At 63.7% G+C, this 111,198-nt stretch carries 111 protein-coding genes and 4 tRNA genes (2 of these 115 running past the window's edge); 47 read left to right on the forward strand and 68 right to left on the reverse strand.

Annotation, left to right across the window (positions count from 1 at the left end):
• The 3 genes from AC13C2_RS04630 to AC13C2_RS04640 all read left to right on the forward strand — a co-directional run.
• Positions 1-230 carry the 3' end of an ABC-F family ATP-binding cassette domain-containing protein gene (locus AC13C2_RS04630; RefSeq protein ID WP_482886075.1) on the forward strand. 1,621 nt of this gene lie to the left of the window's left edge, so only the last 230 of its 1,851 coding nucleotides appear in the window; its start codon lies beyond the left edge, outside the window; its stop codon occupies positions 228-230.
• Positions 231-303: 73 nt separating this feature from the next.
• On the forward strand, positions 304-912 hold the full coding sequence (locus AC13C2_RS04635; protein WP_339643459.1) for a MarC family protein: 609 nt from the start codon (positions 304-306) through the stop codon (positions 910-912).
• A gap of 28 nt (positions 913-940) precedes the next feature.
• Positions 941-1,528 carry a retropepsin-like aspartic protease family protein gene (locus AC13C2_RS04640; protein ID WP_482886076.1) on the forward strand — a complete coding sequence of 196 codons (588 nt, stop codon included), beginning with the start codon at positions 941-943 and terminating at the stop codon, positions 1,526-1,528.
• Positions 1,529-1,531: 3 nt separating this feature from the next.
• On the opposite strand, the gene AC13C2_RS04645 is transcribed toward AC13C2_RS04640, so the two are convergent.
• Both AC13C2_RS04645 and AC13C2_RS04650 read right to left on the reverse strand, forming a co-directional pair.
• Entirely contained in the window at positions 1,532-1,993 is a 462-nt protein-coding gene (locus tag AC13C2_RS04645; RefSeq protein ID WP_424338418.1) for a DNA polymerase III subunit chi, read from the reverse strand.
• Positions 1,986-3,482 carry a leucyl aminopeptidase gene (locus tag AC13C2_RS04650; protein WP_482886077.1) on the reverse strand — a complete coding sequence of 499 codons (1,497 nt, stop codon included), beginning with the start codon at positions 3,480-3,482 and terminating at the stop codon, positions 1,986-1,988. The genes AC13C2_RS04645 and AC13C2_RS04650 overlap by 8 nt, the downstream gene beginning before the upstream one ends.
• A gap of 150 nt (positions 3,483-3,632) precedes the next feature.
• Between AC13C2_RS04650 and lptF the strand changes: the two genes are divergently transcribed.
• From lptF to rsmA, 6 genes are read left to right on the forward strand one after another with little or no spacing between them, the layout of a single operon-like run.
• Positions 3,633-4,769 carry an LPS export ABC transporter permease LptF gene (gene lptF / locus AC13C2_RS04655; protein ID WP_482886078.1) on the forward strand — a complete coding sequence of 379 codons (1,137 nt, stop codon included), beginning with the start codon at positions 3,633-3,635 and terminating at the stop codon, positions 4,767-4,769.
• A complete protein-coding gene (gene lptG / locus AC13C2_RS04660; RefSeq protein WP_482886079.1) occupies positions 4,766-5,863 on the forward strand; it encodes an LPS export ABC transporter permease LptG in 1,098 nt (365 codons plus the stop codon). Before lptF ends, lptG begins: the two co-directional genes overlap by 4 nt.
• Positions 5,863-8,049, forward strand: coding sequence for an LPS-assembly protein LptD (locus AC13C2_RS04665; protein WP_482886080.1), 2,187 nt, complete (start codon positions 5,863-5,865; stop codon positions 8,047-8,049). The genes lptG and AC13C2_RS04665 overlap by 1 nt, the downstream gene beginning before the upstream one ends.
• Positions 8,050-8,060: 11 nt before the next feature.
• Positions 8,061-9,269 (forward strand): peptidylprolyl isomerase, encoded by a 1,209-nt coding sequence (locus tag AC13C2_RS04670; RefSeq protein WP_482886081.1) that lies wholly within the window; start codon positions 8,061-8,063, stop codon positions 9,267-9,269.
• Positions 9,250-10,233, forward strand: coding sequence for a 4-hydroxythreonine-4-phosphate dehydrogenase PdxA (gene pdxA, locus AC13C2_RS04675; RefSeq protein ID WP_482886082.1), 984 nt, complete (start codon positions 9,250-9,252; stop codon positions 10,231-10,233). The genes AC13C2_RS04670 and pdxA overlap by 20 nt, the downstream gene beginning before the upstream one ends.
• A 27-nt stretch (positions 10,234-10,260) precedes the next feature.
• The gene (rsmA, locus tag AC13C2_RS04680) at positions 10,261-11,097 is read left to right on the forward strand and encodes a 16S rRNA (adenine(1518)-N(6)/adenine(1519)-N(6))-dimethyltransferase RsmA (RefSeq protein WP_092762548.1); all 837 of its coding nucleotides are present in this window, start codon (positions 10,261-10,263) and stop codon (positions 11,095-11,097) included.
• Between the two features lie 46 nt (positions 11,098-11,143).
• Here the strand turns inward: rsmA and AC13C2_RS04685 are convergent, their stop codons facing one another.
• The 3 genes from AC13C2_RS04685 to prfA all read right to left on the reverse strand — a co-directional run bounded on the left by AC13C2_RS04685 (position 11,144) and on the right by prfA (position 13,933).
• Complete coding sequence (locus AC13C2_RS04685) at positions 11,144-11,887, reverse strand: DUF4167 domain-containing protein (protein WP_092762546.1); 744 nt, start codon at positions 11,885-11,887, stop codon at positions 11,144-11,146.
• Positions 11,888-12,047: 160 nt separating this feature from the next.
• The gene (prmC, locus tag AC13C2_RS04690) at positions 12,048-12,881 is read right to left on the reverse strand and encodes a peptide chain release factor N(5)-glutamine methyltransferase (protein WP_482886083.1); all 834 of its coding nucleotides are present in this window, start codon (positions 12,879-12,881) and stop codon (positions 12,048-12,050) included.
• Complete coding sequence (gene prfA / locus AC13C2_RS04695; RefSeq protein ID WP_339641418.1) at positions 12,878-13,933, reverse strand: peptide chain release factor 1; 1,056 nt, start codon at positions 13,931-13,933, stop codon at positions 12,878-12,880. The genes prmC and prfA overlap by 4 nt, the downstream gene beginning before the upstream one ends.
• A gap of 77 nt (positions 13,934-14,010) precedes the next feature.
• Between prfA and AC13C2_RS04700 the strand changes: the two genes are divergently transcribed.
• Positions 14,011-14,244 (forward strand): hypothetical protein, encoded by a 234-nt coding sequence (locus tag AC13C2_RS04700; RefSeq protein ID WP_092762541.1) that lies wholly within the window; start codon positions 14,011-14,013, stop codon positions 14,242-14,244.
• Here the strand turns inward: AC13C2_RS04700 and AC13C2_RS04705 are convergent.
• A complete protein-coding gene (locus AC13C2_RS04705; protein WP_092762539.1) occupies positions 14,234-14,656 on the reverse strand; it encodes a DUF6314 family protein in 423 nt (140 codons plus the stop codon). The two genes, AC13C2_RS04700 and AC13C2_RS04705, sit on opposite strands and share 11 nt — an antisense overlap.
• 73 nt (positions 14,657-14,729) lie before the next feature.
• Here AC13C2_RS04705 and purB point away from each other — a divergent pair, with 73 nt between their 5' ends.
• The gene (gene purB, locus AC13C2_RS04710; protein ID WP_424338422.1) at positions 14,730-16,031 is read left to right on the forward strand and encodes an adenylosuccinate lyase; all 1,302 of its coding nucleotides are present in this window, start codon (positions 14,730-14,732) and stop codon (positions 16,029-16,031) included.
• Positions 16,032-16,142: 111 nt separating this feature from the next.
• Here purB and guaD read toward each other — a convergent pair whose 3' ends face one another.
• Positions 16,143-17,441 carry a guanine deaminase gene (gene guaD / locus AC13C2_RS04715; RefSeq protein ID WP_482886084.1) on the reverse strand — a complete coding sequence of 433 codons (1,299 nt, stop codon included), beginning with the start codon at positions 17,439-17,441 and terminating at the stop codon, positions 16,143-16,145.
• Positions 17,442-17,529: 88 nt separating this feature from the next.
• On the opposite strand from guaD, the gene mgtE reads away from it, so the two are divergent.
• Entirely contained in the window at positions 17,530-18,918 is a 1,389-nt protein-coding gene (gene mgtE, locus AC13C2_RS04720) for a magnesium transporter (protein WP_482886085.1), read from the forward strand.
• Positions 18,919-18,922: 4 nt separating this feature from the next.
• On the opposite strand, the gene recN is transcribed toward mgtE, so the two are convergent.
• The 19 genes from recN to AC13C2_RS04815 all read right to left on the reverse strand — a co-directional run bounded on the left by recN (position 18,923) and on the right by AC13C2_RS04815 (position 37,972).
• Entirely contained in the window at positions 18,923-20,575 is a 1,653-nt protein-coding gene (gene recN, locus AC13C2_RS04725) for a DNA repair protein RecN (protein ID WP_482886086.1), read from the reverse strand.
• A gap of 61 nt (positions 20,576-20,636) precedes the next feature.
• Positions 20,637-21,479 (reverse strand): outer membrane protein assembly factor BamD, encoded by an 843-nt coding sequence (locus AC13C2_RS04730; RefSeq protein ID WP_339641432.1) that lies wholly within the window; start codon positions 21,477-21,479, stop codon positions 20,637-20,639.
• 94 nt (positions 21,480-21,573) lie between these two features.
• Complete coding sequence (lpxC, locus tag AC13C2_RS04735) at positions 21,574-22,488, reverse strand: UDP-3-O-acyl-N-acetylglucosamine deacetylase (RefSeq protein ID WP_092762527.1); 915 nt, start codon at positions 22,486-22,488, stop codon at positions 21,574-21,576.
• 33 nt (positions 22,489-22,521) lie between these two features.
• Positions 22,522-22,752: a hypothetical protein gene (locus tag AC13C2_RS04740; RefSeq protein WP_482886087.1), complete on the reverse strand. Its 231-nt coding sequence runs from the start codon at positions 22,750-22,752 to the stop codon at positions 22,522-22,524.
• Positions 22,753-22,809: 57 nt separating this feature from the next.
• Positions 22,810-24,393, reverse strand: coding sequence for a cell division protein FtsZ (ftsZ, locus tag AC13C2_RS04745; protein ID WP_482886088.1), 1,584 nt, complete (start codon positions 24,391-24,393; stop codon positions 22,810-22,812).
• Between the two features lie 216 nt (positions 24,394-24,609).
• Complete coding sequence (gene ftsA / locus AC13C2_RS04750) at positions 24,610-25,938, reverse strand: cell division protein FtsA (protein ID WP_092762523.1); 1,329 nt, start codon at positions 25,936-25,938, stop codon at positions 24,610-24,612.
• Positions 25,935-26,864 carry a cell division protein FtsQ/DivIB gene (locus AC13C2_RS04755; RefSeq protein ID WP_482886089.1) on the reverse strand — a complete coding sequence of 310 codons (930 nt, stop codon included), beginning with the start codon at positions 26,862-26,864 and terminating at the stop codon, positions 25,935-25,937. The genes ftsA and AC13C2_RS04755 overlap by 4 nt, the downstream gene beginning before the upstream one ends.
• Entirely contained in the window at positions 26,852-27,775 is a 924-nt protein-coding gene (locus AC13C2_RS04760; protein WP_482886090.1) for a D-alanine--D-alanine ligase, read from the reverse strand. The genes AC13C2_RS04755 and AC13C2_RS04760 overlap by 13 nt, the downstream gene beginning before the upstream one ends.
• 99 nt (positions 27,776-27,874) lie before the next feature.
• Complete coding sequence (gene murB / locus AC13C2_RS04765; RefSeq protein WP_482886091.1) at positions 27,875-28,795, reverse strand: UDP-N-acetylmuramate dehydrogenase; 921 nt, start codon at positions 28,793-28,795, stop codon at positions 27,875-27,877.
• Positions 28,792-29,031: a DUF2484 family protein gene (locus tag AC13C2_RS04770; RefSeq protein WP_092762516.1), complete on the reverse strand. Its 240-nt coding sequence runs from the start codon at positions 29,029-29,031 to the stop codon at positions 28,792-28,794. Before AC13C2_RS04770 ends, murB begins: the two co-directional genes overlap by 4 nt.
• 59 nt (positions 29,032-29,090) lie before the next feature.
• Positions 29,091-30,491, reverse strand: a complete 1,401-nt coding sequence (gene murC / locus AC13C2_RS04775) for a UDP-N-acetylmuramate--L-alanine ligase (protein WP_482886092.1) — start codon at positions 30,489-30,491, stop codon at positions 29,091-29,093.
• Positions 30,488-31,582, reverse strand: coding sequence for a UDP-N-acetylglucosamine--N-acetylmuramyl-(pentapeptide) pyrophosphoryl-undecaprenol N-acetylglucosamine transferase (locus AC13C2_RS04780; RefSeq protein WP_482886093.1), 1,095 nt, complete (start codon positions 31,580-31,582; stop codon positions 30,488-30,490). The genes murC and AC13C2_RS04780 overlap by 4 nt, the downstream gene beginning before the upstream one ends.
• Before the next feature lie 12 nt (positions 31,583-31,594).
• On the reverse strand, positions 31,595-32,764 hold the full coding sequence (locus AC13C2_RS04785; protein WP_092762510.1) for a peptidoglycan glycosyltransferase FtsW: 1,170 nt from the start codon (positions 32,762-32,764) through the stop codon (positions 31,595-31,597).
• Positions 32,765-32,889: 125 nt separating this feature from the next.
• Positions 32,890-33,267 carry a hypothetical protein gene (locus tag AC13C2_RS04790; protein WP_482886094.1) on the reverse strand — a complete coding sequence of 126 codons (378 nt, stop codon included), beginning with the start codon at positions 33,265-33,267 and terminating at the stop codon, positions 32,890-32,892.
• A gap of 36 nt (positions 33,268-33,303) precedes the next feature.
• Entirely contained in the window at positions 33,304-34,752 is a 1,449-nt protein-coding gene (locus tag AC13C2_RS04795; RefSeq protein WP_474520513.1) for a TRAP transporter large permease, read from the reverse strand.
• Entirely contained in the window at positions 34,752-35,561 is an 810-nt protein-coding gene (locus tag AC13C2_RS04800) for a TRAP transporter small permease subunit (RefSeq protein ID WP_474520514.1), read from the reverse strand. The genes AC13C2_RS04795 and AC13C2_RS04800 overlap by 1 nt, the downstream gene beginning before the upstream one ends.
• 104 nt (positions 35,562-35,665) lie before the next feature.
• Positions 35,666-36,718 (reverse strand): TRAP transporter substrate-binding protein, encoded by a 1,053-nt coding sequence (locus tag AC13C2_RS04805; protein WP_092762504.1) that lies wholly within the window; start codon positions 36,716-36,718, stop codon positions 35,666-35,668.
• 176 nt (positions 36,719-36,894) lie between these two features.
• Positions 36,895-37,683 (reverse strand): N-acyl homoserine lactonase family protein, encoded by a 789-nt coding sequence (locus AC13C2_RS04810; RefSeq protein WP_482886095.1) that lies wholly within the window; start codon positions 37,681-37,683, stop codon positions 36,895-36,897.
• 1 nt (position 37,684) lies between these two features.
• The gene (locus AC13C2_RS04815) at positions 37,685-37,972 is read right to left on the reverse strand and encodes a putative quinol monooxygenase (protein WP_092762500.1); all 288 of its coding nucleotides are present in this window, start codon (positions 37,970-37,972) and stop codon (positions 37,685-37,687) included.
• Positions 37,973-38,031: 59 nt separating this feature from the next.
• Here AC13C2_RS04815 and AC13C2_RS04820 point away from each other — a divergent pair, with 59 nt between their 5' ends.
• The 4 genes from AC13C2_RS04820 (at position 38,032) to AC13C2_RS04835 (ending at position 40,804) form a co-directional block, all read left to right on the forward strand.
• Entirely contained in the window at positions 38,032-39,093 is a 1,062-nt protein-coding gene (locus tag AC13C2_RS04820; protein WP_482886096.1) for an isocitrate/isopropylmalate dehydrogenase family protein, read from the forward strand.
• Entirely contained in the window at positions 39,093-40,094 is a 1,002-nt protein-coding gene (locus AC13C2_RS04825) for a Gfo/Idh/MocA family protein (RefSeq protein WP_482886097.1), read from the forward strand. The genes AC13C2_RS04820 and AC13C2_RS04825 overlap by 1 nt, the downstream gene beginning before the upstream one ends.
• Before the next feature lie 108 nt (positions 40,095-40,202).
• Positions 40,203-40,526, forward strand: a complete 324-nt coding sequence (locus AC13C2_RS04830) for a hypothetical protein (RefSeq protein ID WP_482886098.1) — start codon at positions 40,203-40,205, stop codon at positions 40,524-40,526.
• A gap of 95 nt (positions 40,527-40,621) precedes the next feature.
• A complete protein-coding gene (locus AC13C2_RS04835) occupies positions 40,622-40,804 on the forward strand; it encodes a hypothetical protein (RefSeq protein WP_092762492.1) in 183 nt (60 codons plus the stop codon).
• A 37-nt stretch (positions 40,805-40,841) separates the two neighbouring features.
• Here the strand turns inward: AC13C2_RS04835 and rpe are convergent, their stop codons facing one another.
• A complete protein-coding gene (gene rpe / locus AC13C2_RS04840; protein WP_482886099.1) occupies positions 40,842-41,531 on the reverse strand; it encodes a ribulose-phosphate 3-epimerase in 690 nt (229 codons plus the stop codon).
• A 30-nt stretch (positions 41,532-41,561) separates the two neighbouring features.
• The gene (locus AC13C2_RS04845; protein WP_482886100.1) at positions 41,562-42,131 is read right to left on the reverse strand and encodes a 5-formyltetrahydrofolate cyclo-ligase; all 570 of its coding nucleotides are present in this window, start codon (positions 42,129-42,131) and stop codon (positions 41,562-41,564) included.
• On the opposite strand from AC13C2_RS04845, the gene AC13C2_RS04850 reads away from it, so the two are divergent.
• Together AC13C2_RS04850 and AC13C2_RS04855 are read left to right on the forward strand one after the other, a co-directional pair.
• Positions 42,130-42,729, forward strand: a complete 600-nt coding sequence (locus AC13C2_RS04850) for a VOC family protein (protein ID WP_482886101.1) — start codon at positions 42,130-42,132, stop codon at positions 42,727-42,729. The two genes, AC13C2_RS04845 and AC13C2_RS04850, sit on opposite strands and share 2 nt — an antisense overlap.
• Positions 42,726-43,112: a metallopeptidase family protein gene (locus tag AC13C2_RS04855; protein WP_092762484.1), complete on the forward strand. Its 387-nt coding sequence runs from the start codon at positions 42,726-42,728 to the stop codon at positions 43,110-43,112. Before AC13C2_RS04850 ends, AC13C2_RS04855 begins: the two co-directional genes overlap by 4 nt.
• Positions 43,113-43,172: 60 nt before the next feature.
• Here the strand turns inward: AC13C2_RS04855 and AC13C2_RS04860 are convergent, their stop codons facing one another.
• The 5 genes from AC13C2_RS04860 to AC13C2_RS04880 form a co-directional block, all read right to left on the reverse strand.
• Positions 43,173-43,691 (reverse strand): CarD family transcriptional regulator, encoded by a 519-nt coding sequence (locus AC13C2_RS04860; protein WP_092762482.1) that lies wholly within the window; start codon positions 43,689-43,691, stop codon positions 43,173-43,175.
• Positions 43,692-43,938: 247 nt separating this feature from the next.
• A complete protein-coding gene (gene fdxA, locus AC13C2_RS04865) occupies positions 43,939-44,274 on the reverse strand; it encodes a ferredoxin FdxA (RefSeq protein ID WP_092762480.1) in 336 nt (111 codons plus the stop codon).
• 155 nt (positions 44,275-44,429) lie between these two features.
• Positions 44,430-44,801, reverse strand: a complete 372-nt coding sequence (locus AC13C2_RS04870; RefSeq protein WP_092762478.1) for an RNA-binding S4 domain-containing protein — start codon at positions 44,799-44,801, stop codon at positions 44,430-44,432.
• Positions 44,798-47,686: a helicase-related protein gene (locus AC13C2_RS04875; protein WP_482886102.1), complete on the reverse strand. Its 2,889-nt coding sequence runs from the start codon at positions 47,684-47,686 to the stop codon at positions 44,798-44,800. Before AC13C2_RS04875 ends, AC13C2_RS04870 begins: the two co-directional genes overlap by 4 nt.
• The gene (locus AC13C2_RS04880; RefSeq protein WP_339641495.1) at positions 47,686-48,303 is read right to left on the reverse strand and encodes a tetratricopeptide repeat protein; all 618 of its coding nucleotides are present in this window, start codon (positions 48,301-48,303) and stop codon (positions 47,686-47,688) included. Before AC13C2_RS04880 ends, AC13C2_RS04875 begins: the two co-directional genes overlap by 1 nt.
• Before the next feature lie 51 nt (positions 48,304-48,354).
• Between AC13C2_RS04880 and AC13C2_RS04885 the strand changes: the two genes are divergently transcribed.
• Both AC13C2_RS04885 and AC13C2_RS04890 read left to right on the forward strand, forming a co-directional pair.
• Positions 48,355-48,639, forward strand: a complete 285-nt coding sequence (locus AC13C2_RS04885; protein WP_482886103.1) for an SCP2 sterol-binding domain-containing protein — start codon at positions 48,355-48,357, stop codon at positions 48,637-48,639.
• A 2-nt stretch (positions 48,640-48,641) separates the two neighbouring features.
• Positions 48,642-49,601, forward strand: coding sequence for an alpha/beta hydrolase (locus AC13C2_RS04890; protein ID WP_482886104.1), 960 nt, complete (start codon positions 48,642-48,644; stop codon positions 49,599-49,601).
• Positions 49,602-49,604: 3 nt separating this feature from the next.
• On the opposite strand, the gene AC13C2_RS04895 is transcribed toward AC13C2_RS04890, so the two are convergent.
• From AC13C2_RS04895 to AC13C2_RS04910, 4 genes are all read right to left on the reverse strand, one after another.
• Complete coding sequence (locus tag AC13C2_RS04895; RefSeq protein WP_482886105.1) at positions 49,605-50,279, reverse strand: ABC transporter ATP-binding protein; 675 nt, start codon at positions 50,277-50,279, stop codon at positions 49,605-49,607.
• A complete protein-coding gene (locus AC13C2_RS04900) occupies positions 50,272-51,552 on the reverse strand; it encodes a lipoprotein-releasing ABC transporter permease subunit (RefSeq protein WP_339641490.1) in 1,281 nt (426 codons plus the stop codon). The genes AC13C2_RS04895 and AC13C2_RS04900 overlap by 8 nt, the downstream gene beginning before the upstream one ends.
• Before the next feature lie 35 nt (positions 51,553-51,587).
• Positions 51,588-52,928 carry a proline--tRNA ligase gene (proS, locus tag AC13C2_RS04905; protein ID WP_482886107.1) on the reverse strand — a complete coding sequence of 447 codons (1,341 nt, stop codon included), beginning with the start codon at positions 52,926-52,928 and terminating at the stop codon, positions 51,588-51,590.
• 81 nt (positions 52,929-53,009) lie between these two features.
• Complete coding sequence (locus AC13C2_RS04910; RefSeq protein WP_482886509.1) at positions 53,010-54,554, reverse strand: Ppx/GppA family phosphatase; 1,545 nt, start codon at positions 54,552-54,554, stop codon at positions 53,010-53,012.
• Positions 54,555-54,981: 427 nt separating this feature from the next.
• Here AC13C2_RS04910 and AC13C2_RS04915 point away from each other — a divergent pair, with 427 nt between their 5' ends.
• The 3 genes from AC13C2_RS04915 to trpE all read left to right on the forward strand — a co-directional run bounded on the left by AC13C2_RS04915 (position 54,982) and on the right by trpE (position 59,620).
• Entirely contained in the window at positions 54,982-56,178 is a 1,197-nt protein-coding gene (locus AC13C2_RS04915) for an aminotransferase (RefSeq protein ID WP_482886108.1), read from the forward strand.
• 77 nt (positions 56,179-56,255) lie between these two features.
• Positions 56,256-58,118 (forward strand): SurA N-terminal domain-containing protein, encoded by a 1,863-nt coding sequence (locus AC13C2_RS04920; protein WP_482886109.1) that lies wholly within the window; start codon positions 56,256-56,258, stop codon positions 58,116-58,118.
• Positions 58,118-59,620: an anthranilate synthase component I gene (gene trpE / locus AC13C2_RS04925; RefSeq protein WP_482886110.1), complete on the forward strand. Its 1,503-nt coding sequence runs from the start codon at positions 58,118-58,120 to the stop codon at positions 59,618-59,620. The genes AC13C2_RS04920 and trpE overlap by 1 nt, the downstream gene beginning before the upstream one ends.
• A 63-nt stretch (positions 59,621-59,683) precedes the next feature.
• On the opposite strand, the gene AC13C2_RS04930 is transcribed toward trpE, so the two are convergent.
• Genes AC13C2_RS04930 through AC13C2_RS04940 form a run of 3 tightly spaced genes read right to left on the reverse strand, consistent with a single transcriptional unit; the run spans position 59,684 to position 61,808 of the window.
• Positions 59,684-60,142, reverse strand: coding sequence for a YaiI/YqxD family protein (locus tag AC13C2_RS04930; RefSeq protein ID WP_482886111.1), 459 nt, complete (start codon positions 60,140-60,142; stop codon positions 59,684-59,686).
• A complete protein-coding gene (locus AC13C2_RS04935) occupies positions 60,139-61,098 on the reverse strand; it encodes a hypothetical protein (RefSeq protein WP_482886112.1) in 960 nt (319 codons plus the stop codon). The genes AC13C2_RS04930 and AC13C2_RS04935 overlap by 4 nt, the downstream gene beginning before the upstream one ends.
• A complete protein-coding gene (locus AC13C2_RS04940; RefSeq protein WP_482886113.1) occupies positions 61,095-61,808 on the reverse strand; it encodes an HpcH/HpaI aldolase family protein in 714 nt (237 codons plus the stop codon). Before AC13C2_RS04940 ends, AC13C2_RS04935 begins: the two co-directional genes overlap by 4 nt.
• Before the next feature lie 327 nt (positions 61,809-62,135).
• On the opposite strand from AC13C2_RS04940, the gene AC13C2_RS04945 reads away from it, so the two are divergent.
• The gene (locus AC13C2_RS04945; RefSeq protein WP_482886114.1) at positions 62,136-63,905 is read left to right on the forward strand and encodes an acetolactate synthase 3 large subunit; all 1,770 of its coding nucleotides are present in this window, start codon (positions 62,136-62,138) and stop codon (positions 63,903-63,905) included.
• 79 nt (positions 63,906-63,984) lie between these two features.
• Here the strand turns inward: AC13C2_RS04945 and AC13C2_RS04950 are convergent, their stop codons facing one another.
• Positions 63,985-64,377, reverse strand: a complete 393-nt coding sequence (locus tag AC13C2_RS04950) for an EF-hand domain-containing protein (RefSeq protein WP_092762450.1) — start codon at positions 64,375-64,377, stop codon at positions 63,985-63,987.
• Positions 64,378-64,777: 400 nt separating this feature from the next.
• On the opposite strand from AC13C2_RS04950, the gene ilvN reads away from it, so the two are divergent.
• On the forward strand, positions 64,778-65,347 hold the full coding sequence (ilvN, locus tag AC13C2_RS04955; RefSeq protein ID WP_092762448.1) for an acetolactate synthase small subunit: 570 nt from the start codon (positions 64,778-64,780) through the stop codon (positions 65,345-65,347).
• Between the two features lie 34 nt (positions 65,348-65,381).
• Here the strand turns inward: ilvN and coaD are convergent, their stop codons facing one another.
• The gene (gene coaD, locus AC13C2_RS04960; protein WP_482886115.1) at positions 65,382-65,876 is read right to left on the reverse strand and encodes a pantetheine-phosphate adenylyltransferase; all 495 of its coding nucleotides are present in this window, start codon (positions 65,874-65,876) and stop codon (positions 65,382-65,384) included.
• Between the two features lie 144 nt (positions 65,877-66,020).
• The gene (locus AC13C2_RS04965) at positions 66,021-66,455 is read right to left on the reverse strand and encodes a CBS domain-containing protein (protein ID WP_092762444.1); all 435 of its coding nucleotides are present in this window, start codon (positions 66,453-66,455) and stop codon (positions 66,021-66,023) included.
• A gap of 116 nt (positions 66,456-66,571) precedes the next feature.
• Between AC13C2_RS04965 and AC13C2_RS04970 the strand changes: the two genes are divergently transcribed.
• Complete coding sequence (locus tag AC13C2_RS04970; protein WP_424338304.1) at positions 66,572-67,717, forward strand: amidohydrolase; 1,146 nt, start codon at positions 66,572-66,574, stop codon at positions 67,715-67,717.
• 41 nt (positions 67,718-67,758) lie between these two features.
• Here the strand turns inward: AC13C2_RS04970 and AC13C2_RS04975 are convergent, their stop codons facing one another.
• Positions 67,759-68,109, reverse strand: a complete 351-nt coding sequence (locus tag AC13C2_RS04975) for a hypothetical protein (RefSeq protein ID WP_482886116.1) — start codon at positions 68,107-68,109, stop codon at positions 67,759-67,761.
• Positions 68,110-68,132: 23 nt separating this feature from the next.
• Positions 68,133-69,050: a LysR family transcriptional regulator gene (locus AC13C2_RS04980; protein WP_482886117.1), complete on the reverse strand. Its 918-nt coding sequence runs from the start codon at positions 69,048-69,050 to the stop codon at positions 68,133-68,135.
• Positions 69,051-69,153: 103 nt separating this feature from the next.
• Between AC13C2_RS04980 and AC13C2_RS04985 the strand changes: the two genes are divergently transcribed.
• Positions 69,154-70,650: a CoA-acylating methylmalonate-semialdehyde dehydrogenase gene (locus AC13C2_RS04985; protein WP_482886118.1), complete on the forward strand. Its 1,497-nt coding sequence runs from the start codon at positions 69,154-69,156 to the stop codon at positions 70,648-70,650.
• A 76-nt stretch (positions 70,651-70,726) separates the two neighbouring features.
• Positions 70,727-71,059 (forward strand): plastocyanin/azurin family copper-binding protein, encoded by a 333-nt coding sequence (locus tag AC13C2_RS04990; protein ID WP_474520533.1) that lies wholly within the window; start codon positions 70,727-70,729, stop codon positions 71,057-71,059.
• A gap of 95 nt (positions 71,060-71,154) precedes the next feature.
• Here AC13C2_RS04990 and AC13C2_RS04995 read toward each other — a convergent pair whose 3' ends face one another.
• Positions 71,155-71,667, reverse strand: a complete 513-nt coding sequence (locus tag AC13C2_RS04995) for a VOC family protein (protein ID WP_482886119.1) — start codon at positions 71,665-71,667, stop codon at positions 71,155-71,157.
• 510 nt (positions 71,668-72,177) lie between these two features.
• Between AC13C2_RS04995 and AC13C2_RS05000 the strand changes: the two genes are divergently transcribed.
• The 5 genes from AC13C2_RS05000 (at position 72,178) to mmsB (ending at position 76,353) form a co-directional block, all read left to right on the forward strand.
• A complete protein-coding gene (locus AC13C2_RS05000) occupies positions 72,178-72,759 on the forward strand; it encodes a L,D-transpeptidase (protein ID WP_482886120.1) in 582 nt (193 codons plus the stop codon).
• Positions 72,760-72,930: 171 nt separating this feature from the next.
• Complete coding sequence (locus AC13C2_RS05005; RefSeq protein ID WP_482886121.1) at positions 72,931-74,070, forward strand: acyl-CoA dehydrogenase family protein; 1,140 nt, start codon at positions 72,931-72,933, stop codon at positions 74,068-74,070.
• Positions 74,067-74,447: a hypothetical protein gene (locus AC13C2_RS05010; RefSeq protein ID WP_482886122.1), complete on the forward strand. Its 381-nt coding sequence runs from the start codon at positions 74,067-74,069 to the stop codon at positions 74,445-74,447. Before AC13C2_RS05005 ends, AC13C2_RS05010 begins: the two co-directional genes overlap by 4 nt.
• Complete coding sequence (locus tag AC13C2_RS05015) at positions 74,444-75,484, forward strand: enoyl-CoA hydratase/isomerase family protein (protein WP_482886123.1); 1,041 nt, start codon at positions 74,444-74,446, stop codon at positions 75,482-75,484. Before AC13C2_RS05010 ends, AC13C2_RS05015 begins: the two co-directional genes overlap by 4 nt.
• On the forward strand, positions 75,481-76,353 hold the full coding sequence (mmsB, locus tag AC13C2_RS05020) for a 3-hydroxyisobutyrate dehydrogenase (RefSeq protein WP_092762422.1): 873 nt from the start codon (positions 75,481-75,483) through the stop codon (positions 76,351-76,353). The genes AC13C2_RS05015 and mmsB overlap by 4 nt, the downstream gene beginning before the upstream one ends.
• Positions 76,354-76,360: 7 nt before the next feature.
• Here mmsB and AC13C2_RS05025 read toward each other — a convergent pair.
• A tRNA-Asp gene (locus AC13C2_RS05025) sits at positions 76,361-76,437 on the reverse strand.
• Positions 76,438-76,538: 101 nt separating this feature from the next.
• On the opposite strand from AC13C2_RS05025, the gene AC13C2_RS05030 reads away from it, so the two are divergent.
• Complete coding sequence (locus tag AC13C2_RS05030; protein WP_482886124.1) at positions 76,539-77,945, forward strand: leucine-rich repeat domain-containing protein; 1,407 nt, start codon at positions 76,539-76,541, stop codon at positions 77,943-77,945.
• 121 nt (positions 77,946-78,066) lie between these two features.
• Here the strand turns inward: AC13C2_RS05030 and AC13C2_RS05035 are convergent.
• The 3 genes from AC13C2_RS05035 to AC13C2_RS05045 all read right to left on the reverse strand — a co-directional run bounded on the left by AC13C2_RS05035 (position 78,067) and on the right by AC13C2_RS05045 (position 79,513).
• Positions 78,067-78,143 (reverse strand) — tRNA-Asp (locus AC13C2_RS05035).
• Between the two features lie 53 nt (positions 78,144-78,196).
• Positions 78,197-78,385 carry a hypothetical protein gene (locus AC13C2_RS05040; protein WP_482886125.1) on the reverse strand — a complete coding sequence of 63 codons (189 nt, stop codon included), beginning with the start codon at positions 78,383-78,385 and terminating at the stop codon, positions 78,197-78,199.
• A 189-nt stretch (positions 78,386-78,574) separates the two neighbouring features.
• Entirely contained in the window at positions 78,575-79,513 is a 939-nt protein-coding gene (locus AC13C2_RS05045) for a pirin family protein (RefSeq protein WP_482886126.1), read from the reverse strand.
• Positions 79,514-79,673: 160 nt separating this feature from the next.
• Here AC13C2_RS05045 and AC13C2_RS05050 point away from each other — a divergent pair, with 160 nt between their 5' ends.
• Positions 79,674-80,423 (forward strand): SDR family NAD(P)-dependent oxidoreductase, encoded by a 750-nt coding sequence (locus AC13C2_RS05050; protein WP_424337790.1) that lies wholly within the window; start codon positions 79,674-79,676, stop codon positions 80,421-80,423.
• Between the two features lie 206 nt (positions 80,424-80,629).
• Here AC13C2_RS05050 and mntR read toward each other — a convergent pair whose 3' ends face one another.
• The gene (gene mntR / locus AC13C2_RS05055; protein WP_092762411.1) at positions 80,630-81,076 is read right to left on the reverse strand and encodes a manganese-binding transcriptional regulator MntR; all 447 of its coding nucleotides are present in this window, start codon (positions 81,074-81,076) and stop codon (positions 80,630-80,632) included.
• A gap of 155 nt (positions 81,077-81,231) precedes the next feature.
• Between mntR and AC13C2_RS05060 the strand changes: the two genes are divergently transcribed.
• Entirely contained in the window at positions 81,232-82,521 is a 1,290-nt protein-coding gene (locus AC13C2_RS05060) for an Nramp family divalent metal transporter (RefSeq protein ID WP_482886127.1), read from the forward strand.
• Positions 82,522-82,683: 162 nt separating this feature from the next.
• Here the strand turns inward: AC13C2_RS05060 and AC13C2_RS05065 are convergent.
• From AC13C2_RS05065 to AC13C2_RS05075, 3 genes are all read right to left on the reverse strand, one after another.
• Positions 82,684-82,759, reverse strand: a tRNA-Val gene (locus AC13C2_RS05065).
• A gap of 43 nt (positions 82,760-82,802) precedes the next feature.
• Entirely contained in the window at positions 82,803-83,333 is a 531-nt protein-coding gene (locus tag AC13C2_RS05070; RefSeq protein ID WP_482886128.1) for a histidine phosphatase family protein, read from the reverse strand.
• Between the two features lie 28 nt (positions 83,334-83,361).
• A tRNA-Val gene (locus AC13C2_RS05075) sits at positions 83,362-83,433 on the reverse strand.
• Positions 83,434-83,480: 47 nt separating this feature from the next.
• On the opposite strand from AC13C2_RS05075, the gene AC13C2_RS05080 reads away from it, so the two are divergent.
• Complete coding sequence (locus AC13C2_RS05080; RefSeq protein ID WP_482886130.1) at positions 83,481-83,858, forward strand: EF-hand domain-containing protein; 378 nt, start codon at positions 83,481-83,483, stop codon at positions 83,856-83,858.
• Between the two features lie 90 nt (positions 83,859-83,948).
• Here the strand turns inward: AC13C2_RS05080 and lon are convergent, their stop codons facing one another.
• Entirely contained in the window at positions 83,949-86,348 is a 2,400-nt protein-coding gene (gene lon, locus AC13C2_RS05085) for an endopeptidase La (protein ID WP_482886131.1), read from the reverse strand.
• A 211-nt stretch (positions 86,349-86,559) separates the two neighbouring features.
• A complete protein-coding gene (gene tgt / locus AC13C2_RS05090) occupies positions 86,560-87,690 on the reverse strand; it encodes a tRNA guanosine(34) transglycosylase Tgt (RefSeq protein WP_482886132.1) in 1,131 nt (376 codons plus the stop codon).
• Positions 87,691-87,942: 252 nt separating this feature from the next.
• Here tgt and AC13C2_RS05095 point away from each other — a divergent pair, with 252 nt between their 5' ends.
• The 6 genes from AC13C2_RS05095 to AC13C2_RS05120 all read left to right on the forward strand — a co-directional run bounded on the left by AC13C2_RS05095 (position 87,943) and on the right by AC13C2_RS05120 (position 92,562).
• Positions 87,943-88,530 (forward strand): porin family protein, encoded by a 588-nt coding sequence (locus AC13C2_RS05095; protein ID WP_482886133.1) that lies wholly within the window; start codon positions 87,943-87,945, stop codon positions 88,528-88,530.
• 122 nt (positions 88,531-88,652) lie between these two features.
• Positions 88,653-89,030 (forward strand): SUF system Fe-S cluster assembly protein, encoded by a 378-nt coding sequence (locus AC13C2_RS05100; RefSeq protein ID WP_092762399.1) that lies wholly within the window; start codon positions 88,653-88,655, stop codon positions 89,028-89,030.
• Positions 89,031-89,237: 207 nt separating this feature from the next.
• Entirely contained in the window at positions 89,238-90,437 is a 1,200-nt protein-coding gene (locus tag AC13C2_RS05105; protein ID WP_482886511.1) for a glycerophosphodiester phosphodiesterase family protein, read from the forward strand.
• A gap of 98 nt (positions 90,438-90,535) precedes the next feature.
• On the forward strand, positions 90,536-90,913 hold the full coding sequence (locus AC13C2_RS05110) for a HesB/IscA family protein (RefSeq protein WP_092762397.1): 378 nt from the start codon (positions 90,536-90,538) through the stop codon (positions 90,911-90,913).
• A 50-nt stretch (positions 90,914-90,963) separates the two neighbouring features.
• Complete coding sequence (gene tpiA, locus AC13C2_RS05115) at positions 90,964-91,674, forward strand: triose-phosphate isomerase (protein WP_092762395.1); 711 nt, start codon at positions 90,964-90,966, stop codon at positions 91,672-91,674.
• Positions 91,675-91,752: 78 nt separating this feature from the next.
• On the forward strand, positions 91,753-92,562 hold the full coding sequence (locus tag AC13C2_RS05120; protein ID WP_424337768.1) for an N-acetyltransferase: 810 nt from the start codon (positions 91,753-91,755) through the stop codon (positions 92,560-92,562).
• A 37-nt stretch (positions 92,563-92,599) separates the two neighbouring features.
• Here AC13C2_RS05120 and AC13C2_RS05125 read toward each other — a convergent pair whose 3' ends face one another.
• The 5 genes from AC13C2_RS05125 to AC13C2_RS05145 form a co-directional block, all read right to left on the reverse strand.
• Positions 92,600-94,039: a TRAP transporter large permease gene (locus AC13C2_RS05125; protein WP_339645271.1), complete on the reverse strand. Its 1,440-nt coding sequence runs from the start codon at positions 94,037-94,039 to the stop codon at positions 92,600-92,602.
• A 3-nt stretch (positions 94,040-94,042) separates the two neighbouring features.
• Positions 94,043-94,774, reverse strand: coding sequence for a TRAP transporter small permease (locus AC13C2_RS05130; RefSeq protein ID WP_092762388.1), 732 nt, complete (start codon positions 94,772-94,774; stop codon positions 94,043-94,045).
• 81 nt (positions 94,775-94,855) lie between these two features.
• A complete protein-coding gene (locus AC13C2_RS05135) occupies positions 94,856-95,863 on the reverse strand; it encodes a DctP family TRAP transporter solute-binding subunit (RefSeq protein ID WP_092762386.1) in 1,008 nt (335 codons plus the stop codon).
• A gap of 202 nt (positions 95,864-96,065) precedes the next feature.
• Positions 96,066-97,310 carry a sigma-54-dependent transcriptional regulator gene (locus tag AC13C2_RS05140; protein ID WP_092762384.1) on the reverse strand — a complete coding sequence of 415 codons (1,245 nt, stop codon included), beginning with the start codon at positions 97,308-97,310 and terminating at the stop codon, positions 96,066-96,068.
• The gene (locus tag AC13C2_RS05145; protein WP_474520547.1) at positions 97,307-98,977 is read right to left on the reverse strand and encodes a sensor histidine kinase; all 1,671 of its coding nucleotides are present in this window, start codon (positions 98,975-98,977) and stop codon (positions 97,307-97,309) included. Before AC13C2_RS05145 ends, AC13C2_RS05140 begins: the two co-directional genes overlap by 4 nt.
• A 74-nt stretch (positions 98,978-99,051) precedes the next feature.
• Here AC13C2_RS05145 and AC13C2_RS05150 point away from each other — a divergent pair, with 74 nt between their 5' ends.
• Positions 99,052-100,206, forward strand: coding sequence for a cytochrome P450 (locus tag AC13C2_RS05150; RefSeq protein WP_482886134.1), 1,155 nt, complete (start codon positions 99,052-99,054; stop codon positions 100,204-100,206).
• Between the two features lie 109 nt (positions 100,207-100,315).
• Entirely contained in the window at positions 100,316-100,723 is a 408-nt protein-coding gene (locus AC13C2_RS05155; protein ID WP_482886135.1) for a hypothetical protein, read from the forward strand.
• A 27-nt stretch (positions 100,724-100,750) separates the two neighbouring features.
• Here the strand turns inward: AC13C2_RS05155 and uvrA are convergent, their stop codons facing one another.
• Positions 100,751-103,609, reverse strand: coding sequence for an excinuclease ABC subunit UvrA (gene uvrA, locus AC13C2_RS05160; RefSeq protein WP_482886136.1), 2,859 nt, complete (start codon positions 103,607-103,609; stop codon positions 100,751-100,753).
• An 80-nt stretch (positions 103,610-103,689) separates the two neighbouring features.
• Complete coding sequence (locus AC13C2_RS05165; RefSeq protein ID WP_092762374.1) at positions 103,690-104,841, reverse strand: MFS transporter; 1,152 nt, start codon at positions 104,839-104,841, stop codon at positions 103,690-103,692.
• 179 nt (positions 104,842-105,020) lie between these two features.
• Between AC13C2_RS05165 and AC13C2_RS05170 the strand changes: the two genes are divergently transcribed.
• Complete coding sequence (locus tag AC13C2_RS05170; protein ID WP_092762372.1) at positions 105,021-105,611, forward strand: outer membrane protein; 591 nt, start codon at positions 105,021-105,023, stop codon at positions 105,609-105,611.
• 185 nt (positions 105,612-105,796) lie between these two features.
• Here the strand turns inward: AC13C2_RS05170 and lpdA are convergent, their stop codons facing one another.
• Both lpdA and AC13C2_RS05180 read right to left on the reverse strand, forming a co-directional pair.
• Entirely contained in the window at positions 105,797-107,194 is a 1,398-nt protein-coding gene (gene lpdA, locus AC13C2_RS05175) for a dihydrolipoyl dehydrogenase (protein WP_482886513.1), read from the reverse strand.
• 77 nt (positions 107,195-107,271) lie between these two features.
• Positions 107,272-107,862, reverse strand: coding sequence for an NAD(P)H-dependent oxidoreductase (locus AC13C2_RS05180; RefSeq protein WP_092762368.1), 591 nt, complete (start codon positions 107,860-107,862; stop codon positions 107,272-107,274).
• Between the two features lie 101 nt (positions 107,863-107,963).
• On the opposite strand from AC13C2_RS05180, the gene AC13C2_RS05185 reads away from it, so the two are divergent.
• Positions 107,964-108,554: a TetR/AcrR family transcriptional regulator gene (locus AC13C2_RS05185; RefSeq protein ID WP_482886137.1), complete on the forward strand. Its 591-nt coding sequence runs from the start codon at positions 107,964-107,966 to the stop codon at positions 108,552-108,554.
• Between the two features lie 7 nt (positions 108,555-108,561).
• Here AC13C2_RS05185 and AC13C2_RS05190 read toward each other — a convergent pair whose 3' ends face one another.
• From AC13C2_RS05190 to queA, 3 genes are all read right to left on the reverse strand, one after another.
• A complete protein-coding gene (locus tag AC13C2_RS05190; protein ID WP_482886138.1) occupies positions 108,562-109,155 on the reverse strand; it encodes a DUF924 family protein in 594 nt (197 codons plus the stop codon).
• Positions 109,152-110,426 carry an MFS transporter gene (locus AC13C2_RS05195; RefSeq protein WP_339641836.1) on the reverse strand — a complete coding sequence of 425 codons (1,275 nt, stop codon included), beginning with the start codon at positions 110,424-110,426 and terminating at the stop codon, positions 109,152-109,154. Before AC13C2_RS05195 ends, AC13C2_RS05190 begins: the two co-directional genes overlap by 4 nt.
• Positions 110,427-110,658: 232 nt before the next feature.
• Positions 110,659-111,198 carry the 3' portion of a tRNA preQ1(34) S-adenosylmethionine ribosyltransferase-isomerase QueA gene (gene queA, locus AC13C2_RS05200; RefSeq protein ID WP_092762362.1) on the reverse strand. It continues 519 nt past the right edge of the window, so only the last 540 of its 1,059 coding nucleotides appear in the window; its start codon lies off the right edge, out of view; the stop codon is at positions 110,659-110,661.

Raw genomic sequence — 111,198 nt, forward strand, 5'->3', positions numbered from 1 at the left:
TGATGGAACTGCGGTCCGAGACGCGGCGCGCGGAGGAGCGCGTGAAGAAGATCGAGGACATGCGCGACAAGCTGGCCAAGAAGCTGGCCGACCCGTCGCTCTACGAGGAAGGCCGCAAGGGTGAGCTGGAGACCTGGAACAAGAAATATGCCGAGGTGATGCAGGCATCCGACCGGGCCGAAGCGATGTGGCTGACGGCGATGGAAAGCCTCGAAAAAGCGCAGAAATAACCCTGTCACCCCCCGTGCACCCCCTGTACACCCCCCGTACAGACATGCGTGCACGGGACCCAAGGCACTTCCCATGACCCTGACCGAAGCCATCACCGCTTTCACAGCGCTGTTCGTCGTCATCGACCCGATCGGTCTGGCCCCGATCTTCGTCGCGATGACGGCGGGCATGACGCCGCAGTTGCGCCGGGCCATTGCCATCCGCGCCTGCGTGATCGCTGCCGGCCTTCTGATTGCCTTCGCGCTTTTGGGGGAGTCGATCCTGACCTTCCTCGGGATCTCGATGCCTGCGTTCCGCATCGCCGGCGGCCTGCTGCTGTTCCTCACGGCGCTGGAGATGCTGTTCGAAAAGCGTCAGCCCAAGCGCGAGGGTCGCGCCGATGAGCCGACGAGCGACCCGTCGGTCTTCCCCCTTGCCCTGCCATTGATTGCCGGACCGGGGGCCATCGCGACGATGATCCTGTTGACCGACAATGCCAGCGCCATCGGGTCTGTGCAGGCAATCGGGGTCATGCTGGTCGTGATCGCGGGGGTATTCGGGTTCTTTCTGCTGGCCACGCCCCTCGAACGGCTGCTGGGCCACACCGGAACGAATGTGGTGACACGCCTGTTGGGAATGTTGCTGGCGGCGCTGTCGGTTCAGTTCGTTCTGGACGGCCTGAGCGATCTTCCGGGCTGGTAAGTTGCGCCGACGTGCCTAGATTAGCGTCATGACCGGAGATGACACCGCCTATCTGATTTACCTTTCTCTGTTCGGGCTTGTCATCGGCGGGTCCTATTTCATTGCGAACCGTCACCGATTGGGTCAGGTCGCGCAGCAGGCGGCGATCTGGTTCTTCATCTTCCTGACTGCCGCACTTATCTTCGGCAACTGGGACCGCGTGCAGCAGACCCTGATGCCATCGCAAACCTACCTCTCGGGCGAAGCGGGCACGATCGTGGACGTGCCCCTGGGACGCGACGGGCATTACTACATGACGCTGGGTGTGAACGGTCAACCGATCGACTTCGTGGTCGACACCGGGGCCAGCGACATCGTGCTGTCCCGCGACGACGCGGTGGCGGTCGGGATCAACCTGGATGGGCTGCAATATTTCGGTCAGGCGATTACGGCGAACGGCACGATCCGCACCGCACAGGTCTTTCTGGACGAAGTGAAGCTGGGCGATACCGTCAACACCGATGTGCGTGCCATCGTCGGCGAAGGCGATCTGGGGGTCAGCCTTCTGGGGATGTCGTACCTGCAGACCTTCGGCAAGATCGAGATCGAGGGCAATCGGCTGCGATTGATCCGCTAGGGCTTAGCCGGGGACGTTCTTCGTCGCCTTTTCCACCCATTTCCCCGTTTCCTCGGACCAGTAGCGCGCGGCGCAGCCCGCTTCGGTCAGCGCCCTCCATTGGCTCCGGGCCCGGGACAGAGCCTCGCCGTCGGTGCCGTCGAACAGGATGCAGGTGCGCTGCATCTGCGTGACTTCATCGGCCGCGACCTCGGCCCCGTCGACCGCCATCAGACAGTCGGGGGCATTGTCCGCAGCGCCCAGCGTCAGCAGGACGGGTTGGCGCGCATCATGCGGCCCGCCGGCCCGACCATGCGGAAGAAAGCCGTCGCCCAGCCACAAACGTTCGTCCAGCCACTCCAGCCGCCCGGCATCGCCGCCGCGCACGGCCACGCGCCACGATTGCGCCAGCGAACGGGTCAGCAGATTGGCCAGCGTCGCATCCACGGCAGTGCGGGTCAGATGGTAGAAATAGGCCTCACCCATCGGTGGAGTCGGCCTCCGGCTTCGGCTCGAACCTGTCGCGGATCAACCGGTCGAGAGCGCGGACACCCCAGCCGGTCGCGCCCGCCGGGGCCAGCGCCGTGCCCCCCGAGACGGAGGCGACGCCCGCGATGTCGAGGTGGATCCACGGTGTTTCGTCACGCACAAACCGTTGCAGGAACTGTGCCGCCGTAATCGACCCCGCGGGGCGGCCGCCGATGTTCTTCATGTCGGCCACGCGCGATTTCAGCAGCTTGTCGTAGGCATCGCCCAGCGGCATCCGCCACGCGCCTTCGCCGGTGTCTTTCGCCGCCTTCAGGAACGCATCGCAGAGCGTGTCGTTGTTCGAGAACACGCCCGCGTTTTCGTGGCCCAGACCCACGACGATGGCCCCGGTCAGGGTGGCGAGATCGATCATGCCCGTAGGCTGAAACCGCTCCTGCGCATACCACATCACATCGCACAGCACGAGGCGGCCTTCGGCGTCGGTGTTGATGATCTCGACCGTATCGCCCTTCATCGAGGCGACGACATCGCCGGGGCGGATTGCGCGCCCGTCGGGCATGTTCTCGACCAGACCGACCAGCGCCACCACGTTCGCCTTGGCCTTGCGTTTGGCGATGGTGTGCATGACGCCCGCGACGGTGCCGGCCCCGCCCATGTCCATCGTCATGTCCTCCATGCCCGCAGAGGGTTTGATGCTGATGCCGCCGGTATCGAAGACCACGCCCTTGCCGATCAGGGCGAAGGGTTTCTCGTCAGCCCCGCCGTTCCATTCCATCACCACGACCTTGGAGGGCGACTCCGATCCCTGCCCCACCGCCAGAAGTGTGCGCATACCGAGCTTTTCGAGGTCGGCTTCCTCCAGCACCTCGACTTTGACGCCGAGGTCGGTGAGGGCCTCCAGCCGGGTGGCGAACTCCGCTGTGGTCAGGACATTCGCCGGTTCGTTCACCAGATCGCGGGTAAAGAACACGCCTTCCGCCACGGCGCGGGCATCGGCGAAGGCGGTTTCGGCCTCGTCGGGCCTGGAGGTCATCACGGTGACGGCAGCAGCGGGGCTTTTGTCGTTGCCGGTCTTGTGGTCGCTGAAATCGTAGCCGCGCAGGGCGGCGCCCAGAACGGCATCGGTCAGGCGGCGCAGCGTGCCGCCAAGGATCAGCAGATCGCGCGAGCCGCGCAGTTTGGCGACCGCGGCCCCGGCCCCCATCGCCTTCATCATATGCGGGCGACGGTCGAGTTTGGCGATGGCGACGGTCGTGGCCGCGACGCCGGTCGGGAAGCCGAGGTCCAGCACTTCGCCCGCGTCCAGTTTATCGAAAGCCGGGCTGTCGACCGCCCGTTTCACGGCCCCCTTGGTCAGCCGGTTCAGACGCCGCGCCTCGACCCCCAGCGTCCCGTCGGTGACGACGAAACAGGCGATTACACCGTCGAACGTGGCCAAGGCGTCCAGATCGGTTTCGACAAAGCGGACGGGGGCGGGTGCGGTCATGGGATGCTCCGGGAGAGTGTGATTTCGCGCGACCCTAAACGGGGGGTCGGTGACTTTCCAGACACGCGCCGCAATCTGGGGTTTGATGCCAGCGCCAAGCCCGCTAGGAAGGGTCAAATGAGCCCGGAGAACGTTCCGGGAGGGGGATGATTGGGCCTGTTCGACAGATACCTTTCGGGACAATTGCTGATGTATTTCAGCTTCTTCAGCCTGGTTCTGGTAGCGGTCTATTGGGTCAACCGGGCGATCGGGCTGTTCGACCAGCTGATCGCGGGCGGATCGAACATTCTGACCTTCCTGGAGTTTACAGCGCTGGCCCTGCCCAACGTGATCATGGCGGTGCTGCCGGTATCGGCACTGGTGGCCACGCTCTACGGGATCAACCGGCTGGCGGCGGAGTCCGAAATGGTGGTGGCGCAGACGACCGGCTTGTCGCCCTGGCGGCTGGCGCGCCCGGTGCTGATCTTCGGCTTCGTCGTCGCGCTGATGGTCAGCGTACTGGCGCATGTGCTGACCCCGGCGTCGCGCAGCGCACTGGCGGTGCGGGGTGCGCAACTGTCGCAGGATGTGACCGCGCGGTTCCTGAAGGAGGGCGAGTTCATCCATCCCGGCGCGGGCATCACCGTCTATGTCCGCGAGATCACGCAGCGGGGCGAACTTCTGGGCCTGTTCCTTCAGGATCGTCGCAGCCCCGAGGTGCGCACGTCCTACACCGCCGAACGCGCCATTCTGGTCCGTGCCGACCCGGACGTGGGCGGAGGCACGCGGTTGGTGATGTTCGACGGCATGGCCCAGACCCTGCAAACCGTGGACCGCAATCTGGTGACCACGACGTTCAACGATTTCGCCTATGATCTGGCGGGGCTGGCCGGATCCGCCGCCGCAAGGACGCGCGATCCGCGCGAATTGTCGACGCCCGAGCTGCTGCGGGCCGACGCCACGACGCAGGAATTGACGGGTGTGGATGTGGCGAAATTGCAGTACGAAGGTCATCTCAGGATATCCGAGGCCCTCTTCGCCTTCGCCCTGCCGTTGATGGCGCTTGGGTTCCTGATGCTGGGCGGCTATTCGCGGCTGGGGTTGTGGCGCCAGATTCTGGCGGCGGTCGTGGCGGCCATCATACTGAAAATGCTGGGCAACATCGCAGAAACCGCCGCCCGCGGCCAGGTCGGGGGGTGGTGGCTGACCTATGTGCCTTCGCTGATGACGCTGGCCCTGGGGGCGGGGCTGATCTGGCGCAGTACATTCGGGCCGCTGCGTCTGCGCCGGACCGGGGGGGGCGCATGATCCTGCAGATGTATCTGGCGCGCCGGTTCCTGTGGCTGGTGTTCATCGTCACGCTGGTATTCACCGGCCTGCTGCTGCCCATCGACCTGATGGAGCAGTTGCGCCGTCTGGACGGGCGCGGCGGAGATGTAGGGGACGGCTTGCGGCTGGCGGCGCTGAACCTGCCGGCGGCGCTCTATCAGATCCTGCCGTTGATCGTGATCCTGTCGACGCTGGCACTGTTCCTGTCGCTGGCGCGGTCGTCCGAAATGGTGGTGATCCGGGCCGCGGGCCGCTCGGCGATGCGGGCAGCCTTCGCGCCCGTCATGGCCGCGTTCGTTCTGGGCGTTGCCGCACTGGTGACCGTGAATCCCATCGTAGCCGCGACGCAGGGCGTCTATGAACGGGAGATCGCGCGGTGGCGCACCGGGTCCAGCAGCGTGATGTCGATCAGCGAGGAGGGCGTCTGGCTGCGGCAGGGCGACGGCACCGGCCAGACGGTGATCCGCGCGCAGCGGTCGTCGCTGGACGGGACCCTGCTCTATGATGTGACGTTCCTGTCGTTCGATGCGAATGGCACGCCGGTCGAACGGATCGAGGCGGCGCAGGCCGAACTGACCGACGGAGAATGGTTGCTGGCGGACGCGAAGATGTGGCCGCTCAGCCAGTCCGAAAACCCCGAGCGCGACTCGCGCGCCGTGGCCATAGCCACGATCCCGTCATCGCTGACCCGCGATCAGATCCGCGACAGTTTCGGCGTGCCGTCGTCGATCCCGATCTTTCAGTTGCCGGGATTCATACGTCAGCTTGACGCCGCCGGCTTTTCGGGGCGCACGCACCGCATCTGGTTGCAGATGGAATTGGCGAACCCGCTGATGCTGGCAGCCATGGTCCTGATCGGGGCGGCGTTTTCGATGCGTCAGGTCCGGGCCGGGCGGTCGGGAATAATGGTGCTGACGGCGCTTCTTCTGGGGTTCGGGGTTTTCTTTCTGCGCAACTTCGCTCAGGTGCTGAGCGAGAACGGGCAGCTTCCCGTGGTGCTGGCCGCGTGGTCGCCGCCGATTGCCGCGATCCTGCTGTCCGCAGGTATCATTCTGCGTCTGGAGGACGGGTGATGCGTCTGATCATCGCGCTGTTGGCCCGCCTGATGGGTGGCACCTGCCTGATTGTTTTCCCGGTCTCCGCCTTCGCGCAGACGACCGTCGCGGCGGCCGATGCCGCGCAGCAGGTGGCCCCGGCAACGCTGGTGGCGGATAGCGTCGAGTTCGACGCCGGGAAACTGGTCGCGGAAGGTAACGTCGAGATTTATTTTGACGGGCGCATCCTGCGCGCGACGCGCGTGACCTATCTTCGGGCCGAGGACCGGGTCATCGTCGATGGGCCGTTGACCTTGCTGGACGGGCCGGACGCGATTCTGGTCGCGGACTTCGCATCGCTGGCGTCGGATCTGCGCAATTCGGTCCTGCAGGGGGCACGTCTGGTTCTGGATCAACGCCTGCAGATCGCCGCGTCCGAAATCGCGACCGATGCCGAGGGGCGGTATACGCAGCTTTATCAGACCGTCGCGTCGTCTTGTCAGGTCTGCGTCGGCAGTCCTGTGCCGCTTTGGCAGATAAGGGCGCGGCGCATCGTCCACGACAAGGAAAAACAGCAGCTTTATTTCGAAGGTGCCCGGTTCGAGGTGGTCGGCGTGCCCATCGCCTGGTTCCCTCGTCTTCGCCTGCCCGATCCGACGCAGGAAAGGTCGACCGGTTTGTTGACCCCCCGGCTGACCTCGGACGATTTGCTGGGCACCGGTCTTTCACTGCCCTATTTCATCGAACTGGGGCCATCGCGCGATCTGACGCTGACGCCGTTCATCACGAACACCGAAACGCGCAGCCTGGGCTTCCGATATCGTCAGGCATTCGACAACGGTGACATCGAGGTGAACGGGGCGCTGTCCAGCGATATGATCCGACCGGGGGAAACGCGGGGGTATATCTTCGCAGAAGGAAACTTTTCGCTGCCCCGCGATTACCGGCTGACATTCAATATCGAGGCGGTCAGCGACAAGGATTATCTGGCAACCTATGGTATCGGCCAGCAGGATCTTCTGGAAAGCAGCATCGCCATCACGCGGGTCGACCGAGAGGACCGGTTTCTGGCAGAAGTGATCGCCTTCAATACGTTGCGCGACGGCGAAAACAACCGATTCCAGCCGACGCCGGTCTTTACCATCGAACGGCAGCGGCGCGTCCCCGAGAGTTTTCTGGGCGGTCAGACCGTCTGGACGCTGCAGGCGCATGCCCGCAACCGTGACGCGAGCACGGTTCCTGCGGGCATGCCTGCCAATTCTGCGCGCGACACGCTGCGCCTGTCGGCGGGCGTGGATTGGAAGCGCAGTCGCATCTTCGACTCGGGACTTGTTACGACGGCCCTGGGTGGGCTGAATCTGGATGCCTATAATGTGCAGCAGGACCCGTTTTTCCCGGATACGACCTTCCTGCGTGCCGTGCCCTATGCGGGTCTGGAGTTGCGTTTGCCGATGGCGCGAGCCGAGGCGGGCGGCGTGCGCCACGTGATCGAGCCGATCGCACAGGTGATCCTGGCACCGAACGATCGCCGCCTGACACCCAACGAGGACAGTCTCACCACCGAATTCGATGAGGGAAACCTGTTTTCGCCGTCACGGTTCGCGGGTCGTGACCAGAGGGAATTGGGCAACAGGTTGAATATCGGCGTCAGCTATACCCGCTACGACCCGTCCGGCTGGAAGGTCGGAGCGACGGCGGGACGGATATGGCGGCAGGACGACTTGGGTCAGTTTCGCCAGGGCACGGGACTTGCGGGAACGGCCTCGGACTGGCTGCTGGCGTTCAAGGCGGACTCTGGCGACGGATTTCAGCTGATGCAGCGGTCGCTGCTTTCGGACGGTCTGGAGTTTTCCCGCTCCGAAACCATTCTGCGCTGGAATGGCGAACGGCACGCGCTGGAGACGCGCTATACCTGGCTGGAGGCGGACGCCGGGGCGGGCCGACCGACAGCTACATCGGAATGGGCGGTGGATGCGTCGCGCGACCTGGGCCGTGACTGGACGGGGCGGGTAAACTGGCGATATGACTTCATCACGAACGACGCCAGCAGCGCCGGTCTGGGACTGACCTATCTGTCGGATTGCCTGACGGTCGATTTTGATGTGGAGCGACGCTTCACATCGACGACCACGCTGCAATCATCGACCAGTTTCGGACTGGGTATAGAACTGGCAGGCTTCGGAGCGGACGACCGGCGCGACCGAAAACGGCGCTGCGGAATATGAGAGGGCGGGCAATGACACGATTTCTGGCGACACTGACGGTGGCCATCACGCTGGGGCTGGCCGGATTGGCAACGCCGGGCGCGGCGCAACAACCGTTCGCGGCTGCGGCGACCGTCAACGGACAGGCAATCACCAACTTTCAGGTGCAGCAGCGCGCCCGTTTTTTCGGACTGTTGCGGGCACCGAATGCCGATCCCGAAGGGGCGACCGACGTGTTGATCGACGAGGCGTTGCAGGTGCAGGCCGCCAGAGCCGCGGGCGTGGAGCTGACCGCCGAGGACCTGGATGCCGGGCTGGTTGAATTCGCCGGCCGGGCGAACCTGAGCCCCGATGCGTTCATCGCGGCCCTGGAGCAGGAGGGCGTTGCCGCCGAAACATTCCGCGATTTCGTGCGAAACGGGCTGTATTGGCGCAATCTGGTGCAGGAAAGGTTCGGGCCGCAGTCGCGACCGAACGAAGCCGAAGTCCGGCGCACGCTGGCCCGTGGCGGGGCCGCCAATGTCCGGGTTCTGCTGTCGGAAATCGTACTTCCGCTGACACCTGAAAATCAGGCCGAACAGGCAGCGCTGGCACAACGGCTGTCCGATACGATATCCGGTCAGGCCGCGTTCGAGCAGGCGGCTCGCACCTATTCCAAGTCGAACTCGGCCCGCTCAGGCGGACGGATCGACTATGTCGACCTGAATGCACTGGCCCCGCCGATCGCCAGTCAGGTGCTGACGCTTGCACCCGGCGAGATTTCGGACCCGGTGAACCTCGGCTCATTTATCGGGCTGTTCATCCTGCGCGGTCTGGACGATTCTCCGGTCAACGCGCCGACGGCCCTGAGCGTCGATTATGCCGAATACCTGATCCCCGGGGGCCGCACGGCGGAAACACTTGGCATCGCCGCGCAGTTGCAGGACCGGATCGACGCCTGCGACGACCTTTACGGTGTTCTGCCGAACGCCGGACAGGGGCAATTGACGCGCCAGACCGTGCCGACCTCCAGCCTGGCAGGCGATCTGCGGCAGGAGTTGGCCAAGCTGGACGAGGGCGAAGTCTCGACCCTTCTGACGCGCGACGGGTTCCTGCGCTTCATCATGATGTGCGGTCGCGAAGTCGAAGCCGACGATGAGGCATTTACCCGGCTGGGCCAGCAATTGCTGAATCAGCGGTTGGGCAGCTATGCCGACGGTTTGCTGGCGGAACTGCGCGCCGATGCCATCATCACCCGCTGACACCCGGCCACTGGCGATCACTTGCGGGGAACCTTCGGGCATCGGTCCCGAAGTGATCGCCAAGGCGCGGACTGAAATTTCAGATGTGCCGTTCTTCGTGATCGGGAACCCCGACCATTTTGCGGGGTTCGGCGCCCTGATGCGTCTGATCGACGACCCGTCCGAAGCGGGAAACGATGCGCTTTGCATCCTGCCCCATGACGTTCCCGGCCCGGCGCGCCCCGGCTGGCCCGACAGGCAACAGGCGGCGGGGGTGATTTCCGCCATCGCGCGGGCCGTCGATCTGGCCCTGGGCGGCAGGGTATCTGGTGTCGTGACCGCGCCGATTCACAAGAAGGCGTTGAAGGATGGGGCGGATTTTCCGCATCCGGGGCATACCGAATACCTGGCCGCACTGGCCGGTAACGTCGATGTCGTGATGATGCTGGCCTGCCCCGCGTTGCGCGTCGTGCCCGCCACCATCCATATCGCGCTGGACCGGGTATCGACGGAGTTGACGCCCGCTGTTCTGGAGACGGTGCTGCGCGTCACCCATGCGGGCCTGCGCCGGGATTTCGGCATCGCCGCGCCCCGCATCGCGGTGGCCGGATTGAACCCGCACGCGGGCGAAGGCGGCACCATGGGACGGCAGGAGGTCGAGTGGATCGCCGATCTGGTCGCGCGGCTGGCCCCCGAACTGGGCTGTTTCGGCCCCCTGCCCGCCGACACGATGTTTCACGCGGGCGCACGAGCCGGATACGACGCGGCGGTGGCGATGTATCACGATCAGGCGCTGATCCCGATCAAGACCATCGATTTCGCGGGCGGCGTGAACGTCACGCTGGGTTTGCCGTTCATCCGCACCTCGCCCGATCATGGCACCGCCTTCGACATCGCCGGGCGCGGCGTAGCCGATCCGACGTCGATCATCGCGGCAATCCGGATGGCGTGGGACATGGGACAACTCCGGAACGCCTTGGCCTGAGGCCCCGCCCCCGCTAAGGCGAGTAGCATGAGCCAGATCGATACCCTGCCGCCGTTGCGCGACGTCATAAATGCGCATGATTTGCGCGCCAAGAAATCCCTGGGCCAGAATTTCCTGCTGGACCTGAACCTCACGGCGCGGATCGCACGTGTCGCCGGGTCGCTGGAAGGCGTCGATGTACTGGAGGTCGGACCCGGTCCCGGTGGTCTGACACGTGGATTGCTGGCCGAGGGAGCCCGGCATGTTCTGGCCGTGGAAAAGGACGCGCGGTGTCTGCCCGCCCTGGCCCAGATCGAAGCCGCCTGCCCCGGTCGCCTGACCGTTGTGAACGCGGACGCGCTGAAGCTGGACGCAAGCGATCATCTGAGTACGCCGTGGCGGATCATTTCGAACCTGCCGTATAATGTCGGGACGGAATTGCTGGTGCGCTGGCTGACGCCCGCCAGCTGGCCCCCACCATGGCAAAGCCTGACGCTGATGTTCCAGAAGGAAGTGGCCGAACGCATCGTCGCCGCGCCGGGGTCCAAGGCCTACGGGCGGCTGGCGATTCTGGCGCAATGGCGCTGCGACGTGCGCATCGCGATGACGCTGCCGCCCGAGGCGTTCACACCGCCCCCCAAGATCCATTCAGCGGTGGTGCATTTCACAGCCTTGCCTGCGCCGCGGTTTCCAGCGGATGCGGCGGTTCTGGAACGGGTTGTCGCCAAGGGCTTCAACCAGCGGCGCAAGATGCTGCGCGCCGCGTTGAAGGGGCTGGTGCCGGATGTGGAAGATCGTCTGGTCGCGGCAGGGATCAAGCCCACCGACCGGGCCGAGCAGATACCGCTGGAGGCCTGGTGCGCCCTGGCCCGCGAAATCGCCTGAGCTGACACAAGGGGCCGGAGACCCCTTGTGCATTTTCAGGCCGGTATCAGCTGTCCGCAGCCGGTTCGCTGGATGTGTCTTCCACCTTGGCCGGGGCCTTCTTGCGCACGCGGGTGCGTTTGGGCTTGTCGGCGGGCGGCGCATCGGCGCGGTTTTCAGGCGTCTCGACCGGCCCGTTATCGACCTCGGGCGCGTCGATTACGTCGACGGTCTGTGCACGTTTACTGCTCCGCGTCGGGGTGTCGGGCTGTGATGCTTCGACCGGTTGTCTGGCGTCACCACCCTGATCGTTGCCCTGATCGTTGCGGGTGTCGTTGCGATTATCGCGACGACGGTTACCGCCCTGATTGCCGCCCTGACCGGAATTGTCCTGACCGCCGCCCTGCTGGTTGGGGTTCTGGTTATTCTGGTTGTTGTTATTGTTCTGCTGACCATTCTGGTTGCCATTCTGCTGGCCCCCGGTCTGGTTGCTGTTCTGCTGGTTGTTGTTCGGCTGATTGCTGCTGTTCTGCTGGTTATTCTGCTGGCGGGCCTCCAGCTCCTTCTGGGCGGCGGCAAGCAACCGGGTGTAGTGCTCGGCATGCTGCTGGAAGTTCTCGACGGCGACGCGGTCGCCGGATAGCTGCGCATCCCGGGCCAACTGGTTGTATTTCTCGATGACCTGCGCGGGCGTTCCGCGCACCTTGCCCTCGGGGCCGGAGCTGTCGAACGTCCGATTGATGATATTGCCGCCGCCCTGAGGGTTGCGACTACGGTTCTTGTTCCGCGAACGGGACTTGCTGCTTCTCATGCGTGGTGTATTCCGCTGATCGTTGCCGTGGACCCTGCCCGTCTCATGCGGGTCGCGGGGTCCGGAGATGGTCGGGCGTCGCATCCGGGGCACGTCTTACCGTGTCAACCGCCGATGCTGTGTAGGTTATGGGTGTGTCGGGCCGCACATACAAGCTGATTTATTGCCCATTGGCCGGTTTTTCTGCCGAAACCACCCGATCCTTGCCGTTGAGGTCGCATTTTACCGCCACGTTGGTCAATCCGGCCTTGTGAAACAGGGCCGAAACATCATCTGCCTGCGTCGCGCCGATTTCTACCAGAAGGCGACCGCCGGAGGTAAGGTGCGCCGATGCGTCGCGGGCGATGATGCGATATGCGTCCAATCCATCGCCGCCGGGCGTCAGGGCGAGGTGCGGCTCGTGCAGGACTTCGGGCGACAGATCGGCCATTTCCGAAGCGGTGATATAGGGCGGGTTGGAGACGATGAGATCGAAGGCGCCTTCGACCGACGCCAGCCAGTCGGAGTTGAGTAAGGTCACGCGATCGGCGACGCCGACCATCGCCGCATTCTGTGCCGCAACTTTCAAAGCGTCATCCGAGATGTCGGTGCCCAGCCCGGCCGCTTCGGTCTGTTCGTAAAGAAGCGACAGCAGGATGCAGCCGGACCCGGTGCCAAGGTCGAGGACGTTCGTGAACTTCGTCTGCAATGCAGTCTCGATCAGCGTTTCAGTGTCGGGACGCGGGTCAAGTACGTCGGCATTGACGATGAAATCATGCATCCAGAAGGCGCGCCGTCCGGTGATATGCGATACCGGTTCGCGGCGAAGGCGACGCCGGATCGCCCGTTCATAGGCATCCGCGATATCGGGCGGCATGGTGTCGCCGCTGCCCACCGCATCCTCGGCCACGGCAAGAAACAGCGCGGAGGCGTCACGCGCCGGGTCGGGGATGCCGACCAGTTCCATCCGCTGACGGGCGGAGTGCATGGCGCGGGCAACGTCGGTTTCGTTCATGTTCCCATCTCGGCCATCAACTGCGCCTGAAGATCGGCGGTCAGGGCGTCGATGACATCGTCCAGATCGCCCTGCATCACGGCGTCGAGCTTATAGAGTGTCAGGTTGATCCGGTGGTCGGTCATGCGGCCCTGTGGAAAATTATAGGTGCGGATGCGTTCGCTGCGGTCGCCCGACCCGACCTGTGCCTTCCGGTCTGCGGACCGTTCGGCATCGACCGCCGCCCGCTGCGCCTCATAGAGCCGTGCGCGCAGCACATTCATCGCGATCTCGCGGTTGCGGTGCTGGGATTTCTCGCTACTGGTCACGACGATGCCGGTCGGCAGGTGCGTGATGCGCACGGCAGAATCGGTGGTGTTGACGTGCTGCCCGCCGGCCCCGGATGCGCGCATCGTGTCGATACGGATATCGGTGGCCGGGATGTCGATATCGACCTCCTCCGCCTCGGGCAGGACGGCGACGGTCGCGGCAGAGGTATGGATGCGCCCGCCGGATTCGGTCGAGGGTACGCGCTGAACCCGGTGGACCCCGGATTCGAACTTGAGGCGCGCGAAGACGTTCTCGCCCTCGATCCGGGCCGTCAGTTCCTTGATGCCACCCAGATCGGTTTCCTGCCGTTCTATCATCTCGACCCGCCAGCCGCGTCCTTCGGCATAGCGGCGATACATGGTTTCCAGATCCGCGGCGAAGAGCGACGCCTCGTCGCCGCCAGTGCCGGGCCGGATTTCCAGGATCGCGGGCCGCGCGTCGGCGGCATCTTTGGGCAGCAGCGCAAGCTGCAACTGCGCCTGCCCCGCCGCAAGCGCGGCCTCGAGTTCCGGCAGTTCGGCCTGCGCCAGTTCGGCCATTTCAGCGTCGGCCAGCATGGCGCGCGCCTCGTCGATCTGACGTTCCAGCAGGCGATGCGCGCGAACCTGTTCGGCAACCGGCTTCACATCGGAATATTCACGCGTCAGGTCGGCGATCTCCGATGCCTCGGGCCCTGCATTCAGGCGCGCTTCGAGATATTCGAAGCGCGACAGGATCTGATCGAGGCGGTCGGACGGGATCATGCGCGCGTGATGCGGGGCAGATCGGATTTGGTCAAGGGCACCCGGAATGTTAGCATATTCGGCAGGAGGTATTGCCGATGCGCCGTGTTGTCCTGTTTCTGTGTCTTTCCGCCCTTCCTGCGGCGGCCCAGGATCTTTATCCTCCGATGCCCGGTGTCGACTGTTATTGCACCGACACGACCGGCGGGCGGGTCGAAATGGGAGTCGAAGCCTGTCTTACCGTGGGGGGCCGAAGTTTCATGGCGCTTTGCGATATGTCGTTGAACGTGTCGATCTGGCGGGACACGGGGCGAGACTGCATCAGTAGTTGAGGCGGGAATACCGCGTCAGGGCGCGGTAGTCCTTGCGCGGCCCGATGACATGCCAGCGCACCGACCAGCGTGGCCAGAGCGTGAAATCATACGTCAGGCAATATGTATCGGGCGCGCAGTCGTGCGTCGCGGCAGGGCGCGGTCCGGGTCCGATGACATGGAATGGGCGCGCATCGGCGAAGGCCACCGCGATGGCATTGTCCTGCGCCTGCCAGAGTGTCGTTCGGTTGCCCGACACCGGGGCCATGGCGCCAATGGTCAGCGACCCGATCTCATCGCAGCGAAGACCAGTTGCGTCCGGGGACCAGTCCGCCGTGCCGCTGAACCGGGCCGTCGTGCCATCGGCGTGACGGATCACCCGCGCGACCTGCCACTTGCCCGACAATTGGGCCAGACGATCAGCCGGGGTCATGGCAGCTTCCTTGCGGTGAGAACCTCTGCACCCTAAGAGGCACGCGACCCGTCCACCAGTCGAGAGTGCCGCCATGATCCCCCGTTATTCCCGCCCCGAAATGGTCGCCATCTGGTCGCCTGAGACGAAATTCCGCATCTGGTACGAGATCGAGGCCCATGCCTGCGATGCGATGGCCGATCTGGGCGTCATCCCCCGCGAAAACGCCGAAGCCGTGTGGAAGGCCAGGGATACGGACTTCGACGTCACGCGCATCGACGAGATCGAGGCGGTGACCAAGCATGACGTCATCGCGTTCCTGACGCATCTGGCCGAGATCATCGGTGCGGACGCAGCACGCTTCGTGCACCAGGGCATGACATCTTCGGACGTTCTGGACACCACCTTTAATGTGCAACTGGTGCGCGCCGCCGATCTGTTGATCGCGGATGTCGAGGCATTGCTGGAGGCGCTGAAACGTCGGGCCATCGAACATAAAGACACGGTTCGGATCGGGCGATCGCATGGCATTCATGCGGAACCGACGACGATGGGCCTGACCTTTGCGCGGTTTTACGCGGAAATGGCGCGCAACCTGAAACGGCTGCAAACAGCGCGCGCGGAAATCGCGACGGGTGCCATCAGCGGTGCGGTCGGAACGTTTGCCAATATCGACCCGGCGGTCGAGGAGCACGTCTGCGCCAAGCTGGGGTTGGAGCCGGAGCCGATCAGCACGCAGGTCATCCCGCGTGACCGCCATGCCGCCTTCTTCTGCGCGCTTGCTGTCGTGTCGTCGTCGGTCGAGAATATCGCCATCGAGATCCGCCACATGCAGCGGACTGAAGTGCTGGAGGCGGAAGAATTTTTCAGCGCGGGCCAGAAGGGGTCAAGTGCCATGCCGCACAAGCGCAACCCCGTTCTGACCGAGAACCTGACGGGTTTGGCGCGGATCGTACGGATGGCCGTCATTCCTGCGTTGGAGAATGTCGCGCTGTGGCATGAGCGGGATATTTCCCACTCCTCCGTCGAGCGGATGATCGGGCCGGATGCGACCGTGACGCTGGATTTTGCGTTGTCGCGCCTGACGGGCGTGATCGACAAGCTGGTGATCTATCCCGACAACATGCTGGCGAACATGAACAAGTTCCGGGGCCTTGTGATGTCGCAACGGGTCTTGCTGGCGCTGACGCAGGCCGGGGTCAGCCGCGAGGACAGCTATAAACTGGTGCAGCGCAATGCGATGAAAGTTTGGGAGCAAGGCGCTGATTTTCAGACCGAATTGCTGGCCGATGCGGACGTTCGGGCGGCTTTGTCCGAGGATGAGATCAGGGAAAAGTTCGATCTTGGCTATCACACCAAGCATGTCGACACGATCTTCAAGCGGGTCTTCGGCTAGGTCAGGCTTATCGAAGCTCCGGTTCGGAGTTCACGAAGGCTGTGCGATGCCCAACGTGGCCGTCACCGTCGGGGACGCTGCCGACGCGGGCGACAAGCCGACCGTTCCCGGCTAGCCAGACCGTGACAGACCGGATTTCATCGGTCTGCCCGCGACATAGGTCTGCGCGACGGCACGGTCGTCGCCCATCATGATGGTCGGGAACACTGCTTCCCAGAGATCGTCGGCCTGCGCCTGCCGTTGTGCGATGGCGGGGGTCGAAGCCAGGTCGAGGACGACAAGATCTGCCATCGCGCCGGGCGCCAATCGCCCGATGTCATCGGCCATCAAGGCGCGCGCCGACCCTTCGGTCGCCAGATACAGAAGCTGCGCAGGGTGCAGGGCGGTGCCGCGCAGTTGCGCGACTTCGTAGGCGGCGGCCATGGTGCGCAGCATCGAAAAGCTGCTGCCGCCGCCGGTATCGGTGGCAAGTCCGACACGCATCCGCGCCGACATCCCCATGTCGAACAGGCCCGACCCGATGAATGTATTGGATGTCGGGCAGTGGATTATGGCGGCACCGACGTCGGCCAGTCGATCCTTTTCGCGATCCGTCAGGTGGATGGAGTGCCCGTAGAGACCGCGTTCGCCCAGCAAACCATGCGTCTCGTAGGTGTCGAGGTAATCGCGCGCGTCGGGAAACAGGTCGCCGACCCAGGCGATTTCATCGGTCTGTTCGCTCAGGTGCGTTTGCATCATGCAATCCGGGTTCTCGGACCAGAGCGCGCCCAATGCCGATAGCTGGTCGGGCGTGGACGTCGGCGCAAAGCGCGGCGTGATGACGTAACGTGCGCGCCCTGCCCCATGCCATTTCGACAGCAAGGCGGCGCTGTCGTCATAGGCCGATTGCGCCGTGTCGCGCAGGGTGTCCGGGGCATTGCGATCCATACAGGTCTTGCCCGCCCAGATAGCCATATCGCGCTTGGCCGCGGCCTCGAAAACTGCATCAACGCTGGCGGGGTGGATTGTGGCGAAGCTGCAGGCGGATGTCGTGCCGTGCGCGAGCGCAAGATCGAGGTAGCGATTGGCAATTTCACCGGCGTAAGCGGGGTCGTTGAACCGCGCCTCCTCGGGGAAGGTATAGGTATTCAGCCAGTCGATCAGCCGCTTGCCCCAGGAGGCGATGATCGCGGTTTGCGGATAATGGACATGGGCATCGACGAAACCCGGCAGGATCAGGTTCTGACCGTGATCCGTAACCTTTGCATCGGGATAGTCGGCGCGAAGCCGGTCCGCGGGGCCGGTTACCACGATGCGTCCATCCTCCATCGCAACAGCACCATGTCTGTGATGGACAACCGCCTCGGTTGGATCGGTCGCAAAGGGATCTGAGGTGAAAGCCAGTGTCTGGCCGAGGATCAGAGATGTCATGCCCCTGCCTACCTGCACGGCGAAATCCCCGCTACCCCTTACTCGGCAGGCGCGCTATCCCCACAGCAACAGCACGGGGAGACAGCGCATGGACGAGCCGGACCTGCAGATCGATGATGAAATCGACGATGACATCGAGCTGGATCAACCGCGCCTGAAACTGGTGCGCACCGCGCTGGACGAGCGCGATTCCATGGCGCTGGACGACCTTCTGGAACCTTTGCACGGCGCAGATATCGCCGACATTCTGGAACAGATCACCGAGCTGGAACGCGCCACCCTGATCGAATTGTGGTCCGGTAATATCGACGGGGAAATCCTGTCGGAACTGGACGAGTCGCTGCGCGAGGAGATCCTCGCCGCGCTGCCCGCCGAGGATGTCGCCGACGCGGTTCGCGAGCTGGACACCGACGACGTCGTTGACCTGATCGAGAACCTGGACGATCAGACGCAGGCCGGTGCGATCCTTGGCGCACTGACCGACATTGACCGGGTCGCGGTCGAACAGGCGTTGACCTATCCGGAGTATTCCGCCGGTCGCCTGATGCAGCGCGAGGTGGTCGTCGCGCCCTCGTTCTGGAACGTCGGACAGGCCATCGACCATCTGCGAACCGCCGAGGATCTGCCCGAGCAGTTCTATCATGTCATTCTGGTCGATCCGCGGATGCGGCCGGTGGGTCATGTGACATTGGGCAAACTTCTTGCGACGGCGCGCGATGTGCCGCTGTCGGACATCGAGGAGGAAAGTTTCCGCACCTTCGAAGTCACCGACCCCGAAAGCGAAGTCGCCTATGCCTTCAACCAGTACCACCTTATTTCCGCCGCTGTGACGGATGCTGACGACCGTCTTCTGGGGGTCATCACCATCGACGACGCGATCCGGATTCTGGATGAGGAAGCCGAGGAGGACATTCTGCGTCTGGCCGGTGTGGACGCCGAGGAATCGCTGTCCAACAAGACGCTGGGCGTCGTCCGGCGACGGTTTCCCTGGCTGGCGGTCAACCTGGTGACGGCTATCCTGGCATCAATGGTGATTTCTCAGTTCGAGGCGGTGCTGACCCAGATCGTCGCGCTGGCCGTTCTTATGCCGATCGTGGCGTCGATGGGCGGCAATGCAGGCACACAATCGCTGACCGTGGCGGTGCGCGCGCTTGCGACGCGCGACCTGACAGGGGCGAACGTCTGGCGGATTATCCGGCGCGAAGTGATGGCGGGCGCAATCAACGGGTTGGCTTTCGCGGCGATCATGTCCGTTGTGGGCATTATCTGGTTCGACTCGCTGATGCTGGGGGCGGTGATCGCGGTGGCGATGGTCATCAACATGATCGTTGCGGGGCTGGCGGGCGTGGGCATACCGGTCGTGCTGGAAAAGGTCGGGATCGATCCGGCACTCGCGTCCGGCGCTTTCGTGACCACTGTGACGGATATCGTCGGGTTTTTCGCGTTTCTGGGGCTGGCGGCGCTCTGGTTGCTCTAGGCGCTCAGGCAGCCGCGTCCAACAGGGCCTGCGCCGCACCACGGGCCGCGTCTGTAATCGTGTCACCGGCTAGCATGCGGGCAATTTCGTCGACGCGGTCGGTTTCAGCAACCGGGACGACGGTCGAGGTGGTAATGTCTTTGGCGATAGATTTCTCGACGCGCCAGTGATGCGCGCCGAAGGCGGCAACCTGCGGAGAATGCGTCACGACGAGGACCTGGCCGCCGTCGGCCAGCTTCTTCAGACGGCGACCGACCGCGTCCGCAGTGGCTCCTCCGACGCCGCGGTCGATCTCGTCGAAAATCAGCGTCAGGGTGCGGTCGCCGCCGGTCAGGCAGACCTTCAGGGCCAGCAAGAAGCGGCTGAGTTCGCCGCCCGATGCGATCTTGTTAAGCGGGCCGGAAGGCGCACCGGGATTGGTGGCAACCTCAAAGGCGACCCCGTCGGCCCCGTCGGGGCCGGGCGTGGCGGGGGTGACGATCGTCGTGAAGGTTGCACGGTCCATCTTGAGCGGGGCGAGCTCTTCTGCCATAGCGCGGTCCAGCGATTTGGCCGCCTTTGTGCGCGTAGCGGTGAGGGCGGCGGCGGCGGTGTCGTACGCCTTTTGCGCCGCGTCCGCCTCGGCCTGCAATTTCGGCAGCGCACCTTCGGATGCATCCAGCAGGGCCAGCCTTTCGCGCAACTCGGCGGCAAATGCGGGCAAATCGTCGGGTTGCCTGCCGTGCTTGCGGGCCAACGCGCGGATGGCGAACAGCCGCTCCTCCGTCTCCTCCAGCTCATACGGATTGAAGCTGAGCGCATCCAGGCAGGATTCGACCCCGGCCTGTACGTCGGACAACTCGACCATGGCGCGGTTCAGCGCGTCGATGGCAGGGTTGATCGTGTCACCTGCCCTGTCCGCCGCGCCCTCGAGCCAGCGGGTTGCATCAATCATCTGACCTTCGGCCCCCTGCGGCCCGATCGCCTGCAGGGCGCGGGCGACGTCGGCACGTATTTTCTCGGCGCCCTGCATCAGACGGCGGCGGGCGTCGAGGTCGGCTTCCTCTCCGGCTTGTGGGTCCAGGGCATCGAATTCCGCGACCGCATGGCGCAGGAAATCCTCCTCGGCGCGGGCCTCGTCGCGGCGGGCTTCGGCCAGTTTGAGCGTCCGGCGGGCAAGGCTGAGGCTGGACCACGCGCGCGACACCGGAGACAGGTCCGACCCGGCGAATGCGTCCAGCAGCGCGCGGTGACCGCGCACGTCCAGCAGCCCACGATCGTCATGCTGGCCGTGCAATTCCAGCAGGGTATCGGACAACGCGCGCAGCACCTCGCCGGTGACGCGGATACCGTTGACCCAGGCGGTTTTGCGTCCGTCCCGCGTATTGATGCGGCGCAGCAGCAATTCACCATCGTCGGCAGGGATGGAATGATCGGCCAGAACCGCGCGGGCAGCGTGACCGGCTGGCAGGTCGAAACTGGCGGAGACCTCGCCCTGATCGGCCCCCTGTCGCACCAGCTCGGCCCTCCCCCGCCAGCCCAGAACGAAGCCGAGAGAATCGAGCAGAATCGATTTGCCCGCACCGGTTTCGCCGGTCAGCACGTTCAGCCCCGCGTGAAATTCCAACGCGAGGTGGTCGATGATAAGGAGATCGCGGATATCGAGTGTGCGGAGCATCCGGCTATCTAGCGCGCAGAATTAGCGAACCACCAGTGGCGCGCAGGTTGCGCATCCGAGGTTACAGCCAGCGGCCCTGAACTGTGCGACGATAAATGTCGCGCAGCCAGCTTGTGCCCTTGGCTTCGGGTGCAAGACCGCGGCCCGTCAACTGGCGGTAGGCATCGTCATAAAACGGCGAGGACTGGAAGTTATAGCCAAGGATCGCCGCTGCGGTTTGTGCTTCGTCGGTCAAGCCCAGCGAAAGATAGGCTTCAACCAGCCGCATCAGTGCTTCGGGGGTATGGGTGGTGGTCTGAAACTCTTCGACCACGGTGCGAAACCTGTTGATCGCCGCAGGGTAGTGGCCACGCTTGAGGTAATAGCGCCCGATTTCCATCTCTTTCGCGGCCAGGTGGTCGAAAGCCAGATCGAACTTGAGGATCGATGAACGGGCATATTCGCTGTCGGGATATTGCTCGATCACGGTGCGCAGCGATTGCAGCGCCTGGAAGGTCAGGCCCTGGTCGCGACCGACTTGATCAATCTGGTCATAGTAGCTGAGCGCCAGAAGATATTGCGCATAGGCCGCATCTTCGTCCGCCGGATAGAAATCGATGAACCGCTGGGCGGCAGCGCGCGCATTCTCGTAGTCGCGGTCCTTGTAATAGGAAAACGCCTGCATGATCAGGCCGCGCTTGGCGAAATCGGAATAGGGGTAGAGCCGCTCGATCTCGGCGAAAAGAACGGCGGCATCGTCGGGATCACCCGATGCAAGCTTGAGCTCAGCGCGCTGATATATTGTCTCGGGGGCAGTGTCTTCGAGAACCAGAGTATCGTTCGCCCCGCCACAGGCCCCAAGAAATCCCAAAAGCGTCAATGTCGCCAAGGGTTTCCCTATGCGAAGCAAATGCCGTGCGGTCATGCGTCCAATTCCCTGCCCATGCCCGTTCAGGGCCTTGCCGCACCATAGTCCAGCGACCCCGGCCTGTGAAGCACCGCAACGGCGAAAACAGACGTCAGATGTGCGAGAACACATCACGCTCCAGTCCGGCCCCCGGCAGAAGACGGCATTCCGTTGCCGACAACGTGCGGATACGATAGGCCAGAGGGTCCGCGAACAGGGCCCGAAGCAGTTTGTTCGTCACTGCATGGCCCGCGCGAATGCCGGTATAACGACCCAGGATGGGCGCACCGGCCAGCGCAAGATCGCCCAAGGCATCCAGCATCTTGTGGCGCACTGCCTCGTCAATATGACGCAGGCCTTCGGGGTTCAGTACGCGTGCGCCATCGACGACCACGGCGTTCGACAAGCTGCCGCCAAGAGCCTTGCCCGCGGCCCGCATCGCATCGACGTCCGACTGGCTGCAAAATGTGCGGCTGTCACAAAGCTCGCGTACGAACGTCCCGTTCGACAGACGCAGAACCTTGTGCTGCTGGCCGATGGCGGCGTCGACGAAATCAATCGAGAAATCGATTTCGAGTTCATCGGCCGGTGTCAGGGTCGCGCTGGCAGTCCCGTCGGAAACATGAACGCGGCGCAGAATCTCGATGGCGTGGACGGGTGCATCCAGACGACGTACGCCGGTCTTGAGAATCGCGCGAACGAATTCGGCGGCGGACCCGTCAAGGATCGGAACCTCGGGGCCGTCGATCTCGAGGATGGCGTTCAGCACGCCGCAGCCGGACAATGCGGCCATCACATGCTCGACTGTCGAGACGGAGACGCCCGCCTCGTTCACCAGCAACGTGCAGAGCGGCGACAACTCGACCGCATCGTGGCGCGCGGCGATCATCGCGTTGCCTTCGATGTCGGTGCGGCGGAACCAGATGCCGTGATTGGCGGGAGCGGGATGAATCGACAGGCGCGCGGGACGGCCCTGGTGCAGGCCGGTTCCGGCAAAACGGACGATGCTTTTGATTGTCGTTTGCATATGCTTGCCCGTTTCATTCAATGATCGCGCCACTCACGGACACTTCTTCAATGGTGAGATAAGCAGACAGGCCTGTCCCGGCAATTCAACGGTGGTTACGGCGTGAAACAGGGCCGCATCAAGAGTGGCAAAAATCTGCCGACGATCGGAAAATTCATAAAAATTCTTTTTTATACAGTTGTTTAATAAAACACAGAAGCAAGCCCCAGCGACCGTATGGGCATGATTTGTGATCGGCCACTGCCTGAAAGATGCCGTATTCAAGGCAAAAACGGCGACCCGAAGGGGCCGCCGTTTCAGGTCTTGGGTCTTTGGAGGAGACTAGTTTGCCTGACGACGCAGGAAGGCCGGGATCTCGATACGCTCGTCCTCGGGCTCGGGCTGTGGCCGGGATTGAGGGGCCGGAGCGGCTGCGGCCGGGCGCTGGACCGGAGTATCGGCGGCGGTGCCGGTCATCCGGTTGATCAGCGATCCGATGCCGAAGCGCGCACCTGCATCGCCATGCGTGGCGGGCGCAGGCGCGGTTGAGCGGCGTTCACCGTTCAGCACGGCTGCGCGCAGGCGATCCATCGCTTCGGGCGAAGGGGCACCGGTCGGGCGCGGCGCGGTGAAGCTGGCCTGTTCGGGCTCGGCGGCGTGATGGACCGGCGCGGCGGGCGCAGGCGTATAGGCTGGGGCCGGCAGGTCATCATCAGGCGCGGCGCCATGACCGAAGAAACTGTCGGCAGATGCGGCTTCTTCAGCCTCGTGCTGATCGATGGCGTCGAAGAAATTCGGCTCCGAAGGGGCGGCGGGCGCCTTGGCAACCGGCTCGGGCTGCGGCGCAGGAACCGCGGCGGCAAGCGGCGCAGCGGCGGGATCTTCGACCGGGGAACCCTGTTCGGTCGCCATGCGACGGCGCGGCATCGGAGTGGCGTCCATCGCCGATGATGCGTCGATGCCCGTGGCGACGACCGACACGCGCATGATACCTTCCATGGCCGGGTCAAGCGTCGAACCGACGATGATATTCGCGTCCTCGTCCACTTCCTTGCGGATACGATTGGCGGCTTCGTCCATTTCGAACAGGGTCAGGTCGTGACCGCCGGTGATGTTGATCAGAACACCCTTGGCTCCCGACAGCGACAGCTCGTCCAGCAGCGGGTTGGCGATGGCCTTTTCGGCGGCTTCGACGGCGCGATCTTCGCCCTCGGCCTCGCCGGTGCCCATCATGGCCTTGCCCATCTCGTCCATCACCGAACGGACGTCGGCGAAGTCGAGGTTGATCATGCCCGGACGGACCATCAGGTCGGTCACACCCTTGACGCCCTGGTAGAGCACGTCGTCGGCCATCGAGAACGCCTCGGTGAAGGTCGTCTTCTCATTGGCAAGGCGGAACAGGTTCTGGTTTGGAATGATGATAAGGGTATCGACGACTTTCTGCAGGGCCTCGACGCCCTCCTCGGCCTGACGCATCCGCTTGCTGCCTTCGAACTGGAAGGGCTTGGTGACGACGCCGACGGTCAGGATGCCCAATTCACGCGCGGCCTGCGCGATGATCGGGGCAGCTCCGGTTCCGGTGCCGCCGCCCATACCGGCAGTGATGAAGCACATATGCGCGCCGGCCAGACGGTCGACGATTTCCTCGATGGTTTCTTCGGCGGCGGACGCGCCGACCTGTGGGCGCGCACCGGCACCCAGACCTTCGGTGACGCGGGCGCCAAGCTGGATCCGCGACGGGGCGTGATTCTGTTGCAGCGCCTGCGCGTCGGTGTTGGCGACGACGAATTCAACGCCTTCCAGATCTTTCTGGATCATGTTGTTGACGGCATTGCCGCCTGCCCCGCCAACACCGAACACGGTGATGCGCGGGCGCAGATCGTGTTCCGTGGTCTGGCCGCCGGGCATTGTGAGATTCAGTGTCATAGCTCTGTCCGCCTGTATTGCCGGCCCTGCCTCAGGCCATTTGGAGTTCCGTCTTTCTGGACGGTTGCCTTATTTTTGCCCCAAGTTAGCGAAGCTGATCCCCGACGTCACCCCAAAAAGAAATCGGTGGGCAATTTCTGCTGATTGCGGCTTTTTCGCCCTTCCATCTGTGCTGTTTTCCCTGCGGAACGGTCGAAATAGTGTTGCCCGGAAGACTCACCAATTGTCCTTGAACCAGCGGACCGCGCGACGCAACGACCGACCCGAGGTGCGTTCGGACGTGGCGTCGAAATCCCAGAACTCGTCCTGCGGCTCGGCACCCTGCATACACAGGCCGACGCAGGCCGCGAATGCCGGGCCCTTGGCCGCTTCGGGAAGGCCGTGAACCCTCAGGGGGCGGCCCAGCCGGACCTGGTTGCCGAGGATGCGCGCGGCCAATCCGTCGAGACCGGGAATTTGCGATGCGCCGCCTGTCAACACTATGCGCTGCGACGGCAGATCGCCGAAACCCGCGGCATCCAGACGGGCACGGGCATCTTCCAGAATTTCCTCGACCCGCGGGCGTATGATGCCGATCAACTCGGTCCGGGTGACGGAGCGGCGGTCGTGGTGCCAGTCGCCGGTGTCCGCCTCCAGCGCGATCAATTCGCGGTCGTCCATGCCGGTGGCGACAACACCGCCATAGCGGGTCTTGATCATTTCGGCGGTGCCCGTGGGAATGCGCAGGCCTTGCGATATGTCCGACGTCACATTCGCCCCGCCAAAGGGAATCGTGTCTGCGAAGACCATGTGCTTGCGCATGAAGATCGAGATGCCGGTGGTGCCAGCCCCCATGTCGATGCAGGCCGCGCCCAGTTCCTTCTCATCCTCGACCAGCGCGGAGGTTGCGGCGGCATAGGGCGCGGACGCCAACCCCGCCAGTTCCAGATCGCAGCGATGGATGCAGGTCAGCAGGTTCTCGATCGCGTGGGCATCGACGGATAGCAGGTGCATATCGGCGCGCAGCATTTCGCCGGTCTGGCCGCGCGGGTCGCGCAGGGTGGTGCGGTGGTCGATGCCGAAGTTGACCGGCTGCGCGTGCAGCACTTCACGCCCCGGACCGATGTCAGGCGTGTCGATGGATGACAGGACACGGGCGACGTCGTGCACGCCGCACGGACCGGATTCGAGCATCACCTCTCCCGCCAGCGGCCAGGACGTCGGACGCCCCCCCGAAAAGCAGGCGATGACATGATCGACGCGGACGTTCGCCATCTTCTGTGCGCCCTGCACGGCGGTCCGGATAGCGCGTTCGGTTTCGGGCATCGCGTCGACTTCGCCATGCCGGATGCCCCGCGACCGGGTGGTCGTCGCACCGATCACGCGGAAGTTGGACTGCCCCGCCATGTGGCCGACGCCTTCGCCTTGCGGTGTGTTTTCCTCGAACCGCAAGACGAGGCAGGCAGTCTTGTAGGTGCCGACGTCAAGGATCGCGACAACCCCCCGCTGCAGCGCGGCCTGACGTTTGCGCCGCATGGCGCGTTGGGCATGGAACAATCGGCTCATTGGGTTCCCTCGGTATTGACCTGTGACAATCGTTCCAGATCCTGCAGGCGCTTCAATTCGGCCCTTGCAGGCTGACTCAGGCGCAGGATCGGGCGCCCCGGAAGCCGCAGGTCCACGACGCGAACGTCACGGGCCAGCACATCCTTGGCGGCATTCATCGCCAGCGCACGGTCGAGCGCGGCGGCGGGGGCATCTTCGGGCAACGCGATGCGCTGATCGCCGGTCAGCACAACATCCCAGCGGCGATTGCCGATACGGGCCAGGCCGATCAAACGGTCATTGATGGGCGATGCGGCAGCGATCAGGGTCAAGGCTTCGGGGACATTTTTCTCTGCACCTTCCCCCGCGATCAGGGGCAGCCCACCAGCAGATTCGATGTCCGATAACGTGGCGACGCGCTGTCCCGTTGCATCCAGAATTTCGATCCCATCATCATAGCTCCATGCGACGGCGGGTGTGCGTTCCGTCACCCTGAGCAGCAGGACACCGCCCGACTTGACCCGCACCTCGGCGTCCAGCACGGGGTCCAGATCGACCAGCAGCGACCGCAGCTCGCCCATATCCAACCGGAACTGCGACAAAGGCAGGTCGATGGGCAACGCTTCCTGAATATCGTCCTGAAGATCCTCGCTGGCCCCTTCGATCCGCAACAGGGAGACCATGAATTCCGGTCGGTCCTGGACGGCACTGACCGCGCCCTCATACCAGTCGATCATCGCGGCGATGCGGACCGGGTCATTGATGTACCAGGTAAACAGAAACACGAAGCCGAAGCTGGGAATGCCGGTTCGGATCATCGCCCTGAACATCGGCGTCAGCCACAGCCGCTCCATCCGGTATTGCCAGCGGGTGGGGGCCGGGTCGACGGCCTTGTGAGCCTTGCTGTCTGTGGGCTGGCCCGTGAAAGCGGGGTCTATCTGTCGCATGACGCATCCTCGACAAGTTCGCGGCACAGCATGCCGAATGTGATTCCGTCCTGCGCCGCCTGTTCGGGCGACAGGGACGTGGGCGTCATGCCGGGCTGGGTATTCGTCTCGAGCAGGATCAGACCATCGATCCCACGCGCGTCATCCCAGCGGAAATCCGTGCGACTGATCGACCGGCATCCCAGCGCCGCATGTGCGCGCAACGCAAAGCTGCGGCATGCGGCGGTGATATCGGCGGGCAGGTTGGCGGGCACGGTGTGACGGCTGCCGCCAGGGGCGTATTTCGCTTCGTAATCGTACCAGCCGTCCATGTGGATTTCCGTCACAGGCAGCGCCCGCTCGTGGCCCGGCGCGCCCAGCACGGTGCAGGTCAGCTCACGCCCCGGCGCATAGGTTTCGACCATGACGGTTTCCGGCATCGTGTCGGGCAGCGCGACAGGGGCATCGCCCTCTTTCACGATATATATACCCACGGATGAGCCTTCGTTGTTCGGCTTGATGACATAGGGCGTCGGCAGGACGTGATCGGCTGCGGCGTCGGCGCGCAAGACGATGCGGCTTTGCACCACAGGCAGGCCCGCCGCGCGGTAGACATCCTTGCTGCGCGCCTTGTCCATTGCCGTGGCCGAGGCCAGCACGCCGGAATGCGTATACGGCAACCGCATCCATTCCAGAATGCCCTGCACACAGCCATCTTCGCCCCAGCGACCGTGTAGCGCGTTGAACACGACGTCCGGGGCAATCTGTTGCAGGCGGGCAACGACATCCGCGCCCGCATCCAGTTCGGTCACCTCATACCCTTCGCCCCGCATGGCCTCCGCGCAGCCGCGTGCCGTCGAGAGGGAAACCTCACGTTCTGCCGAAGGGCCGCCCATAAGGACGACGATGTGCTGGGGTGTCCTGCCCGACATACCCGATATCCTGCGCCTCGTGCCGGGGTCGTATCGCCCTGGCCTTCTTTTTGCCCCAGCCTCTGACGGGCTTTCGGGGTCCACGGGTTCTTCGACCCGCTATGAGAGATTGTCGCCAACTCTCATTATTTCCCACTCTAGCGTCAATCCACTGGCGTCGAAAACCTTTTTCCGCACCTCTTCGCCAAGTCCTTCAAGATCTGCTGCCGTCGCGCCGCCCTGATTGACCAGAAAGTTCGGGTGTTTCGGCGACATGACCGCCCCGCCCAATGTCGCGCCACGCATGCCAGCGTCATCAATCACCTTCCACGCTTTCAGGTCGTGGGTGTCGTCGGCGCGTCCTGTGCTGCTGTGCCCTGCGGGGTTGCGGAAGGTGCTGCCGGCGCTGCGGTCCCGGGTTGGCTGGGTCGCGTCGCGCTTGGCCAGTTGTTCGGCCATCTTCGCGTCCAGCGCCTCGGGCGCGCCTGCACCTGCCCGGAACGTGGCGCGGGTGACGATCATGCCCTCGGGGATCGTGCTGCTGCGATAGGCAAAACCCAGATCAGTGGCGGGGATCGTGACGATTTCGCCAGTTCGCGCGACCGCCTGCACCTCGACCAGATGGTCGGCGACATAGCTGCCGTAGCAGCCCGCATTCATCTTGACCGCGCCCCCGATACTGCCGGGAATGGTTCGCAGGAACGTCAGGTCCAGCCCAGCCTGCGCCGCCTTGCGCGCGACATGCGCGTCCAGTGCGGCGGCCCCGGCGTGGATGCGGTCGCCGTCGATCTCGATTGCGTTAAATCCCCGTCCCAGTCGGACGACGACGGCGCGCAGGCCGCCATCGCGCACGATCAGGTTCGACCCGACGCCCATGGGGAAGACCGGCACATCGCTCGGCAGCGCCGCAAGAAACGCGCTGAGATCGTCCAGATCGGCGGGCTGGAACAGCGCATCCGCAGGTCCGCCGACGCGCAGCCACGTCAGATCGGCCAGCGGGCGGTCCAGGGTCAGAGCGCCACGCACTTCTGGTAATTTCATTGCACCAATCCTTTTAGCCAGCGGCCAAAATACCGCAGTGGCCACCGCAGGACCAGCGCCATCACCGTCACTCCCAATAGCGCCCAGAGCCATCCCATGGACCAGCCCAGCCAGATCGCCAGCGGCAGGCCGACAGCGATCAGGCCATAGGCAGCGGGCCAGCTTTGCCTGGCGGTCAGCGTGACCATCAGAACCCAGGCCACCACGACCCAGAGGCAAAGTGCGATCAGGGCCATGGTCTTGCCTTCCTCTTTCCGAATATCCCGGGAGCGCGAGGGCTGGCCCTCGCCCGACCTCAGCCGTTCAAACGCCCCGGCAGCGCATTGGCCCAGGCCGAAATCGTTCCCGCGCCAAGGCAGACGACGATGTCGCCGTCGCGTGCCTGTTCGCGGACCAGCCGCTCCAGATCGTCTTCGCTGGTGACGGCGCGGGCGTGACGGTGGCCGGTGCGGATCAGGCCCGCGACCAGATCGTCGCGGCCGGCGCCTTCGATCGGGGCTTCGCCCGCAGCATAGATGTCGGCGATGCCAACCACATCGGCGTCTGCGAAACAGCCGCAGAAATCGTCGAAGAGGCTTGCCAGACGCGAATAGCGGTGCGGCTGATGGATGGCGATGACGCGTCCGGTGTCGCCGATGGACTGCCGCGCAGCTTTCAGCACGGCGGCGATTTCTACGGGGTGATGACCATAGTCGTCGATGATCGGCACACCGTTCCATTCGCCCACACGGGTGAAGCGGCGATTGACCCCGCCAAAGCTGGCCAAGCCCTCGCGAATGACGTCCTTTGGCACACCAAGTTCGCGCGCGACGGCCACGGCGGACAGGGCGTTCGACACGTTGTGGTCGCCCGGCATCGGCAATTTGCAGCCTTCAATCACCGTCTCCTCGGCCTGCAACTGGATATCGAAATGCGCGACACCCGCCTTGTACTTCAGGTTGACCGCGCGAACGTCCGCCTGCGCATTGAAGCCGAACGTGATGATCCTTCGATCTGTGACGCGGCCGACAAGCGCCCGCACTTCGGGGTGATCGGTGCAACAGATGGCGGCACCATAGAACGGAATGTTGGACACGAAATCAGTGAAACCCTGCCGCAGCGCCTCGATCGTGCCCCAGTGCTCCATATGTTCAGGGTCGATGTTGGTGACGATGGCGATAGTCGCGGGCAAGCGGTTGAAGGTGCCATCGCTCTCGTCCGCTTCGACCACCATCCATTCGCCCTGCCCCATCCGGGCGTTCGAGCCATAGGCATGGATGATGCCACCGTTGATGACGGTCGGGTCCAGCTTGCCCGCGTCCAGCAGGGCCGCGACCATCGTGGTGGTGGTCGTCTTGCCGTGCGTGCCCGCGACCGCGATGTTGGATTTCATCCGCATCAATTCAGCCAGCATCTCGGCGCGGCGCACGACAGGCATGCCCCGTGCGCGGGCCGCATCGAGTTCGGGGTTGCCCGGCTTGATGGCCGAGGAGATCACCATGACCTCCGCATCCTCGATGTTTTCCGCCCGTTGCCCTTCGAAGATGCGGACGCCAAGACCTGCAAGCCGGTCGGTGATCTGCGATACCTTCTGGTCCGATCCCTGCACCGAATACCCATGGGACAGCAGCATTTCGGCAATTCCGGACATGCCGATGCCACCGATGCCGACGAAGTGGATCGTGCCCATCTGGGTAGGCAGCTTGGTCGCATTCATAAATTCTTGCTCGCAGTATATTCGGCCAGGTCGGCCAGCCGCCGCACCGCATCGGGCACGGCGACGGACATGGCCGCGCGGTGCATCTGCAACGCGCCGTCGGGGTTCGACAAGATCAGGTTGGCCTGTTCGGCCAGACTTTCGGGCGTCAGTTTCCGCTCGGGGATCAGGATGGCGGCGCCCGCCTCGGCCAGCGCGTGCGCGTTTGCGGTCTGTTCGTCGCGGATCGCAGTGGCCAGAGGCACGAAGATCGACGGGCGGCCAATCACGCTGACGTCCGCTACTGTCGAGGCACCGGACCGCGCGATCAGCAGTTGCGCATCCGCCAGCCGGGTCGGAACGTCATCGAAAAAGGTGCGGACATCCGCATCTATCCCGGCCTGATCGTAGGCCAAGACAACGCGGTCCTGATCTTCCGGACGGGCCTGATGCGATACTCGGAGATGTCTGCGAATGTCGACGGGCATGAGCGACAGGGCCTCGGGCACGACGTCCGACAGGATGCGCGCGCCCTGACTGCCGCCCAGAACCAGAACGGTCATCGGATAATCGCCGGGCGGGATATACGCCGCACCCGCGCGGGCCAGGATCGCCGCGCGTACGGGATTGCCGGTGTGAATACCCTCCACGCCGTCGGGCAGCTTCGTAGGCCAGGTGCCGCAGGCGACGGCATCGACGCGCGTTGCGAATATCTGATTCACACGCCCCAACACGCCGTTTTGTTCATGCAACAGGCGCGGCAGCTTCATCAGGACCGCCGCCGCCATCGCCGGGATGGCCGGATAGCCGCCAAATCCGGCAACCAGCGACGGGCGATCCTGTCGGAAGCCGCGCATGGCGCGCATCACACCGGAAGCCAGCTTGAACGGCACCCGCACCTTGGTCATCAGGTCGCCGCGCGCGAATGTCGCGGCAGGCACGACTTCGATCTCGACATCGCCGGGGAAGCCGCCCGCATAACGCGCGCCCCGGTCATCGGTCGAAAGCTTGACCCGCCACCTGCGCCTGAGCATTTCTTCGGCCAGCGACTGTGCCGGGAACATGTGCCCCCCTGTGCCGCCAGCGGCAATGACGATAAGCGGAGCGGTCATGTCAGACTTTCTTCAGCGGTATCCGTTCGACAGCAGGTGATCCCCGATTTCAGCCTGCGGTCGTGTCCGCGTGAAGCACAGCAGCATCCCGGTCAAGGCACCCATCGCGATCAGCGAAGACCCGCCGTAGCTGACGAAAGGCAGCGTCATGCCCTTGGCTGGCAACAGCCGCACCGCGACACCCAGATTGATGAAAGCCTGCGCCGACAGCAGTACGGTCAGACCGGCGCCCGCCAGCCGGATGAACGTATCTCGCTCGACACACAGGCGGGTCAGGCAGCGCACCGCGATGAACCCGAACAGAGCGACGATGAACAGGACCATGACCAGCCCGTATTCCTCGGCTGCGACGGCGATGATGAAGTCGGTATGGGCGTCGGGAAGAATCCATTTCACCCGGCCCTCGTTGACACCGGTTCCGAAGAAGCCGCCCTCGCGGATGGCGTCGATCGCATATCCCATCTGGGTGCGCGGATCGACGTCCGGCGACAGGAAGCCGTCGATGCGCCGGGCGAAATGTTCAGAGTTCTTATAGGCCACAACACCGACAAGACCGACGATCATGCCAATTGCCGTCAGCAAGAGGATCGGCGCGCCCGCCACAAAATAGATGCCCGACCACGCAACGATCGTCAGCATTGCCTGCCCGAAGTCCGGCTGCAGCGCCAGAAACGCCACGACCACGATCAACACGCCAAAACTGATCAATCTGCCCGGAGGACCGCCCGGTTCGCTCGCCGAAGCCATCAGCCATGCTGAGATAATGATGAAGACCGGCTTCAGAAATTCGGACGGCTGGAGAGAGATGAAGCCCAGCGAATACCAGCGGGTCGCGCCCTTGCCGAAATCGGTACCCAAAGCAGGCAGCAACATCAGGGCGGCGGCGGCGAAGAAAAACCCGATTACGCCCAGCCGACGGACCATGTCGGGCGACATCATCGACGTGCCCAACATGACCACGAACGCCATGCCGCCGAAAAACGCCTGTCGATAGACATAGTAAAATGGCGGCAACCCGTTGCGTTCGGCCAGGGGGACCGATGCCGCGAAGCCCAGAAGAAGGCCCACTGCGAAAAGAAGCACAAGCGCGCCGAGCACGCCCTTGTCGATCGTCCGCCACCAACGGGAAACGATGGCCTCGCCCGGTAGGACGACGACCGCGCCATGCGCAATTTCTGTCATTGATCCGCCTGTATCTGCTTACTGCCCTGCCCGGTTTTCCGGGTCTGCCATACCATTGTAGCGCAGTGATTCGAATCGCGCCACCCATTTACGACCCGGAGCCTGATTGCGGCTCCACGCCCGCATCAATCAGCCGGTGATGGCCGGGGTTCCGGGTCTGGTGGCCATGTCACGGATGTCTTGTGCAGTTGCATATGTCCGACGGTGCCGTCCGCGACGTCTGTTTCGAAGGTCGGAAGGAGGACGCCCCCGGTCGGAGGCGTGAGCAGCATCGCGCGCAGCATCGGCGTCCCGATTTTCAGTTCGTCCAGTGTCGTCATGTCGGCCACGGAGGGCAGTGCAAGGGTAGCGACAGTCAGCATGGCTGCGATGAGAGATGTTGGCCGCATAAGAAACTCCGGGGCTGTCGCCTGCCGGAATGACATGCCACTGCGGCAGGGCCGGTTGAACCCCGATACGATGTCGCACCCGGTGATGTGACCGGCCCGGTTGCCGGGGTTCACACAGGCGGCGATCCTCAATCGCAGGATATGGCCGGGTCAACTCCCATAGGCGACCGAAGGCAACCATGTCGTCAGTGCCGGGAATACGAACACGATGGCCAGCCCGATCAGTTGCAGCAATACGAAGGGAATGATGCCGCGATAGATATGCGCCAGCGTCACACCGGGCGGACTGACACCCTTGAGATAGAACAGCGCGAACCCAACGGGTGGCGTCAGGAACGACGTCTGCAACGTCACCGCGACCAGAATTGCGAACCAGACCACCGCCGGGTCCTGCACCTGACCATAACCCGGCACCGAAAGTTCAAGGCCCTGAATAATCGGCAGCATCAGTGGCATGATAATGATCGTGATTTCGATCCAGTCCAGCAGGAAGCCCAGCAGAAACACGATAAACAGGATGAACATGACGATGAAATACGGGTTCTGGAACGCGCCGAGGACGTGGTCCTGAACGATCTCGTCGCCGCCATAGCGCCGCAGGACGAGGGCGAAGAAGTTCGCCGCCAGAAAGATGCCGACGATATAGCCCGAGGTGTTCATCGTCGATCGCCCGACCTCCCTGAACACCTTCAAGGACAGCTTGCCGTTCAGCAGAGCCAGGACCGTCGCGCCCAATGCACCCAGACCCGAGGCTTCCGTCGGCGTGGCGATGCCCGCGAAGATCGACCCTAGCACCAGAAGAATCAGGAACATGGGCGGGACCACGGCCAGCAGCACCTCCTTGATGACGGGCCAGCCGACTTCGCCGGTGTATTCCGGCGCAGGCATCGCCTCGGGTTTGACGAAGCCGTAGATCACGATGAACCCGATATAGAGCCCACCCAGGATCAGCCCCGGAAACAGCGCACCCATGAACAGATCGCCCAGCGAAATCGCCAGCTGATCCGACATGATGACCAACATGATCGAAGGCGGGATCAGGATGCCCAGCGTGCCTGCTGACGCGATGGTTCCGGTTGCGATTTCCTTGGAGTAGTTCTGGTTCATCATCGCCGGCAGGGCCATCACGCCCAGCAACGTGACGGAAGCACCGATGACGCCTGTGGACGCCGCCAGAATGATACCGATCAGCAATACCGTCAGAGACAAGCCGCCACGCAACCCGCCGAACAGTTTCTGCATGGCGTGCATCATCCGTTGCGCCACGCCGGACTGGTCCAGCATCAGGCCCATGTAGATGAACATCGGCAACGCCACGAGGACAGGATTCTTGACTATATTGCCGAACAGGCGACCCGACAGGACCGACAGCTTCTGATAGTCGATGCCGGTGCGGTCGAATTCGATGATGTCACGGAAGCTGCCGCGGAACGGATCCAGGAAAATCTCGGCGAACAGCGCAAAGATCAGCGACACGCCGACCAGCGCCATGGCAACCGGAATACCGCGGAACAGCATCCAGATGAACGACAGGAACATCAGCAACACGGCAAGTTCGTTCAGCGTCATCAGACGCCCGATGACTTCGAGTATGAACATCAGGCGGCGTCCCCGGATTTGTCCCGCAGGACGTAAGCCGCCGCGATGATTACGATGGTCACGATCAGGGCCGAGGCGATGGTGTATTTCATCTCTTCCGGGCCGATGGCAAAGGTATCGAAGAACCAGTGACGGGTGGCCTGCCGTGCATTTTCCGCCTCGGTCGTATAGAGGACGAGGCCCAGTGCACTGTAATAGATGATCAGGTTGACCACGAAGGCGACCGCCGGAAAGGCATATAGAAGCTTGCGCCACCAGAGCGGGCGCGTGATCAGGGCCAGGTTGCGTACGTAGGCCGACCAGATCGCGACAGCAATGAACAGGAAGCTGAGGTTCATGAACATCTTCAACAGGTACAGCCTGTGCAGCCCGTTCGGGCTGTCCGAGCCCTCGCTCGCTTTCACCGACGAAATCGCGTAGTCCAGCGTTACATCCCAGCACATTATGATGAACGGCAGGAACAGCCACGCCAGCGCGAAAACGTCGATCTTTCGCTGCTTGGTCGCCGGATAGCCATCATAGAAAATGTCGACACGGACGTGGGAATTGGTCGTCACCGCATAGCCGATACCGATCAGGACGGCAGCCCCGTAGAGCCACCACTGCAAATCGTCGAGCCACGCCTGGTTGTTGCCCATACCGCGCAACACGACCTGCGACGAGATCGCGATCATCAGGATCGGGAACAGCCAGGCGAAAAAGTTGCTGACATGCACGACGAAGCGATCGCCGCGATTATGCTCGGCGCGCCCGACCTCGCCCGGATCGGAGATGGAGACGATAGGATCGTCGGCCTGGTCCTGCGGCATGGAAAAACCCCCTGTGCGCGCTTGGCTGCGCAGCAATCGCATTCAAGGAACCGGGCGACGATTATCGCCCGGTTCCCCCGCCCTGAAGGGCCTGTCGGCCTTGATCAGTTACCGCGCGGACGAGGCAGATAGATTGCGTCGTTCCAGACTTTGTAGCCTTCCCGGAACTCCTGAAGGTCGGCCCAGACTTCGGCGAAATACTCATCTTCGGCGGCCAGATCGGCGGCGACGGCGTTCCAGTTCTCCTCGAACGCGGCCAGTATCTCGGGCGACCACGTCATGTTGGTCACGCCGTTGTTGGCCTCATTGTCGGCCATCGCCTCGAAGTTGGTGGCTTCGCCTTCGGCATAGTTGGTCGTGATGTTGGCGAGGCAGGCAACCTCGATCTGCTTCTGGCTGCGCTCATCCAGACCTTCCCAGACGTCCTTGTTGATCAGCAACTCGAACAGTGTGGCGGGCTGGTGCCAGCCGGGGAAGTAGTTGAATTTGGCGATGTTGTAGAAGCCCAGACGCGCGTCGATGCGGGGCATCGAGAATTCGGTCGCGTCGATGGCGCCCCGCTCCAGCGCGGGGAAGATATCGCCACCCGCCAGAAGCGATGTCGAAACGCCCAGGCGCTCCATGACTTCGGCCCCCAGACCGAAGAAGCGCATGTTCAGGCCTTCCAGATCGGCGAGCGTATTGATCTCGTTCTTGAACCAGCCAGAGGTTTCGGGGGCAATGATGCCGCAGGGCGTGACGCGAACATTGTAGCCGTTCTCGTCGTACATGCGCTGAAACAACTCGGCGCCGTCATCATATAGCATCCAGGCGAGGAATTCGCCGGCCTCGGGGCCGAACGGCACGGCGGCGAACAGCGAGGCGGCGGTGATCTTGCCCTGCCAGTATCCTGCGGTCGTATAGGCGGCGTCGACCGATCCATTGGACACCGCGTCGAGGGCTTCCAGGGTCGGGACCAGTTCACCGGGATCGAAATGTTCGAACTCGACGCTTTCGGAAATACTGTTGATCTTCTCGACGAAATCGACACCGGCTGTGCCCAGAATGGGCAGGTTTTTCCCGAAGGCCGAGGTCATTTCGAGGACTTCCTGCGCCTGCGCGCCGCCAGTCGAGACAAGCGCAGCCGTAGTGGCAAGCGCGATCGCTTTGAGTTTCATGTGGTTCCTCCCTTTTGAACCGATGCGTGGGACGTCGTTGCGCCCCGCAAGACGATCCCTCCCGGACCGTCTGGTAAAGTTTTCTTACCGATTGGCGACAATCATATCCAGCAGAAACGCCGCCCGCAGAGAATTCGGCCACGGGCATTTCGTGGGACAAGCCGAACAGAACAGCATCAGGACTGCGGTCCCGATGATAATCGCCACGTCTCGGGCAGCCCCGCCTCGGCAGGAAACCTCACCCGGACCAACGGGTCGTGGCCGGGTATGACCAGCCCCGGCGACGACGCCAGCCGCTGGATCGTGGCAAACCCGTCCAGCATTTCGGACACGTCCGCAACGATCGGAAACGGCTTTCCCGCCTCGAAGTTTTCGTAGAAATGCGCAGCATCCGACGCAAGGCACAGCCATCCCGCCTGCGTCCGCACCCGCACCGCCTGTAACCCCCTGGAATGGCCGCCGATGCGGTGGACAGTCACGCCATCGGCAATCTGCGCATCGCCATCGGCAAAGACCACCCGACCCCGATACAGACGTTTCACCGCTTCGCAGACATGATCGCCCGTAAACGGCATCCGCAGCGTGTCGTGGCACATGCAGGGACCGGTGGCATAGGCCATTTCGGCGGCTTGCATATGCAGCGTGGCGTTGGGAAACAAGTGCAACCCACCCGCGTGATCATAGTGCAGATGCGTAACGATCACGGTGTCGATTGCATCCGGCATCAGGCCGAACGGCTCCAGTGCGGCGCGCGGGTCCATCAGGATGGGACGATCGCGGCGGGTGGCCTCGACCTCGTCATAGCCGGTATCGACGAGGATCGCCCGTTCCCCCTGCCGCAATAACCACATGAAGTAGTCCATCGGATGCGGTGCGGAGTGGTCGTCGTCGAACAGGAAGCTGTCGGCCCGAACCCGCGCGTTACGATCGGCATAGCGCAGCGCGAAGACCTCCCACTCCGACATATCAGCCCTCGACGACAGCGTAGGTCTTGATCGACTTCCGCCGGATCATATCCGTCACCAGCGTGTCAAAGGCCTTGTAATGCGAAGTCTGGTGATGTGCCTCGAACCCGGCTTCGTCGTCATATAGTTCATATAGAAAAACCTCATCCGGGCGCGACGGATCGGACAGAACGTCGAACCGGTTGCAGGCAGGCTCTGCCAGCGAAGCGCGGGCATTTTCCATCATGGCGGGTTTGAATTCGGCCATCCGGTTGGGGAAAACCTCAATGGTGACGGCGACTGCGAACATGCTTTCCCTCCAGTTTGGGGCGTTCTATCGAGTTGTCAGACTGACGCGGGGAGGCATTCATGTCCAAGACTTTCAACATTGCCGTCTTTCACGGCGATGGCATCGGCCCGGAAATCATGGCCCCGACCCTGGACCTGCTGCGCGCCTTCGGCCACGACTTTGCCTTCCACGACTGCCCTGCGGGTGCGACCAGTTACCTGGATTGCGGCAGCGACCTGCCCCGGACGTCACTGGACACGGCCCGAAATGCCGATGCCATATTGCTCAGCGCGTTGGGCGACCCGGCGGTCCGATACCCGGACGGGACCGAAATGACCCCGCAGATCGACATCCGCATCGCGCTGGACCTGTATGCGGGAATCCGCCCGGTGCGCGTTGTCCCCGGCATGAAAACGCCGCTGAATATCCCCGAGGGCCGCGTCATAGACTTCGTTCTGGTGCGCGAGTCGACCGAAGGGCTGTTCCACACCCAGGGCAAGGGCACCGTCACCGAAGACTACGCCGAGGAGACGCTGCGATTGACCCGCAGGACCACCACCAAGGTCTGCGATTACACGTTCCGTCTGGCGCAGGACCGCAAGGCCGCAGGCCACATGGGACGCGTGACGTCGGTCGACAAGGCGAACGTGTTCCGCGCCTTCGCGTTCTGGCGCGATATCTTTGACGAGGTGACCAAGGAATACCCGGACCTGACCGCCGACCACGCCTATGTCGATGCGATGGCGCTGTGGTTCGTGCTGAAACCATGGGACTGGGACGTGATGGTGACCGAGAATATGTTCGGCGACATCCTGTCCGACCTGGGCGCGGGCCTGATGGGCGGCCTCGGCATGGCCCCGTCGGCAGATATCGGCGACGATCACGCCGTGTTCCAGCCGTGCCACGGATCGGCCCCCGACATCGCAGGCCAAGGCATCGCCAATCCCTTCGCGATGATCCTGTCTGCGGGCATGATGCTGGACTGGCTGGGCCGTCGCCATGACCAACCGCAGATGATCGAGGATGCCAGCCGCGTTCAGACCGCCGTCGATGCCTGTCTTGCGGCGGGCGAGACGACCGGCGATCTGGGTGGCACGCTCGACACCAGGGGGGCGGCGGCAGCGGTCATCGCGCGCCTCTGATGCTGAGGGTCGGCATGGTCGGCGCGGGATACTTCGCGCAGTTTCACCGGAACGCGTGGACACGGATCGCAGGCGTAGAACTCGTCGCGATCTGCGACAGGGATCCGGCCAAGTCCCCTGATTATCCCGATGCTACCGCGATGCTGGCCGCCGAGGCGCTGGATATTCTCGACATCGCCGGGCCGCCCCCGATGCATGCCGCCACGATCCGCGCCGCCCTGCCCCACAAACCCCGCGCCATCATCTGCCAGAAGCCGTTCTGCCAGTCACTGGAAGAGGCCGAGGCCGTAACGGCACAGGCCGAAGCGGCGGACGTCCCGCTCATTATTCACGAAAATTTCCGTTTCCAGCCATGGTTCCGGACAATGAAGACGGCGCTGGACTCGGGCCGGATCGGCAGGCCGCTGAACCTGACGTTCCGTCTGCGCACGGGCGATGGTCAGGGGCCGGATGCCTATCTGGCGCGTCAGCCGTATTTCCAAACCATGCCGCGCCTGCTGATCCACGAGACGGGAGTGCATTACATCGACACCTTTCGATACCTCCTGGGGCACCCCGATGGGGTCTACGCCGATCTGCGCCGCCTTAACCCGGCGATCAGGGGTGAGGATGCGGGGCATCTGATACTGGACTATGACACTGGCGCGCGCGCGGTTTTCGATGGCAACCGTTTGCTGGATTTCGACACCGACGACACCCGCCGCACCTTTGGCGACGCCTTTCTGGAAGGCAGTGCGGGAACGCTGACGCTGACCGGCAACGGCACTGTGTCCCTGCGCGCCCACGGCAGCCGCGAATCCGAGGTCCTGTTGCCGACGCAGGACTGGCCGGACTTCGCGGGCGACTGCGTTCACGCCCTGCAATCTCATGTCGTGACTGCAGTGACGGAAGGTGATCCGTTCGAGAATGCGGCCCGAGATTACCTGACCGTCATGCGCCTGTCGGACCTGGCCTATGCCGCCCACGAGGCGCGCGCGCGACTGCCGGTCCATTTCGCCTGAACGGTCAATTTGATTAAAATCAGGACATCAATCTCGACATCTCGTCAGCTCGCTTAACCGCGTCTTTAAGGATTGTCGGCCATATCTCTCACAACACACGAGGGATTGATGACCGAAGACGAACTCCGCGATCTTGTGCTGGAACGGCTGCACGACGATGCGACTGCCTTTCGTTCGCTGATACGCGATCTTGCGGTGACTTACCCTGAAATATCCGCCCGGACATTGGAAACCGCGTTGCTCACCGCTGCCCGCGAAATGGACGCCGCCATCCGCAGAGGCGGCTCTCCCACGGACGAGGCGCAGACGGCCAGACGGTTGGCCATCCTGCTGAGTATGGACATAGACCGTGCTCGATCCGACGCCCCGGTGACACTCGGGGATCTGCGGGATTGGTGGACAAGAAACGACGACTTTTTTCTGCGCCTCTGAAAGGGGATGCAGTCGGTCGGGGCGAAGCCCTGGCCCCCGGTGGCGGACGTTCAGCCCGCCATCCCTGATGGAACATTGCTCTGAAAGGGCAGCCCATGATCGGACAGACAACACCCGGCCGCCGCAATATGCATCTGGCTTATCTGCTGCTGGCTATCCTTGCCGTCGCAGCGTTGACGCCCGTTGACGCGGTGCACATCGAAACGGCCAAAGTGCCGGATAGTCTCGCGCCGCAACACGCTACAGGGCCGGGACCGTGGCCCGGTTTCAAGCACTGAACAGTGCTCTCGCCCCAATCTGACGCCAATTGCGCTATCAGCGTTCCGCAGCCGTCCGGATCGCCGCTATGTTACGGCCATAGGGTGCAGGGTCTGTGACCGAACCATCGCGAAACACCGCCGATCCGGCCACCAGAACATCCGCCCCGGCCGCCACGACCAAGGGGGCAGTGTCCGGATCAACGCCGCCATCCACCTCGATATGAACCGGCCGGTCTGCGATCATCGCACGCAAATCGCGAATCTTCTCGACCTGTGAATGTATGAATTTCTGCCCCCCGAAACCGGGGTTCACGGTCATTACGCAGATCATGTCGACATCGTCCAGCAAGGAAGCAACAGCCGATGCCGGCGTGCCGGGGTTCAACGCCAATCCGGCTTTCGCGCCCGCGCCCCGGATCGCCTGAAGCGTGCGATGGATATGCGGTCCGGCTTCGACATGGGCGGTGATGATATCTGCACCGGCCTGCGCAAAGGCGTCGATATAGGGATCGATCGGCGCGATCATCAGATGTACGTCCATTACACCCTTGATGTGGGGCCGGAGCGCCGCGCACATCGCCGTGCCGAAGGTTATGTTCGGCACGAAATGTCCGTCCATGACGTCCACGTGAATCCAGTCCGCCCCCTGCCTCTCGACCGCCGCGCACTCCGCTCCGAAATTGGCGAAATCGGCGGCGAGGATCGACGGCGCGATCTTGACGGTGCGGTCAAATGTATCAGTCATCCGGGCCTCGGGGTTTGAGATGCCGTCCGATTACACCGTGCCGTCCGCGCCGAAAACCCCTGCATCGGTGATGATGTATGGCAGGGTGATGTCGGTTCGCTCCTGCGGGATGGCCTCGACGCGCTGCGCTTCCAGGGCAAACCCGATGGCCAGCGCATCACCCATGCCCGCCAGCGTTCGGTCATAATACCCCCCGCCATAGCCCAGCCGCCCGCCGCCCGCATCGAACCCGACCATCGGCAGGATCAGCACATCCGGGACACGCCAGCCACCCTCGGTTGGGACAGGCACACCGAACGCGCCCTTCTCCAGCGGACAATCGGGCCACCATTCCCGGAATCGCAACGGCGCACCGCGCGCCGTCACGACCGGAACGCAAATACGATTATCCCTGGCCAGAACGCGCATCGCATGGGTCGGGTTGGCCTCGGACCCGATCGGCAGATAGCCTGCGATGGTTCGTCCGCGCAGACCCATGAGCCGCGCGTACAGGCGCGTGCCCGCCATGGCACGGCGCAACGGCCCGACTCCATCGCGGGCGGCAAGACATTCCTTGCGCAATTGCGCCTTCCGCGCCGTCAGACTAGCGTCGTCCCCCATGACAGACTTTGACCACTTCGCCATCGCCGCCGCAACGCTGGATGACGGCGCGGCCCATGTCTTGACCCATCTGGGGCATCATATGGGTCCGGGCGGCAAACATGCGCTCATGTCGACGCACAATCGTCTGTCCGGTCTGGCGGCGGGTGAGTATTTCGAAGTCATAGCGATCGATCCTGATGCCGCTGCGCCGGATCGACCGCGCTGGTTCGACCTGGATCGCCGTGCCGGACTGCCCCGGATCGGCAACTGGATCTTGCGGACCGACGATCTGGATGCGCTTGTCGATCGCTTTCCGCAGGCCGGACGCCCGCTGTCATTCGCGCGCGGCGCATTCCGCTGGCGCATGGCAGTGCCCGATGACGGGATACTTCCGTTTGATGGATGTTTTCCTGCCTTGATCCAATGGGACAGCCCGGCACCGACGTTTCCGGACAGCGGTTTGCACCTTGCGGAGCTGACGCTGACGCACCCCGACGAAGGGCTGACGGCGTGTATCGCCGATCTGACAGACGATCCGCGAATCACGGTCACGGTCGGTCCCCGGCGAATAACGGCACGGATCGGCACGCCTTACGGAATGCGCGTGATCGCATGATCGCCCCCGATATCGAGGATCTGCGCAAGATCGCCGAGGCGACGCGCGCCGCGTTTCCCTCGCCCTTCGCGGGCCTGGCAGCCGATGTCAGGCTGTCGGTGGAGGATTGGCCGTCGGATGATCTGCTGGATGAGATGGAGATCGAGGACGCCTATGACCTGACCGGCCTTTATGAGGGCGTCGCCCTGACCCAGCGGTCGGTGGACTATCCCGACCCGCCCTCGACAATCTTTCTGTTCCGTCGCCCGATTCTGGATGAATGGGCGGCGCGCGGGGACGTCACGCTGGAAGCTTTGGTGGCGCATGTCACGGTTCACGAATTTGCGCATCATTTCGGTTGGTCAGACAGTGATATCGCGCGTATCGATGAATGGTGGACCTGACGCGGGAAAGGCGCCCCGAAGGACGCCTTTCAGCTTTCAAGATACTGTATATGAACGATCTTATGCGGCCGCAACGCGTGCCGAAAGCACTTCATCGACAGCTTTGAGGGCACCGTCCTCGTCCATGTCGGCATTCACGGCGGCAAGTTCGCGGGTCAGGCGATCCAGCGCAGCTTCGTAAAGCTGACGCTCGGAATAGGACTGTTCGCGCTGTTCATCGTTGCGGTGCAGATCGCGTACGACCTCTGCGATGGCGATCAGGTCGCCGGAGTTGATCTTGGCTTCGTATTCCTGTGCCCGGCGCGACCACATCGCACGCTTGACGCGGGCCTTGCCCTTGAGCGTGGTCATGGCCTTCGCCACAACTTCGGGTGACGACAGCGAACGCATGCCAACGTCGGTCGCCTTGTGAGTCGGAACCCGCAGCGTCATCTTGTCCTTTACGAAATTGATGACGAACAATTCCAGCTCAAGGCCAGCGACCTCCTGTTTTTCCACGGAGACGATCTGACCTACGCCGTGGGCAGGATAGACGACGAAATCATTCGGGCTAAAGTCGAGCTTCTTGGACATGGGCATCCTTTCGATGTCTCAATTCGCGCATCGGCCTGGTTTTACAGGCAAAAAACACCGGCCACGGGCAAGCCCGTAGGTCAGGTCATATGCAATTTGATGTCGGCCCTGACGCAGTTGCGTGTTTTTGGGGGTCGGACACAGTGGAAAATGCGAAGGAAATCCCCCGCTATGTCGACGACCATACCACAAAAACAGGCACTGCGAAAGTGTCATGCACGCTGACCCATCTGGCCGCGCTTGAATCAGAACCTCAGCCGCCCTCGCCGGGGGCTTCCGAAAACAACTTTATCTTGTCTGGCTTGCCGTCCATTTCCTCGGCATTCGGCAGAGGGTCCTTCTTGGTAATGATGACAGGCCAAAGTTCGGAATATTTACGATTGAATTCAACCCACTTCTCCATATCCGGCTCGGTATCGGGACGGATCGCATCGGCGGGGCATTCCGGCTCGCAGACGCCGCAGTCGATGCATTCGTCAGGATGGATGACCAGCATGTTCTCACCCTCGTAGAAACAATCCACGGGGCAGACCTCGACGCAGTCGGTATATTTGCATTCGATGCAGGCGTCATTGACGATATAGGTCATGAAACGTGTCCTTATTCGGGTCGAAATCCGTCTAGCCCCCCCGCCGGGGGGGTTCAAGCGGGGCTGACGGGGCTGTGACTTACCTGCGATATGGGGCGGCAGATGCGGTATTACGACAGGGCCAACCAAGGTATTACGCCGGTATTACCGCCGCGTCACTGTCGGTGCGTCTCATCGTCGCGCGCGGCATCCATGCGCCGCCGGTCGCGCCCCGTGGGACGAGGGCCGACACGCGGCACGGGTTTGGGAGAGTGATCGGTATAAAGGGCCTGCGCTTCGGACGCGGGGCCCCGACGCACGGCCAGTGCCACGATTTCGACCACGCGGATGCGGTCGCCTGCCGTGAAGGTCAACGTATCGCCCGGCACGACCGGCAAGGCGGGTTTGCCGACTTTTTCGCCATTTACCCTCACCCGCCCATCGCTCACCGTTCGAGCGGCCAGGGTGCGCGTCTTGTAGAACCGCGCCTGCCACAGCCACTTATCCAGCCGCTGCTTCGGCGCGGGGTCTTCGGACTGTCCGGTCATTTGTCCTTAAGTGCGGCAAGCGCCGCGAAGGGATTGTCGGGGTCGATGGGCTTGTCGCGTTTGGGTTTGGCTTCATAAGTTTTGGGCCCGCGATCACCTGCGGGTTTGCCTTTGCCACCATCACGTCGCCCGCCACCTTTGCCCTGCGGCTTTCCACCCTTTCGGGCAGGTCGGTCGCCCTCACGGGCCTGATCGCGCCCCTGATCTTTACGCGGACCACGATTGTTCTGGCGGCGCGGTGCCCAGGTAAAGGTATAGAAAACCTCGACTTCGGGTGCATCAGCGGCGGGTGCGGCGGCGTCGGTCTGGCCCGACATTTCAGGCGGCACTTCGGTTGGAGGCGTCGCCGGGCCTTCCGGCGGATCGATGACCGGAGTTTCTGCGGGCGTCTCGCCTGGCACCTCGGTCGGCGGTGCGGGCGGAGTCTCCGTGGGCTCCTGCACCGGAGTTTCCTGCGGCGTTTTCGTCGGCTCGTCCGGCGTGTCGGACTTGGCGGAGACCGGCTTTACCTTCGGTCGCTCGCCCTTTTCGGCGTTATAGCCCAGACCGCCCATCAGGTCGGAAAACTGCTCCAGGGTCATGCCGGTGATCGACAGCATGTCGGGTGTCGCCTCGAAGCCGCCGCGCGAATCGGCAGGACGCAGCAGGTCGGCCAACCGCTCCAGCATGTCGATGCGGATCGCCCGCGCGCCGGCCTGCCGGTAACCGGCCATCGTGTAATAACCCTGCGGCGCACCAGCGGCGGCGGGCACGGTGACCAGACCGGGCGGGGGTGCTTCGGGAAATTCCTGCAGGTCCTGCACAAGCGACCAAAGCACAAGCCGCAGACGCGTCGGCGCGGGCTTCAGCAGCAATTGCTGGAAAATGGTGAATTGGCCAAAACGGACGCCATGCTTGCGCAGTTGCCCACGGGCATCCTGATCCAGTTCCTTCACCTCCTGCGCGACCTCGGCACGGGGTAGGACACCGAAGGATTCAAGCATCCGGAACGCGAACCCGCGCGCCAGTCCCGTCAGCGTCTCGTCACGGGACATCGCCATGAGCGGGTCCATCGCGGCGGCGACCTTGCGGTCGATGAAGTGCTGCAACCGGCGCGTGACCTTCTGCATGACCTCCGGCCCGGCCTCGTCATCGACGAAAGCTTCGACGCCCGGCCTGAGCGGCTCGGCCCCCTTGACCAGCTTGCCGACGGCCTGGTCGCCCCACATCAGGCCACCCTGCTCGGTGAAATCCATCTCGGTGTCGGGCGCATTGTAGAATCGGTCTGCGCGGAGGTGGAATTCGGGCCGCAACGCCTGGGTCGCGGCCTGCCGCACGGTCCTGGCCTCGTCCGGTGACGCGGTTCCGGTCTGATGGAATCGAAAGCCTTCGAGACGACCCAGCGTCTCGCCCTCGACGGTGACTTCACCTTTGTCGTTGATGTCGGCCAACAGGCCCTCCTTCATCTTCAGCCGCCGCAGCAGCACAGAGGTTCGCCGGTCGACGAACCGATTGGTCAACGCCTGGTGGAGCGCGTCCGACAGACGGTCTTCTATCGCCCGCGTGGCATCGCGCCAATGCGCATCGTTGTCCACCCAGCCCTTTCGCTGCGCAACATACGTCCATGTGCGGATATACGCCAATCGTTTGGACAACATGTCGATGTCGCCATCGGTTCGGTCGATGCGTTTAACCTGTCGGGCGAACCAATCGCCATCGACGCGACCCCGTTCGTGCAGAAATCCGAAGATGCGCGCCAGCATGGTGGTATGCTCGCCGTGACTGATGCCCTGGAAATCGGGAATGCGGCAAACTTCCCACAACAGTTTCACATCGCGGGCATCGCGCAGGCGGACGGCAACGGTTTCCAGCTGATTCAAGGTCTTAAGCGACGACAGGTCATCCGCCTCGCGCCCCTTCGTCAGCTGAAGTTCGGTGCTGGGCGCTTCCAGAGAGGCGATGAGCGCTTCGGGGCTGCCGAAATCCAGACGATCATTGCGCCACATCAGGCGGTCGATGGGTTTGAAGGCGTGAGATTGAATGGCCTCGACCAGCCCGTCCTCCAGCGGCGAAGCTTCGCCGGTCACGCCAAAAGTGCCGGGCTGCATATAGCGCCCGGCGCGTCCGGCGATCTGCGCCAGTTCATGCGGCATCAGGGGTCGAATGCGCTGGCCGTCGAACTTGGAGGTGGCCGAGAAAGCAACATGCCTGATGTCGAGGTTCAGGCCCATGCCGATGGCGTCGGTGGCGACGAGGTAATCGACGTCGCCATTTTGATACATCTCGACCTGCGCGTTGCGCGTTCTGGGCGAAAGCGCCCCCATGACGACCGCTGCACCGCCCTTTTGACGGCGCAGGAGTTCCGCAATGGCATACACATTGTCGACACTAAATCCGACAATCGCGGTTCTGCCCGGCATGCGACTTATCTTTTTCGAACCTGTATAGGTCAGATCGCTGAATCGTTCGCGCCGGGCGAACTGCACTTTGGGGATCAGCGCCGCGATCGAGGGCCGCATCGTGTCGGACCCCATGAACAACGTCTCGTGCAGGCCGCGCATGTTCAGCAGACGGTCGGTGAAGACATGGCCCCGCTCCGGGTCGGCGCAGAGCTGGATTTCGTCGATGGCAACGAAGTCGGTGCCCATCCCCTGCGGCATCGCCTCGACCGTGCAGACCCAGTAGGCGGCACGTGGCGGCACGATCCGTTCCTCGCCGGTGACGAGTGCCACGACCGAAGGACCCCGTGCCGCAACGATGCGATCATAGACCTCGCGCGCCAGAAGGCGCAGCGGCAGGCCGATGATGCCGGTGCGATGCGCCAGCATCCGCTCGATGGCATAGTGAGTCTTGCCGGTATTCGTCGGTCCGAGGACCGCCGTTACCCGCCCGAGAGGGCTATCCATCAGAGGGTCCGACCTCCGGTCGCGGCTTCAAGGCGCTCGACGGATCTGTTGACGTTTTCCTCGGCCGGAAAAATCTGTTGCGCGGCACGGAAGGCCCGGAGTGCCCCCTGCTCATCGCCAAGTTCTTCGAGAATGATCCCCAGACCCGCCAGAGCACCGAAATGACGCGGTTCGAGAATCAGGACCTGCTCGATATCCGACAGCGCCTCGCCGTATCGGTCGGTCAGGAAAAACGCGGTCGCCCGCTGGTTCCAGCCCTCGGCGAATTCGGGCGCATGATCGGTCAAAGCAGTCAGATGCGCGATGGCGCGGACAAAATCGCCGTCCTGCATCGCGTCGATCCCACGTTGCAGAAGCAGGTCCAGCGTGGCGCTGCCCGTATGGGTCCAGCGTTCCTGAATTTCATTGGCCAGACGGGTCGCCTCGCCCGCATCACCTTCGCCCGTAAGGGTTCCGAGCCGGTTCAGCAGGATCTGCGGATCAGCCTCGAGCGGCGCGATCTCGGACGGGGTCTCGGGTCCGGGGGTGTCGCCAAGCCCTTGCGCAACGGAATACGTGGCGTAACTACACAGCACCGCGACTGCGAGGGCCTTGAGAGTGACGCGCTGGTCAATCATCCTGTCCACGACCCAATCCCGCCATATCGGCGATCAGAATAAGAGGATTCCATGAGCGACATCATCAACGAGGCCGTCACGCAGCTTTCCACAAAGATTGGCACCTTCGACGGCAGCGTCAAGTTCGTGGTCGAAGATGAAGGCGCGATCATGCTCGATTCCGATGGTGTGCGTGCCGGGGACGGCGACGCCGAGTGCACGATGACCGCCGATGCCGAGACGTTCAAGGGCATCCTTGACGGCGATGTGAACCCGACGTCGGCTTTCATGACCGGCAAGCTGTCGGTCGATGGCGACATGGGACAGGCGATGAAGCTGGGCGCGGCGCTGTCCTGACTGTGGCCGATACGATGGCCGGTGGCGCGATCCCTTATCCGGCGGCCCCTTATTACGCCGATGTCGCTCGCGGCCCGGTCGAAGGGCGGGCCGTGTGGGCCACGACGTCGGATGGCATCCGCCTTCGGGTCGCGGTCTGGCAGGATGGGTCGCGCGGCACCCTGGTCATGTGTCCAGGGCGCACCGAATATGTCGAAAAATATTCCGATGCAGCACGCGAGATGCAGGCGCGCGGTTATGCCAGCGTTGCGATCGACTGGCGCGGTCAAGGTCTTTCGCCGCGACCCGAGCACGACAAGAACATTGGTCATGTGAATAATTTCAATTACTTTCAGCGTGACGTTGATGCATTACTTGATCTTTGTGCCGCGCTGAACCTTCCCCGGCCCTGGCACATTCTGGGACATTCGATGGGTGGCTTGATTGGGCTGCGCACTCTGATGAGAACCGACACTTTCGAAAAAGCCGTGTTCTCTGCCCCGATGTGGGGTCTGAAACTATCGCCCCACCGCCGCGCGATCGGATGGGGGGTGTCGGCGATGGCATCGCTCATCGGTCTGGGACAACGCTCGGCTCCGGGGTCGGGAAAGATCGCGGACCCGATAGACGCACCCTTCGATGACAATCTGCTGACCACCGACCCGGAGATGTTCGCCTGGATGAAACGTCAGCTTGCCGCGCATCCTGAACTGGCCCTGGGCGGCCCGTCGCTTGCCTGGATCTGGGCCGCGTTCCGCGAGATGCACACCACTGCGCGCGAGGCGGCGCCGAAGGTGCCCTGCCTGACGTTTCTGGGCACGGACGAGGGCATCGTATCCGACGATTCGATCCATGTTCGCATGGGTTCCTGGCCCAACAGCCAGTTGGAAATGATCGAGGGCGCGCGCCACGAAGTGCTGATGGAGACGCCCGAGACGCGGAACCGCGTCTTCGACCAGATCGCGGCTTTCCTGAACAAATAGTCTTTAGGCCAGGCGCCCGCCGTCCAGCCGCAGCACGCGATCCATGCGACCCGCAAGCTCCAGATTGTGGGTCGCGATCAGCGCGGCCATCCCCCTCTCCCGCACCAGCGTCAACAAGGCTGCGAACACCGTGTCGGACGTTCCGGGGTCAAGGTTGCCCGTCGGCTCATCCGCCAGCAGCAGGCCGGGCCCGTTGGCCAGCGCGCGGCAAAAGGCGGTGCGCTGCTGTTCGCCGCCCGACATTTCGGCGGGGCGATGGTCCGCCCGGTGTGACAGGCCGACACGGCCCAGCAGATCCTCGGCACGGGAACGGGCGGCACGGGCCGATACTCCGTTGGCCAGTTGCGGCAGGATGATATTCTCGGCAGCCGTGAATTCGGGCAGCAAGTGATGAAACTGATAGATGAAACCGATGCGGTCTCGTCTGGCCCGCGTCCGCAAGCGGTCGGATGCGCCCGTGAGGTCGGTGCCGCCCATGGTAACAGCGCCGTCATCAGGCGTGTCCAGAAGCCCTGCGATATGCAGAAGCGTCGATTTGCCCGCGCCGGACGGTGCGACGAGAGCCACGACCTCGCCCGCGTTCAGGGTCAGATCGACGCCGTTCAACACGCGAATCTCGCTGGGCTTACCCAGATGGTAGCCTTTCCGGATGCCGGTCAGCCTGAGCGTCTCACTCATAGCGGAGCGCCTCGACCGGGTTCATGCGGGCGGCACGGCGCGCCGGAAAGATCGTCACGATGAACGACAGCGTCAGGGACAGGGCCACGGCGGACAGCACGTCTCCCAGTTCCAAACGGGCGGGCAAGGCAGAGATGAAACGCACGGAGGGGTCCCAGACACCGCCGCCCGCGACCCAGTTCACGAAGCTGAAGATCGGATCGATATAGAGCGCGAAAAGGCAACCGAGGACCACCCCGATCACGGTGCCGATGACACCGATGCCCGCGCCGCACAGGAAGAACACGCGCAGGATGGTGCCTTCGGTCAGGCCCATGGTGCGCAGGATGCCGATGTCGCGGCCCTTGTTCTTGACCAGCATCACAAGGCCGGAGGTGATGTTCAGCGTCGCGATCAGCACGAGGATCGAAAGGATGACGAACATGATGTTGTCCTCCATCTGAAGCGCGCGCAGGAATCCGCCCGCACTGTCGCGCCACGTCCAGACCCAGCCGTCCGATCCGACCGCGGCGAGAAGCGAGGGGCTGAGTGCGTCCACCGCCTCGGGGTCGGTGATCGAGACCTGGATTTCATCCGCGACGCCCTCGCGGTTGAAATAGGTCTGCGCCTCGGAGAACGGCATGTAGATACGGGTCAGGTCGATGTCGTAGCGCCCGACCTGAAAGACATAGGACACGAGATAGGATTTCACCCGCGGGCTGGTCCCGAAAGGCGTCTTCTGGCCGTCCGGCGAAATCAGGCGAATACGGTCGCCCGCGCGCACGCCCAGCGTGTCGGCCAGATACCAGCCGATGGCGATGCCCTGACCTTCGTCCACTCCGAAAGCCGCGATGTCGCCCTGCGATTGTTCGGGAGCCTGGACGCGCGGAATGTCGGCCAGATCGCCGGGCCGGATGCCGATGACCTGTGCGCCGGTGTTCGCGCCGTTGGCCGAGGCCATGACCTGACCCGTCACCACCGGCACGGCGTGGGTCACGCCCGGCACCTGGGCCAGACTGTCGGCCAGCGCATCATAGTCGGGCGTGGTCCCGGTGAGCATACCGTTGGGCTGCGCCTCGCCATAGGGACGGATCGTGGCATGGGGGTTGGCACCAACAATCGTGTCGACGAATTCGTAGCGAAAGCCGGACCGCACGGCCAGCGTCGCGATCAGGGCGAAGACCGCCAGCGCGATGCCGACAAGGCTGATCCACGTCATCACCGAGATGCCGCCCTCGGACCGGCGCGCGCGCAGATAGCGCCAGGCGATCATCCATTCGAAACGGCTGAACATGGGGATTGCTCCGGCTGCGTTGGGTTAAGGGCGGATCAAAGGTGCGGCGCGTAGATGTCTTTCAGGCGCGCGATGGCGGCCTGCGGCGTCACTTCCTCGGTCTCGCCGGTGCGGCGCGACGTCAGCTCCACCAGACCGTTCGCCAGCCCGCGCGGGCCGACGGTGATCCGCCACGGCAGGCCGATCAGGTCCATGGTCGCGAACTTTGCGCCCGCCCGATCCTTGCGGTCGTCGTAGAGCGCGGTCAGGCCCTGCGACTCCAACTCCTTGTAGATGCCTTCGCAGGCGGAATCGGTGGCCGGGTCATCCTGCTTGAGGTTGACGATCCCGACGTGGAACGGTGTGACGCCTTCGGGCCAGATAATGCCCTTGTCGTCGTGACTGGCTTCGATGATCGCGCCGACAAGCCGACTGACGCCGATGCCGTGTGATCCCATGTGCAGCGCCGTGGGTTTGCCGTCAGGGCCCTGGACCCTGGCGCCCAGCGCATCGGAATACTTGGTGCCGAAATAGAAGATCTGCCCGACTTCGATGCCGCGCGCGGACCGGCGGCGATCTTCGGGGACCTTGGTGAATTCAGCCTCGTCGTGGGTTTCGTCAGTGCGGGCGTACAGCGTGGTGAATTCTTCCATCACCTTGGCGCATTGACCCACGTCGTCGTAGTCGATGTCGCGCTGGCCCAGCGAAATCTCGGTGACATTGCTGTCGTAGAACACCTCGGATTCGCCCGTGTCGGCCAATACCAGGAATTCATGGGTGTCATCGCCGCCGATCGGTCCGGAATCGGCGCGCATCGGGATCGCCTGCAGGCCCATCCGCTCGTAGGTGCGCAGATAGCTGACCAGATGGCGGTTGTAGGCATGCATCGCATCAGCACGGGTCAGATCGAAGTTATAGCCGTCCTTCATCAGGAATTCGCGACCGCGCATGACGCCGAAGCGCGGGCGCATCTCGTCGCGGAACTTCCACTGGATATGGTAGAGCGTCAGCGGCAAATCCTTGTAGCTGGCGACGTTCGAGCGGACGATATCGGTAATCAATTCCTCGTTGGTGGGACCGTAGAGCATCTCGCGGTCCTGCCGGTCGGTGAAACGCAGCATTTCCGGGCCATAGGCGTCGTAACGCCCGGATTCGCGCCAGAGGTCGGCGGATTGCAGCGTCGGCATCAGCATCGGGATGTGGCCCGCGCGCTGCTGCTCCTCATGGACGATCTGTTCGATGCGTTTCAGAACGCGATGGCCCAGCGGAAGCCACGAATAGATGCCCGCAGCGGACTGCTTGATCATGCCCGCGCGCAACATCAGGCGATGACTGACGATCTGCGCCTCGGAGGGCGTCTCTTTCAGGACGGGCAGGAAATAGCGGCTGAGACGCATGACAGGGCTCCGGGACGGCGCGGCAAAAGTTTGACCTGCGCTACCAACGCCTGCGCATGGGGGCAAGGCGCGCCTTGCCTGTCAGCGTTTGATAACCCGCACCCGTCCCTCGACCCCAAGACTTGAGGCCAGCGACTTGAACCGCGCCTCGGCCACTTCGCCGAACAGGGCCTCGCCATCGCCCTTGGGCAGCGACAGTTGCAGAATGCCCTTCTTGGGATACAGCTTCAGCTCCCCCATCAGAGCCGGGTCCTGCGCCGAGAACATCGCCCCGAAGCGCATTGCCTTGCCGACGACTTCCGCCTGATTGGTGTCCGCCTCGCCCAAAAGCGGGGCCAGCGCCTCGAACGGGGTGCCCTCGCGTTTGTTGCGGTAACGATGCAGCAGGGCCAGACCCATGTAGACCCGTTCGGAATGGGTCAGCCCGCCGAGGTTGGCGCGGGTGGCGTTGTCGAAGCAGATTTCGGCGCGGTAATCGGGATGCGCCCGCCAACTGACGTCGTGCAGCAGGCAACAGGCCCGGATCAGGCGGCGGCGGCGGTCCGGTACCCGCGCGAACAGCGGATGCAGGAACCGATAGAGGATGCGACCGAACCCCGGCAGGCGGGCATAGGCAGCCTCGGACGCACGACAGGATTCGATCAGCGGATCGCGGGCGCGCAGCACATCGGGCATCTGTTCGTAGAGAAGCCCCTCGCGGATGCCATAGCTGGAGATCGCGATCTCCTTGGGCCGGAACGTCTTGACCACGCGGTCCAGCACCTCGCCGGCAATCGGAACCAGCGACATCCGGGCGGAACTGGTGCCGGTGCGTTTGCCCAGGTCGGATATGTCCTCGGACGCGATGAAATCCAGCGTCGCGCGCAGATCCTTGGGGGTCATCTTGTATTCATGCAGGACGTGCAGCGGATAATTCCGCCGTTCCATATCGACCCGCGCAATGGCGCGCCAACTGCCGCCGACGAGATATATCTTGTCGTATCTTTCCTGCCCCAGCTCTTTGGCCATGGCGGCGATACCCGCGTCGATCTCGCTGCGGCGCGCGCCCTTGCCCTTGATGCCCTGCAACTTGAGCGGCCCCAGTTTGCCCGACACTGTCGCGCCCACGCTGCCGCCTTTGAGTTCGGCCAGTTCCATGCTGCTGCCGCCTATGTCGCACATCAGGCCTTCGGCTTCGGGCCAGCCCAGCAAGACCCCCTGCCCCGACAAGCGCGCCTCCTCCTTGCCATCAATCACCCAGAGCTTCAGGCCGGTCTCGGACTTGACCTCCAACTCGAACGCCTGGCCATCCTCGGCTTCGCGGACGGCGGCGGTGGCCACGGCGGTCAACGAATTGACCTCCATGCCGCGTGCAAGGATTGCGAAGCGTTTCAGCGCGGCCAGCGCACGCACCCGGCCTTCGGGATTCAGACGACCGCTCTCCGACAGGCCCGCGCCCAGACCGCAGAGGATCTTCTCGTTATAAAAATAGGCGGGCGAGCGGGCCGCCCCGTCGAACACCACCAGCCGGACCGAATTCGAGCCTACGTCGATCACCCCGACCCGGCGCAGCGCACGCGCCTGGGGTCCATCGAACAGGGGCGCGCCGAACGGGCCGGATTCCTCGGCCTCCAGGGTATCTTCCATCATGGGCTGCGGTTTCCTCAGGCCGATGTCGTGCCGAGGGTCTGACACGGCCCGCGTCAGGCGGTCAATCGCCGAGAGATAACTGGCGAAACCGGCGTTGCCGCCAACCGAAACGATCGGATGCGACGGGTTCCAGGTCGAAAACGCGGCTCAGACTTCGGGCAAGGCGAGAATCATCTCCACTCGAACAGACGCCATCCTGTCGGTGCATCTGAGAGGAGCGGCAGTCGCCATCGTTACAACGGGACCCCATACCGACCGCCCGGCCCTGTGCCACAGTCACACCAGAAGCATGGGGCCAGCCTGTAAAATCTCTCCTGTTGTCGCATTGCACTTGTCCCCCCACATTGCCGTTCCCCGCATTGCCGATCCCCGTCTGCCCCGCTACGCCTGTTGCCTGACCGAACGTCTGCACCGGAGGGCGCATATGCCCAATCTGAACCCGAATCTTGCCGCCACGATCCCGCCGCCCGTGATGGAGGCGCGGCGCTGGATCGCGGACGCCACCTTCACACCGGACCGCCCGCTTCTGAACCTCAGCCAGGCCGCGCCCGCCGATCCGCCGCCCGCACCGCTGCGACAGGCCATGGCCGACATCGTGATGACCGATCCGGCGGCCCATATGTATGGCGATGTCCTGGGCCTTCCCGCCCTGCGCGACCGGGTTGCCGCCGACTGGACGCGTGACTACGGCGGCACGGTCCGTGCCGATCAGGTCGCCATCACCTCGGGCTGCAATCAGGCCTTCGCGGCCGCCATCGCCACCCTGGCGCGGGACGGCGACAACGTGATTCTGCCGGTGCCGTATTATTTCAACCACAAGATGTGGCTGGATACCGTGGGCGTCGACGCGCGCATTCTCGATACAGGCGACGACCTCCTGCCAGACCCCTCTGCTGCCGCCGCGCTGATCGACGACAGAACCCGTGCCATCATTCTGATAAGCCCCAACAATCCCGGTGGCGTCGAATACCCCGCCGACCTGATGGCGGCCTTCCGCGATCTGGCCCGCACGCGCGGCATCGCCCTGATCCTGGACGAGACCTACCGCGATTTTCACGCGGTCGATGGCGCGCCGCATGCGTTGTTCACGGACCCTGACTGGGACGACACGCTGATCCAGCTTTATTCCTTTTCCAAGGCCTATCGCCTGACCGGGCACCGGGTCGGGGCCATCCTTGCCGCGCCATCCCGGCTGCGCGAAGTCGAGAAGTGGCTCGATTCCGTGGCGATCTGCCCGACCGGGCTGGGTCAGCGCGCCGCGCTCTGGGGGATGGAGAACCTTGGCGACTGGCTGGCGGGGGAACGCCGCGAAATCCTGCGCCGACGCACCGCGATCGCAGACGGGTTCGCGGATCGGGCCGATTGGCCCCTGCTTGGCTGCGGGGCCTATTTCGCCTATGTCATGCACCCTTTCGACCTGCCGTCGGACCGGGTTGCCCGCGCACTGGTCGACCGCGCCGCGCTGCTGCTTCTGCCCGGCACGATGTTCGGACCCCTGCGCAGCGACGGTGGCAGCGGACGGGCCGAACGCAGCCTGCGGATCGCCTTTGCCAATGCGGACGCAGATGGAATTGCCACGCTGTTCAACCGGCTGGACGAGGTGGCGCAAAGCGGGCTCTGACCCGACGACCGGACGCGCTTGCCCCCGGCTGGCCCGCATCCTATCACTCCCCGACCGTATCGCAGGGGGCAAGCCACATGGCCGAGAAACGTCGCAGGAAGACATCGAACACGATCATGTGGGTCATTCTTGGTCTGCTTATCCTTGCCCTCGGTGGCTTCGGGATCGGCGGCTTCGGCAGCTCGCTCTCGACAGTGGCAAGCGTCGGTGACCGGGAAATTACCGTGCAGGAATACGCCAACGCACTGCAATTCGAGATCAATCGCCTGCAACAGGACACCGGCCAGCGCCTGACGCTTCAGCAGATGCAGCTGTTCGGTCTGGACCGCAATGTCATGGAACGCCTTCTGGCAGCCGCCGCGCTGGAATCCGAGGCTGATCGCATCGGCATATCTGTGGGCGATCAAGCCGTGGCCGAACGGATTCGCGAAAACCCCGCTTTCAGCGGCGTGGGGGGCGGCTTCGACCGCGAAGGCTATCGCTTCGCACTTCAGAGCGCGGGCCTGAACGAGTCTGGCTACGAAGAGGATATCCGCGACGAAGCCGCGCGCGAGCTGTTGCAGGGGGCAGTCGCCGGAGGTGTCGAAGTGCCCGCAGCCTATGTCGACGCCATCGCCCGCTGGATCGCCGAAAGCCGCGATGTCACGCTGGCCACCGTCACGGTGCAGGATCTTCCGGGCGGCGACCTGGCCCCGACCGACGCCGACCTGACGGCGTTCTACGACGCCGATCCGACGCGGTTCGAGACCCCCGAATTGCGGGCCATCACCTATGTCTGGATGACCCCGGACAGCGTCGTGGACAACATCCAGATCGACGAAGATCAACTGCGACAGCTTTATGAAGATCGTGCCGCAGACTATCGGCAACCGCAACGCGTGCTGGCCGAACGTCTGGCCTTTGCCGACATGCAGTCCGCAACCGACGCCCTCGCTGCGATCGAATCCGGGACGACGACCTTCGATGCGCTGGTCGAGGAACGCGGGTTGACGCTGGAAGATGTGGATCAGGGCGAATTGTCGCGCGATGGGCTGGACCCGGTTATCGCCGACGCGCTGTTCGCGCTGGAACAGCCCGGGCTTGCCGGGCCGGTCGAAACGCCGCTGGGGCCAGCAATCTATCGGGTCAATGCGGTTCTCGACGCGACCGAAGTGCCGCTCGAGGATGTGCGCGACGATCTGGTCGCCGAGGCGGGTATCGACGCCGCACGCCGCCGCATCGATGCCGCGCGCGAGAATATCGACGACCTGCTGGCTGGCGGCGCGACCCTCGAAGAAGTGGCGGATCAGACTGACATGGAACTGGGCAATATCCGCTGGGACCCTGCGGCGGGCGAAGAACAGGGCGGTTTCGGCATCGTCGCCTACGATGAGTTTCGCTCTGCCGCCCGGGCCGCGCAGGCGGGCGATTTCCCTGAACTGGGGACGCTGTCCGACGGTGGATTGTTCTCGCTGCGACTGGATGAGGTGATCGCCCCGATCGTGCCGCCGCTGGACGAGATCCGGGGGCAGGTCGAAGCCGCATGGCGCTCCGAAAGTCTGCGCAGTCGCTTGTTCGACCGCGCCGGCGAATTGTCCGAGAACCCGGTGCAGGACATCATGGGTCAGCCCGAAACGCTGACCGGCATCGTCCGCGACGCCACGCTGGAAGGCGCGCCGGACGGACTGATCGATCGCATTTTCGAGGCTGCGCCGGGTGATATCTTCGCCTTTGAGGGCGACGACCAACGCGCCTTCGTCGTGCGCGTCGATGCCGTGACCGAAGCCGACCTGTCCACCGGAGACGGCGCGCAGCTGCGCCAGGCCATCGAGACGCAGACGGGTACCGAACTGACCGGCGACCTGTTCGAAAGCTACGGCCGCTCCGTCCAGGGCATGGCCGGATTCACCGTCAATTCGCAGGCCGTCGAGGCGGTGCAGTCGCAGCTTGGCGGCGGCTGATGATCGCACCCGACTTCCCGACCTTCGAGACCGGCTTCGGGCGGGGCGAAAATCAGATCCTGTGGACCCGCCTGCCCGCCGATCTCGACACGCCGGTCTCTCTGATGCTCAAGCTGGCCGAGGCGCAGCCGTTTTCCTTTGTCCTGGAATCCGTAACCGGAGGCGAGGTCCGGGGCCGCTATTCCATCGTCGGCATGAAGCCCGACCTGATCTGGGAATGTCGCGGCACCGCGTCGCGCGTGAACCGCGCCGCGCGCTACGACCCGACCGCATGGACCGACGCCGGGGAACCGCTGGCTGCGATCCGCGCCCTGCTCGATGAATCGCGGATAACCCTTCCCGACGACTTGCCCGCCGCCTGCGCTGGGCTGTTCGGATACCTGGGTTACGATATGATCCGGCTGGTCGAACACCTGCCGAACGTGAACCCCGATACGCTGAATTTGCCCGATGCGGTGCTGATGCGCCCATCGGTCGTGGCGGTTCTGGACGGCGTGAAGGGTGAGGTGATTCTTGTTGCGCCGTCGTGGTTCAACAAGTCCACGACCGCCCGTGCCGCCTATGCCCAGGCCGCTGAACGCCTTCAGGATGCCCTGACATCGCTGGGCCATGCCGTGACCGAACCGCGCGACATGGCGGAGCCGTTTGATCTGGCCGAACCTGTGTCGAACTTCACCAAGGACGATTACAAGGCGGCGGTCGAAGTGGCGCGGGATTATATCGCGGCGGGCGACATCTTTCAGGTCGTGCCATCGCAGCGCTGGACATACGATTTTCCACTGCCGCCGTTCTCGCTCTACCGCGCGCTGCGCCGAACGAACCCGTCGCCCTTCATGTTCCATTTCGACATGGGCGAATTTCAGATCGTCGGCGCCTCGCCCGAAATCCTGGTCCGCGTTTTCGGCAACGAGGTGACGATCCGTCCCATTGCCGGTACCCGCCCGCGCGGCGCCACCCCCGCCGAGGATCTGGCGCTGGAGCAGGATTTGCTGAGCGATCAGAAAGAACTGGCGGAACACCTGATGTTGCTTGACCTTGGTCGGAACGATGTCGGGCGGGTCGCGAAAACCGGGACCGTGAAGCCGACCGAGAAGTTCATAATCGAGCGGTATTCCCACGTCATGCACATCGTGTCGAACGTCGTGGGCGAATTGTCGGCGGATCACGATGCCCTGTCGGCGCTGCTGGCGGGGTTGCCTGCGGGCACGGTGTCGGGCGCGCCAAAAGTGCGGGCGATGGAGATCATCGACGAACTGGAGCCCGAAAAACGCGGCGTTTACGGCGGTGGGGTGGGATATTTCTCGGCCAATGGCGATATGGATATGTGCATCGCCCTGCGGACTGGCGTCGTGAAAGACGGCAAGCTGTATGTTCAGGCGGGGGGAGGTGTGGTGCACGACAGCGACCCCGAGGCCGAATGGCAGGAGACGGTCAATAAGTCGCGGGCACTGAAGATAGCCGCGTCCGAGGCCGGTCGGTTCCTGGCGCGCGGCAACCGCTGAGGGCGATGCGAAAAGTGTCGACGGAGCCTCCGGCGGAAATATTTTCGGAGCAAGGAAGCGGGTCTAGCCCTTGGCCATGCGCGTCAGTATCCGGTCCAGCGCGTTCTTGAACGCGGCCCGGTCGCGGGGGCCGAACGGGGGCTGGCCGCCACCCTGCCCGCCGGTCATCCCCTCCATCCCCGGGCGAAGCTCGTGCATCAGATTGCGGCTGGCGACCGTCTCGCCGATCGAGGTTTCGGTGAACTCGCGGCCCCTCGGGTCCAACGCAGCACCCCCGGCCTTGATGACCCGTTCGGCCAGCAGGATGTCGGCGGTGATCGTGACGGTGCCGGGGCGCGCGACCTCGGCGATGGCATCGTCGGCGGCATCGAACCTGTCGCCCGCCACGAACAGTTTGATCAGCGGATGGTTGGTCAGGCGCAGATAGCTGCCTGCCACGAAAATGGCCTGCATGTTGCGGCGCAGGGCGACTTCGGTGATTTCGGATTTCACCGGGCAGGCGTCGGCGTCGATCAGGATCATTGAAAATGGGTTCCGTCAAAAGGAATGGTGATGGTCTCGGCAGCCGTCCGCATCGTCAGGCTGTCGGGACCGGGCGTGACGGATCGGATGTCATGGCGTCCGGGAATGCGCGCGATGGCATGTGCGATGACGTGGCGGCCGGGCAGCAGCGCGGTGGCCACGCCCTCCTCCGTCACGCGGTTGGCGTCCAGCGCGGCGGCGAACCTTTCGGCCCCGGCACAGATCGCGTCTTCGATGCCGATGATGCCGCGTACGCCGGACCATGGGGGCTGCGCACGTGCGCCGTTCGAGATCCAGATGTTCGTGGCCGGAAGCTGATCGGCGCGGCGCAGCGTCAGGATCGTGTCGTTTTCGGCATGGCGGGCAAGCGCGGTCCAGCCGGGGCCGTCAACAAGGCTCAGGAAGTCTTCGCATGGCGCATCCGGATAGTCCCGGAGGCTGTCCGGGAACCCGTCGAAGCGGCTATTTTGCGGATGGAACGGGGCTTCTGCGGCGAAGGTCAGTGTCGCCTGCGGTGTGGCAGAGAGACGTCCGCCGTCTGCGAGGTGAAACATCGGGTGATGCGCGAAGGTGCAGGGCGCGGTCAGGTCCAGCATATGCGTCTGGTAGAGGACGGGGTGGCCGTCACGCAGCGCGATGCGGGCGGTGATCTGGCCATGCGCGACATGCCGCGTGGCGGTCAGCGCGCTGGGCACAGCGCGTATGACCCTCCAGGGTGCGTTGGCAGACAGGCCGTGCAGCGGGCCGTTATTCACATCGTCGTGCCCGAACGGGGTGCAGGTGAATGTGCCACCAAGGCTGCGCTCGACGGGGGGGATATCCGGGTCGACAGCGATGGCTGGATCGTCGCGCCACGGCGCGGACCACAGGACAGGCGCGCCGTCGATGACGAGAGACGGCAAATGGCCGCAACCCCCATCCCATTCGGCGCGGACGCCCTGCGCCGAGAGGATCACAGAAGCGCCCGCAGACCCTGTGCCAGCACCATCGCATCCGACCCCATCGACACGACGCGCGCGCCCTCCGCGATCCAGCGGTCCGGGTCGGCGGCGAAAATGCCCGGCGGTATTCCCGTTGCGGCGATCCGCGCGATGGCATCGGTCAAGGCCGCATGGACGGCGGGGTCGCTGGCGTCGGTGCCCATGTCTGCGGCAAGATCGGCGGGGCCGAGGAACACGCAGTCGACGCCGGGGACGGCGCAGATGGCTTCGAGGTTGTCCAGCGCGGCGCGGCTTTCGGCCTGCACCCAGACCGATACGTCGTCATTGGCGCGGGTGATATAGCCGGGGTCGAGCGAATACATCGCGGCGCGCGCGACGAAGGCCCCCATGCCGCGCGTGCCTGCGGGCGGATAGCGGCAGGCGGCCACGACGACGGCGGCCTGTTCGGCGGTGTCGACCATCGGGACAAGGACGGTTCGCGCGCCAAGGTCCAGCGCCTGTTTCAGAATCCAGGCCTCGTCGCAGGGGACGCGGACCACGGCGTCAGGCGCGGCGATCAGGCGGGCGCGGATGTCGGCAGGGTCCCACGCGCCGTGTTCCCCGTCGATGACCAGCCAGTCGAAGCCCGCATGGGCGACAAGTTCGGCAAGTTCGGGACCGGGGAGATTCTGCCACAGACCGCGCGTGACGGCGCCCGAGGCCAGTTTATCTTTGAGTGTGTTCATGGGCGGTTCGTGCCACGCTGAACCCGCGCGCGGCAAGGTCGAAACATCATGGGCCAGCAACGATTACGGCCCGATATAACCTCCACTCGTGAAACTTTCGGAAAGTTTTGCACCGCTGAGAGAAACTTTTCCCTGATCGGTTGACGCCCGCGACCATATGTTTATGGATGTGAGCAGGACAAGGAACCGCAGATGAACACGCTTCTCGTAATTGTCGGAATTGGGTGCATGGGCTGAGACATCGGCAACCATATTGGTAACCATGCGCCCCCGGAGTTCCCCCTCCGGGGGTTTTTCATGGAAGCGCGACGCAGAAGGATCAGGACGATGAACAAACATTCCGGCGCAAAGCAGCTGACGGGCGCGCAGATGGTCGTGAAGGCGCTGGTCGATCAGGGGGTCGATACGATCTTCGGGTATCCCGGCGGTGCGGTGCTGCCGATCTATGACGAGATTTTTCAGCAGACCGATATCAGGCACATCCTCGTGCGCCACGAACAGGCCGCCGTCCACGCCGCCGAAGGTTACGCCCGCAGCACGGGCAAGCCCGGCGTGGCGCTTGTGACCTCCGGCCCTGGCGCGACCAACGCGGTGACCGGGCTGACTGACGCGCTGATGGACAGCATCCCGATCGTCGTCCTGTCGGGTCAGGTGCCGACCTTCATGATCGGCTCGGACGCCTTTCAGGAGGCGGATACCGTCGGCATTACCCGGCCCTGCACCAAGCACAACTGGCTGGTGAAGGAGACCGACGATCTGGCCCCCGCCCTGCACGAGGCGTTTCATGTCGCCACTTCCGGTCGTCCCGGTCCGGTTCTGGTCGACATCCCCAAGGACATCCAGTTCGCCAACGGCAATTACGTCGGGCCGAAGCAGATCGGGACGTCGCATTATCAGCCACGCCTGAAGGGCGACCCGGATGCGATCGAGCAGCTGGTCGATCTGATCGAACGCGCCGAACGCCCGGTATTCTATACCGGCGGCGGAGTCATCAACTCCGGCCCCGCCGCGTCGCAATTGCTGCGCGAACTGGTCGAGGGCACCGGCTTTCCGATCACCTCCACCCTGATGGGGCTGGGGGCGTATCCGGCCTCGGGCGCCAAGTGGCTGGGCATGTTGGGAATGCACGGGCTGTATGAAGCCAACATGGCGATGCACGGCTGTGACCTGATGATCAACGTCGGCGCGCGGTTCGACGACCGGATCACTGGCGTGCTGGAACATTTCAGCCCGAAATCCACCAAGGTCCACATCGATATCGACCCGTCGTCGATCAACAAGGTGGTCAAGGCGGATGTCCCGATCCTGGGCGATATCGCCCATGTGCTGGAGGATGCGCTGCGCCTGTGGAAGGCGCGCGGGCGCAAGACCAACGCGGGCGGCGTTCAGAAATGGTGGGGCCAGATCGAGGAATGGCGCAAGGTCGATTGCCTGAAGTTCAGGCAGGAAGGCGCTGTCATCAAGCCGCAATACGCGCTGTCGCGTCTGGAGGCTCTGACCAAGGACCATGATCGGTATATCTGCACCGAGGTCGGCCAGCATCAGATGTGGGCCGCGCAATACATGGGGTTCGAGGATCCGAACCGATGGATGACGAGCGGCGGGCTGGGCACGATGGGCTATGGCTTCCCATCGTCCATCGGCGTGCAGGTCGCACACCCCGATGCGCTGGTCATCAACGTCGCCGGTGAGGCGTCTTGGCTGATGAACATGCAGGAGATGGGCACGGCGGCACAGTTCAAACTGCCGGTGAAGCAGTTCATCATCAACAACGAGCGTCTGGGCATGGTCCGTCAGTGGCAGGAATTGCTGCACGGCGAGCGGTATTCACAATCATGGTCCGAGGCCCTGCCTGATTTCGTCAAACTGGCCGAGGCGTTCGGGGCCAAGGGCATCCGCTGCGACAACCCCGACGATCTGGACGAGGCGATCAAGGAAATGCTGGCTTACGACGGGCCGGTGGTCTTCGATTGTCTGGTCGAAAAGCACGAGAACTGCTTCCCCATGATCCCCTCGGGCAAAGCGCACAATGATATGCTGCTGGGTGACGCGGATACCCAGGGCGTGATCGACGCCAAAGGGTCGGTTCTGGTCTGATGACATCAGGGGGCGCAGGCATTGCGCCCCCTTCCGAACCGGGCCGGGGGCCGGAGGGAAACGGCCCCGTCCCGGCAATCTAGCGCGCGAGCAGCCCGTCTTCGGCCAGATCGGCCTCGACCATGGCGATCTCTTCCGCGTCGAGTGTGCCCGACCCGTCGCCGTCGTAGCGATTGAACAGCAGGGCGTTGAACTCGGCCTCATCGACGCCGCCGTCGCCGTTCAGATCCATGTTGGCATATTCGCCGACGTCGCCCAGACCCGTGTCCCATTCGGCCTGATCCAGTTGGACGCTGCCGTCGGCGTCGAACGTCGAGAACTTGTCCAGCGCGCCGAAGCCGGAAACGAATTCCTGAGGATTGAGGGAGCCGTCGGCGTTCTGGTCCCAGCTGGCCTGCGCCATCGCTGAACCGACCGACAGGGCGAAAGCACTCGTCAGAAGCATCAGTTTGCCTGCATTCGAAAGGGTCATGTCATCTCTCCTTGGTGGACCACGGACGGAATGCCCGCGTCTCCTGCCTCTGACCTGACCGCGCCGGGGGACTGTCGCCACTGGCAATCCCGCGCAGCATCGATCTTGGACGGACGTCGCCGGTCCAGCGGCGGTGAGACGCCAGAAATCGCGCGGTGTTCTGCCGTCTGCGGTTTTCCGCACGTGCAAAACGAGCCAAGGGGTCGATTGGCAAGCGTCGACTGACCGAACAATCACAATCCGGACACTGCCATGCGAAGACACGCCCAGACGATCGCACGGGGCAGCATGTGCATCCCGGCCCCGTCGACCCGGTGCAATCTCCCTGTTGCCCCCGTCTCTTCCCCCCGCCCCGGATTTCCGGCATGACTCTCCCCAAACGCCAAGGGAGACTCGGGTCATGTCCGCGCTGAAACTCAAGAAAGGCTCGACCAGCCATTCCGCCTATAACCTTCGGCCGAACTTCTCGGACGTTCAGGAAAGGCATACACTGGCCATTCTGGTCGAAAACGAAGCCGGTGTGCTGGCCCGCGTGATCGGCCTGTTTTCCGGGCGCGGCTATAACATCGAAAGCCTGACCGTCGCCGAAGTCGACCACGAGGGGCATACGTCGCGCGTCACCGTCGTCACCGTCGGCACGCCCCAGGTGATCGAGCAGATCAAGGCGCAGCTGGGCCGAATCGTGTCGGTGCGCGATGTCCACGACCTGACGGTCGAGGGCAAACCGGTCGAGCGGGAGCTGGCGCTGTTCAAGGTGCAGGGCACCGGCGAAAAACGGATCGAGGCCCTGCGCCTGGCCGAGATCTTCCGCGCCAATGTCGTGGATTCGACGCTGGACAGCTTCGTGTTCGAGATCACCGGCGACGTCGGCAAGATCGACGCCTTCGCCGACCTGATGCGACCCATCGGCCTGGTTGAAATGGCCCGCACGGGTGTTGCGGCCTTGTCGCGGGGCGGATCGGCAGACTGAAACGGAGGATTGACCGCGCGGCGATCGCGGAGGGTCAGTGTCCGAACCTGTCGCGCAGCGCGTCATCCACGGGCGGCGTGACGAAAGACGACACGTCGCCGCCCAGCCGCGCGATTTCCTTGACCAGCTTGGACGCAATGGCCTGATGCTGTGCTTCGGCCATCAGGAATACGGTCTCGATCTGATCGTCCAGAATGCGGTTCATACCGACCATCTGATATTCGTACTCGAAATCCGCGACCGCGCGCAGGCCGCGCACGATCATCTGCGCGCCGACGTCCCGTGCACAGTCGATCAGCAGGTTCTCGAACGGGTATACGACGATCTCCGTGCCGGTGCGGTCGGACCAGAACACCGCCTCGGCCTCGACCATGGCAACGCGTTCCTCAAGAGTGAACAATGGGCTTTTGTCGCGATTGATGGCGACCCCGATCACCAGACGATCCACCAGCGTGCAGGCCCGTTTGATGATGTCGATATGACCCTTGGTGATCGGATCGAACGTGCCGGGATAGAGGGCAGTGCGCATGAAGGGGGCCCTTCGCAAGAATATTGCGTGATGCCTGACACGTGCCGCCATAGGGATCAAGCGCCATAGGGATCAAGCACAGACACCGCGCGCCTCCCCGCTTCAGCCTATGGCAGGCGCGGACGCAGGGCACCATGCCGCGTCTCAGTGGCCCGTGATCATCGCCTCCAGCGCATCCTTTTCCATTGACACTTCGCTCAGCCGTGCCTTGACCAGGTCGCCAAGGCTGATCAGCCCGATCAACAGGCCATCCTCCTCGACCGGCATGTGGCGGAACCGGCCGGCGGTCATTGCCTGCAGGATGGTTTCGGCATTGTCGCCGGGGGCGCAGGTCTTAAGGTCGCGGGTCATCAGGTCGCCGACGGTGCGGGTCAGGACTTCGCCCCCGTCGCTGCTGAGTTCGCGCACGATATCGCGTTCCGACAGAATGCCCTGCGCCCGGCGACCATCGCCGCTGACGACCAGCGCACCGATACGGCGCTTGGCCAGTTCGGCCACGGCATCCGCGATGGATGCGCCGGGGTCGATGGTCAGAACGCCTTGCGTGGATTTGGATTTGAGGATCTGGGTGACGAACATGGAACCCTCCCTTGGTCGATGCCTATCCGAAGCGTTGCCCCGCGACGGCAGCGAGTCAAGTCCGCGCGACGACGGCCCCCCGTGACTCGGACCGTTCGGTGGGGCACAGAGGGCCAATGGACAGGCTCAGCAACTCCGATCTCTCGACGTTGATCGCGCTTCGACGCGACCTGCACGCCCGGCCCGAAGTGTCGGGCGCGGAGGAAAAAACCGCTGCCCGAATTGCGGATGTCCTGAGCTGGATCGGCGCGGATCAGGTGGTGACGGATCTGGGCGGGCACGGTGTGGCGGGCATTTTCTTAGGCGCAGCCCCCGGCCCGACGGTCCTGTTGCGGTGCGAGCTGGATGCCCTGCCGATCGAGGAGGTGGGGACGCCGGACTGGCGCAGCACCGTGCCGGGCACGGGCCACCTGTGTGGCCACGACGGGCATATGGTCACGATGCTGGGCGTCGGACAGATGCTGGCCCGCACCCGTCCGGCAAAGGGCCGCGTCGTCCTGATGTTCCAGCCCGCCGAGGAAGATGGATCGGGGGCCATCGCCGTCTGTGACGATCCGGCGTATGCGCCGCTGACGCCCGACTGGGCCTTCGCGCAGCATAACGAGCCCGAGATTCCGCGCGGCGTGGCGCATGTGCCGGTCGGGCTGGCCAGTGCGCCATCGGTCGGATTGCGGGTCGCCATCACCGGGGTCGAGGCGCATGCTTGCGCGCCCGAGGACGGCCTGTCGCCCGCCGTCGCGATGGCCGATCTGATGACCGCGCTGCCCGCCCTGTCGCGCGGGCCGTTTCCGGCAGACGATTTCCGGTTGGTGACGCTGACACACGCGCGCTTGGGCGAACCCGCTTTCGGTATCGCGCCGGGCCGGGGCGAGGTTATGGTGACATGCCGCACCACGTCCGATGCCAGCCTGACCGATCTTGTGGCACTGGTCCGGGGGCGCGTCGCGATGGTGACGGACGGCACCGGGTTGTCCGTCGAGATCACCGAACACGATCACTTCCTGGCCGGAATGAACCATCCCGAAGCTGCGCGCATCCTGCATTCCGCGTCCGAGGCGGCGGGCCTGAAGACGATGGCGGGCGCCCCCCTGCGCGCGTCCGAGGACTTCGGTCGTTTCGGCCACGACTGCCCTGCCGCGATGTTGCTTTTGGGTGCCGGACCGGGTCCGGCGCTGCACAACCCTGACTACGATTTCGAAGACGATCTGATCGCGCCGGGCGCGGCCTTGCTGCTGGGGGCCGCGCGCGCGATCACCGGGTGAAACCCTGCCGAGGGTCCCGGCATGGCTGTATCTGTCGGTCTTCACGGGATCACCCGCCCCTGCAACGCCTGTGCCGGGCGGTTCACGCAATGGTCCGCGACGGCCCCTGCCGTCACCTGCGACAGCATCGTCCAGTCGCCGGGCGTCGTGGGACGGGGCCAGTCGTAGACGCTTTCGATGATATCTCGGTGCAGCCGTTCACCGGCACCCGTGCGGGTCACCATGGATTGCTGTTCCCTGCGTGACTGGCCCCGGCGGCGCCCGTCGACCACGGCCTGTGCCAATGCGACCCGATCGACACAGCCCGGCACGAACGGCAGGATCACGACCGGTTTCGGCCGGAACCACGCACAGCCCGAGAGCAAAAGGAAAAGAAACAGAAGGCGCGCCATGCCCCGCATGTGACAGCCAAAGGTTACGATTCCCTCAAGGCCTGCTCATGCGCCGGGTGCGACAATGTCTCCAGCCTTGCGACTTCGGCGCGGACGCCATCGGCCAGAAGCTCGGCGGCCCGGTCGATCAGCGGCCCGCCCGCATCGGTGTGACGGCTCAGGTGAAAGGCGCGGGTCAGGTGCAGGTCATCCGGCAGCACGCGCCGAAGGTCCGGCGCGGTGGCCAGCATGAAATCATGCACCACGCCGACTCCGCCGCCCGCGCGGATCAGGCCCAGCTGCACCGCCGCCGAGTTCGAGGCAAGGCCGGGCGGCCCCGCCCCCACCTCGCCCAGGTAATCCAGATCGGCGTCGAAAATCATGTCCGGAATATAGCCGACGATGGCGTGATCCTTCAGGTCGGCACGGGTCGATATCGGGCTGGATGCCGCAAGGTAATCGCGATGTGCCGCAAGGCTGAGCCGATAATCGCAAAGCCGCCTGACGCGCAGCCGCCCGGCCCTGGGCGCGCTGACGGTGATCGCCAGATCGGCCTCGCGCCGTCCAAGATCAAAGACGCGCGGCAGGGCCACCAGATCCAGCCCGAGTTCGGGATGCGCGGCCCGCATGGCGCAGAGAACCGCAGGCAGGACATGGTTCGCGATGCCGTCGGGTGCGCCGATACGGATGCGGCCCCGCAACCGGTCATCCCCCGACAGGGCGGCGACTCCGGCGCGGGCCCGCGCCTCCATACCCTCGGCATGGGGCAGAAGGCGGTGTCCGGCCCCGGTCAGGGCATAGCCGCGCGGCGACTTCAGAAACAGTGCGGTGCCCGCCCCGACCTCCAGCCGGGCGATGCGGCGGCTGAGCGTGGCCGGGTCGAGGCGCAGGCCTTTGGCCGCCTCGGCCAGCGAGCCACCACGCGCCACACCAAGGAAAATTCGCAGGTCATCCCAGTCCATCAGCGCATCCATCCCGACATATACGCAAGACCACCCTGCCTCTCTACCTCTGTCATCGCAAGTCCCCTGCGCGTAGGGTGCCACCGAACCCAAGGAGGATTTCATGGAACAGATCGGACATTGGATCGACGGCGCTAAAGTCGCCGGATCGGGTCGCACGGCAGACGTCTTCAACCCGTCCACAGGCGAGATTCAGGCCAAGGTCGCGCTGGCCGGCAAGGCCGAACTGGACCGGGCCGTCGAGATTGCCGCCGCGGCACAGCCCGCGTGGGAAGCGACCAATCCGCAGCGCCGCGCCCGCGTGCTGATGAAGTTCGTCGATCTTCTGAACCGCGATATGGACAAGCTGGCCGAAGCGCTGTCGCGGGAACACGGCAAGACCCTGCCCGATGCCAAGGGTGACGTGCAGCGCGGTCTGGAAGTCGTCGAATTCTGCATCGGCGCGCCGCACCACCTGAAGGGCGAGTTCACAGACAGCGCCGGTCCGGGCATCGACATGTATTCCATGCGCCAGGCGCTTGGCGTCACCGCCGGTATCACGCCGTTCAACTTCCCCGCGATGATCCCGATGTGGATGTTCGCGCCCGCGATTGCCTGCGGCAACGCCTTCATCCTCAAACCGTCGGAGCGTGATCCCTCGGTGCCGATGATGCTGGCCGAATTGCTGGAGGAGGCGGGCCTGCCCAAGGGCATCCTGCAGGTCGTCAACGGCGACAAGGAAGCGGTCGACGCGATTCTGGACCATCCCGTCATACAGTCGGTCGGTTTCGTCGGTTCGACCCCGATCGCGGCCTATATCTACGAACGCGCATCGGCGAACGGCAAGCGGGCGCAATGTTTCGGCGGGGCCAAGAACCACATGATCATCATGCCAGATGCCGACATGGATCAGGCCGCCGATGCGCTGGTCGGGGCCGGGTACGGCGCGGCAGGCGAACGCTGCATGGCGATTTCGGTGGCTGTTCCCGTGGGCGACGACACCGCCGACCGTCTGATCGCCAAGCTGGCTCCTCGGGTCGAGGCGCTGAAGGTCGGGCCCTATACCTCCGGCGAAGACGTCGATTTCGGTCCCGTCGTGACGGCGGCGGCCAAGCAGAACATCCTTGGACTGATCCAATCCGGCAAGGACGCGGGCGCCGAGGCCGTCGTGGACGGCAGCGACATGAATGTGCAAGGCTATGAGGACGGCTTCTTCGTAGGCCCCGTCCTGTTCGATCGTGTGACACCGGACATGGACATCTACCGCAAGGAGATCTTCGGGCCGGTTCTGTCCTGCGTGCGCGCCAAGGACTACGAAGAGGCGCTTGGACTGGCCATGGACCACGAATACGGCAACGGCACCGCGATCTTCACCCGCGACGGCGATGCGGCGCGCGACTTTGCCAAGCGCGTGAACGTTGGCATGGTCGGCGTGAACGTCCCGATCCCGGTGCCGCTGGCCTATCACACGTTCGGCGGCTGGAAGAAGTCGATGTTCGGCGACCTGAACCAGCACGGACCCGACGCCTTCAAGTTCTACACCCGCACCAAGACCGTCACCGCGCGCTGGCCGTCGGGCATCAAGGAAGGCGGCGAATTCTCCATCCCCGTGATGGAGTAAATCACGTTTGCGAGGGGCGGGTTGATCGGTCGGTGATGCTGGGTAACGGTATGGGGAGACTATGGAGGATGATCCCATGCCCATTACCCGCCGCTCACTGCTGACCGCCTCGATCGCCGCACCTTTGGCCGCTGCCCTGGCGACCCGCGCCCGCGCCGCGACCCATACCGTGATGATCCGGAACTTTGCGTACATTCCGGCCTCGCTGAACGTCGCTCCCGGCGACACGGTCACGTTCACGAATGCCGACCGTGCGCCGCATACGGCGACGTCCAGTCAGGACGGCGTGTTCGATACCGGTCGGTTGAATCAGGGCCAATCGGCGACCGTCACGATCGGCTTCACCGGCACGGCGCAATATTTCTGCAAGGTGCATCCCCGCATGCGCGCCTCGCTGACGTCGGCCTGACTGCAACGCCGCCAGACGTGTGAACCTCGCGATTCCCGTGTCGCTGGCTATCCGCCTGCGGTGGCTGGAAGACGTCGATGTCCGGCGACTGGCACCTAGGCCGGGGCCTCGGCCAGAAGCGCGTCGATATCGAGGGGCGCATTGGTCATCAATATCTTCCCCGTATCGTCGCGCGGCCATTCCGCTTCGGGGCGATCACGATAGAGTTCGACCCCGTTTCCATCCGGGTCATCAAAGTACAGCGCCTCGCTCACCCCGTGATCGGCCTTCCCCGTCAGCCGGACCCCGGCGGCCATCGCCCGGCGCAGGGCGCGCGCCAGCGACGGGCGGTCAGGATAGAGAAAGGCGCTGTGATAGAGACCGGGGTGACCCGTGGGCGCAGCCCCTGCACCGCGACTGTCCCATGTGTTGAGGCCAAGACGGTGGTGATAGCCGTGCGAACTGAGGAAGGCGGCCTGATCGCCGTAGAACGTGACCAGTTCCAACCCCACGACGTCAGTATAGAAATCGATGGCGCGCTGAAGGTCCGCGACCTTCAGATGAACGTGCCCGAGGGTCGGCGCGGTTGCTGAGGACGTCGGGTCTGATGACAGGTCGGTCGGGGTCATGGCGATCTCCGGGCTTTGAATGCAGGTTGCATCCTAGGACCGGGACAGGGGGCTCTGTCCAGTCCCGGCGCAGTGCGCCCGGCATCCACGCTGCCCCCCTGCGCGTCAGGACAGACCGCAATGCTCCCCCCCTGTGCCGATGGGGACCCAAGGTTTCGCGCGGCTCAGGCCCCCATCCGCGACTGACGCAAGGCGCGCAGGTCTTCGGCACTGGAACAGGCATCGACCGGATAGCGCGAGACGCACGCACGGCGAAATGCAGTGGGTTCCATCAGACGGTTCGATGCGGCGGCGATCGATTCCTTTCAGCACTCCGGCAGCAATTGATCCGTTCGGCCGGAACGGACATCAGGACGTCTGGCGGGCGCACCGGGGATAAACTCCGGTCGGTTTTCCCAAGCGAACATCTGCCGAACGGACCCATGCTTGCAAAAACGTGAAGATCTGCCCCCTTCCCCAAATCAAGAAGTCGCTATAATCAAAGGAGGAAAATAAAATGGAGTCATTCCGATGAGCGATCAAACTCGCCGTACCCTGCTGATGGGCGCCGCCGCGACCCTTGCAACGCCCACCGTGCTGCGCGCCCAGACGTTTACCGCCGATACCCTTGGCGCGGCTACGGAAACGCCTCGCAATACCTCCAGTTTCCAGATGATTGACTGGCGCGACCACTTCTCGACGCTGGGCAAGGCCACGATCATCGCCGATACGGTATCGCGCGCGTTGCATTACTGGGACGCGACCGGCACCGACTATCGCCTGTATCCGACCTCTGTTCCGATGACCGACGAATTGACCCGTCGCGGCTACACCGAGATCGTGCGCAAGAAAGTCGCGCCAAGCTGGACCCCGACGGCGAACATGCGCCGCCGCGACCCCAGCCTGCCCATTCGCGTCGAAGGCGGAGATCCCATCAACCCGCTGGGCACCCACGGCATGTATCTGGACTGGCCCGCCTATCTGGTCCACGGAACGGCAGATACCCGCAAGATCGGCCGCCGGTCGTCCTCGGGCTGCATCGGTCTCTACAACGAGCAGATCGCGGAACTGTACGAGATCACACCGATCGGAACCCAGGTTCGCCTGATCTAGGCATCGCGCTGATCAGGTCGGACCCGAGCCATTATCGGGCTTCGTGTCCTTGCTCATGCAAAACCGTTCACCGAAAGCGCGCCCCCTGCGGCGCGCTTTTTCGTTTGCCCTCGCGCCGCCGGACCGCCACTCTTGAACAAGCGTTCGATTAACGGCACGGGAGGGCCCAGAATGGATTTCGCACTTTCCGAGGAATCCGAGGCGATCTTCGACATGGCCCGCGACGTGGCCATGACCGAGATCGCGCCCTTTGCCCGTGACTGGGAAGCCGATGGTGCAATCCCCAGGGCGCTCTGGCCCAAGCTGGCGGAACTGGGGTTCGGAGCCCTCTACGTGTCCGAGGATATTGGCGGCAGCAATCTGTCGCGGCTGGACGCCACGCTGGTGTTCGAGGCGCTGTCGATGGCCTGTCCTTCGGTCGCGGCCTTCCTGTCGATCCACAACATGTGCGCCAAGATGATCGACACCTTCGGATCCGACGACCTGAAGGCGCGGCACCTGCCCGAAGCCGTGTCGATGGAAAAGGTGTTCAGCTATTGCCTGACCGAACCCGGCAGCGGGTCCGACGCCGCCGCGCTGCGCACCCGTGCTGAACGCACCAACGAGGGCTGGCTGCTGACCGGCACCAAGGCGTTCATATCAGGCGGCGGCTATTCAGACGCCTATATCGTCATGGCCCGCACCGGCGGCGACGGCCCGAAGGGGATTTCCGCGCTGATCGTCGAGGACGGGGCCGAAGGTCTGTCGTTCGGTGGCCTGGAGGACAAGATGGGCTGGCGCTCGCAACCCACGCGGCAGGTGCAGCTCGACGACTGCCCCGTTCCCGCAGGCGATCTGCTGGGCGAGGAGGGCAAGGGCTTCCACTATGCCATGGCAAGCCTCGACGGCGGCCGCCTGAACATCGCCGCCTGCTCGCTGGGTGCGGCGCAACAGGCGATGGACCTGACGCTGGACTATATGGCCGGGCGCCGCGCCTTCGGTCAGCCCATCGACCAGTTTCAGGCCTTGCAGTTCCGGCTGGCCGATATGGAAATCGACCTGTCGGCCGCGCGCGTCTTCCTGCGGCAGGCGGCATGGAAACTGGACACCGGCGCGCCCGATGCGACCAAGTTCTGCGCCATGGCCAAGAAGCTGGTGACCGAAACCGGCAGCCGCATCGTCGATCAGTGTCTGCAACTGCACGGCGGCTACGGCTATCTTGCGGACTACGGCATCGAGAAACTGGTCCGTGACCTGCGGGTGCACCAGATTTTGGAAGGCACGAACGAGATCATGCGGATGATCGTTGCCCGCGAGATGTTGAAGGCATGAAGCTGCAACCTGTCCCTGCCATCTTGCGCCGCGCCTTCCTGCGCCATGAAATCGCAGCCTTGCGCGAAATGCGTGACGGTGGAACTTGGCGGCAGATCGGCTTCGCCGCAGTCTGGGGCGGCGGGGCCGCAATCGGGCTTTTCGCGGCCGGGTATGGGGCAATGCAACTCCTGCTGCCACAAGGCCATCGGTTCGAATCTGCGGGCCTCGTGGTCGGAACGACTGCTCTCCTCGTGCTGTTCTACTATCAATGGACCGTCTGGACCTGGCTGAAGGACGGTGTCGACACCATCAACGGGGGCGCCGGCATCGGGGCCCCGGTCCCTCCGGGCGAACTGATGGCGCGAAAATACGCCGAATTGGAAGCGCTGCAATGACCGACATCCTGATCCGCACCGAAGGCCGTGCGGGCCGCATCACGCTGAACCGGCCCGACGTCATGAACGCACTGACCTGGGACATGTGTCTCGAAATCGAAAAAGCATTGAAAACCTGGGCTGTGGACGACGACGTTCATCTGGTCCTGATTGACGCCACGCCCGGACGGGCCTTCTGCTCGGGCGGCGATATCACCGCGATGCACGCCGCCGGAGCGCGCGGCGAATACGACTACGGCGCGCGCTTCTGGGGCGACGAATATCGGATGAACGCACGCATTTTCCACTTCCCCAAACCCGTCGTCACCTTTCTGCACGGCTTCACCATGGGCGGCGGCGTCGGCGTCGGGTGCCACGGCTCGCACCGCATCGTCGACGACAGCTCGCGCATCGCCATGCCCGAATGCGCCATCGGGCTGGTGCCGGACGTCGGCGGCTCCCTCCTCCTCGCCCGCGCGCCCGGACGGCTGGGCGAATACCTCGGCACCACCGGCGCGCGCATGGGGCCGGGCGACGCGATCCACGCGGGCTTCGCCGACTACTATGTTCCGGGCGACTGGGACGCGCTGAAGGCGACACTGTGCGAAACCGGCGACCCCACCGCCGTCGACGCAGCCGCGCGCCCCGCCCCCGAGGCCCCCCTCGCCGCCCTGCAACCCGAGGTCGACGCGCTTTTCGCAGGTGAAACGCTGGGCGACATCGCCCGTGCCCTCGATGGCCAGACCGGCCCCGCCGCCGAACTGGCGCGCGACGCCTTCGCCCGCAATGCCCCCCTCTCGATGGCCTGCGCCGTCGAGATCCTGCACCGGCTGGGCGACGATCCGACCATCGAACAGGCCCTGCACCAGGAGGCCCGCTTCACCTTCCGCGCCCTTGAACATGCCGATTTCATCGAGGGCATCCGGGCGCAGGTCATCGACAAGGACCGCAAACCCCGCTGGAAACACACCGGCCCGCAGGATGTGCCCGCCATCGACGTCGCCAACATCCTGCGTCCCCTCGGGCCACTGGCCCCGCAACTGGAGGATCTGACATGAACATCGGTTTCATCGGACTTGGCAACATGGGCGCGCCGATGGCCGCCAATCTGGCCACCGCCGGGCATACCGTCACCGGCTACGACATGGCGACCCCGGCCCCCGAAGGCGTCACCATGGCCGACGACGCGGCCTCCGCGGCAAGGGGCGCGGACGTGGTCATCACCATGCTGCCCAATGGCACGATCCTGCAATCGGTCGCCGCCGACATCATTCCGGCGATGACCCCCGGTGCAGTGCTGCTGGACTGCTCGACCGTCGACGTGGACAGCGCGCGCGCCGTGGCCGCCATGGCCGCCGACCACGGCTGCAAGGCGCTGGATGCCCCCGTCTCGGGCGGCATCGGCGGCGCGTCGGCGGGCACGCTGACCTTCATGGTGGGCGGGCCGGACGACGCGCTGGCCACGGCCATGCCGCTCTTTGACGTGATGGGCGGGCGCACCGTGCATTGCGGGCCCGCGGGCAACGGACAGGCCGCCAAGATCTGCAACAACATGATCCTGGGCGCCACCATGGCCGTCACCTGCGAAGCCTTTGCGCTGGCCGACAAGCTGGGGCTGGACCGGCAGGCGATGTATGATGTCGTCTCCACCTCCTCGGGGCAGTCATGGTCGCTCACGACCTATTGCCCGGCCCCCGGCGTCGGGCCGCAATCGCCCGCCGACAACGGCTACAAACCGGGCTTCGCCGCCGAGTTGATGCTCAAGGATCTGGGACTGGCCCTTCAGGCCGCCGAGGCGGTCGACGCCCCGACCCCGGTCGGAACCGAGGCGCTGCATCAATATACCGTCTTCGTCGAACAGGAGGACGGGCGCGGCAAGGATTTCAGCGCGCTTCTGCCCCGGCTGGCCGGGCGGGGGCGGGACTGAGGGGAAATGGCGCGGTTGACGGGGCTCGAACCCGCGACCCCCGGCGTGACAGGCCGGTACTCTAACCAACTGAGCTACAACCGCGCGTGAGAGGCGGGATAACGGCGTCGCACGGGGCGGTCAATGGGGGTTGTGCACCGCCGTGCCATCGGGGACGGTAACGCCGGGGTACGGGGTGCGGTGCAATGGCGAACGAAGACCGGGACGAGGCGCTTCGGCGGATTGAAAAAGCGCGGGAGACTGGGGCGACGATCCTGGACCTTTCCAAGCTGAAGATTGACACGCTGCCTCCGAAGATCGCGGACCTCACCAATCTGCACTCGCTCGACCTCCACGACACGCAGATCACCGACCTCTCCCACATCGCGGACCTCACCAACCTGCAGTGGCTCTACCTCAGCAACACGCAGGTCACCGACCTCTCCCACGTTGCGGGCCTCACCAACCTGCAGTTGCTCGCCCTCGACAACACGCAGGTTACCGACCTCTCCCCCATCGCGGGCCTCACCAACCTGCAGAGGCTCTCCCTCGGCAACACGCAGGTCACCGATCTGCGCCTCCTTCTCGACCTGCCCCGTCTGACCCATCCAGATGTCCCCGAAGACGGTCGAGGCGTCTTTTTCAGCAATACCCCCGCCTGCAACGATCCTGCCATTGCCACCGCAGCCGAGATCGAAGACGACGAAGACCGCCTCCAGACCCTCCTCGCCCATCTGCGCACCCTGCCGCCCTGGCCGGAACCGTTGCCGGTTTTCGGAAAACGGCCCGCAGCACCAACCGTCCCATCCCCGGTCCCGGCCCCGTTGGAAGTAGAAGTCGCCGGAACCCGGCTTCGCGTCAGCAATCGCATCGCCGAGACGGGACAATCAGCGGCAACTTTCGAAGCGTGGCAAGCCTTGCGGGAAATGCTTCAGGACCTCGATGACCTGGAACCCGGCATCGGGAACGCCATGCCGCGCCTTGCCAAGGCCCTGATGCGGGTAGAGGCCGCGCTCGGGATGGCTCCAGAAATGTGCAAGGCTATCAACCTTGGCCTTCACGGAAACCGGGTCATCGCCCTTGCCGAACACGCGCCGGAGGCGCTGATGGACGAAGCCGCATCAGAGGTGGTTGCCTTCGCTGCCGCCCTCGCCCTGCACCTCGAACGGTTTCCGGCATGGACCGATTATCGCGCGGCACAACCCGTGCCCCTCGCACAGGACGTTGCGGACATCCTGCCCGATCTGCGCACATTGCTCGCCGAGCTTCGCGCCTCCGAAGCTGTCGATCCAGCCATTCCGAACTCGTTCGGCGCGTTAATCGACGTCATCGAAGAAACGCCAGCCGATCCGCTGGCCCGAAAAGGTCTGGTAGACTCCGCCCGCAACCTTGCCATTGGCATTGTCGGTTGGGTGCATAACGAAGCGAAGGACATCAGTTCACAGTCCTGGAGCGCGACGAAGAAGGGTATCGCCACGACCGTCGGCGTGGGATCGATCGCAGGTCTCCTCGCACTTCTGGAAGCCAACGCAGGCACGTTCACCCAACTCGCGATCAAGGCACCCGGCACGTTCGGCTGGTTGAAGCCCGTCCTGACTTCCCTCGGCCTGTGAATGCCTGCACCCACCGAACGCCCGCCTGCACAACCCCCGACGATGTCGGACACGGATCACCCGTGGATCACCCCCGGATCACCCGCAAAATCTGCGGTCGTTTCAAACGATAAGGGGAAAATGGCGCGGTTGACGGGGCTCGAACCCGCGACCCCCGGCGTGACAGGCCGGTACTCTAACCAACTGAGCTACAACCGCGCATCCGCCGGTCGCCCGGCGTGTGGGGTGTCTATGGCGCGCCCCCAGTCCCGTCAAGCGGGGAACTTGCGGTAATTCGATCCTTTCGCCTCAGACACGATCCCGTTCCAACCCGGCCGACCCTTTCGGGTATCCGCAACGTTCATCAGGCGCGCGGTCATGATGCCCGGATCGGCGGAGATATCGACCGGCCCAAGAATTGCAGCCCCGCGAATCCTGCAGGTCAAAACATTGATATACATGGCATGATTTCGGACCGCACCGCCGACCCGCAGGTCTTGTGGCAATCCGAAGGACCGAAGCTGCCGGGATGCAGAGGGGGCCAGATCCGTTTGAGCCAGACAACTGTCCGCCCCTGGAAACAGCGCGCCACGGGGTCCGTCGCCGGTGCCGCCACGGCGTCATCTTATGGAAGGTCCGCGCGGCGCGCCCTAGCGATCCGGCAGCGGGATGTATTCGTCCTCGTCGCCGGGCGGAAGCTGGAACCTGCCGTGCGCCCAGTCGCCGGCGCGCCATGCTTCCTTGGCGGCATCGATCCGATCCTGACTGCTGGCGACGAAGTTCCACCAGATATGACGCGGCCCGTCCATCGTGTCGCCGCCTAACATCATCAGCCGCGCCCCCTCCGGTCCCGCCTTCAAGGACAGCGCATCGCCGGGACGGAACACCATCATGCGGCCCGCGTCATAGGTTTCGCCCGCCACGTCGATGGACCCCGTCAAGACGTAGACGCCCCGATCCTCGTGATCGTCGGGCAGCGGAATCCTGGCCCCCGGCTCCAGCATTGCGTCGGCATAGAACATCCGGCTGCTCGTCTCGACCGGCGCACTTACACCCCAGGCATCGCCCAAAACAAGACGCACGCGTTTGCCCTCGGCCTCCAGTTCCGGCAAGTCGGTTCTGGCGGCATGGATGAAATCGGCCGGACGATCCTCCTTGTCCTTGGGCAGCGCGACCCAGGTCTGAATGCCGAACAGCGGTTTGTCGGTGTCGCGATAGGTGCCGTCCATCCGTTCCGAATGGGTGATGCCCTGCCCCGCGACCATCCAGTTGACGGCCCCCGGTTCGATCCACTGATCGGTGCCCAGGCTATCGCGGTGATGGATGCGCCCCTGCATAAGATAGGTCACCGTCGCCAGCCCGATATGCGGGTGCGGGCGTACGTCGATGCCCTGGCCGGTCAGGAATTCGACAGGGCCGAACTGATCGAAGAAGATGAATGGCCCGACCATCTGACGCCTGGGCGCAGGCAGCGCGCGACGCACCTCGAACCCGCCCAGATCGCGGGCGCGGGGAACGATAACGGTTTCGATGGCGTCGACAGCATCGCCAATCGGGATATGCGTATCGAGGATGGGGTTCCAGCTCATGTCAGGCCTCCGGACCTTAGGGTCTGATCCACATATAGGACAACGCAGCCCTTCGGTCATCGCCGCCGCGCGCGCAGACGCCCTGCGCATGTTCACAAATGCTTCTCACCGCTGGCCGTGTCGCCTAGCGTTGCACGAACAGTCAGGGACGGAGACAGGCATGGACAAGACTGCAGTGGTGACGGGCGCGGCGCGGGGGATCGGGCTGGCAACGACAAAACTGTTTCTGGCCGAGGGTCGACGGGTGGCCATGATCGACAATGACACAGAAGAACTGGCGCGTGCCGCAGACGGTCTGACGGGCGCAATCGCCCTGCCCTGCGATGTCAGCGACGAAGCCGCCGTGGCCGCGCTGGTGCCTGCCGCACTCGACGCCCTGGGCCGGGTCGATGCCCTGGTCAACAACGCCGGAGTCGCAGACTTCGGCCCGATCGAGGGCACGACGTTCGAGCGCTGGCGGCGCGTCATGGCGACCAATCTGGACGGCGTGTTCCTGATGACGCAGGCCTTCACGCCTGCCCTGCGCGACGGAAGGGGCGCCATCGTCAACATCGCGTCGATCTCGGCTTTGCGGGCTTCCACATTGCGCGTGGCCTATGGCACCAGCAAGGCGGGCGTGGCGCATCTGACACAGCAACAGGCGGTCGAATTGGGGGAATTCGGCATCCGCGCGAATTGCGTATGCCCCGGCCCGGTGCGGACCAAACTGGCTATGGCAGTCCATACGCAGGACATCATCGACGCCTATCACGATGCGATCCCCCTGAACCGCTATGGCAACGAGGGAGAAATTGCCGAAGCCATCGTCTGGCTGTGTTCCGACAAGGCCAGCTATATCACCGGTCAGCGGCTGGCCGTAGATGGCGGGTTCGAGGCAACCGGGATCGGTCTGCCGTCGTTGCGGCAGTAAGGGGTCGGCATCTGAAAACAGTCGCGGTTCCGGCTTGGTGCCCATCGACATGCGCCGCCGTGTGTCATTGCCCGGACGGGCCCCGCGATCTTCGGCGATCCTGCGATTGCGCGCCCTTGCCCGAGGCAGGTCATCGCAGGTTGCCACCATCGTCACCGTCGCGGGCAAGCGGGCGGTCGCTGCAATAAGGGCAACCCCGGAGTGTTTCAGCGACGGCGCCCTCTGGCGTCGACATTCGCCAGGTATCTCTCGAAGGCCTTTAGCGTCTGGCGCGAAACGTGGTGTTCAATTCCCTCCGCGTCCAGTTCCGCCACGTCCGCAGGAACGCCGACCGCCACGAGAAAGGCGACGACGGTCCGGTGCCGCGCCCGGACACGGTCGGCGAGAAGGGTTCCCGCTTCGGTCAGGAACACGCCGCGATACGGTCGGGAGGTGGCCAGATCCTCGCGCTTGAGCCGGGAAATCGCCTTGGTTGCGGTGGGCTGGGCAACCCCCATCCGTTCCGCGATATCGGCCACGCGCGCCTCGCCCAGTTCCGCATGCAGATCACCGATCATCTCCACGTAGTCTTCCAGCAGGGCGACGGACTGCGACTCCCGCGCGCGGGCAAAACGATCGGCCTGATCCTTGGGATGAGCGGGTTGGTCGGGCATGGCTCTGGCATCCGGAAATGTGTCGGGACCACAGTATAGCCAAGGCTCGACCGTTTCACCATCAGGTACCGCATTGTACACACGGCAATTAAAATTTAGCTCTTGTATGATTTATAGCTATGGCTATTTACCGGCGAAAATTCCAGGAACCTGACATGCATAATCTGACTGACAAGACCCGCGTCGGCATCACGGGCGTCCTGAGCGGAGAGCGTCGCGGTTGGCGAAGCAGGCTGCTGTTCGCCGGTCCGGCCATCATCGCCTCGGTCGCATATATGGATCCAGGCAACTACGCGACGAACATTCAGGCCGGGGCAGGATATGGCTATACCCTGCTATGGGTGGTCCTGATGGCGAACCTCATCGCGATGTTGTTTCAGGCCCTGTCTGCGCGACTGGGAATCGTGACAAGCAAGAACCTTGCCGAGCTGTCGCGCGATAATTTCCCGAAGCCGGTCGTGTGGATCATGTGGGCCATCAGCGAGGTGGCGGCGATGGCGACCGACCTTGCGGAGTTTCTTGGCGGGGCAATCGGTCTTTCGCTTCTGTTCGGCCTGCCGTTATTCGCTGGCATGGTGATCACCGCGATCGTGACTTATGCCATCCTTATCTTCGAACGCTACGGTTTCCGCCCGATGGAACTTATCATCGGCGCCTTCGTCGGTGTGATCGGATTGAGCTACCTTGCAGAAATGTTCATCGCTCCGGTGGACTGGGCGGCCGCGGCCATGGGCATGATACAGCCCGGCCTGCCGGATTCAGCTGCACTGACCATCGCTGTCGGTATCATCGGCGCGACCGTCATGCCGCACGCGATCTACCTGCATTCCGGACTGATGCAATCGCGCGCCCATGCCCGCAACGATGCAGACAGACGCAAAATCCTGTGGTTCTCGAATATCGAGGTCATTCTGGCTCTGGCCGTTGCGGGCATGGTCAATATCGCCATGGTCATCATGGCGGCCAGCGCATTCAACCAAGGGAATCCCCAGGTCGCTGAAATCGAAACTGCGTATTACATGCTCACACCGTTACTGGGTGCGGCGGCGGCAGGCATGTTTCTCTCCTCGCTTATCGCGTCGGGCATTTCCAGTTCCGTGGTCGGAACCATGGCGGGACAGATGATCATGCAGGGATTTCTGCATTTCCACGTTCCGATCTGGGTGCGCCGCCTTGTGACCATGGTGCCGGCCTTCGTGGTCGTCGGCATTGGTGTGAATGCCACGCAGGCCCTTGTGATGAGTCAGGTGGTCCTGTCGATCGCCCTGCCGGTGCCTATGATCGCGTTGATCATCTTCTCGTCGCGCAAGGACATCATGGGCGATTTCATCGTCGGTCCGGTGTTGCGCATTCTGTCAGGGCTGGGTGCCTTGGCCGTACTGGGGTTGAATTTCGTTCTGCTGGCCGATTTCTTCGGCCTCCCGATTCCGTTTCTCGACGGCTAGCGCGCGTCTCGTGGACTTCGCGCGCAGGCTCCGGCGCGAGGGGTTGGCTGAACGAAATGCTGCGTGAGCCTTGGCGACGTCAGAACCAGGACCGTACCGGGGTGCAGTGATGCAGTGACCGTTGCGGCGGATTCGGATCAAGCCTCGCAGCGGCAAGGGATATGGTGGGTGGTGAGGGGCTCGAACCCCCGACATTCTCGGTGTAAACGAGACGCTCTACCAACTGAGCTAACCACCCGCTGCGCCGGGATAGCGCGCCCGGCGCGGGCCTTCAAGACGGCTTATGCCAACAGTCGCTCGACCCCGTTCTCGATGACATGGACGACGCCTTGCGGGTCTTCCATCCTGTCCCAGTGCTCGGCTGGAAACCCGCACAGCAGGGCGCGCAAAACGATCCCGATGGCGCCGTGCGTGATCAGGATGACAGGCTCCGCCATATCGTCGGCCAGCAAGTCCTCCAGACGGGCGCGCACCGTTGCCAGTCCCTCGCCTCCGGGGGCGTCGAACTTCCACATCAGACCCGACGCTGTCGTGATGTCGGCGCGCAACCGGCCTTCCCATGCGCCCATGCCGACTTCGGCCAGCCGGGCGTCGGCAATCGCCTCCAGTCCGGCCAGTCGCGCCGTTTCCATGGCCCGGCCCAGCGGACTGGAGCGCGCATGGCAGGTCACGCCATGATCCCGCAGGATCGCCCCCTGCCGCGCGGCCTGTGCCCGGCCTCTGACGGTCAGCGGACTGTCCCGCTGCCCCTGCATCCGGGCGTCGAGGTTCCAGACCGTTTCGCCGTGCCGCATCAGGTAGACGGGGGGCATGGCACACCGCTGTTCAGGGAAAGGACGGTGGGTGATAAGGGATTTGAACCCCTGACATCTTCGATGTGAACGAAGCGCTCTACCACTGAGCTAATCACCCGATCCGTGCCCGGCGTTTAGACAACTGGGGGATCGGGTTCAAGACCGTTGTGCGCGGGCCTGTCCGCCGGTGCGGCCTTTGCGCAGGTAAGCTTCGGTGTCATCGACGCCGATGGCGACGACGCGATCAGCGCAGCCGAATTCTCGGACTCATTCGGTGGCGATACGTCCGGCTTCAGCCAGATCGACAGCAATGGCGACGGCCTTCTGTCGCGCACCGAGGTCGATGTGGCCGGTGTCGGCGAGACACCCACCTTTGCCGAAATCGATCTGGACGACGATGGCATGCTGGAGCCGGACAAGATGTCATATCGCATGGCCCGCACGGCCGATGGCACGGCCCCCGGCGGCAGCTCCGGTCCGGGGGGCCGTAATCGCGGCGGCAACGGTGGAGGGACGGCGGCGGCAAAGGCTGACATCATCTGAGAATATCTGAAAAAGAAACCCCGGGGCACGCGCACGCGCCCCGGGGCATTTTGATAACAGATCGGACCCGTGCCGAACGCTCCATTCGGCTCAGTGCGCCGTGGCGCCACCTGCCCCGGCCTGAGCGGCCTTGGCGGCCAGAGCGGCGGCCTCCTCGGCGGCTTCGTCCCAGTCGATCGCTGTGGGCGTGTCGACCAGAGCGAGCTTGAGCACCTCGGACACATGCGTGACCGGAATGATCTCCAACCCGGAGGTCACACTCTCCGGCAGGTCTACCAGATCCTTCTCGTTCTCCTGCGGGATCAGCACCGTCGTGATGCCACCGCGCAGGGCCGCGAGCAGTTTCTCCTTCAGGCCACCAATCGGCATGGCATTGCCGCGCAGGCTGACTTCGCCCGTCATGGCGATGTCGCGCCGTACCGGGATCTGCGTCAGGGCCGACACGATGGACGTCACCATTGCCAAACCCGCGGACGGGCCGTCCTTGGGTGTCGCGCCGTCGGGCACGTGGACGTGAATGTCCATCGTGTCGAACTTCGGCGGTTTGACCCCAATCGCGGGCGCGATGGACCGGACATAACTGCTGGCCGCGTCGATGCTTTCCTTCATGACATCGCCCAGCTTGCCGGTGGTCTTCATCCGACCCTTGCCCGGCAGGCGCAGCGCCTCGATCTGCAGAAGGTCACCGCCGACGCTGGTATAGGCCAGCCCGGTGACGACACCGATCTGATCCTCCAGTTCCGCCAGACCATAGCGATACTTCTTCACCCCAAGATAATCGTCCAGATTATCCTCGGTGATGCGGACCGCCGTTTCCGTCTTGCCGACGATCTTGGTTACCGCCTTGCGGGCCAGCTTTGCGATCTCACGCTCCAGATTTCGCACCCCCGCCTCGCGGGTATAAGTGCGGACCATTTCGCGCAGCGCGCCGTCGGTCAGTTCGAACTCGCCCTTGCGCAGACCGTGGTTCTTCACCTGCTTGGCAAGCAAGTGCTGCTTGGCGATCTCGACCTTTTCCTCCTCGGTGTAACCGGCAAGGGGGATGATCTCCATCCGGTCCAGAAGCGGACTCGGCATGTTGTAGGAGTTCGCGGTCGTCAGGAACATCACGTTCGACAGGTCATATTCGACCTCCAGATAATGGTCGATGAACGTGCTGTTCTGCTCGGGGTCCAGAACCTCAAGCATTGCGGACGCCGGATCGCCCCGGAAATCCTGACCCATCTTGTCAATTTCGTCCAGAAGGATCAGCGGGTTGGTCGTCTTGGCCTTTTTCAGCGCCTGAATGATCTTGCCCGGCATGGACCCGATATAAGTCCGGCGGTGGCCGCGGATTTCCGACTCGTCGCGAACCCCACCCAGCGAGATGCGGATGAATTCGCGCCCCGTGGCCTTGGCGACCGACTTGCCCAGGCTGGTCTTGCCCACGCCCGGAGGACCGACAAGGCACAGGATCGGTCCCTTCAGCTTGGTCGACCGTGCCTGCACGGCCAGATATTCGACGATGCGGTCCTTGACCTTTTCCAGCCCGAAGTGATCCTTGTCGAGAACCTCACGCGCCTTGACGATATCCTTCTTGGTCCGGGACTTGTCGCCCCACGGGATCGACAGCATCCAGTCCAGATAGTTGCGCACGACAGTGGCTTCGGCGGACATGGGGGACATGTTCCGCAGCTTCTTCAGTTCGGTATAGGCCTTTTCGCGGGCTTCTTTGGACAGCTTGGTCTTCGCGATCCGCGCTTCCAGTTCGGAAACCTCGTTCTGGCCTTCTTCGCCTTCGCCAAGCTCCTTCTGGATCGCCTTCATCTGTTCGTTCAGATAGTATTCACGCTGTGTGCGCTCCATCTGCGACTTGACGCGGGACTTGATGCGCTTTTCGACCTGCAGGACGGACATCTCGCCCTGCATCATGCCATAGACCTTCTCCAGCCGCTCGGACACGGTCAGAAGCTCCAGAAGTTCCTGCTTCTGGTCGACTTCGATGCCCAGGTGGCCGGACACGAGGTCCACCAGCTTGGCCGGGTCCTGCGCTTCGGCGACGGCGCCCAACGCCTCTTCGGGGATGTTCTTCTTGACCTTGGCATAGCGCTCGAACTCATCGGCGACCGACCGCAGCAGGGCCTCGATCGTCGACTCGTCACCGCGCGATTCTTCCAGAACCTCGGCTTCGGCTTCGAAAAAGCTGTCGTTGTCGACGAACCGGGTGATCCGCACCCGCGACCGGCCTTCGACCAGCACCTTCACGGTGCCGTCGGGCAGCTTGAGCAGTTGCAGAACGTTGGCCAGGACGCCGACACGGTAAATGCCATCCTGATCGGGTTCGTCCGTCGCCGGATCGACCTGCGACGACAGCAGGATCTGCTTGTCGTCGTTCATCACCTCTTCCAGGGCGCGAACCGATTTTTCGCGACCGACGAACAGGGGAACGATCATGTGGGGGAAAACGACGATGTCGCGCAGCGGCAACACGGGGTGGGTGGAAGTCGTCATATTTATCTGTCCTTTCGCAAAGGACCCCTGCCCCGTAATCGGCGGCCTTCGGGTCCTTCCGTCATCGATGCCCTAGGTGGGCATGCGACGGCCTGTCTTCAATACGCGGGATGTTCCCGTCTTGTTTCGCATTGTGGAGAGGGCGGGGGCGGTGCGCAAGCGTAACGCGTCAGCCGCCTGCGATATGCGGTGGCCGGAGCACATGAAAATATCATATCCGCTCGATATCGCCATCCGCCCGCATCGCGTGAAACCCGGCCTGCCAAGCCGTGAATGTGGCGCCTGCAATGGCGTCGCGCATGCCCGCCATCAACTCCTGAAAGTAGTGCAGGTTGTGCCACGTCAGAAGCATGGAGCCGATGATCTCCTGACTGCGGATGACGTGATGCAGATAGGCGCGGGAATAGCCCTGACAGGTCGGGCAGGTGCAGGCTTCGTCCAGCGGTCGCGGATCGTCGGCATGACGCGCGTTGCGCAGATTGACCTGCCCCCGTCGCGTCCAGCCCTGCCCCGTTCGTCCCGACCGCGACGGCAACACGCAGTCCATCATATCGATTCCCCGCGCCACGGCACCCACGATATCGTCGGGCTTACCGACCCCCATCAGGTATCGCGGCTTGTCGTTGGGCAACTGATCCGGCGCGTAGTCGAGCACGTCGAACATCGCATCCTGCCCCTCGCCCACCGCCAAACCGCCGACGGCATAGCCATCGAAGCCGATGTGACGCAGGGCGTCCGCGCTCTGGGCGCGCAGGTCGCGATCCAGTCCGCCTTGCTGTATTCCGAACAGTGCATGGCCGGGCCGGTCGCCGAACGCCGCCCTAGACCGTGCGGCCCAGCGCATCGACAGTTCCATCGACGTGGCGATGCGGTCGCGGTCGGCGGGCAGGCTGGGACATTCATCAAAGCACATTACGATGTCGGACCCGAGAAGCCGCTGGATTTCCATGCTGCGTTCGGGCGTCAGGCGATGTTTGGAGCCGTCGATATGCGATTTGAAGGTAACGCCATCTTCATCCAGCTTGCGCAAGGCCCCCAGCGACATGACCTGAAACCCGCCAGAGTCGGTCAAAATCGGCCCATCCCAGTTCATGAACCTGTGCAGTCCGCCCAGCCTGTCGATCCGCTCCGCCGTTGGCCGCAGCATCAGATGATAGGTGTTACCCAACAAGATATCCGCACCTGTCGCCCGCACCGACTCAGGCAACATCGCCTTGACGGTGGCGGCGGTGCCGACAGGCATGAAGGCAGGCGTCCGGATTTCTCCGCGAGGGGTCGAGATCGCGCCGGTCCGGGCGCGCCCGTCGCTGGCATCGCACCGGAATGAGAAGGGCTGTGTCATCGGACCTCGGATCGTGAATTTTCGGCATTACGGGGGCGTTTAGCAGGACCTTGCCGAAATGACTACGAACCGGCCAGATCCTGCCGACCGAGCCGGAAATGCGATGCAAAAAACACATAAAACAAGTTGTGATCGCCGACGGAAAGTAATTCAGGAACCGTGTGCCTATCTGCGGGCTTGAGGTCACGTCTGCTCCACGATGACGTGGCTATCACAACCGAATGCAGAACAGAAAAAACTTAAGGAGCTATCATGAACCGTTTCATCATCGCCGCACTTCCCGTCCTTATCGCCTCTCCCGCTCTGGCGGGTGGTGTCGTTCCCACTCCGCTTGAGCCGGCACCCGTTTTCGTCGAGCCTGCGGCTCCTGCCTATGACTGGACCGGCTTCTACGTCGGTGCACAGGCAAGCTATGCTGACGTTGAAGCCGACGGCACGATCAATGCCGATGGCAACGGCGGAGTGTATGGTCTGCGCGCAGGTTACGATCTGGACCTGGGAAGCACCGTCGTCGGTGGCCTGGTACAGTATGACACCGGCAGCATCGGACTTGACGGAACCACAACCGAGCTGGACAACATCCTGCGCGTCGGTGGCCGCGTCGGCTTCGACGCCGGACGCAGCCTCTACTACGCAACGGCCGGTTATGCTTCGGCCGATACCAGTGATCAGGGCAGCGCCGACGGTTACTTCGCCGGTGTGGGATACGAAATGTTCCTGACGCCTGCGGTCTCCCTGGGTGCCGAAGCGATCTATAACGATTTCGGCGAACTGGACAATTCCGCCGGGACCGATCTCAAGGCGACAACGGTCGGTCTGAACGTCAACTATCGTTTCTGATCGGACGACACTGAGACAGAAAGGGGTGGTCCGGGATCGGGCTGCCCCTTTTTGATGTCAACTTGCCCTTTACCCGGCCCGATCCAATCCTTATCTTTTCAGTCGACCAATAGGGGATCGCCATGCCAGTCGATACGAATGCCCAAACGGCCGACCGTCTTGAAGGTGCGCCGCTGATCGCGCCCTCCACCACCGATCATCCTTTGCACGAAGGCGTGGTCGACGCTTGCCGGTCGGTCTTCGACCCCGAAATTCCGGTAAACATCTTCGATCTCGGCCTGATTTACACCATCGATATCGACCCCGAGAATGCCGTGAAGGTCATCATGACTCTGACTGCCCCCGGTTGCCCGGTTGCCGGCGAAATGCCCGGCTGGGTCGCGGATGCGGTGTCGGCCTTGCCCGGCGTCAAGACCGTCGACGTCGATCTGACGTTCGAGCCGCCCTGGGGCATGGAAATGATGTCCGACGAGGCCCGCCTTGAACTGGGCTTCATGTAGGACACCGGTTTCTTCCCGAATATCGGCGGCGACCGTCCGTCGTCCTCGGACTCGGGCCTGCGACAGTCAAAACCGCCCATCGCCACAAGCGTCATTCAGCCGTTACCAACGGTTCGTTCAATCTGCATGACCGCATTCCGGACTGAGATGTTACACTCCTCTCAGGAGGATTTTGCCATGTCGCTTCGCCCTGTCCTTGCCATTCTGATGGTGTCGACCACACAGGTTCTGGCCGACGGCCATACCGACACCGGACTGACCTACGGCCCCCGACCTGCCTGGCTGATAAGCCAGATGGACGACGGCGCGTTGAAGACCAGGCTTCAGGCCTGTCTGTCGCAGACACCGACGCGCACCGACTTTTCCATCGGGCACCGGGGCGCGCCGCTGATGTTCCCCGAACATACCGTGGAATCGAATATTGCAGCCGCACAGATGGGCGCGGGCATTCTGGAATGCGACGTGACCTTCACCAAGGATCACGAATTGGTCTGCCGTCACGCACAAAACGACCTGCAAACCACGACGAATATCCTTGTCTCCGATCTGGCCGACACCTGCACGACGCCCTTCACCGCGGCGAATGGTGATGAAGATGCGACCGCCGAATGCCGGACCTCCGAGATCACTCTGGAGGAGTATCGTACCCTGACACCCAAAATGGACGCCGCCGATGCCAGAGCCATGACAGCGGAAGAATATCAGGGCGGCGTCGCTGACTATCGCACGACACTCTACAGCACGGGCACCACGTTGCTGTCCCATGCCGAGTCGATCGAATTGTTCCGCGATCTGGGCGCGAAATTCACGCCCGAATTGAAGTCCGCGGCGGTCGACATGCCGCACGATGGCTTCACGCAGGAAGACTATGCCCAGAAGATGATCGATGAATACAAGGCGGCGGGCGTTCCCGCGTCTGACGTCTGGGCACAATCCTTCAACCTGTCCGATATCCTGTACTGGATCGAGAACGAACCGGAGTTCGGTGCGCAGGCCGTCTATCTCGATGACCGCTACGAGGCTTTTGACGAGGATGAAGGCGAAATCGACCCGATGGACGCCGCGACGTTCAAGCCGACGATGCAGGAACTGGCCGATATGGGCGTGAACTACATCGCGCCACCACTGTGGATGCTGGTCACGGTCGAAGACGGCGAAATTGTCCCGTCCGTCTATGCGACGGAGGCCAAATCCGCCGGTCTGAACCTGATCGCATGGTCGCTGGAGCGCTCCGGCCCGCTGAACGACGGCGGCGGCTGGTATTACCAGTCCATCGCGGATGTGACCGACAACGACGGCGTCACCTATGAATTGCTCGACGTGCTGGCGCAGGATGTGGGCGTCGCGGGCGTCTTTTCTGACTGGCCCGCGACGGTGACCTATTACGCGAACTGCATGGGGTTGTGACAGAAAGGCGGGGTGGCCGGAATGATCGACCGCCTGCCGCCGCCGCCCCTTGAGACCTGCGGCATCGGGGCATATCTTGGAGGCGAAGGAGCATTCCAATGTTTGCAATCCCCGGACAGTCCCCCGTTACCGTGACCCCCGCCGCCGCGGCGCAGATCGCGAAGCTGATGACCAAGGACAAATCCGCCGGTCTGCGGATCGGCGTCAAGAAAGGCGGCTGCGCCGGTATGGAATACACCATGGAATATGTCGCCGAAGCCGAGGCACATGACGAAGTTGTCGAAGTTGGCGAGGCCCGCGTGCTGATCGCGCCGATGGCCCAGATGTTCCTGTTCGGCACCGAGATCGATTACGAGACGTCGCTCCTTGAATCCGGGTTCAAGTTCCGCAATCCGAACGTCATCGATGCCTGTGGCTGTGGCGAGTCGATCAAGTTCGACGAAACGCTGAGCCAGACTGCGGTCCAGCCCAGCTAGGATTGTCGCATCGCCCGGTGTATGCCCCTGTGCAAACAGGAGGGCTCCCCATGCCGAAGAAAATCGCCGCCGGAAACTGGAAGATGAACGGAACGCGCGCCGCCGTATCCGAGGCTATGGCCATCGGCCAGGCGGACGCAGGCGATTGCGTCGTTATCCTGTGCCCCCCTGCCACCTTGCTGACGGTCCTGTCTGACGCGCGCTTGGCGCTTGGCGGACAGTATTGTCACGCTGAAACGTCAGGCGCGCATACCGGCGATATCTCGGCCCCGATGCTGGCCGATGCAGGCGCGACCTATTGCATCACCGGCCATTCCGAACGCCGGGCCGACCATGGCGAGACCGATGCCGATGTCCGGGCCCAGACCCAGGCCGCCTGGAATGCAGGTCTGATTGCGATTCTGTGCATCGGCGAGACACTGGAGCAGCGCGAGGCCGGGGAAACCCTGGCGGTTCTGGAAGGACAGCTGAACGGCTCTCTCCCCGACGGGGCGACGGCGGACAATACGATCATCGCCTACGAGCCGGTCTGGGCCATCGGCACCGGCAAGGTCGCCAGCGCGGCCCAGGTCGCGGAAGTCCACGACGCGCTGCGCGCGCAGGTCGGCCCCCGAATGTCATTGCTTTACGGCGGATCGGTCAAGGCGGGGAACGCGGCGGAGTTGTTCGCGCTGACCAATGTCGATGGGGCATTGGTCGGGGGCGCCAGTCTGAAGGCAGCGGATTTCGTGCCAATCATCGAGGCGCTTGCCGCCAGTTGACGGCTGTGCCCGACCCGAAACTCTTTGACAGGGGCCGGTCCTGCGGCGGATCCTCTCACCCTGACCGGGAAGAGGGCCATGACGCAGGACGATATCTACGGCAGCGATGAACAACGGGCCCTTCTGCGACGCGGGCGGGCCCTGTTCGACATCCTCGGGCAGGATCCCCGCTATACCTACTACGGACGCACGGTCGGCCTTGCCACGGGTGCGGTCCGCGATCTCGACCACCTGACGGCCCTGGCACGGGTGCAGGGCAACGCCGCTATCGCCCTGGTCCCCGAAGCGGAGGTTGCGGCCCTGCATGATGGGCTGACGGCACGGAACCTCGTCCCGATTGCCTATTCCAGATGGGACGGGGGGGCGGCATCCCTTGCGGCGGCCAAGGCAATCGTGCGGGATCTGCCCTTGCCTGCCGGTTTGACGATGACCCGTATCGATGCCGATACCCCCTCGACGGTCCTTGCCTCCCTTGCGGACATGGCACTGGGGAGCGGCGTCCTGCCCTTGGCCGGCGAGGTGCTGCGCGGCCTTCTCAATCCAGCCGTCTGCCTTGTTGCACAGGATGGGGAAGGCAAGGTGGTGTCCTGCGGGGCTTCGGCCGGGTTTGCACACCCCGATCATCCAGTTCCGGGCAGGCAGGCCTATTGGGGCATGCTTGCCACCGACACGGCCTGGCGCGGGCGTAAACTGGCCCTCATCCTCGGGGCCCATGCGATGCTGTCGATGTCACGGAACCATGGCATTGAAGCCTTCTTCACCGGGGTGGAGCCGGGAAATACCCCGTCCGAAGGGGTCTGTACGCGGCTGATGTTTGCCCGCTCCGTGGCTGTCATCCTGGGATGTGCCGATCCTCGATCACTGCGCAGCGGACGCATGACGAAGTAAGAGATCGCGAGAGAAAGGGGCCTTCCGGCCCCCGACCCTATTTTATGATCAGTTCCGGTCCCATCACCAGCGTCGGCAACCACGTCGAAATGATCGGGATGTATGTCACCATGATCAGGAATACGAAGAGTACGGCCAGAAACGGAAGCGCCGCCTTCACCACCGCCATCATCGACATGCCCGCCACGCCCGAGGTGACGAACAGGTTCAGGCCGACTGGAGGCGTGATCATCCCGATTTCCATGTTCACCACCATGATGATGCCCAGATGGATCGGGTCGATCCCCAACTCAATCGCGATGGGGAAGACCAGCGGAGCGACGATGACCAGCAGGCCCGACGGCTCCATGAACTGACCGCCGATCAGAAGAATGACATTCACCGCGATCAGGAAGGTGATCGGCCCCAAGCCGACCCCCAGCATGGCGTTCGCGATGCTCTGCGGAATTTGTTCGTCGGTCAGAACATATTTCAGGATCAGCGCGTTGGCGATGATGAACATCAGCGTGATCGTCAGCTTGGCTGCATCCAGAAGCGTGGCAATCGTGTCGCGATGGAAGAACGCGGTGAGCAGCGCCTGTGGGTGAGACATAAGCGACTTGGGCGTCCCGATCGGCGCGTTCATTCCGACCGCGACCGCCGCGCCGACCGATTGCGCCTGGGCCGGGGCCAGAGGGCCGATGTCGCGGTAGACGAACATCGCCACAAGGAAGGCATAGACTGACGCGACGGCCGCCGCCTCGGTCGGCGTGAAGATCGCACCCGTCAGGCCCGGAATTCCGTAGATACCCAGCATGATGATCGCGATCAGCATCAGACCCCAGAATGCGTCGCGGAAGGATGCCCCGACCTCGCCCCAGCCCGCGAAGTCACCCTTGGGCATATTCCGTTTCACCGCGATGACATAGATCGTGATCATCAGCATCAGACCGGCCAGAATGCCCGGAATGACACCGGCCAGGAACATCCGGCCGACCGACACATCCGTCGCCGACGCATAGACCACCATCACGATGGAAGGCGGAATCAGGATTCCCAGCGTGCCCGCGTTGCAGATGACACCGGCGGCGAATTCCTTGGTGTATCCGGCCTGTTTCATCGCCGCGATAACGATCGTGCCGATGGCGACCACCGTAGCCGGGGACGACCCGGACAGGGCCGCGAACATCATGCAGGCAAAGACACCCGCAATGGCCAGACCGCCGCGGAAGTGGCCGACACAGGCGATTGAAAACCGGATGATCCGCCTGGCCACGCCGCCGGTGGACATGAAACTCGACGCCAGAATGAAGAAGGGAATGGCCAGCAATGTGTAATGCTCGGCCATCGAGTCGTAGAATTGCTTGGCAATGGACGACAACGAGGTATTCGAGAATGCAAGCAGGAAGACGATGGAACTGAAGCCCAGGCTGACCGCGATCGGCACACCGATCAGAAGCAGTCCCACGATCATCACGAATAGAAGCAGAACGTCCATGTCTCAGATCCTTCCTGCTTCGTGTTCAGCCGGATACTCCGAGGCGCGCAGGGTCGCCGCCGCCTCGTCAACCGCATCTTCGGCCTCGTGGCTGACGATCAGGCTTTCGCGTTCGCCACGCGCGATGGCGATGACGGCCTGCACCACGCGGAGCAGAATCAACGCCGCACCCAGTGGCATGATCATGAAGGGAATGGCACGGGGAAATTTCTCGAAGGGTTCGTCCCCTTCGATCAGCAGCCAGGATTCCAGCGGCCAGCGCAGCCAGTCGAGCATCGGCACCTGTTGCGTCGGCGTATAGCCGCGGTAATCCTGCGGGCGCATGTCCTGCAATCCGGTCGGAAACCAGCGGCCCGTCGTCTGCGGCAGGTTGCCGTAATTGGCCCAGAAGTCCCAGGCACCCTTCAGGAGCAAGGCCGCGTAAGCGATGGTCACCAGCCCGGCCAGCAGCGCGGCAAGGCGTTTGCCGCGCGTCGGCAGAAGGCCGGTCACGGCATCGACGCCAAGGTTGGACGTCGTCTTGAAGGCGTAGCTGACGCCGAAGATAACCAGCCAGGCGAAGAGCATCAGGATGACTTCCAGCGACCAGATGACCGATTGGTTGAAGACATATCGAAGCAGCACGTTCACGAAAGTCAGAAGCGTCATCACGCCAAGCAGGAAGGCGATCGCGATCTCTTCGAACCTGTGAATGACATGACCCAGTCGGCCTTTCGGTACATAGCGCTCGGCCATGATGTCCCCTCCCTTGCGTGACGGACCGGGCCGCGCATCCTCTCCCAGCGCGGCCCGGCCCCCTGTCGTGTAAGAGCGGTGTCAGCTCTCCTGTGCGGCACCCACGGCGACTGCCGCGTCAATCACGTCCTGGCCGATGCCATCGGCGAATTTCGCCCAGACGGGCTTCATCGCATCGACCCAGGCCTGACGCTGTTCGGGCGTCAGTTCGCGGATCACGCCACCGGCGTCCAGAACCGCCTGACGGGCTTCCTGGTCGATCTGACCCACCGCCGCATTCCGTTCTTCCGTCACTTCGGCCAGGATCGTCATCATCTGATCCCGCACCGCCGGATCAAGGCTGTCGAGGAAGTCGGTCGAGGTCACGACAAGGTAATCCAGCGCACCGTGGTTCGTCTCGGTGACACCATCCTGAACTTCGAAGAACTTCTGGCCGTAGATGTTCGACCAGGTATTCTCCTGCCCGTCGACGACGCCGGTCTGCAGGGCGCCATAGACCTCGGAAAAGGCCATCGGCTGTGGCGAGACACCGATCGCCTCCATCTGCGCGACGATGACATCGGACGGCTGGACACGGAACTTCAGACCGGCGGCATCCGTCGGCAGGATCAGCGCCTTGTTGGCCGACATCTGCTTGAGACCGTTATGCCAGAATGCCAGACCCTGCAGGCCGCGGCGCTGCATGGAGTTCATCATATCCTGACCGACTTCGCCTTGCTGGAAGGTATCCAGCGCCTCGATGTTCGGGAACAGGAATGGCAGGTCGAACACCTGGAAAACCTTGGTGAAGGCTTCGAATTTCGACAGCGACGGGGCGGCCATCTGGACGTCGCCCTGTAACATGGCCTCCAGCACCTGGTCATCGTTGTAGAGTGTAGAGTTCGGGAAGACCTCGACACACATGATGCCATCCATCTCCGCGTTCACACGCTCCTGGAACAGGGCGGCGGCAAGGCCTTTGGGATGCTTGTCGGTGTTGGTGACATGCGCGAACTTGACGACGATCTCGCCAGCTTCACAGCTTGCGAAAGCAGCCTGCGCCGTCATGGTCAGAGCCACCGCAGTGGCGGCGGTTGTCAGATACTTCATGAATTTATCTCCCTTGCGCGCGTCCCTCCCCGGAACGCTTGCAAAAAAGGTATCAGCGTTGCGAAGCGGGTAAAGCGAGAAGTCGCCGATATCTGAAAATCATATATTTCAAATGGTTACTGCATTACGTTCACGCTACGAAATCAAAATCGTGCGGAAATCCGCACGGTTGTCCCCGTCTTAGTGCGAGAATCTGCACAGGTCAGTCCGGACGATAATCCTCCGCCCGCAGTCCATGCCGCGTCAGCTTGTCGTAAAACGTCTTGCGCGGCAGATCGAGATCGCGCGCCGCCATCGTCGCCTGACCTTTGTGTCGGGTCAATGTCTCGATCAGGATCGAGCGTTCCACCATCCGCATCCGGTCCGCCAATCCGGCGCGTGGCCTGTCGCCCTGCTCCGACGGCTCGACGGTCAGATTGTCGGACAGGCCCATCGCGTAGCGCATTGCATGGTTCATCAACCCGCGTGCATTTCCGGGCCAGTTCTGCGCCATCAGGCGGGACTGCACGTCCGGCGGCACGTCGGGCACCGGAAGGTCGGCCTGTTCGCAGGCCAGCGCCAGATAATGCCGGAACAGCACCGGAACGTCGCCGGGCCGGTCGCGCAGCGGCGTGATATGGACGCGCAGTGCCTCAAGCCTGTAGAAAAGATCCGGATCCAGCGCATGGTGCAGCACCGCCGGATCAGCGTTCGTCGCGGCCAGAAGCCGCACGCCATCCGTCTGGGCATCGTCTTCGGGCAAACGGTGTTGCAAGGGGCGCGGCAGGGCGTCGATATGATCCACGAACAGGCTTCCACCGCGCGCCAGCGTCAGCGCTTCGACCAGCGTTGCGGTGTCCAGTGCGGGGGCGGAGCGTTTGACGAACGGTCCGGTCGCACGCGGCGAAAGAAGGTGGATCACCTCGGCCACTTTCGAGGTGCCGGTCCCCGGCTCTCCGTGGATCAGCACCGCCCCCGAGGCCCGCGCAACCGTCCGGGTCGTGTCCCGCAGCACGCCCGATTGCGGCGATACGCCCGTCAGCATCCGGGCCGCCGCGTCCCCGCCTTCCTGCGCCCCCCGTGCCCGCCGGGCCTCCAGCGTCGCGCGGCGCAGGGTCAGTGCGCGGCGCACCGTCGCCACCAATTCATCCGGGTTGCAGGGTTTTTCCAGAAACGCAAAGGCCCCTTCCGACATGCCGCGCACCGCCGTCGGCACATCCCCCTCGCCCGTCAGAAGGATCACCGGCAGATCGGGATCGGCCTGCCGCGCACAGGCCAACAGATGAAACCCGTCGCGCCCCGGCATCCGGATATCGCTGACCACCACGCCCGCCAGATCGCGCGTCAGGCGCGGCTGTGCGGCCAGGAAGCTGCCCGCCTGCGTCACGTTCAGATCCGCCAGTTCCAGTGTCTGGGACAGCGCGTCGCGGACGTTCAGATCGTCTTCGACCAGCAGGACATCGGTCATGCCGCCGCCCCGTCGCATGCCGCGACCGCAGGCTGCAATTCGACCGTGAATGCGGCCCCGCCCTCGACGTTGCTGCCCCGGATCGCGCCGCCGAAACCGGACACGATACCGTAACTGATAGACAGGCCCAGCCCCAGCCCGGCGCCCACCTCCTTGGTGGTATAGAACGGGTCGAAAATCGCCTCCGGGTTATCCAGCCCCGGCCCGGTATCGCGCACCGTGATCGCGGGCGGCCCGTCGCACAGCGTGACGGTCAGCAAGCGTGTTTCCCCCCCGGCCATCGCATCCACCGCGTTCGAGATCAGGTTGACCACGACCTGCGCCATCCGCACTTCGCCCGCCATCGCCAGAACCGGCATCTCCGGCAGATCCAGTCGCACCTCCACCCCGGTTTCACGCCGCCGCGTTTCGGTGATTTCCAGCGCGATCTCGATCACGGTCCCAAGATCCGTCTCGATCGCCGGTTGCGGCTCGGCGCGGGCGAAGGCCGACAGGTTGCGGATGATCCGCCCCATGCGGCCCGCCAGATCGCCGATCCGCGTCAGGTTGCTGCCCGCTGCCTCGACATTTCCGCGTTCCAGAAAGGTCGCGCCGTTCTGGGCGAAGCTTCGGATCGCCATCAGCGGCTGGTTCAGTTCATGGCTTATGCCCGCCGACAACTGCCCCAGGGCCGACAGCTTGCCCGCCTGCACCAGATCGGCCTGCGCGCGGGTCAGGGCGGCCTGTGCCTCGCGCCGTTCGCGCACTTCGGCAGTCAGCGCTGCGGTGCGTTCGGCCACGCGATCCTCCAGCATGAGATTGGCGCGGGCCAGCACGCGACGGCGTTCCCATAGAAGAACCAGCAATGCGCCCAGCACCAGAAGCGCTGCGCCCGCCGCTTGTGCCCGCGCAATGGCCAGCGCCCGTGCCGGCGCCGTGTCGAGCAGGATTTCCGCCGTCAGGTCCAGTGTCGGCAGCGGCAGTTCCAGATGCAGCGCATCACGCGGGATATAGCGCCCGACCTCGGTCCGCCGGATGTCGAAGCCCTGGATCGGGACGCGTTCCTGCGGCGGCGGGCCACCCAGCAATTCCTCGCGGTTCGACACCACGACGTGGCCCGCCCGGTCAGTGAAATAGATCGCCTGCGGATCGCCGCGCCAGCTCCGCTCCAGCGTCGTCAAATCGCGCGTCACGGCCACCGCGCCCGACACCTTGCCCTGCGCATCGAACGTCGGCGCGGCGTGGGTGAATATGCGGCCCGTCGACCCGCTGTCGGGTGGCATCGCGCCGACGCCCAGCGCCCCCTGCCGCGTCCGCTCCATCCAGCCGGTCGCAGACAGATCGCCCCGACGACCGGAGGCAGAGGCGATAATGACCCCGTTCTTGCGCAGCAGCAGCACGTCCGATGCACCCGACCGGTCGGCAAAGCCCTGCAAGCGTGTGGCCGGGTATTCGATACGGCCCGCATTGGCGATCGACCGGGCGATGATCGGATCGCCCGCCAGCAGGACAGCCAGATCGCGCCCGCGTTGCAACTCCAGCCGCAGACGGTCGGCGGCAAGGCTCAGGTCCGACCGGCCCTTGGCCTCCAGCGCGGTGAGTGCCGTGCCCAGCGTCGTCCACCAGACGGCTCCCGCCAAAAGGGCCGATGCCGTCAGTGTCAGAAGGATGAGAAACGCACGATGCATGTGCCAAGCCTACGACTGCCCGGTCGCGGGGCCAAGCCTTGACGCCTGCGGATCGTCCCGGCACTTCGGGCGTCATGGACCGCTTCGACCAATCCCCAACCGATCCGGCCTTCGTTCAGGACCCTTATCCGTTCTACGACCGGCTTCGCGCCGCCGGGCCGCTGGCGTGGTGGACGGATTACGAAATGCCGGTCGCCGCCTCGCATGCAGTGGTCAGCGCTTTGCTGCGTGACCGTCGGTTCGGACGCGAAGACCCGTTTCCGCCAGTACGGCCCGCGCATCAAGCCGGATTCTGGTCGGTCGAGGAGCATTCGATGCTGGAACTGGAGCCGCCGCGCCACACCCGCCTGCGGTCACAGGTCCTGCGCGCCTTTACATCGCGCCGGGTCGCCGCCCTCGGCCCCGAGATTGCGACGCTGGCCCACGGCCTGATCGACGGCTTTCCGGCAGGCACGTTCGACCTGCTCGATGCCTTCGCCCGGCCCCTGCCGGTGCGCGTCATCGCTCGCCTGCTGGGCGTGCCGGAATCCGATGCGCCCCTGTTGCTGGGCTGGTCGAACGCCATGGTCGGCATGTATCAGGCGTGCCGCACCCATGCCGATGAACTTGCCGCTGCCCAGGCGGCCACGGATTTCACGACCTATCTGCACGATATCTTCCGTGCGCCCCCGGACGACAGCCTGATCGCCCAGCTTCTGGCCGTTGCGCAGGACGGAAAACTCTCGCCCGAGGAAGTCACCGCCACTTGCATCCTGCTGCTGAATGCGGGGCACGAAGCGACGGTGCACACGCTGGGCAACGGTATTTCAGGTCTGATCGCGGCAGGTCACTGGGGCACGCCCGTCACGCCCGATCTGGTCGAGGAGGTGCTGCGCCACGACCCGCCGCTGCATATGTTCACGCGCTATGCCACCGAAGACGTCGAGGTGCAGGGTCACCGTTTTGCCCGAGGCGAACAGGTCGGGCTGTTGCTGGGGGCCGCAAATCGCGACCCCGCCGCCTATGCCGACCCCGCGACCTTTGACGCGACGCGCTTCCCGGATGCGCCGGTCTCGACCAGCTTCGGGGCCGGGCTGCACTTCTGTCTTGGCGCGCCGCTGGCCCGGTTGGAGCTGTTGCACGGGTTGCAGGCCCTGAGCGAACGCCGACCCGATCTGCGCCTGACAGAACCGCCCCGCTATGCCGATATCTATCACTTCCACGGGCTGCGCCGACTGATCGTGAGCTAGCTCACCGGCGCTTTGCCCTCATTGCGGCCGGGCGGAACGCCGCCGAAGTTGCCACACGGACTGAACCGGATACCTGATCCACACGTTGGCTTGGCGCACAACCAATGGAATGGAGAGATTTGTGAAAAAGTTCCTGATATTGACCACGGTTCTTGGTCTGGCCGCGACCGCCCCGGCGTTCGCCAACGGCAAGGGGAATGGCAACGGCAACGGCGATCATCGCGCCGAACGGGTGGCGAACCCGTCAAATGGTCGTTGCCCGCCAGGTCTAGCCAAGAAGGACCCGCCCTGCATTCCACCGGGACAGGCCCGCAAGATGGATCGCGATGACGACGACCGGGGCCATTACCAGGTCGGCGACCGGCTGGATCGCGACTATGTGATTATCGACCGCCGCGACTATGGCCTGCCGCGTCTCAACGATGGCGAGGCCTATGTGCGCGCGGGCGACCGTCTTCTGCGCCTCGACCGGGATCAGCGCCTCGTCCTCGATATCCTCGACGTCGTCCTGAACTGACCCTGGGGGGCGTGATGGCCACGCCCCCTATTCCGCCGCTACCCTGCGTCCGGCCAGCAAAGTCTTGAGGTAGCGGCCCGTGTGGCTGTCGTCGATCCCGGCAATCTGTTCGGGCGTGCCGGTGCCGACCACCTCGCCGCCGCCGTCCCCGCCCTCGGGACCGATGTCGATCACGTGGTCGGCGGTTTTCACGACATCCAGATTGTGTTCGATCACCACGACCGAATTGCCCTGATCGACCAATTCATGAAGCACTTCCAGCAGCTTTCGCACATCCTCGAAATGCAGACCCGTCGTCGGCTCGTCCAGGATATAGAGTGTCCGTCCGGTCGAACGCTTCGACAGCTCCTTCGACAGCTTCACCCGCTGCGCCTCGCCGCCCGACAGGGTCGTCGCCTGCTGGCCCACCTTGATATAGCCCAGACCCACACGCATCAGCGCGTCCATCTTCTCGCGGATCGAGGGCACGGCCTTGAAGAATTCCTGCGCATCCTCGACCGTCATATCCAGAACGTCGGCAATGCTTTTGCCCTTGAAGTGGATCTCCAGAGTTTCGCGGTTGTAACGTTTGCCCCGGCAGGTCTCGCATTCGACATAGACGTCGGGCAGGAAGTGCATCTCGATCTTGATGACGCCATCGCCCTGACAGGCCTCGCAGCGCCCGCCCTTGACGTTGAAGCTGAACCGGCCGGGCTTGTACCCGCGCGTTTTCGATTCCGGCAGACCGGCGAACCAGTCACGGATCGGCGTGAATGCCCCGACATAGGTCGCCGGATTTGACCGCGGCGTCCGTCCGATGGGCCGCTGATCAATGTCGATCACCTTGTCCAGATGCTCCAGTCCCTTGACCGTCTCACAGGGCGCGGGCGTCTGCCGGGCACCGTTCAGCTTCATGCTGGCCGTCTTGAACAGCGTCTCGATGGTCAGGGTCGATTTGCCACCCCCCGACACACCGGTGACGGCCACGAACTGGCCCAGCGGGTAATCGACCGTGACGCCCTTCAGGTTGTTGCCCGTCGCCTTGACCACGGTGACTTTCTTCTTGTTGCCCTTGCGGCGCTTGTCCGGCACCGGAATGGACCGCCGCCCCGAAAGATAGTCGCCCGTGATGCTGGCCGGGTTTGCCTCCAGTTCGGACGGCACGCCATGCGCCACGACCGTGCCGCCATGCACACCGGCCCCCGGCCCGATGTCATAGACGTAATCGGCCTCGCGGATCGCTTCCTCGTCATGCTCGACCACGATGACCGTATTGCCCTGATCGCGCAGGTTCTTGAGCGTCGTCAAAAGCCGGTCGTTGTCGCGCTGGTGCAGACCGATCGACGGCTCGTCCAGCACATACAGCACACCCGTCAAACCGCTGCCGATCTGCGACGCCAGCCGGATGCGCTGACTCTCGCCACCCGACAAGGTTCCCGCGTTTCTGGACAGGGTCAGGTATTGCAGGCCAACGTTGTTCAAAAAACCCAGACGCTCGCGAATTTCCTTCAGGATGGCGCGCGCGATCTCGTTGTTCTGTTTGGACAGGGCTTTGGGCACCTGGGCACACCAGTCCAGCGCCTCCTTGATGGACATCTGCACGATCTCGCCAACATGCTTCATGTCGATCTTCACCGCCAGCGCCTCGGGCCGCAGACGATAGCCGCCACAGGCGCCGCACGGCCGGTTGTTCTGATAGCGCTCGAACTCCTCGCGCACCCATGCCGAATCCGTCTCGCGGTAGCGACGTTCCATGTTCGGGACCACGCCCTCGAACACCCGGCTCACCTCATAGATGCGCCCGCCCTCGTCATAGCGGAACTTGATCTTCTCGTCGCCCGATCCGCGCAAAAACACCTCTTGGATCTTCTCCGGCAGATCCTTCCACGGCAGCTTCTGGTTGAACCCGTAATGCTTCGCGATCGACTCGATCGTCTGGATGAAATAAGGGCTTTTTCCCTTGTTCCATGGTGCGATCGCCCCTTTCGCCAGAGGCAGCGTCACGTCCGGCACCACCAGCCGGTCATCAAAAAACAGCTCCACCCCCAATCCGTCGCATTTCGGACAGGCCCCGAACGGCGCATTGAAGGAAAACAGGCGCGGCTCGATCTCGGGGATGGTGAAGCCCGACACCGGACAGGCGAATTTTTCGGAGAAGGTGATGCGCTCCGGCTCGCCATCCTTGGGCGCAGTCTCCAGAATGGCGATGCCATCGGCCAGATCCAGCGCCGTGCGGAACGAATCCGCCAGCCGCGTCTCCAGCCCTTCGCGCACGACGATCCGGTCGACCACAACGTCGATGTCATGCCGGAACTTCTTGTCCAGTTCGGGCGGCTGATCCAGATCGTGGAATTCCCCGTCGACCTTGACCCGCTGGAAGCCCTGCTTGCGCAGCTCCAGCATCTCCTTGCGATACTCACCCTTCCGGTCGCGCACGATGGGGGCCAGCAGATATCCGCGCGTCCCCTCCTCCATCGTCATGACGCGGTCCACCATATCCTGCACCTGTTGCGCAGTGATCGGCAGACCTGTGGCAGGCGAATACGGGGTGCCTGCGCGCGCGAACAGCAGACGCATGTAGTCATAGATTTCCGTGACCGTGCCGACAGTTGACCGGGGGTTCTTGGACGTTGTCTTCTGTTCGATGGAAATGGCGGGCGACAGGCCGGAAATGTGATCCACGTCCGGCTTCTGCATCATGTCCAGGAACTGGCGCGCATAGGCCGACAGCGACTCGACATATCTGCGCTGCCCTTCGGCATAGATCGTGTCGAAGGCCAGCGACGACTTGCCCGAGCCCGACAGCCCGGTAATCACGACCAGTTGGTCGCGCGGAATGTCCACGTCGATTCCCTTGAGGTTGTGTTCGCGCGCGCCGCGCACCTCGATGAATTTCTGTTCGGCCATATCGCCCCCGGTGTGTCGCTACGCCACCTAGGGATCGCGACGTGTCTTGCAACCTCTCCGACCGGAATCGGCCAGAACATTTACGGAACGTTTACCACTTCCGCCGCGACGCTGCCAGAGGCGCGCCGTCCCGACCATAACGCCAGCGCCAGACCCAGCACCGATATGGTCACCATAAGTAATGACAACGCCGCCATGCCCCCCGCCGCAAATGTCAGTGCAAAGACCGGCGTGCCGGTGACGGTTCCCAGATTGCCCAACTGCGCGATGGCCCCCGTCGCCCGCGCCCGGTCGCCCGGAGCCGCGTTCCAGGCCGGAATTGCCGCGAAGCTGGCACCAGGGATCAGGCCCATGGCCAGAAAACAGCCCTCGACCGCGCCCGGTAATCCCAGCGCCACGCCCACGGACCCCAGTGCCGTTCCGGCATACCCCACCGCCGCCACGTGATGCGGCGCGAACCGGCTGCACAGCGCTCCGCCCGCCAGGGTGGACGTCAACGTCACCACCGGCAGAATTGTCGCCAGCGCAGGCCGGTTCAGTGCGCCCGGCAGAAACGCAATCGCGGCGATGAACAGGAAAGTGTAGCAGACGAAGCCCAACCCCGGAGCCATAGAGCGGATCGAGCCATAGATCGCCCGATGCACGGCCACGGGGTTCAGCGACACCCGTACCATCGGCACCCGTGGCACCCATCGCCACAACACCGCCGCCAGCACCAGCAGAGCCGCCCCATGCAGCGCGAACAGCAAAGGCAGCCCGCCGGACGCCAGTATGCCCGGAAATATCTGCGCCGAAATCGCCAGCGACGTGCCGAAGAACACCGCCCACAGCCCCATCACCAACGGGCGATCCCGGTCGCTTGCCGCCGCCGCCATCAACGGAGGCCCGGACACGACCAGCGCCAGATGGGCCAGCCCTTCGACCACGCGGGTGATGACGAACACGCCCAGAGACGGCATCAGGGCCTGCGCCAGAGACACTGAGCCGCCCAACACCAGACCTGCCAGAAATGTCCGCCCGATGCCGAAACCTGCGGCTACGCCTCCGGCCATCGACCCCAGCAACAGCCCCATCAACCCTACGACCGACACCAGAAACGCGACCGATGTCACGGGCCGGTCGAATGCGCCCGCCACGACGGGCAGCAAAAGCGCGATCTTTCCGAATTGCGCGGCAGCCAGCAGACCGCCGACGAAAATCAGGACCACGAGGCCCCAGCGAGTTCGTTCCATCCGCCATTTCTTGCAGGCTGCAAGAAGGTCCGCCAGTCCCTTGAAGCCGGTTCTGTCCGCGCTTGTCGTTTACCAGTTAACCAATTGTTTACATTAACCTTTCATTAAGGTTCCGGCTTCCGCGACGTTCTCCACTTCGATACGCATTTTCAGACAAATCGCTCTATCGGAGTTTCCCCATGCGCCTCACAGCCCTTGCCACAGCCTTTCTGGCCACGCTCGCCTCCACGGCACAGGCCCAGGATCGAACGATCCCTCTCGACTGGTCCGGCCCCTATGTCAGCGCCAGTCTCGGGGTGTCCGACAATAGCCTCAGCGCCGATTTTCCGACCACGGCCTTTTCGCTGTCCGGTTCGGGCGATGCCTATGGCGTGGCTCTGGGCTACCAGCGGCAGTCGGGGCGTATGGTCTACGGTGGGGAAATCGCGGCGTGGGACGTCAACGGCAGCCCTTCCTCGGGGATACGGCGAGTCGATTTTGACAACGGCTTACGGGCCTCGGGGCGGCTTGGGGTCAGCATGGGGCGCGCATTGATCTATGGCACTGTCGGCGTAACCAGCACCCGTATTTCCAGTCCGGGCGGCCCGTCGTCGCGCGCCATGGGATATGTTGTCGGCGGCGGTGTCGATCTGCGCATCACGCCCTCGGTCGATCTGGGCGTCGAATACCTGCACCATCGATACCGCGATCCGGATGACAGCCCGATGCCCCCATTCAACGTCGAGGCGGATATCAGGACGGTCGGCCTGAAGCTTACCTATCGGTTTTAGGCCTGCCCCACCCTCTTAAACATGAAGTATCCTGCGCCCGGTACGGCATTGCGCGCCCGCCCAGGGACATCCGGCATTCACGTCGGAGCCTCCGGAGGGAAAATATTCAGCACATTAAGACCGCAACATAGTCTTCGTTCGTCAAACATTCCCGCCGGAGGCTCCGACAGATCATCGGGACGCGATCAGAAGTGAATGGCCCGCCCGTCCGCGTCCAGCACGCTCTCGTGCATCATTTCCGACAGGGTCGGATGCGGGAACACGGTGTGCGCAAGATCCTCCTCCGTCGTCTCCAGCTGTCGCCCGACGATATAGCCCTGGATCAGCTCGGTCACTTCCGCGCCGATCATATGGGCCCCCAGCAATTCGCCGGTTTTCTTGTCGAAGATGGTCTTCACCATGCCCTCCGGCTCTCCCAGGGCAATCGCCTTGCCGTTGCCGATAAAGGGGAAGTGCCCGACCTTGATATCGTGTCCGGCTTCCCTGGCCTTGGCCTCGGTCATGCCCACGGAGGCAACCTGCGGGTGGCAATAGGTGCAGCCCGCGATGCTTTCGGGACGCACGGGATGCACGTCGTTCTTGCCCGCGATCAGTTCGGCCACCATCACGCCTTCATGCGACGCCTTGTGCGCCAGCCACGGCGCACCGGCGATATCGCCGATGGCATAGATACCCTCGACCCCGGTGCGGCAGAATTCGTCGGTGACGATATGGGTGCGATCGATCTTGATCCCCACATCCTCCAGTCCCAGACCTTCGATATTGCCGACGATACCGACGGCCGAAATCACCGTGTCGAACTCCTGCGTCTCGGACTTGCCGCCAGCCTCGATTGTGGCGATCACCTTGTCGGCCTTGCGGTCCAGCGACTTGACGGTCGCCTTCTGTAGTATCTTCATCCCCTGCTTTTCAAACTGCTTCTTGGCGAACTTGGAAATCTCCTCGTCCTCCACCGGCAGGATACGGTCCATGACCTCGACGACAGTCGTTTCGGCCCCGAGGGTGTTGTAGAAGCTGGCGAATTCGATGCCGATGGCCCCAGACCCGATGACTAGCAACTTCTTTGGCATATGCGGCGGCTGCAACGCGGCCCTGTAGGACCAGACGCGCTTGCCGTCTGCCTCCAGCCCCGGCAGGTCGCGGGCCCGTGCACCGGTGGCGATCACGATATTCTTGGCCTCAAGGATGTCTTCGCCCTTGTCGGTTTTCACCGACACCTTGCCCTTGCCGACCAGTTTGGCCTCGCCCATGATGGTCGTGACCTTGTTCTTCTTGAACAGATGCCCGATGCCGCCCGACAACTGCTTGGCCACACCCCGCGAGCGTTTGACCACGGCGTCCAGATCGTAATCGACCCCATCGCACTTCAGACCGAACTCCTTGGCGCGGTGCATCAGGTGGAACACCTCGGACGAGCGCAGCATCGCCTTGGTCGGAATGCAGCCCCAGTTCAGGCAGATGCCACCCAGATTTTCCCGCTCGATGCAGGCAACCTTCTGGCCCAGTTGCGCGGCACGTATGGCGGCAACGTAGCCGCCGGGTCCTGCGCCGATCACGATCAGGTCGAATTGCTGGGCCATGATATCTGCTCCGTTCGGACGGTGTTGGAATATAGTTCAGCCTTAAACGGTTAGATGCAAGGGGGTAAGCCCCCGGCATTTCAGGCGGCGACCGCGCCCAGTCGCCCGACCTTCGCGATCCAGCCGTCGACCGCGCGGGGACGCGGATCGCTGGCCCCGGAGAAATACGTGAACCGGGTCGGCCGGATGCCCACGAAACCCAGGATATGTCCGCCCAACTGGTGAAAAATGGCGTTCCGGTGGACCAGCCGCAGGAACCAGCCCGGCGTGTCCGACGTCACGATCACCCGCGCGCTGCGCCCCGTCAGCATCGGCGTCGGCATCCCCATTTTCAGGACGCGCGTGTCGAACGTCCGGCCCGGCAGGAATGTCCGGTCGATCAGCCCCTTCAGCTTGGCGGGAAGTCCGCCCCACCACATCGGCACGGCCAGCACGACATGGTTCGCCCATTCGATATCGGACAGCACGCCGTCCAGCACCGGCTCCAGCGGTTTCCAGTTGTCATAGCCGCCCTGCCCGAAGTCCATGTCGAAAACCATGTCGTGCAGATGCGCCATCCGAACCTCGTGACCAGCGGCCCTGGCACGCGTCGCATAGACCTCGGCAAAGGTGCGCGAGAGAGATGTTTCGGCAGGGTGGCCGTCAAGAATGAATATACGCTTGGGTGTCATCGTTGCCTCCTTAATTGACCGTGGTCATATTTGTTGCAATAAAATTGACCACGGTCAATGCATAATTTGACCACGGTCGAAAAAACTGGCAGATCATGGTCATGGGAAGACCGGTCCAGAAACGCACGCTCGAAACCCGCGCCCGCCTGATCGCGGCCGCCGAAGCCGCTGTGGCACGCACCGGGTTCGAGGCCCTGCGCGTCGAGGAGATCGTGCTGGCCGCAGGTGTCGCCAAGGGCACCTTCTTCGCGCATTTCAAAGACAAGGATGCGTTGATGGACCTGCTGATCGGCTCCCGGATCGACGCGCACCTGGATGCCATCGAAACCTCCCCCGCGCCGCGTAGCCCCGAAGATCTGGTCGATCGCCTGATGCCGCTGATGACCTTCATGACCTGCGAGCGTTATGTCTTCGACGTTATCCTGCGCCGCTCGGGGGCCGCCGCGATCGAGGACATCGGCCCAATCGCGCGCACGTTCGAGCGCTATGTCCGTGTGGTCTCGACATGGATCGCAGGCAGCACCTTCCGCCGCGACGTTCCGCCCGACATTCTGGCCGAGGGCGTGCAGGCCTTTGCGATACAGGTCATGGCGCTGCGATTCTGCGCCCTGCATGTGAGCGACGGGCTGCGTGAACCGCTTCTGACGTTCCTCGACGCATGGCTGTGTCCGCGGGTCCGCCCTTCCGACTGATCGCGGCCTACCCCGCCTGCAAACCCTGCAAAATCGCGCCGTATCCACCGTCGTCGATGAAGGCCTGTTCGGCGGGCGACGTCATCCGTCCCAGCGCGGCATTGCGGAACGGGAACCGCCCGAAACGGCGGATGATCGCGCGATGGGCACGCGCATGCAGCAGCGTCTGCGGCGCTTCCCCCCACATCGCGATCAGACGGACGGCCCGCTCCTGATCGGGTATCACCTCCGAATGCTCCAGCGGAAGATAGAAAAACTGACGCGCTGTCCCTTCGATCCGCCGGTCGAACCCGCGTGAGATGGCCCACTTCGTCACCGCCCGCGCCAGGTTATCCGTGGCGAAAGCCCGCGCCGTGCCGCGAAACATGTTGCGCGGAAACTGATCCGTCAGGATCAGCAGCGCCAGCGTGCCCTCAGGCGTGGTGCGCCACTGCGAAAGGGGCTGCGACAGGGGAAGTGTCTGATCCAGGGTCGCGCCGAACCGGTCCCGGATCTTCGCATCCAGCGCGTCGTCCTGTGTGTACCAGTCGGCAGGCGAACACTCCTCCAGCCAGAACCGCAGGACGGCGTCCGGCGCGACGGGTGCGACGGCGGCGGTCACGGGTTCACCGCCATGGTGTCGGTCCCGACCTCCGGGGCCTGATCTTCCCACTCCTCGACCACGGATTCGATGGTGACAGGCGTGGTGGCCATCGGGGACATGACGACATAATTGGTATCGTCGCCGATCGGTTGCGCGCCACGCTGCGTCATCCGCCACCCGGCATAGACCGCCAGCACCAGCATCAACACACCCACGAAGATGAAGAACCCCGCCGGTCCGGCGACACCCATCAGCCAACCGGTGATCAGCGGCCCGCCGACCGCCCCCAGACCGTTGACGAACAGCAACCGACCGGACGCCGCCGACATATCCTCGTATTCCAGATAATCGTTCGTATAGGCCAGCAGAATCCCATAGAGCGGGTTCGCCATGCCGCCGATCAGGAATGCCGATACCAGTGCGCCGTTGACGCCGCCCAGACCTGATATGCCCAACCCACAGGCCAGCACCCCGATCACCGCACCCGCGATGACCAGCTTTCGCCGATCGGCCCGGTCAGACAGCCAGCCAATTGGATACTGCAATAGCATCCCCCCAGTATAGATCGCCGAGACGAACAAAGCGATCTGCCCCGTGGTCAGCCCCGCCGCCGCTCCGTAAACGCCGGCCATGCCGAACAGCGCCGAGAAGACTGCCCCCATCAGGAAAATGCCGATGAAGCCCAGCGGCGATACGTGATAAAGTTTGCTGAACGACATCGGCTTGGCGCTCTCGAATGGCGGCACCGGCGTCGCCGCCAGAAGGATCGGCGCGAAGGCCAGCGACACCAGGACCGACACGATGATGAACAGCGTGTACTCCGACGCATCGCCCCAGGCGAACAGGGCCTGCGCCGCGACGATCCCGACCATCTGGGCGATCATGTAAAGCGCCAGCGCCCGGCCCCGCGTCTCGTTCGTGGTCGAATTGTTGAGCCAGGATTCCGACACGATGTAGACGCCGCAAAAGCAGAAGCCGAGCAACAGCCGCAGTCCGGTCCAGGCGATCGGGTTCGTCAGCAGCGGATAGAGGATCAGACCCGCCGAGGCGAGCGAGCCCAGAAACGCGAACACCCGCACATGTCCCACCCTGCGGATCATGTCCGGCACCATCTGCGAGCCCAGCAGGAAGCCCGCGAAATAGCTGGCCATGATGATCGACATTGCGCCGGTCGAGAACCCCTCGATCGCGCCCCGCACACCCAGCAGCGTGCCCTGCATACCGTTGCCCAGCATCAGCAGCATGATGCCGAACAAAAGTGCCCAGGAGTTACGGATGACGGTCAGCATCGGGCGGCCTCGATCAACGGTTGTGTCTTGGCGCGCCTACGCCCGATGGCGGGATGCGTCCAGCCGAAATGCGACGCCGGGACGGGTGGCCATTTTTGCGAGCACGTCATCGCCTCGATCCGGGTCTACCGTCCAGGTGAGTATCGAAGATTAACGTGCGGACGTCCGACGCAGATCACCCGTTGCGAATACCCGCATCACCTACGAAATCCGCCGCGCAAGCGCTTGTTTGTCAATGCCGCGGTGTGGGCAAAAGCAACGATGCGTCGCCATAGCTGAAAAACCGGTAGGACCGCGAAATCGCATGGGCATAGGCCGCCAGCATCCGATCCCGTCCCATCAGCGCCGACACCAGCATCAGCAGCGTCGATTGTGGCAGGTGAAAGTTCGTGATCAACCCATCCGCCACCCGGAAATCATATCCGGGGTATATGAAAATGTCCGTATCCCCTTGAAACGGATTAATTTCTCCGTTCGCAGCCGCACTTTCGATCAGACGCAGGGCGGTTGTCCCCACGGGAATGATCCGCCCGCCCGCCGCCTTGGTCGCGGCGATGGCGGCGGCGGCATCGGGCGTGACCTCGCCCCATTCGGCATGCATTCGATGCGTCGTCACGTCTTCGACCTTGACCGGAAGAAAGGTGCCCGCACCGACATGCAATGTGACTTCGGTGAATTCAACACCCTGATTTCGCAGGGCTTCCAGCAATGGCGTATCGAAATGCAAACTCGCCGTAGGCGCCGCAACCGCTCCGGAATGGCGGGCCCAGAC

The organism is Jannaschia sp. L-14R, from assembly GCF_056857695.1.

Bases quoted from the DNA above. Each gene is read 5' to 3' on its own strand.
- mmsB (WP_092762422.1), top strand. From the start codon at position 75,481: ATGAACATCGGTTTCATCGGACTTGGCAACATGGGCGCGCCGATGGCC.
- AC13C2_RS05095 (WP_482886133.1), top strand. From the start codon at position 87,943: ATGAACCGTTTCATCATCGCCGCACTTCCCGTCCTTATCGCCTCTCCC.
- AC13C2_RS04990 (WP_474520533.1), top strand. From the start codon at position 70,727: ATGCCCATTACCCGCCGCTCACTGCTGACCGCCTCGATCGCCGCACCT.
- AC13C2_RS04945 (WP_482886114.1), top strand. From the start codon at position 62,136: ATGAACAAACATTCCGGCGCAAAGCAGCTGACGGGCGCGCAGATGGTC.
- AC13C2_RS04980 (WP_482886117.1), bottom strand. From the start codon at position 69,050: ATGGACTGGGATGACCTGCGAATTTTCCTTGGTGTGGCGCGTGGTGGC.
- AC13C2_RS04685 (WP_092762546.1), bottom strand. From the start codon at position 11,887: ATGAGAAGCAGCAAGTCCCGTTCGCGGAACAAGAACCGTAGTCGCAAC.
- AC13C2_RS05150 (WP_482886134.1), top strand. From the start codon at position 99,052: ATGGACCGCTTCGACCAATCCCCAACCGATCCGGCCTTCGTTCAGGAC.
- uvrA (WP_482886136.1), bottom strand. From the start codon at position 103,609: ATGGCCGAACAGAAATTCATCGAGGTGCGCGGCGCGCGCGAACACAAC.
- purB (WP_424338422.1), top strand. From the start codon at position 14,730: ATGATCCCCCGTTATTCCCGCCCCGAAATGGTCGCCATCTGGTCGCCT.
- AC13C2_RS05005 (WP_482886121.1), top strand. From the start codon at position 72,931: ATGGATTTCGCACTTTCCGAGGAATCCGAGGCGATCTTCGACATGGCC.
- tgt (WP_482886132.1), bottom strand. From the start codon at position 87,690: ATGACACAGCCCTTCTCATTCCGGTGCGATGCCAGCGACGGGCGCGCC.
- AC13C2_RS05030 (WP_482886124.1), top strand. From the start codon at position 76,539: ATGGCGAACGAAGACCGGGACGAGGCGCTTCGGCGGATTGAAAAAGCG.
- ilvN (WP_092762448.1), top strand. From the start codon at position 64,778: ATGTCCGCGCTGAAACTCAAGAAAGGCTCGACCAGCCATTCCGCCTAT.
- AC13C2_RS04940 (WP_482886113.1), bottom strand. From the start codon at position 61,808: ATGAACACACTCAAAGATAAACTGGCCTCGGGCGCCGTCACGCGCGGT.
- AC13C2_RS04910 (WP_482886509.1), bottom strand. From the start codon at position 54,554: ATGGAAGATACCCTGGAGGCCGAGGAATCCGGCCCGTTCGGCGCGCCC.
- AC13C2_RS05185 (WP_482886137.1), top strand. From the start codon at position 107,964: ATGGGAAGACCGGTCCAGAAACGCACGCTCGAAACCCGCGCCCGCCTG.
- AC13C2_RS04830 (WP_482886098.1), top strand. From the start codon at position 40,203: ATGACCGAAGACGAACTCCGCGATCTTGTGCTGGAACGGCTGCACGAC.
- AC13C2_RS04730 (WP_339641432.1), bottom strand. From the start codon at position 21,479: ATGACCGCACGGCATTTGCTTCGCATAGGGAAACCCTTGGCGACATTG.
- AC13C2_RS04995 (WP_482886119.1), bottom strand. From the start codon at position 71,667: ATGACCCCGACCGACCTGTCATCAGACCCGACGTCCTCAGCAACCGCG.
- tpiA (WP_092762395.1), top strand. From the start codon at position 90,964: ATGCCGAAGAAAATCGCCGCCGGAAACTGGAAGATGAACGGAACGCGC.
- AC13C2_RS04760 (WP_482886090.1), bottom strand. From the start codon at position 27,775: ATGTCGGGCAGGACACCCCAGCACATCGTCGTCCTTATGGGCGGCCCT.
- AC13C2_RS04875 (WP_482886102.1), bottom strand. From the start codon at position 47,686: ATGGATAGCCCTCTCGGGCGGGTAACGGCGGTCCTCGGACCGACGAAT.
- AC13C2_RS05040 (WP_482886125.1), bottom strand. From the start codon at position 78,385: ATGTATATCAATGTTTTGACCTGCAGGATTCGCGGGGCTGCAATTCTT.
- recN (WP_482886086.1), bottom strand. From the start codon at position 20,575: ATGCTCCGCACACTCGATATCCGCGATCTCCTTATCATCGACCACCTC.
- AC13C2_RS04700 (WP_092762541.1), top strand. From the start codon at position 14,011: ATGCGCCGTGTTGTCCTGTTTCTGTGTCTTTCCGCCCTTCCTGCGGCG.
- trpE (WP_482886110.1), top strand. From the start codon at position 58,118: ATGATCGCACCCGACTTCCCGACCTTCGAGACCGGCTTCGGGCGGGGC.
- AC13C2_RS05195 (WP_339641836.1), bottom strand. From the start codon at position 110,426: ATGCTGACCGTCATCCGTAACTCCTGGGCACTTTTGTTCGGCATCATG.
- AC13C2_RS04900 (WP_339641490.1), bottom strand. From the start codon at position 51,552: ATGTTCAGCCGTTTCGAATGGATGATCGCCTGGCGCTATCTGCGCGCG.
- lpxC (WP_092762527.1), bottom strand. From the start codon at position 22,488: ATGCAAACGACAATCAAAAGCATCGTCCGTTTTGCCGGAACCGGCCTG.
- AC13C2_RS05010 (WP_482886122.1), top strand. From the start codon at position 74,067: ATGAAGCTGCAACCTGTCCCTGCCATCTTGCGCCGCGCCTTCCTGCGC.
- AC13C2_RS04920 (WP_482886109.1), top strand. From the start codon at position 56,256: ATGGCCGAGAAACGTCGCAGGAAGACATCGAACACGATCATGTGGGTC.
- AC13C2_RS04845 (WP_482886100.1), bottom strand. From the start codon at position 42,131: ATGGGGGACGACGCTAGTCTGACGGCGCGGAAGGCGCAATTGCGCAAG.
- AC13C2_RS05000 (WP_482886120.1), top strand. From the start codon at position 72,178: ATGAGCGATCAAACTCGCCGTACCCTGCTGATGGGCGCCGCCGCGACC.
- AC13C2_RS04965 (WP_092762444.1), bottom strand. From the start codon at position 66,455: ATGTTCGTCACCCAGATCCTCAAATCCAAATCCACGCAAGGCGTTCTG.
- lon (WP_482886131.1), bottom strand. From the start codon at position 86,348: ATGACGACTTCCACCCACCCCGTGTTGCCGCTGCGCGACATCGTCGTT.
- AC13C2_RS04835 (WP_092762492.1), top strand. From the start codon at position 40,622: ATGATCGGACAGACAACACCCGGCCGCCGCAATATGCATCTGGCTTAT.
- AC13C2_RS04670 (WP_482886081.1), top strand. From the start codon at position 8,061: ATGACACGATTTCTGGCGACACTGACGGTGGCCATCACGCTGGGGCTG.
- proS (WP_482886107.1), bottom strand. From the start codon at position 52,928: ATGCGTCTCAGCCGCTATTTCCTGCCCGTCCTGAAAGAGACGCCCTCC.
- AC13C2_RS05070 (WP_482886128.1), bottom strand. From the start codon at position 83,333: ATGCCCCCCGTCTACCTGATGCGGCACGGCGAAACGGTCTGGAACCTC.
- AC13C2_RS05165 (WP_092762374.1), bottom strand. From the start codon at position 104,841: ATGGAACGAACTCGCTGGGGCCTCGTGGTCCTGATTTTCGTCGGCGGT.
- ftsA (WP_092762523.1), bottom strand. From the start codon at position 25,938: ATGAGCCGATTGTTCCATGCCCAACGCGCCATGCGGCGCAAACGTCAG.
- AC13C2_RS04895 (WP_482886105.1), bottom strand. From the start codon at position 50,279: ATGAGTGAGACGCTCAGGCTGACCGGCATCCGGAAAGGCTACCATCTG.
- AC13C2_RS05180 (WP_092762368.1), bottom strand. From the start codon at position 107,862: ATGACACCCAAGCGTATATTCATTCTTGACGGCCACCCTGCCGAAACA.
- mgtE (WP_482886085.1), top strand. From the start codon at position 17,530: ATGGACGAGCCGGACCTGCAGATCGATGATGAAATCGACGATGACATC.
- AC13C2_RS04860 (WP_092762482.1), bottom strand. From the start codon at position 43,691: ATGCCCATGTCCAAGAAGCTCGACTTTAGCCCGAATGATTTCGTCGTC.
- AC13C2_RS05110 (WP_092762397.1), top strand. From the start codon at position 90,536: ATGTTTGCAATCCCCGGACAGTCCCCCGTTACCGTGACCCCCGCCGCC.
- mntR (WP_092762411.1), bottom strand. From the start codon at position 81,076: ATGCCCGACCAACCCGCTCATCCCAAGGATCAGGCCGATCGTTTTGCC.
- lptG (WP_482886079.1), top strand. From the start codon at position 4,766: ATGATCCTGCAGATGTATCTGGCGCGCCGGTTCCTGTGGCTGGTGTTC.
- AC13C2_RS04780 (WP_482886093.1), bottom strand. From the start codon at position 31,582: ATGACCGCTCCGCTTATCGTCATTGCCGCTGGCGGCACAGGGGGGCAC.
- AC13C2_RS05060 (WP_482886127.1), top strand. From the start codon at position 81,232: ATGCATAATCTGACTGACAAGACCCGCGTCGGCATCACGGGCGTCCTG.
- prmC (WP_482886083.1), bottom strand. From the start codon at position 12,881: ATGAACGAAACCGACGTTGCCCGCGCCATGCACTCCGCCCGTCAGCGG.
- AC13C2_RS04635 (WP_339643459.1), top strand. From the start codon at position 304: ATGACCCTGACCGAAGCCATCACCGCTTTCACAGCGCTGTTCGTCGTC.
- AC13C2_RS04950 (WP_092762450.1), bottom strand. From the start codon at position 64,377: ATGACCCTTTCGAATGCAGGCAAACTGATGCTTCTGACGAGTGCTTTC.
- AC13C2_RS04785 (WP_092762510.1), bottom strand. From the start codon at position 32,764: ATGACAGAAATTGCGCATGGCGCGGTCGTCGTCCTACCGGGCGAGGCC.
- AC13C2_RS05015 (WP_482886123.1), top strand. From the start codon at position 74,444: ATGACCGACATCCTGATCCGCACCGAAGGCCGTGCGGGCCGCATCACG.
- rsmA (WP_092762548.1), top strand. From the start codon at position 10,261: ATGAGCCAGATCGATACCCTGCCGCCGTTGCGCGACGTCATAAATGCG.
- AC13C2_RS04825 (WP_482886097.1), top strand. From the start codon at position 39,093: ATGCTGAGGGTCGGCATGGTCGGCGCGGGATACTTCGCGCAGTTTCAC.
- AC13C2_RS04805 (WP_092762504.1), bottom strand. From the start codon at position 36,718: ATGAAACTCAAAGCGATCGCGCTTGCCACTACGGCTGCGCTTGTCTCG.
- AC13C2_RS04970 (WP_424338304.1), top strand. From the start codon at position 66,572: ATGGACAGGCTCAGCAACTCCGATCTCTCGACGTTGATCGCGCTTCGA.
- AC13C2_RS04850 (WP_482886101.1), top strand. From the start codon at position 42,130: ATGACAGACTTTGACCACTTCGCCATCGCCGCCGCAACGCTGGATGAC.
- AC13C2_RS04885 (WP_482886103.1), top strand. From the start codon at position 48,355: ATGAGCGACATCATCAACGAGGCCGTCACGCAGCTTTCCACAAAGATT.
- AC13C2_RS04915 (WP_482886108.1), top strand. From the start codon at position 54,982: ATGCCCAATCTGAACCCGAATCTTGCCGCCACGATCCCGCCGCCCGTG.
- AC13C2_RS04810 (WP_482886095.1), bottom strand. From the start codon at position 37,683: ATGTCGGAGTGGGAGGTCTTCGCGCTGCGCTATGCCGATCGTAACGCG.
- AC13C2_RS04665 (WP_482886080.1), top strand. From the start codon at position 5,863: ATGCGTCTGATCATCGCGCTGTTGGCCCGCCTGATGGGTGGCACCTGC.
- AC13C2_RS04870 (WP_092762478.1), bottom strand. From the start codon at position 44,801: ATGACCGGACAGTCCGAAGACCCCGCGCCGAAGCAGCGGCTGGATAAG.
- fdxA (WP_092762480.1), bottom strand. From the start codon at position 44,274: ATGACCTATATCGTCAATGACGCCTGCATCGAATGCAAATATACCGAC.
- AC13C2_RS05125 (WP_339645271.1), bottom strand. From the start codon at position 94,039: ATGGACGTTCTGCTTCTATTCGTGATGATCGTGGGACTGCTTCTGATC.
- rpe (WP_482886099.1), bottom strand. From the start codon at position 41,531: ATGACTGATACATTTGACCGCACCGTCAAGATCGCGCCGTCGATCCTC.
- AC13C2_RS05145 (WP_474520547.1), bottom strand. From the start codon at position 98,977: ATGCATCGTGCGTTTCTCATCCTTCTGACACTGACGGCATCGGCCCTT.
- AC13C2_RS05155 (WP_482886135.1), top strand. From the start codon at position 100,316: ATGGAGAGATTTGTGAAAAAGTTCCTGATATTGACCACGGTTCTTGGT.
- murB (WP_482886091.1), bottom strand. From the start codon at position 28,795: ATGAAATTACCAGAAGTGCGTGGCGCTCTGACCCTGGACCGCCCGCTG.
- AC13C2_RS05050 (WP_424337790.1), top strand. From the start codon at position 79,674: ATGGACAAGACTGCAGTGGTGACGGGCGCGGCGCGGGGGATCGGGCTG.
- AC13C2_RS04640 (WP_482886076.1), top strand. From the start codon at position 941: ATGACCGGAGATGACACCGCCTATCTGATTTACCTTTCTCTGTTCGGG.
- guaD (WP_482886084.1), bottom strand. From the start codon at position 17,441: ATGACATCTCTGATCCTCGGCCAGACACTGGCTTTCACCTCAGATCCC.
- AC13C2_RS04880 (WP_339641495.1), bottom strand. From the start codon at position 48,303: ATGATTGACCAGCGCGTCACTCTCAAGGCCCTCGCAGTCGCGGTGCTG.
- prfA (WP_339641418.1), bottom strand. From the start codon at position 13,933: ATGATCCCGTCCGACCGCCTCGATCAGATCCTGTCGCGCTTCGAATAT.
- AC13C2_RS04645 (WP_424338418.1), bottom strand. From the start codon at position 1,993: ATGGGTGAGGCCTATTTCTACCATCTGACCCGCACTGCCGTGGATGCG.
- ftsZ (WP_482886088.1), bottom strand. From the start codon at position 24,393: ATGACACTGAATCTCACAATGCCCGGCGGCCAGACCACGGAACACGAT.
- AC13C2_RS04975 (WP_482886116.1), bottom strand. From the start codon at position 68,109: ATGGCGCGCCTTCTGTTTCTTTTCCTTTTGCTCTCGGGCTGTGCGTGG.
- AC13C2_RS04820 (WP_482886096.1), top strand. From the start codon at position 38,032: ATGTCCAAGACTTTCAACATTGCCGTCTTTCACGGCGATGGCATCGGC.
- AC13C2_RS05130 (WP_092762388.1), bottom strand. From the start codon at position 94,774: ATGGCCGAGCGCTATGTACCGAAAGGCCGACTGGGTCATGTCATTCAC.
- AC13C2_RS04855 (WP_092762484.1), top strand. From the start codon at position 42,726: ATGATCGCCCCCGATATCGAGGATCTGCGCAAGATCGCCGAGGCGACG.
- AC13C2_RS05170 (WP_092762372.1), top strand. From the start codon at position 105,021: ATGCGCCTCACAGCCCTTGCCACAGCCTTTCTGGCCACGCTCGCCTCC.
- pdxA (WP_482886082.1), top strand. From the start codon at position 9,250: ATGCCATCATCACCCGCTGACACCCGGCCACTGGCGATCACTTGCGGG.
- AC13C2_RS04795 (WP_474520513.1), bottom strand. From the start codon at position 34,752: ATGTTCATACTCGAAGTCATCGGGCGTCTGATGACGCTGAACGAACTT.
- AC13C2_RS05045 (WP_482886126.1), bottom strand. From the start codon at position 79,513: ATGAGCTGGAACCCCATCCTCGATACGCATATCCCGATTGGCGATGCT.
- AC13C2_RS05135 (WP_092762386.1), bottom strand. From the start codon at position 95,863: ATGAAGTATCTGACAACCGCCGCCACTGCGGTGGCTCTGACCATGACG.
- AC13C2_RS04770 (WP_092762516.1), bottom strand. From the start codon at position 29,031: ATGGCCCTGATCGCACTTTGCCTCTGGGTCGTGGTGGCCTGGGTTCTG.
- AC13C2_RS04800 (WP_474520514.1), bottom strand. From the start codon at position 35,561: ATGCCGCAGGACCAGGCCGACGATCCTATCGTCTCCATCTCCGATCCG.
- AC13C2_RS05105 (WP_482886511.1), top strand. From the start codon at position 89,238: ATGGTGTCGACCACACAGGTTCTGGCCGACGGCCATACCGACACCGGA.
- AC13C2_RS04985 (WP_482886118.1), top strand. From the start codon at position 69,154: ATGGAACAGATCGGACATTGGATCGACGGCGCTAAAGTCGCCGGATCG.
- AC13C2_RS05120 (WP_424337768.1), top strand. From the start codon at position 91,753: ATGACGCAGGACGATATCTACGGCAGCGATGAACAACGGGCCCTTCTG.
- AC13C2_RS05140 (WP_092762384.1), bottom strand. From the start codon at position 97,310: ATGACCGATGTCCTGCTGGTCGAAGACGATCTGAACGTCCGCGACGCG.
- AC13C2_RS04930 (WP_482886111.1), bottom strand. From the start codon at position 60,142: ATGATCCTGATCGACGCCGACGCCTGCCCGGTGAAATCCGAAATCACC.
- murC (WP_482886092.1), bottom strand. From the start codon at position 30,491: ATGAATGCGACCAAGCTGCCTACCCAGATGGGCACGATCCACTTCGTC.
- AC13C2_RS04705 (WP_092762539.1), bottom strand. From the start codon at position 14,656: ATGACCCCGGCTGATCGTCTGGCCCAATTGTCGGGCAAGTGGCAGGTC.
- AC13C2_RS04650 (WP_482886077.1), bottom strand. From the start codon at position 3,482: ATGACCGCACCCGCCCCCGTCCGCTTTGTCGAAACCGATCTGGACGCC.
- AC13C2_RS05100 (WP_092762399.1), top strand. From the start codon at position 88,653: ATGCCAGTCGATACGAATGCCCAAACGGCCGACCGTCTTGAAGGTGCG.
- AC13C2_RS04815 (WP_092762500.1), bottom strand. From the start codon at position 37,972: ATGTTCGCAGTCGCCGTCACCATTGAGGTTTTCCCCAACCGGATGGCC.
- AC13C2_RS04755 (WP_482886089.1), bottom strand. From the start codon at position 26,864: ATGCGACAGATAGACCCCGCTTTCACGGGCCAGCCCACAGACAGCAAG.
- coaD (WP_482886115.1), bottom strand. From the start codon at position 65,876: ATGCGCACTGCCCTCTATCCCGGCACGTTCGATCCGATCACCAAGGGT.